Genomic DNA, 110,139 nt, shown 5'->3' with positions numbered 1-110,139 from the left:
TAAGTTTTTTTTAAAACTAAGGAAGAGAAATGGAAAAGAAAAAGGCAGAGTCTAAAACAAAAGCAGTAAGTTCAACATCTGAAGTGGCTCAGCCACAAACAATAAACTTAATTGATGAAACCTATGTTGACGGTACAGCGAGTATTAGTATTCGTCAAAATGTTGCAAAGATTGATTTTTATCAATCTTCACCAGTCATAGACGAAGATGGCATTGATGAGCAAAAAGAATTTCGCAAGATTTCCCACCGTTTAGTTTTACCAGTAGCTGGTTTGGCTGAAATGCACGAAATTTTAGATAAAATCATAAAACAAAATCAAAAGAACGTTAAATAAACAGCTGTAGAAAAAAGCTTAGATAAATTAAGTTTGAAAATTAACTGCACCTGATTTTAAAGAGTAATTAGCACCTATAACTTCTAGTTTATTATTTTCGATAGCCTCTTTAATAATTGGTGATTGATTTTGTAATTGCTTGACGGAGTTAACAATGTTAACTTCAACAGCCTGATGCATTAATTCATGGTCTGATAAACCTGAGTCAATTAAGGGTAGAATTGATGGCTTTATCCTATCAGTAATAGAATGAAGACTACCTGATAGGTGTGTTTTATTGATGCACTCATCAATGGTAGCACTAATAGCGCCACAGTTAGAATGTCCTAACACGACAATCAAAGAAGCCTTAAATTTCGAGATTGCAAACTCAACACTGCCCATTTGTGAGGGGGCCACTATATTTCCTGCAATACGAATAATAAACAAATCACCAAAACTCTGATCAAAGATAGTCTCAATTGGCACTCGCGAATCAGAACAACCTAATACAATCGCAAAAGGTTCTTGGTCTTGTATGTCTTTTGTATGTCTATGTGGATGAAATTTATGATGTAATATAGTACCATCAACAAAGCGTTGATTGCCATCAACCAGTCTTTTTTTTGCTTGTGCTGAATTTAAATTTTTTGTCTTGTTAGGAATATTATTCTCTTAAATTAAGGGTTAGGACAGTATTTTAAAAGATGAGGCTCATCATTGACATCATAACAATGATAAATAACACTGTCATAAAGCCACCCGCCCTGATGAAATCTGCCACCTTATAGCCACCAGGTCCCATAATTAAAGCATTCACTTGATGGGTGGGAATTAAAAATGAGTTTGAAGTGGCAATGGCGACTGCCAGTGCATAAACTGCAGGGTCTTCCCCTACTTGAATGGCAATATTAACAGCAATAGGTACTAAGAGAATGGTTGCACCTACATTAGACATGACTAGGGTAAAGAAAGTTGCCAATACCACAATTGAGGTTAGTATTACCCAAGGTGCCATATCACCAACTACTTTAACTGTCTCTTGTGCAATCCATAAGGCGGTGCCAGTTTTTGACACTGCCATGCCTAACGGAATAAGACTGGCTAATAGGAATACTGTTTTCCAAGAAACCGCACGATAGGCCTCTTCTATTTTAATAACACCAGATAAAATCATACCCAAGGCGCCAGTCATAAGCGCGATGGAGAGTTTAATATCGGTAAATAATACTAAGAAAAGCGCAATGGCAAAGAAAATACTTGCCCATTTGATTTTCTCAGGTCGGTACTCTTCTTGTCTTGGATACTCAGAAGTAATGACAATAAAATCAGTATTAGATTGCAGTCTATCAAGGTCAACCCAGCGTGTATGGACAATTAATGTATCGCCTGATTGAAATGGCATATTACGAATACCTTCACCTTCTTGCATGGTTTTACCACCACGATGTAGGGCTACCATGGCAATGCCATAGGTCTTGCGTAACCATACATCTCTAGCGCTTTGGTTAATAAGTGAAGAATTAGGTGGGATAACAATTTCTGCTGTGCCACATTCTTGTGTAGACAGTAAGTTAGAGAATTTTTCAATGGTGTCTGACAGCTCAAGATGAAAGCCTTGAACAAAAGCATCCAAATGTTCTTTTGTTGTCAATACGCCTAAGGTCATTTGTGGTTGAATAGTGGTGCTTCGTTCAACTGAGTGGTGTCCAATAAATGTTTCTCCTTCAATGGTCTGAATGGCGATAATTCTAATTTTAGCAGCCGTTTCAATATCATCAAGCGTCATGCCAATTAAGTTGGAATCTTTAGGGACGCTGACCTCAAATAAATCATAATCTATGTTGTAAACTTGGTGAAAGTGTTCGATGGCTGATATAGATTCTGACTGCTCTTTTTTGGTTGCAGGTAAGACAAACTTGCCAGCAATGGCGAAATATACAATACCTGTTATGACCAGTGCAATACCTATTGGTGTTACGGAGAATAACCCCCAAGTATCCATCTGCTGTCCAACTTCTAATCCTTGGTTGGTGGTTAAAATTAAATCATTTAGCAAAATTAAAGGGCTAGAACCTACCATGGTTATTGTGCCACCTAAAATTGCTGTAAATCCCATTGGCATCAATAGTCGTGACATTGGGATACCTGAGCGTGATGAAATACGACTCACAACAGGAATAAATAGTGCAGCTGCACCCACATTTTGCATGAAAGATGAAATAAATCCAACGGTAGAAGAGATAATTGGAATTACTCTTGGCTCAGAGGTGCCACCTACTTTAAGAATAAAAGTAGCAACTCTGCCCATCAGCCCAGTTTTATCCAAGCCTGCCCCAATAATCATTACCGCAATAATTGACATAACCGCATTAGAGGAGAATCCATCAAACAATCTTTGGTTGTCAACTAGTCCCTCTTCTAGCCCCATTAAATTATGAATCCATGGCAAAGAGCTTAGCCCTAAGATGATCATAATGGTAATGGCAGCCTCATCAACCTCTACCACCTCAAAAGCAAATAAGTAAATTGTTAATACAAGAATACCCAACATCCAAGAAATAGAGGTGGTTGGTGCAATTGTTGAAAGCCACACGGCAAAAATAGCAAAAATAATGGCTGAAATATTTTTTTTACTGAACATGGTTTTGATTTTATTAAGCGTAAAAAACAGTAGGCAAAATTATACCATAATCACAACATTACTAATCACCGCTAACAAGTTTTACTGGTTAAAAAATATCTATTTTTGAATTTTAATGACCTTAAGAGACCTTTGCATAAATATGAATAATCATCAAAACGCCATCTTTCATCAAATTACAAACTTTTTAAAAACACCCTTAGCCCTGCTAGGAGTGGATTTAAAAAATTTCCAATTTAATAAAATCTGTCATTTTGCTAATCATCCCTATTTATGCAAAGGTCTCCTTAAAGCACATTAACCACTTCCTTGCTAATTTTGACAAAGCGTTGAATATAATTAATTTCTTTATCTTGTTTGCGCAAAATTGCAAATAATTTTTGATTAAGCCCCTGCGCACCTATTTGAATTTTTTTAATAGGCATTTTTTTAATAAATTCATTTGCTAACCATTCTGGCAATATGCAAACGCCACGCTTGAGCGCTGTCATTTGTAGCATGAGTTCAATAGATTCAATTTTTTTAATATGTTGGGGCTTGATGTGCGCTGGATTTAAAAATTGCGTCAAAATATCAAGCCGTTCTAATGGCACAGGAAAAGTCAGTAAAGTTTCATGAGTTAAATCTTTTGGTGTAATTATTGTCTTATGCGCTAGTGGATGTTCATTAGCAACTAAGAGTACTAAATTATATTGGGCGAGTGTTTCAATATGAATATCTGCTTTTCTCTCACTATCAGGTGTAATTAAAATATCAATATGATAATTGAGTAAACCTTCGTACCCAGAAAATTGAAATTTGTTGATAATTTCTACTTCAACATTAGGCATTTTTTGCAAAAACACACCAATGACCTTTGTTAGCCACTCATAGCAAGGGTAGCATTCAACGCCTATGCGTAAAATACCTTGGCGACCTTGTGCATAGGCTTTTAGAGTTTTCTCAGTTTGTTCTAAGATGGGTAGCAATTGTTGTGCAGTTTGTAATAGTAATTCACCTGCTTTTGTGAGACGTAAATTTCTACCTTCTCGCTCCCAAAGCGCAATACCTAATTTCTCCTCCAAGTAGCGAATTTGGTGGGATAAGGCAGATTGACTTAAATACAACACATTTGCAGCGCGTGTTAAAGTGCTGTTTTCATGTAATGCTTGTATGATTTTCAAATGTTTCAGCGTTATCATATATGAATATAATTCATTATTAAGTTAAAAATAATCATTTTACTTCATATTATAGCCCTTATAAAATAATCAACTTTCAACATTAAGGAACTATTATGGTCATAACACACAATCTGGGTTTTCCACGCATTGGTAAACATCGAGAGTTAAAGTTTGCATTAGAAAAATATTGGTCAAACACTATTTCTCAAGATGCGTTATTACAAACTGCTGATATATTACGTAAGCAACACTGGCAGAATCAAAATAAATTAGATTGGGTGCCAGTGGGTGATTTTTCTTTTTATGACCAAGTTTTGGACATGAGTTTTTTATTAGACAATGTGCCGAAACGCGCCAAAATTTTATCAGACAATGAGTTAGATAATTATTTTCGAGTAGCACGTGGGCGGGCTTCTGTTAATGAATCTGACTGCACTTGCATTCAAGCGGGCGAGATGACAAAATGGTTTGATACTAATTATCACTACATTGTGCCAGAGTTTAGTCAAGAGACAAATTTTGCACTTCAAGCACAACACCTGATTGCACAAATTAGGCAAGCGCAAGAACAAGGTGTGAAGGTTAAGCCTGTTGTTATTGGTCCAATCACTTATTTATGGTTAGGCAAGTCTAAAGACAAAACCAACAAACTGGATTTATTAGATTCATTGGTTAAAGTGTATGTGCAACTATTTGATGAATTGGCAAAGTTAGATATAGAGTGGGTACAAGTTGATGAGCCTGTTTTAGTCACAGAATTGGAAGTAGATTGGCAAGTAGCTTTTAGGAAAACTTACGACATATTAGCCAATAGCTCAATTAAATTGTTGCTGGCTAGTTATTTTGGCTCGTTACAGGACAACTTGAATCTTGTTTGTGATTTACCCATTGATGGTCTACATATTGATGCGGTTAATACAAAAGATGAGGTTCAATTAGTGATTAATAGTCTGCCAGATAGTAAGATTCTATCCTTGGGCGTGGTGAATGGTCGTAATATTTGGAAAACAGATTTAAGTGCAACCTTGTTGTGGTTAGAACCTATTCACCAACAATTACAGGATAGATTGTGGTTAGCACCATCTTGTTCATTATTACATGTACCTGTGGATTTAGACAGCGAGCAAGAACTAGATGGCGACATTAAATCATGGCTTGGGTTTGCTGTGCAAAAATTAGAAGAGTTAAGACTATTAGCACAAGCACTTAATCAAGGACAAGCAAGTGTCACTAAAGAAATAGCGAGCAATATTGATGCCATTAATGCCAGAAAATATTCATCACTTGTACATAATAGTGCCGTTAAAGAGCGTGCTGCTAAAGTGAATGATAAACTGGGCAATCGCCAGTCTAATTATAAGAGCAGGGAAAAAGTACAAAGTGAAAAATTTAATCTGCCTTTATACCCAACCACGACTATTGGCTCATTTCCACAAACGCTAGAGATTAGACAAGTTAGGCGTGATTATAAATTGGGTAAATTATCAACAGAGAAATACACACAAGCAATGCAGACTGAGATTCGACATTGTGTGCGAGTACAAGAAGATTTAGGTTTGGATGTTTTGGTACATGGTGAACCTGAGCGTAACGATATGGTAGAATATTTTGGGCAACAACTCAGTGGCTACGTATTTAGCCAATTTGGTTGGGTGCAATCTTATGGCTCTCGTTGTGTTAAACCACCGATTATTTTTGGTGATATTTCTCGTCCAAAACCCATGACACTAGATTGGATAAGCTACGCTCAGTCACTCACCAATAAACCCATGAAAGGCATGCTTACAGGCCCTGTTACGATGTTGAATTGGTCATTTGTGCGGGATGACCAGCCAAGAGCAACAACCTGTTTACAGTTATCTTTGGCTATTAGAGAGGAAGTATTAGACCTTGAAAAGTCTAATATAAATATCATCCAAATTGATGAGGCAGCATTAAGAGAAGGCTTGCCACTGCGAAAATCTCAGTGGCAAACTTATCTTGATTGGGCGATTAAGGCTTATCGAATTAGCGCTAATGGTGTGAGTGATGAAACCCAAATTCATACTCATATGTGCTATTCAGAATTTAACGATATTATTGAGGCAATAGCGCAGATGGATGCTGATGTTATCACTATTGAAACCTCTCGCTCGGACATGGAATTATTGGATGTATTTGATAAGTTTGATTATCCCAATGAAATAGGCCCAGGGGTTTATGACATTCATTCTCCTAACATCCCTTCAGTTACTTCCATGGTTAAACTCATGCAAAAAGCAGCCCAACACATTCCTGCTAAAAGACTGTGGGTTAACCCTGATTGTGGGTTAAAAACCAGACATTGGGATGAGGTAATTCCTGCATTGACTAATATGGTATTGGCTAGTAAACAACTTCGAAAAAACTGATTTATAAGTGAGACCTTTGCATAAATAGGGATGATTAGCAAAATGACAGATTTTATTAAATTGGAAATTTTTTAAATCCACTCCTAGCAGGGCTAAGGGTGTTTTTAAAAAGTTTGTAATTTGATGAAAGATGGCGTTTTGATGATTATTCATATTTATGCAAAGGTCTCATAAGTTAGGGTAGAAGGCTTTAATAAAATATAAACCTTGAGGCGGGGCGGTTGCACCCGCCTTTTTTCTATCTTTAGAGATTAATACTTCTTTAACCCATTCAACAGGTTTTTCACCCCTGCCTACTTTGAGTAGTGTACCGACGATATTGCGCACCATATGGTGCAAGAAGGCATTGGCTTTAATATCCAATAGAATTTCATTGCCATGTTGAGTGAGCTTTATAAACTCAATGGTTTTGATGGGTGATTTTGCTTGGCATAGACTACCACGAAAAGCTGAAAAATCATGTTCACCGAGTAAACATTCAGCGGACTTACTCATTGCTTCTATCTCTAATACTCTTGGCTCCCATAAGGTGTGTTTAGCCATCAGAGCAGAACGCACTGGCGTATTATGAATCTTGTAATGGTAGCGCCTTGCGTGAGCATTAAAGCGTGCATGGAAATCCTCATCAACGCGTTTCACCCAAACAAAATTGACATCATGAGGTAGATTGACATTGCCACCAAAAAGCCATGCCTTATCTTCTCTGTCTGCACTTGTTTCAAAGTGAATAACTTGCTCAATAGCATGTACACCCGCATCCGTCCTACCCGAGCAAAATACCCGTACAGGGTGGTCAGCAACACTTGATAGTGCTTTTTCGACTACTTGTTGAACAGTGCGAATGCCAGATTTTTGCAACTGCCATCCGTGGAAGTCACTGCCCATATACTCAACACCCATTGCTACTTTGATGGCTATTTTCATTGTTGTTGTTTTTCGGTGTAAAATTATCTCATTTTATACGCTAAATACTTATATGAAAAACGAAGCAACAGGATTAAAGCGAATTTTTAGTGCTTACACATTTTCTATGCAAGGGCTTAAGGTCTGCTATCAATCGGAAGCTGCTTTTAGACAAGAGGTCTGGCTTAGTATTATCTTAATCCCTTTGGCATTCTATTTACGCGACGGGGCCGTTGAACGCGTGTTGCTTATTGCCCCTGTCTTTTTGGTGCTTATTGTTGAAATTTTAAATTCAGCCATCGAATCGGTTGTAGATAGAATTGGTGATGAGTATCATATACTTTCAGGTGCCGCAAAAGATATGGGTTCCGCAGCAGTTTGGTTATCCTTAATGTTAGTTGTAGCGGTATGGTTGATTATTCTGATTTAAAAATCCATTTATCTGGCGACATTGATTGCCATATTTTTGATACCATCCCCAGCACCAACGATTATCTTTCAGCGTTGGTCTTTTCGCCGAAAACTCAAGTATGCGTCAGCACGCGACAAACACAAGGTAAAGGGCAACACAATCGGCAATGGTATAGTGATAAAAATAGCAGTATTTTGCTCTCTATTCGTAGGATATTTCCAGCAGATGTGAATTTGAGTGGACTGAGCTTGGTGATTGGATTGGCGTTGATTGAAGTGTTGGATATGCCCGATTTGAAATTAAAATGGCCAAATGATGTTTATTACCAGGATAAAAAATTAGCAGGAATATTGATTGAAAACAGTCTGCAAAATCAAACACAGTCTGTTGTTATCGGTATTGGTTTGAATATTGATGTCAATATTGGTTGCCAAACGCTGTGGACAGATTTGCACACTATCAGTAAAACCCCCATCAATCAATTGGAGTTAACCAAATCATTGATTGATAAAATCCTACAATTTTGTCAGATTTTTGAAATCAAAGGCTTTGAGTATTTCACCCAAAAATGGGCTAATGTTGATTATTTACACGGTATTGAAGTTCAATATGACGATAAAAAACAGATCTTTTCAGGCCTGTGTTATGGTGTCAACAAGGAAGGGGTGTTATTGGTTAAAACCAAAGACGCTATTAAGCAGGTTTATTCATCTCAGTTTTTGCAGGTTCTTCATCTACCTTCCCGCTAGTCATAGAAACATTGCCCTTGAAATAAGAACCGTCTTTTAAGATAATTTTTGGTGCAGTCATATCACCAGTTACATTGCCGTCCTCGTGAATAATGATTTTCTCTCCAGCATCAATATTGCCAGTCACTTCGCCAATCACATTAACTAGTCTAGCAAAGATATTGGCTTTCACATTGCCCGACTCTTCAATAGTAAGAACGCTATCTTTAAGGGTGATAGTACCATCTACTTTACCCAAGACACTAATATCATCATTGCCTGCAATATCCCCTTTAGAGACCTTTGCATAAATAGGGATGATTAGCAAAATGACAGATTTTATTAAATTGGAAATTTTTTAAATCCACTCCTAGCAGGGCTAAGGGTGTTTTTAAAAAGTTTGTAATTTGATGAAAGATGGCGTTTTGATGATTATTCATATTTATGCAAAGGTCTCCTTTAATAAAACAATCTTTAGAAATAGTAGTTTTCCCTGTTTTGCTAGTAACAGGGGTAGCGGAAGTGTGTTGAGCACTATTTGCTGTTCTAGGGGTTGGCTTAGGTGGAACAGAAGTTGGTGCTTTTGATGGTGTAACAGTATCAGGTTTTTTAGTGGCAAACATAAGCTTAAGTATTAGTGATAAAATTGGCAATTATAAACATTTTTTGACTTATGTCCACAGCGCACTCGCTTAATATTTCTAATATTAGTAAATCCTACTCAGGTAGAAATGTGGTTTCTAATGCTTCATTTTTTGTACAAAGCGGTGAAATAGTGGGATTGCTTGGCCCTAATGGTGCAGGAAAAACCACTTGTTTTTATATTGCTTGTGGATTGGTTAAATCCGATTCAGGGCAAGTAGCCCTAAATAATCATAGGATTGAGCGTTTACCAATGCACAAACGCGCTAAATTGGGGTTGGGTTATTTACCTCAAGAGCCTTCTATTTTCAGGAAACTCTCGGTTGAAGATAATATTATGGCAGTTTTAGAACTGAATAATAATTTAGACAAAGAGGCTAAAGAAGATAATTTAGAAGGTTTATTGAATGAATTTAATATTCAACATATTCGCAAATTAGATGGTTTGAGTCTATCAGGTGGTGAAAGGCGACGCGTGGAAATTGCCAGAGCATTGGCAATGCATCCAAAATTTGTCTTATTAGATGAGCCATTTGCGGGAGTTGACCCGATTTCTGTCGGCGACATACAAGAGATTATTTTTCAGTTGAAAGATAAGGGCATTGGCGTGTTGATTACCGACCATAATTACCGTGAAATGTTAGATACATGTGACCATTCTTATGTGTTGCACGGAGGTACAATTATTGCTGAAGGCAGCAAAGATGATATTTTAGATAACGACAGAGTGCGTGAAGTTTATCTGGGCGAGCGTGGCTAAATTTATCACACTTGGCATAGAAAGTTCGTGCGATGAAACAGGTATCGGTTTGTATTCAGAGCAAGACGGACTAATTGCACATCAATTATTTTCCCAAGTTGAGATCCACGCAGAATATGGTGGTGTTGTGCCAGAATTGGCATCTCGTGACCATATCCAACGCGTATTACCCCTGATTAAAGCTGTGCTCAAAGAGGCAAATTTACAACTTACCGATATTGATGGCATTGCTTATACCGCAGGGCCAGGCTTGGCAGGGGCATTATTGGTAGGTAGTGCAGTGGCAAAATCTTTGGCGTGGAGCCTCAAGATTCCCGCTCTCGGTGTGCATCATATGGAAGGGCATTTACTTGCTCCTTTATTAGAAGCAAAACAACCAAAATTTCCTTTTGTAGCATTATTAGTGTCGGGCGGGCATACGATGTTAGTCGATGTCAAAGCCATAGGGCAGTATAAAATATTAGGCGAATCTTTGGACGACGCTGTGGGCGAAGCCTTTGATAAAACTGCCAAGATTTTAGGTTTGGGCTATCCGGGAGGACCAGCCTTAGCAACACTTGCCGAGCAAGGCGTTGAAGGGACATTTAAATTTCCAAGACCGATGATTGATAGACCTGGTCTAGATTTTAGTTTCAGCGGACTTAAAACTTTTGCCCGTAATACTTTTGCCAAATACCCGGAGCAAAAAGCTGATATTGCTAAAGCCTTTGAAGTGGCATCAACGCAAACACTGATGATTAAATGTCGCCGTGCCTTAGTGCAAACAGGGTATAAAACTTTGGTGGTTGCAGGTGGCGTGAGTGCCAATACTGCATTGCGTAAGGAATTAAATACAATGGGTAAAAAAGCAAAAGCAGAAGTATTTTATCCGCGTCAAGAATTTTGCACCGATAATGGTGCAATGATTGCACTTGCAGGACATCTCAGATTAGTCAGGGGACAAACCACGAGCGGCAATGAAATTGTTATTAATCCAAGATGGAGTTTAGAGGAATTACAAGCAGTATGAGTAAATTAGCTAAAATTTTCACCCGTGCATCCACAGGAATGGATGCGCCACTCGTTACTATTGAGGTGCATATTTCAGGGGGTTTGCCTGGGTTTTCCATCGTCGGTTTGCCCGAAGGGGCAGTGCGTGAAAGCAAAGACCGTGTCCGTAGTGCACTGATGAATTCGCAATTCAAATTCCCCAAAGGACGCATTACAGTTAGTTTAGCACCTGCCAATTTACCTAAAAGTGGTGGGCGTTATGATTTGCCTATTGCGATTGGCTTGCTATTGTCAAGTGAGCAACTTAAACCTAGCATCAACCTAGATAATTTTGAATTATATGGCGAATTAGGGCTGGATGGCACATTGCGCGCTACTGAAGGATTGCTGCCTGCTATTATTGCCAGTAGTCAGGCTGCACATAATATTATTTTGCCGATGCAAGAAGCCGAGCAATACACATTGGTGAGTCAGGCAAAAATCTATCCATGTCACCACCTACTAAAGGTTTGTGAGTTTTTGCAAGGGGTTAGTGATGTTGATAAATTAGTGCATAATTTGACTGATAATCAACCCGTTTATCAAAATGATTTTGCTCAAGTTAAAGGGCAACATCACGCTAAACACGCTTTAGAAATTGCCGTTAGTGGCGGACACAACCTACTTTTAATTGGCCCACCTGGCTCAGGTAAAACGATGTTAGCAGAGCGATTGCCATCGATTATGCCCTCACTCGGCATCATTAAGGCATTGGAGCGTGCGTCTATTTATTCAGTTGCCAACAAGCCTTTAGAGTTAAATCAACTCAAAATCCGTCCCTTCCGCAGTCCACATCATTCATCATCGGCAGTAGCATTAGTCGGAGGCGGTTCACCACCCAAACCAGGGGAAATTTCATTAGCCCATGAAGGTGTGCTATTTTTAGATGAATTGCCAGAATTTCCAAGAAGCGTTTTAGAAGTATTACGACAGCCACTAGAAAAAGGCGAAATCCACCTATCTCGTGCCGCGCAACAAGCCATTTTTCCTGCCAATTTCCAACTCATCGGCGCAATGAATCCCTGCCCCTGTGGGTATTATGGCGATGGCACATCAAAATGCCATTGCACCGAAGACCAAATTGACCGGTATAAAAACAAAATATCAGGTCCATTACTTGACAGAATTGACATGGTGCTTACTGTGCCACCACTGCCTAAAGAAGCACTACTTGAACAAACCAATAGTAGCGCAGAGTCAAGTGAAGTTATACGAGAAAGAGTGTTAAAAGCCTACAATAAACAAATTAAGAGACAAGGAAAAATCAATGACAAACTATCACCTGATGAACTTGATAAGCTTATTAAACTTAATCAAGACAACAAACATTTATTAGAAATTTCGATTGATAAATTTCACTTATCAGCAAGAGCCTATCACCGTATTTTAAAGGTCGCTCGCACTATTGCTGATTTGGCAGGCGATGAAGTCGTTGATAAGCTCCATTTAATTGAAGCAATTAGTTATCGGCGCGAAGTTTGAGTTTATACCATTTATAAAAACGCCCCCCATTAGCCAAAAAAAATGGTTATAATGAATCGCAACTGTTAAATTAATTAGGGAAGTTTTATGCAAAACACACAAACTACTTTTAGTATAACAAGTACAATGAATATAGCTATTGCTGGTGGTCGCACAGCTGAACCTAACCTAATGGATAGGTTTTTGCAAAAACAATCAACTTCTCAAACTCCACAGTTATCAAGATTTAGAACTGCACCAGCCCTATCAGCATTCTCAACAGACACTATCAACAACAACGCTTTGGTTTTTAGCCGAGGTGATAGCGGTGTAAATATCACTGCTTTTAACAATGCTTTTTCTCTTGACAAAACCCTAACAAATATTCGCAATACCAGTAACGAAACCACAACTGACAATTCCAATGCCCAACTACTGGGCAGTTTGTTTAATACCTTAAACACCACCTCAAAAGCCAATGGCTTTGTCAATATACCCTTGCAGGTAAGAGACCAAGAAGTAAACCTCAACCCAAGTGACTTAATCAATAACGACATGTTGCCAACAGCAATATTTAACCGTTTTGATTTATCTGCCAGCAGTGGCGAACACTGTGGTGAATATCGTATTGTTTATCATAAGAATAGTGGTGCAGGTCGTTTCTTTTTAATTTTTGAAGCTCAATATCCTAACCCTGAACCAGAGCAAGGTCCAGCAGGCTGTTTTGCTGTGGCCGACTTTTGGCAAAAAGTCGGACAAAAAACCAAAGTAGAGGCTCTAATAGAGTTGGAAAAATTCTTCTACCAAGGGCTCAAGCATAATGGTGTAAGCCTGCCAGCAGCCATTAACTTTACTCATTACACCCATGGAACAGGACAAGTTCGCTCTAATCAATTTGTTGATGGTCCTTGGCAACTTAGAGAGTTTAAAACCAATATTGATGCCAGTGGTAAAGCCGTATTTGTTGCTGACACTGTTAAATCTAATCCATTGACTGAACTTTTTGTAAGTGCACAAGATTCAGATGCACTCAAAGCATCAAGAATTTATTTTAACAATGATTTTAATAACCACTACATCGATAATCTCCTAACCCCTGAAAGACAATCAGATAGTCCTAGCGCTACCAGTATTATCAATGGTTTTAGTTTGGGTAGTGATAACCATTACAATGAATTCCAATCAGACTCAAGTAGTAGTGATAATACTGCACGTCCAAGCAATGCAATCCTAGATACCGCAATTAATAATAAACTCACTGATTTAGGTTTATCATCTTATACGCCACAAATGATTAGAAACCGTGCAGAAGCTATGAGTTGTGGCGGTTGTCATCAAAACAACAATGGTGCAGAAATTGCCCCAAATGTACACTGGCCACGCAGTGGTTTTTTTGTTCATGTCAACGAACAAGGTAATTTGTCCTCAGCACTGACTGAGCAGTTTTTGCCTGCTAGGGCTGCTTTGTTGGAAAATTATTTGCAAGAAACTGAAGCACAGAGATGTGGGCCTGCTTGTCAACTAGGGTCGGCGAGCTCTCATGGTGGTTTTAACTCATGTGCTATTAAGTTTGATAACACTATTGAATGTTGGGGTAACAATAATAACGGACAAAGCACAGTTCCAAATGGCTTGATTGCCAAGCAAATTGCATTAGGAGTAAACCATTCTTGTGCTATTAAGTTTGACAACACTGTTGAATGTTGGGGGGATGGTATTGCACCTGCAGATTTATTAGCAAAACAAATAGCCTTAGGAGCTTTACATTCTTGTGCTATTAAGCTTGATGATAGCGTAATCTGCTGGGGGCTGAGTGATTTACAAATTACAAATGTACCTGTAGGACTAATAGCAAAAAAAGTTTCTCTAGGGTCTTGGCATTCCTGTGCTATTAAACATGATAATAGTGTAGCCTGTTGGGGGGATAATACCGATGGACGGAGCACTCCTCCTGAGGATCTAATTGCCAAGCAATTGTAGAAATTGCTTAAGTTAGCATAACATATTTAGGGCAGATTAATGGCGTATCTACAATAGTAAATGTCTAAAAAAAAATACGCTTTCTCGAATGCAAAACATTCTAGTATTAATACTAGAAAAAGTTTAGTAAAACTTAATGCTAAAATTACCCAACTTTATCAGAAAGGTAAAATTCAAGAGAGTTTAATTCTTTCTCAACAGGCACTCAAACAGTTTCCAAATGACTTAACTTTATTAAAAAATGCAGGTGCATTCTCAGGGATATTAGGTCAAATAGAACTAGCAAAACAATATACATTAAAAAGTTTAGAGATTAACCCATATGACGCTAATTTGCATAGTAATTTAGCGTTAATTTTTCAGCAAAAAGAACAGCCTAATGAGGCAGAAAGGCACTATAAAGAGGCACTTAGTATTAATTCTAGTAACTCTCAAACTTACAACAATTTCGCCACATTTCTTACAGAGCAAAAACGCTTTAATGAGGCAAAAAAGTATTATCAAAAAGCACTCAATATTAGTCCTAACAATGCCACTATATATCACAATTTAGCCATATTTTTTCAAAAGCAAGGACAGTTTAATAAATCAAAAGAATATTATCAAAAAGCATTAAACATTGATCCTAATTATACTGAGGCACATAATGGTTTTGGAGTGTTACTTCAAAAAGAAAAAAAATTTGACAAAGCTAAAGAGCACTATCAAATGGCACTAAAAGTTAATCCAAATTATATTGAAACTAAATGGAACTTGTCTTTGTTAAATCTTACTTTGATAAAATTTGGTGAAGGATTTGAATTATATGAATCTCGTTATCATCCAAGTAAAAGAGGTAGAGGTTTAATGAAAACTATTTCGCCCAATGTCTCTACCCCCCAATACCAAGGTGAAAATATAAGAGACAAACACATCCTTGTCTGTCTAGAGCAAGGTATAGGCGATACAGTTATGTTTGCTTCGGTATTGCTAGAATTGGTTGATAGTGGTGCTAAAATTACCTTAGCCTGCAATACTCGACTTATTGATTTATTTAACCGTTCTTTTGATTTTTTAACCGCTATTCCAAAAGACAAAGACAATCGTTATCAAGACTTGGATAATAAGATTGATTACTGGATGTTTATTGGCTCATTGCCTAAATTCTATAGAAACGATATTAAAGACTTTGGTAAACATAAACATTATCTTAAAGTCGATAATGTGCTACTTCATAAATGGCAAGATAGATTTAATAACTTAGAGCATAATACCAACATTGGCATCTCTTGGGCAGGTGGCGCTACAGCAGAAAACAAAAGAGACCGTTCATTGACTTTAGAGAAAATATTACCTATACTCACCAAAGCCAGCCAAAGTGCTAATATCATCAACCTACAATATGGTGACCGCCAACAAGAAATTAACAACTTCAAACGGCAAACAGGTATTACCATCCATGACTGGGAAGATGCTGACCCACTCAAAGACCTAGACAACTTCACGTCCCAAATCAAAGCCTTAGATCTCGTCATCAGCATAGACAACTCTACTGTACACTTTGCAGGCGCACTAGGTGTCAAAACTTATGTGATGTTACCGTTTAACCAAGACTGGCGTTGGGCAGAAGATAGAGATGACAGTTACTGGTATCCAAATGTGATGCAACTATTTAGACAAAATGAAGATGGCAAGTGGGATGATGTTATTCAAAATGTTGCAAATACTTTAGAGTGAGCATATAACAACGACATTGTTAGTCATGTTTTTTTAGTTGATAGCCAATAGTTTTTTTAATTTCACAACTATTTTTTCCGAAGGTTTTCTTTCTCCGCTCTCCCAAAATTTAACAGTGGTTGAATCAACTTTTAGCAGTTCTGAAAATTGTTTCTGATTAAGTCCTTGGTGGAGTCTGTGAAGTTTGGTTTTTTACCCCAATGTTTTAGGCATATTTTTAAACTCTGTGTTTTGAATTAGAGGGCAATAGGTCAAAAATTCCATAATCTTGGGATAATATTTAGCAGGTATATTTTTGGTTTTATTTTTCTCCCAGTTATTAATGGTTTTAACATCAACACCAAGTTTTGAGGCAACGAATGGTTGCGATTTGTTGCCTTTTAATCTTTTAGCCTTTAGGTGGTTGCCTATGGTATCAAGGTTTATCGGCATTCCTGCAATGGGTTTTTCTACTCTAAAAGTTAAAAACGGTAACAAGGCAATGAAACTATGTCCCTGTGGCTATTATGGCGATGGTACGGCTAAATGCCATTGCACACAAGACCAAATCAGCAAATATAAAAACAAAATATCAGGACCATTGTTAGATAGAATTGATATGGTTCTAACCGTTCCACCCCTGCCAAAAGAAGCGCTATTTGAACAAACCAATAGTAGTGTGGAATCAAGTGAAGTTATACGAAAAAGAGTGTTAAGAGCCTATAATAGACAAATCAAGAGACAAGGTAAAACCAACGATAAACTTAACCCTGATGAGCTTGATGAGTTCATTTTACTTGATGAGAACAACAAACATCTTTTAGAGATTGCCATTGATAAATTTCACCTAAGTGCAAGGGCCTACCATCGCATCCTCAAAGTTGCCAGAACCATTGCCGACTTAGACAATGCAGATACTGTCAACATCCAACATTTAACCGAGGCGATTAGTTATCGGCGTGAGGCTTGATAACAAAATTTACAATACAATGAGACCTTTGCATAAATATGAATAATCATCAAAACGCCATCTTTCATCAAATTACAAACTTTTTAAAAACACCCTTAGCCCTGCTAGGAGTGGATTTAAAAAATTTCCAATTTAATAAAATCTGTCATTTTGCTAATCATCCCTATTTATGCAAAGGTCTCATCTTAGTTTTGTTTGTCTTAAATTATTGAGTCTTTATAGCAATTGGCTATCGACACTTTAATGATTAATAGTAAAATACACCCTAATTTAAGAAGAATAAGAAAATGATAATAATCCCCGCAATAGATTTAAAAGATGGACAATGTGTACGACTGCGACAAGGGGTGATGGAGGATACCACGGTATTTTCTGATAATCCTGTGGATATGGCAACGCAATGGGTGGTACAAGGAGCGAGACGCTTGCATTTGGTGGATTTGAACGGGGCATTTGAAGGTAAGCCGATTAATGCGCAGAGTGTGATGGAGATTACACAGGAATTTCCTGATTTACCTGTGCAGATTGGGGGCGGAATTCGGACGATGGAGATTGCGAATACTTATGTTGAGGCGGGGGTTAAGTATTTGATTATTGGCACGATGGCAGTGACACACCCTGAGTTTGTGTCAGAATTGTGCCGTGAATTCCCAGATAAAATTATTGTAGGTTTGGATGCTAATAATGGTTTAGTGGCGACTGAGGGTTGGGCGAAGCAGACGGATTTGAGCGTAGTGGATTTGTCGAAAAAGTTTGAGCAAGATGGCGTGAATTCAATTGTTTATACCGATATTGCACGAGATGGAATGATGCAGGGGGTAAATATTGAGGCGACGGTAAATCTTGCCAAGCAAACCTCCATTCCGATTATTGCATCTGGCGGCATTACTAATATGGATGATATTTCTGGGTTATTGAGCGAGGCACGACACGGCATTATGGGGGCAATTACGGGGCGTGCGATTTATGAAGGTACGCTTGATTTTCAAGAAGCACAGAACTTGTGTGATATTAAGTGAGACCTTTGCATAAATATGAATAATCATCAAAACGCCATCTTTCATCAAATTACAAACTTTTTAAAAACACCCTTAGCCCTGCTAGGAGTGGATTTAAAAAATTTCCAATTTAATAAAATCTGTCATTTTTCTAATCATCCCTATTTATGCAAAGGTCTCTAAGTGATGCTAATTGAAGTTGCTTATGCCTTAGAGAAAAAACAAACACTACTTGCTTTAGAAGTGAGTGAAGGCACGACGCTTAAACGGGCGATTGAGACTTCGGGTATCTTGAATACTTATCCACAAATTAATTTATCTAAAGATAAAACTGGTATTTTTGGTAAGATTGCCAAATTAGACACGGTTTTGCGTGAAAAAGACCGCGTGGAAATCTATCGACCACTGATTGCCGATCCAAAACAAGTGCGTAAAGAGCGTGCTGCACAGGGTAAAAATATGCGAAGTGGTAAAAAGTCTTGATTTTTGGTAAAATAACTAATTAATATTTATTATATTTTAAATGAACGAAGATTACCCCCCCTCGACATTGTCTTTTAGACAAAAGCTAAAAAAACGATTTTTCCATACCCCGTTACAATCTCGTGATGAACTTTTACAAGCTTTAAAAGAGTCTGAAGAGAACCATATTATTGATTCTCATAGTCGCAGTTTGATTGAAGGTACATTACAACTTGAAAATATGGAAGTGCGTGATGTGATGGTGCCTAAGTCAAAGATGGTGCTGATTCAAAATAACATTTCAACCAAAGATTTATTAGCAATAATGGTTCAATCTTCACATTCAAGATTTCCAGTATTGAATGCACAAGAAGATAAGGTGCAGGGTGTAATTTTAGCAAAGGATTTACTCAGTCATTTATCCAGCGGACAAGATAAAGAATTTAGTTTTCAAGAGTATTTACGCCAAGTGGTATTAGTACCAGAGAGTAAAACTTTAGGCTCATTGATGCGAGATTTTCAACAAAAAAAATCACATATGGCAATTGTGGTAGATGAGTATGGCGAGATTGCGGGTTTGGTAACACTTGAAGATGTGTTGGAACAAATCGTAGGTGAAATTGAAGATGAACACGACTTGGAGGAAGATAATATTATTGATTTTGGTGATGGTAGATTTTTGCTCAAAGCCAATACGCCAATTGAAGATTTTAATAAATTTTTTAAAGTAGAATTGCAAGCAGAAAGTGTAGATACCGTTGCAGGTCTAGTAATTTCTGGTTTTACTTGTTTGCCAAAGCAGATGAGTGAGATTGATTTACAGGGCTTTAAATTCAAGGTGTTGAAAGCAGATTCTCGCCGATTGCATTTATTAGAGGTAACCAAAATATAAAGATGTCACCCTTAGAACAAACTGCACATACGGCAATTGAATTACTCAAAAAATATCAGGTTAGTGATTATGAAATATCGCTAGGTTCAAGTTCGGGTGTTTCTACGGTGGTGCGTTTGGGTGAGGTGGAAACCTTACAATATCACCTAGATAAAAGTTTTGATGTCAATGTATTTTTTGGCAAAAAGAAAGGGCACGCATCAAGTGTTGATATTAGCAAAGCCAGTCTTGAGAAAACCATTGAATCAGCGTGTTTGATTGCAAAATATACGCAAGAAGATACTTTTAATGGCTTAGCACCAAAAGAATTAATGGCGTTTGATAGACCAAATTTGGATATGTATCATCCTTGGGATTTAGATGCACAGCGTAGTATTAAATTGGCAAAGATTTGCGAAGAAACAGCACTTGCACAAGATGAAATTGGTAACTCTGAAGGGGCGGAAGTCTCTAGTTTTCAAGGTCAAGGTTTGTATGCCAATTCTAACGATTTGATTGCGATGCAAAATAGCACCAGCCATTCGCTTAACTGTTCATTAATTGCCAAACGAGGCGATGATATGCAAACAGCGTATGAATATACTACGGCACTGGATGCGACTGATCTAGAAACGCCACAACAAGTAGGCGAAAAAGTGGCAAAACTCGCACAACAAAAACTCGGTGCACGCTCTATTGAATCGCAAAAATGCCCTGTGATTTTTACCCCGCGCCTATCGGGTGGATTATTTTCAAGCCTTTTGGGTGCGTTGAGTGGCTCCAGTCAGTATAAAAAATCGACCTTTTTATTAAATAGTATTGATAAAATTATTTTGCCTGAAGACATTAGTTTATTTGAAAATCCTTTCGCCAAAAAAACGCTGGGCGCTAAGTCAATGGACCGTGATGGCGTGCTCAAACGCGAGCAATATTTTGTTGAACATGGACGCGTGAAAAGCTTCATAATGGGGCAATATTCTGCCAATCAATTAGGCTTAAAAACCACGGCAAATGCGGGCGGTGTGAACAATGTTATCATTAAAGAAAACTTTGATGGCGGTTTGGATGAGATGATAAAAGCGATGGATAAAGGTTTGGTCGTAACTGAATTAATGGGGCAAGGTGTGAATGGTACAACGGGCGATTATTCCCGTGGTGCGTTGGGATTTTGGGTGGAAAATGGTGAAATTCAATATCCAGTATCGGGGTTAACCATTGCGGGCAATCTGAAAGCAATGTTGCTCGGTATTGTACATGTGGGCAATGATGTGGACTATCGCAGTAACATTAAAGTCGGTTCAGTACTGATTAACCAAATGACAATCGCTGGTGAGTAAATTTGATATTATCATTGTTGGTGGTGGCATGGTTGGACAGGCATTCGCTTTATCCATGGCAAATCGAAATTTTAGTATTGCGATTATTGAACCTAACAACCCAAATCCTGAAATACAAGATAATTTCCATACTCGTGTAAGTGCGATTACCCCGACTTCGGAAGCATTTTTGCGAAAAATTGGCGCGTGGGACAGCATTCAACGAAAACATGCTTTCACTGATACCAAAGTTTGGGATCAAAATTCTCACGGACATTTAGATTTTTCAACTACAGATAATAACACAACGCATTTAGGACATATTGTTGAAAATGATTGTATTCAATCGGCAATGTTCGCTGAATTGTCCGAGACAGATGTGCAATTTATTTCTGCTAAATTAGATACTATTGATAAAACAGAATCGGGCTATGCGTTGTATTTGGATAATACACAGCGACTAGACTGTGCCTTACTCATTGGTGCTGATGGGGCGCGTTCTCGCGTTCGTGATTTATCTAATATTGAATTTAGCGAAACTAATTATCAGCAAAAAGCCATCATTTGCAATATTCGTGCTGAAAAAAGCTTTGCAAATACTACTTGGCAACGATTTTTATCTGACAGCATCATCGCACTTTTACCACTTGGTGAGAATGAGGCATCTATTGTTTGGTCGGCAGAAAACTACCTTGCTAATGAGTTATTGGACTTATCACCCGAAGTTTTTGCCGATAAATTATCCACAGGAGTGGAATATCGCTTTGGCGAGTTTGAAGTTCTGAGTCCAATCCAAGCCTTCCCACTGATTGAACGCAGCGCCAAAGAATATGTTAAAGATAATTTGGCACTGATTGGTGACTCAGCACACAACATCCATCCCCTTGCAGGGCAGGGAGTTAATTTGGGTTTTTCAGATGTTAATGAATTATCGATACAATTAGACAAAGATAGACAAATTTTAGGTAATTTACCTGCTTTACGCCGATACGCACGAGCACGCCGACTGGATAATGAATTGATAGCAAAGACAATGACAGGTTTAAATTGGGTTTATAAAGAAAATAACGAGCCTTTACGCTGGTTGCGTGGCTTCGGAATGAATTTAATTAACGAGAACCCAACATTGAAATCTTTCTTCCAAAAATATGCTAGCGGTAAATAGTCGTCGGCGTAATCACTTTATCTAATGGTACATCCCATTCCTGAGTTATGATTTTATCCACTTTTTGACAATCAAATGCCAAACCGATGAGTTTTGGGTTGCTATGTTGTATTTGATGTTTTTTAAAAGATAATGTGCGGTCATAAAATCCACCACCCATACCAATGCGATTTTTATTATTATCAAACCCCACTAAAGGTATAAAAATAATATTCATTTGGCTGGCATTTAGCAGCGTTGGTGTATCAGGCTCATCAATTCCAAAGCGATTTTTCTTAAATTTATTGCCTATTCTTGCAAATTTAAGAGATTTTCCAACTAAAACAGGTAAATAAGGGTAAATTCCTTGAGATTCTAACCATTTTTGCACATATTTTGGGTTAATTTCGCCATCATTTTCTAAATATAAGGAAATTTTATGCTTATATTGGACTTTTGCACCTCTTTTTACTTGGAAAGCAAGGGTTTTGGCTAATTCCTCTCTATCGCGTGGTTGAATAGCACTTCGTTGTTGTCTGAGAGATTGGCGTAGTGTTTTCATTAGTCAAACCTTAAAATTTGGTGTCTATTATGTCGCGTGGCTCTAAACCTGAACCATAAGGTTCAAGGCGGAAATTCGAAGTATACCGCAGGCTTCCCACTTCAATACCTAAAAGGCAAGGTGGGCTTGCACAATAGTATCCTACCTCATATCCTTAGTTTTTATTTATCAGCTCAGGGGACAAAAGCCAATCACAAACATAACAGACAGTGATTATTATAACCGAGACCTTTGCATAAATATGAATAATCATCAAAACGCCATCTTTCATCAAATTACAAACTTTTTAAAAACACCCTTAGCCCTGCTAGGAGTGGATTTAAAAAATTTCCAATTTAATAAAATCTGTCATTTTGCTAATTATCCCTATTTATGCAAAGGTCTCTAACCATATCAAGCGTAAAATTCATCGCATTATTATCTGAGTATTTTTCTGTGAGTTCAACTGATTTTTCTGCGTTAAAACTGAATCCTGATTTTTTAAAAAACCTGAGTAGTTTAGGTTATGAATCTATGACGCCTATTCAAGCATTGAGTCTGCCAATGATTTTGTCGGGCAAAGATGTGATTGGGCAAGGGAAAACAGGTTCAGGGAAAACAGCTGCTTTTGGCTTAGGCTTATTGCAAAAATTAGACACGACTTCGTTCAAAGCACAAGCTATTGTGCTTTGTCCCACACGAGAACTTGCAGATCAAGTGGCAAGTGAAATTCGAAAATTAGCACGCACGGTACATAATATTAAAGTATTGACGCTCTGCGGCGGCACACCTTTTGGTCCACAGATTGGCTCTTTGGCGCACGGTGTGCATATTGTCGTAGGTACACCTGGGCGGATTGAAGAACATTTGCGTAAAGGCACGCTGAAATTGAGTAATATTAACACTTTGGTGTTAGACGAAGCGGATAGGATGCTGGATATGGGTTTTCAAGATACCATTGATCAAATTATCGAAAAAATTCCTGAAAATCGCCAAACTTTATTATTCAGTGCAACTTTCCCTGTGGAAATTTCATCAATTGCTGACAGAGTAATGCAACACCCTACAATTGTTGAAGCACCTTCGGTAGAAGAATCAACGATTAAGCAATATTTTCATCTGACGAATACGGATGATGAGCGAATGACGGCATTGCGATTATTATTGGCAAAACACAAGCCCGATTCTGCATTGGTTTTTTGTAATACTAAGCTTGACACGCAAGATGTGGCAGATGAGTTGGCTTACTATAAATTTTATGCGATTTCTATTCATGGAGATTTAGATCAACGCGAACGCGACCAAGCCTTAATTCGTTTTTCTAATGGTAGTGTATCGGTGTTGGTAGCAACCGATGTCGCCGCACGCGGGTTAGATATTGATGATTTAGATATGGTGATTAATTTTAATGTCGCGCACGATCCTGAAGTCCATACTCATCGTATTGGACGCACAGGCAGGGCAGGAAAACACGGTATTGCCTGCACTTTGTATAGCGATAAAGAAACACGAAAATTGGATTTATTGGACATTGATCTGGTGGATTGTACCAGTCCATTGCCGAGTGACAATTATTTAAACAAACCTATTAAACACCCGACAATGACAACACTAAAAATTGATGGCGGTAAAAAACAAAAATTGCGCCCCGGTGATATTGTTGGTGGACTCACAGGTAAAGGCGGTATCCCAGGTGATAAGATTGGAAAAATTAATGTGGTAAGTAATTGGTCGTATGTGGCAGTGAGTTCAGAGTTAGTGAAAACTGCATTGCAAAAAATTCAAAACGACAAACTCAAAGGTAAAACTTTCAGGGTAAGAATTTTGTCTTAACTTGGATTGTCTTTCAATGGCTTAATCGTAAAATCTTCCCAATTTTCAGTATCGTAAGTTACTTCAAAACCATGTAACATTTTCGACACTTCTACTTTTACTTCATCGGGCAATTGCCAAACGCGATTGCATTCAGTAGGTCCTTGAATATCCATAAAGTTATTCACTCGAATCACATTTTTTTTACTCAGTTCTAAGTTGGTAAAAGTAGTGATTACTTCATTTACAAATTCAGGTTTAGCAAGGTTGTAATATCCCATTTTGTCATATTGTCGCACCATTTTGATGTGTTCTTGTATGTGTGCCTTGACCTTGTCCACATCGTAATACTCCTGAGCGATAGAGTCCACTGTACCATCATTATTAAGAATAACGGTGGTTACTTCTGGAAATGCTTTGATTGTTTCAGTACTCATGCGTGCTATTTTAATCTATTACAGAGACCTTTGCATAAATATGAATAATCATCAAAACGCCATCTTTCATCAAATTACAAACTTTTTAAAAACACCCTTAGCCCTGCTAGGAGTGGATTTAAAAAATTTCCAATTTAATAAAATCTGTCATTTTGCTAATCATCCCTATTTATGCAAAGGTCTCTAATGTTTGAAGTGGCGCATACCCGTGAACACCATAGCAATGCCGTGTTCATTGGCGGCAGCGATAGTTTCATCATCACGCATTGAGCCACCAGGCTGGATGATGGCTTTGATACCTGCTTTGGCAGCAGCATCGATGCCATCTCGGAATGGAAAGAAAGCATCGGATGCCATTACTGAGCCTTCAACCGTTAAGTTTTCATCGGTAGCTTTGATGCCTGCGATTTTGGCAGAATAGACGCGAGACATTTGCCCTGCACCGACGCCGATGGTCATTTGATTTTTGACATAAACGATGGCGTTTGACTTGACAGTTTTTGCAACTTTCCAAGCAAACATTAAATCATTCATTTGTTCTTCAGTTGGTTGGATTTCGCTGACACATTTCACATCATTGGTAGTAATTGAGCCAAGGTCTTTGTCTTGCACTAGCAGACCACTGGTAACGCGTTTGTAGTCTAATGATGGCTGGGCTTTGTTTAAATCACCGCATTCTAAGGCGCGGACATTTTGCTTGGTAGATAAAATTTCTTTGGCATCGTCATCAACACTTGGTGCGATAATGACTTCAACAAATTGACGCTCAATGATGGTTTCGGCAGTCTTTTTATTAAGATTTCGATTGAAGGCGATGATGCCACCAAATGCTGAAGTTGGATCAGTTTTAAAGGCATCATCATATGCATCAAAAATATTAGAACGCACGGCAACACCACATGGGTTAGCGTGTTTGACAATGACACAAGCAGGTTCATCAAAACTACGCACACATTCCAAAGCAGCATCGGCATCTGCCATATTATTAAATGACATTTCTTTGCCTTGAAACTGTGTTGATGACGCTACGCAAGCCTCTGTGATATTATTTTCAACATAAAATGCTGCATTTTGATGTGGGTTTTCACCATAACGCATAGACTGTACTTTGTTAAATTGCAAGTTCATTGTGTTTGAAAAACCGTCTTCGCCTTTGCCAAGATAGTTAGCAATTGCACCATCATATTGTGCAGTATGCTCAAAAGTTTTGAGTGCTAATTTGGTTCTGGTTACTAATGAAGTATTACCATTTAAATTGACTTCGTCAATCACAGTTTGATAATCTGACGCATCTACTACCACCGTAACTGATGCGTGATTTTTGGCACTTGAACGCAGCATTGCTGGGCCGCCAATGTCGATATTTTCAATCGCATCTTCAAGGGTGCAATTAGGACTGGCAATTGTGGCTTGAAAAGGGTAGAGATTAACGACGACTAGATCAATTGGATTGATGTCATTTTCTGCCATCACTGCTTCGTCTAATCCGCGTCGTGCCAAAATACCACCATGGATTTTTGGGTTTAAAGTTTTTACACGACCTGCCATCATTTCAGGGAAACCCGTGTAATCTGATACTTCAATAACAGGGATATTGTTGTCAGATAAGAGTTTGGCGGTACCACCTGTGGATAATATTTCAATATTTTTACTAGCTAAAAATTGTGCCAATTTAAGGACGCCAGTTTTATCAGAAACACTGATTAGAGCACGATTTATCATAGTTGTAATCTCTTAAAGTTTATAAAGTTCAATTTTCTTTTTGAGCGTTCCACGGTTCATTCCCAGGATTCGAGACGCTTCGCTTTGGTTTTTTTCAACCATATCCAATACAAATTTAATGGTAATTGATTCACTCTCATTCATTACCATTTTGTGTATGCCAGTCGCTGGTTCACCCTTTAACTGGGTAAAGTAGCGTTCAAGTTTGGCATTAATACATTTGGGTAAATCAGTTGTGTTCATTGATACAGTTTTTGAATTGTTGATATTGTTTTTTAGAAGCGTCAATTTTACTAATTTTTGTCCAACAAGTTTGAGTATCTTTAAAATATTGTAGATACCAAAGAATGTGTTTTCTAGCAATGCGTACGCCTAATCCTTCGCCATAAAATGCGTGAATTTGTTGAATGTGTTTGACAGCAGTTTGTTTTTTCAGTGCCAATGGGATGGGTTCAGTGTGTTTTCCAGTTTCTAAATAATGGTTAATTTCCGCAATAATCCACGGATTACCTTGAGCAGCCCTACCAACCATTACCCCGCTTGCCCCTGTGGCATCTAAAACTTGTTTGGCTTTTTCGGCAGAAGTGATATCGCCATTGGCAATCACGGGGATAGCCACCTGGGAAACCACTTCGGCAACTGTATCGTATTCTGCCTCTCCATTGTATTTATCTGCCTTAGTTCTGCCATGCACACTGAGCATTTTAATACCTGCTTCTTGTGCAATATGTGCGATGGTAGGTGCGTTTTTATTGTCACGATTCCAACCTGTACGCATTTTTAAAGTAATAGGCACATCAACACTATTGACCACGGTATTGAGAATGCCCTTGACCAACTCTTCGTCTTGCATCAATGCTGAACCTGCCGCTTTGTTGCAAACTTTTTTGGCGGGGCAGCCCATATTAATATCAATAATATCCGCCCCAAATTCCACTGCTTTTTGAGCAGAAATGGCTAATTCATCTGCCCCAGAGCCTGCAATTTGAATACTAATCGGGGCAGATTCCCCTGTAAAGTCTAAGCGATATTTGGTTTTATTAGTGTCGAGTAAATGTTGTTGTATGACCACCATTTCAGAAGTAGTGAGTGCCGCCCCTTGTGCACGACATAATATTCTAAACGGCTTATCGCTGGTACCTGCCATAGGGGCAAGTAGGACTTTGGAATTGAGTTGGTAAGGTCCAACCTGAATCATTTGACCTTTTTGAGCTTATCTTTCAGTCTGCGTTGTTTAAGTTTGGATAGGTAATCCACAAATAAAATCCCTTTAAGGTGATCAAGTTCGTGTTGAATGCAAATGGCCAATAAATTTTTTGCTTCTAAGGTAAATTTTTTGCCATTTTCATCAAGGGCTTCAACCACGACATGATTAAATCGCTCAACATCTGCATAATAATTAGGCACGGATAAACAGCCTTCTGAGTGTACTTCTTTGCCATCTTTTCCAACAATAATGGGATTGATAAAACAAAGTGGGTGTTTTGATTTAAGCGGTGTTTTGGTTTTACTTTCTCGCTTTTTTAACAGCAATTGGTAGTCTTCCCCTGAATCTGGGACATCCATCACCACAATTTGTAAATGTTGGTCAATTTGTGTAGCAGCCAAGCCGATGCCATCTTTAGCGTACATCGTTTCAAACATATTATCAACTAAGGTTTTAATCGTATTATCTACCATTTCAACCTTGGCGGCTTTGGTGCGTAGGCGTTCGTCAGGGAATTTTAAAATGGGTAATATCATAATTTTACGATAGTGTTTTTAATAGTGTCAGCAGCTTGTGGATAGTCTTCATTGTAATGTAAACCAAGGCTTTCTGTTCTTGAAATTGCCGATTTGACAATAATTTGTGCGGTGGTGATGAGATTTCTAAGCTCAATTAAATCGTTTGAAATCAAATATAGGCGGTAATATTCATCTACTTCATTTTGTATTTGTGTCAAACGCATTTGTGCGGCGTGCAAACGCTTGTTACTACGCATAATACCGACAAAATTCCACATCAATCGTCGTACTTCATCCCATAAATGCGTTACCATCACCTTTTCTTTGGATAGGCTTACTTTTGATGCATCCCAATTATTAAAAGCTGGCTGGGTATGTTTAAAAGTCTGTTGATTGATGTGATGGGCACAAGTTTTGGCAAAAACGATACATTCTAATAGGGAATTGCTTGCCATACGATTAGCCCCGTGTACGCCTGTGTGTGCGACTTCGCCAATGGCATATAGATTGTCTAAATTGCTGTGAGCGTTGATGTCAGTTTGTATGCCACCACAGGTGTAATGGGCGGCAGGAACGACAGGAATAGGTTGCTTGGAAATATCAATACCAAATGACGCACATTTATCGCTAATGGTTGGAAAATGCTCTTGTATCCATCTTTTATCTTTAAAAGAGATGTCTAAATAAACACAATCAAAGCCATTTTTTTTCATTTCTGAGTCAATCGCTCGAGCGACAACATCTCGTGGTGCAAGTTCAAGGCGTTCGTCATATTTGTGCATAAACGCATCTCCATTAGGCAAAATAAGTTTAGCCCCTTCGCCACGCAAGGCTTCTGAAATCAAAAAAGATTTTGCGTGTGGATGATATAAACAAGTCGGATGGAATTGGGTAAATTCCATATTGACGATATCACAATGAGCACGATACGCCATCGCGATGCCATCACCTGTTGAAGTATCTGGATTAGAAGTGTAAAGGTAGGCTTTAGATGCACCACCTGTGGCAAGAACGGTTTGCTGGGCAATAAAATTTTCTACTTCGTTATTAGATTTATTCAGCACATAAGCACCATGACATTGGGTGTTTTTTGTGAGTAGGTCAATGGCAATAAAATTTTCAAATAAGTGGATATTCTTCTTTTTCTTGATACTATTTAATAAGTTAGTTTGGATAGACTTCCCTGTTTTATCAGCCACATGGGCAACCCGTCGATTGCTATGTCCACCTTCGGTTGTTAGGTGGTAATGGTCCTTGTCTTGGGTAAAAATAACGCCCGCTTTTTCTAAAGATCGAATAGCATCAGGTGCGTGTTCCACCATAAAACGAATAACTTTTTCATTGCCTAATTTATGCCCTGTTGATAAAGTGTCAATGATGTGCGATTGAAAATTATCGGTAATATCAAGTACTGCAGATATCCCCCCTTGTGCATAATAAGAACTACCTTTAAGAAATTTGTCTTTAGCAATCAATGCCACTGATAAATCATCAGATAGTTGCAAAGCATTCATTAATCCTGCACTGCCCGTGCCGATAATTAAAACATCAAAGTGGTGTTGTGCAGGCATGGTTTGGTAGTACTATGTGTAGGGATAAGTTTAGATTTTTGGTTTAATCATTAAAATCAATTTTGGCAATAAAGTGAGATTAGCCAGTAACGCACTAATCATAGCGATAGCAGTAAAAACACCAAAATAAATACTGGGGATAAAGTTAGACAATGCCAAAATTAAAAAGCCCAAAGTAACGGTAATGGAAGTGTAGAACATCGCCAAACCGATAGAATTATGTGAGCGATACATTGTGGCTAAATAGTCACCATCTTTTTGGAATTCGTCTTGGAAACGATGGATGTAGTGAATGGCATTATCAACACCAATGCCAATCGCAATCGCTGAAATGGTAATGGTCATTAAGTCTAGTGGGATATTCATTAGCCCCATAATGCCGAGAATAAAGAGGGATGGTAACATATTAGGAATAATAGCCAACAATGAAAAAGTAAAAGATTTAAAGATAAATAAGAACATTATAAAAATCATTGCAAACACCACGGCAATAGTTTTAATTTGTGAATTAAACAAACTTTGTAACATATTGTTATACAACACCAACATACCTGTTGTTCGGAAAGTGCCTTCTCTAAAGCCCGCTTCTTTGGTAATAAAGTGTTCAATTTTCTCAATCAATGCACCACGCTTTAGTTCTTTATTGGTTTCACGAATACGAATTACCATACGCAATTGCCCGCTGTCTTCTGAGAGGTACGGGTCTAGTACTTGTGTTTTGGCAGTGTCTGGAATTTGTCCTTTAATAATGTTTAAGAAAAATCCATTTGGCATCGTATTGTGATTGGCCTGTGCTAATATTTGCATCAGTGTATCAATAGAAAGCACCTTTCCAGTCTCATCAAGAGAATCTATATAATGGTGAATTTTATGAATATCAATACGCAAATCTTCGTCATACCAATAGTCTTCTGCCAAATCATCAAAGATGATTTCTAATGGAATAGTACCACCGAGTTTTTTGTCAATTAGCGTTAGCCCCTGGTTGATTTCAGTGCTTTTTTTAAAATAATCAATAAAGCGATTTTCAACACTCAATTTACTAATACCAACAGCCGAAGCACCAATAAATAAAACCAAAATAATTAATAAATGATTGCCAAACTTCTCAGTAAATTTTGCCAAATTATTAGTAATGCCTATCTCAGTTTTAAAGGTTTGCACCTTGGCCTTTGGCAAGAACACCATCACCATCGGGAAGATGATAAATGATAAAACCAAGGCGATAGTCACACCAATTGACATCATCCAGCCAAAATCAATCACTGGGCGAATACCGCTAATCAGCAATGAGCCAAAGGCAGCAATGGTTGTAAGTGTTGTGAATAAACATGGTTTAAGCATTTGCTCTAAGGTAGTTTTAATCAGCGTTAGGTAATCTAAATCAGGGTCATTTTGTGCCAACTCTCGATAACGCACCACTAAATGAATAGTCACCGAAAGCGTCATCACCAGTAGCAATGAAAAGAAATTACTAGAAATAACCGTCACTTTCCAGCCTAAAAACGCCAATACACCCGTCATCGTCAATGCACCAGTGATACTAATGCCAATTGGTATCAATACCCAGCGAATGCCTTTAAATATCAACGCCAAAATAAGTGTCATTAAACCAATAATGGCAATACTAAAGACGATTAAATCATTGTTAATATATCTAATAATATCAGTGGTAATCATCGGCAAACCACCTAAGAACAGACTGGCTTTATCGCGATATTTATCAATTGTAGTACGCACTTGTGCAATTGTTTCCGCCTGCGTATCACTTTGCGTAGTAGCATCTTGTAACACTTGTTTTTCAAGGCTAATGAGTTGGGTTAATTCCTCCTTAGAGAGTTCGCCATTCACCTTTTGAATTCGCATCGTATTACGCGTTTGGCGTCGCTGTGCAAACTCTTTATTGCTCTTGAGCATGACTAAAATCGCACTGGTTTTGCCATCTTTACTGACTAAATTATCCGCATACAAGGGTGATGATTTAAATTCTTTGTGTGCCATTGCAAGATTAGCATTGCCATTATCAATAGAAATACTTGTAGAAGACAAATCTGTTAATGACAAAGGCGGTGATTGAAACAGAGGCACATCTAAAATCGTAGTTACAGCCTTAATCTGATCAATGGCTTGCAAATCTTTTCTAAAACGGGCTAAATGTTCAAGTTGCTCAGGGGCAAGTAAGTCTTTTTCAACCTGATAACTGATAACTAAGTAATCGTCAGAGCCATAATTTTTTTTAATATTATTATAGTATTGTAAACTTTTATCACTCTCTAAAACTAGAGAATCTGATGACGCATCTAATTGAAAATTAGGGATTTGTGCTATAAAAAAACCAAGCACTAAAAGCAATAGCACAATACTATCGCCCGATTTTTTCAACACAAAGTTATAAAAATATTTCAAGATTTTTTAAAAGTTAAATTGTTCTACAGACTCTAAACCCTGCATCGCATCAAGGTGCGTCTCAAACAACGATTTAGTTTCCCATTTGTGCTCACTAATACGAGTGATGAGTTTCGCCTGCATCGCATTACCTGTGCCTTCCACGACGAAAATACGACCACCAACATTGAGTAAATGGAAATAACGCCCCGTGATTTTTGGCACAGAACTACTGACGATAACCACATCAAAAAAGTCATTCGACTGCCACCCTTTAGACGCATCACCCACTTCAAGTGATACATTGTTAATACCCAATTCTTTAATTTTTGCCCCAGCACCTTGGCTCAATTCCTCATCAATCTCAATGCTGGTAATAGATTTACACAATTTTGACACCACCGAAGTCAGATAGCCACTACCAGTCCCCACTTCCAAAACCATTTCATCTTGTCCAATATTTAGCGCATCTAACAAACGCCCCTCAATTTTAGGACTAAACATTTTTGCCTTATCTGTCAAAGGAATTGCAATATCCGCAAACACCAAATTCTGATACGCTCCAGGCACAAATAGCTCTCTCGGCGTATCCATTAACGCGTTATTGGCAATATAGTTGAGTCCACCCCAAGGGCGAATTTGTGAATTAATCGCATTTTGTTTTGCTTGTTGTATATTATTCATATTAATTTTTGCTAAAAATAATGCTTGTAATTTTAATATATTTATTAGAGACCTTTGCATAAATATGAATAATCATCAAAACGCCATCTTTCATCAAATTACAAACTTTTTAAAAACACCCTTAGCCCTGCTAGGAGTGGATTTAAAAAATTTCCAATTTAATAAAATCTGTCATTTTGCTAATCATCCCTATTTATGCAAAGGTCTCTATTAAGGTCTAATGCGTAAAAACACAGGATACTTTGATTATTATTTTTATAATTTAAGATTAACTAGCAAAATTCAATTTTAAACTAATCGATATTTTTGCGTTGGACTATTGGGTTTATCTGATTGCGTTATTTTAATTGAATGACTGGCAACAAATCCCCCGACCTTTTCACATTTTAGGTTAAAAAACTCAACACACAACCCCCTTTTTTCCTTGACAAGGTTCGACCTTGTCAAGGATTGATGTTGGTAGTTGATGTCGTCTTGGGACAAGACTTTGCCTTGAGAGAAGCGTTCTTCAATTTCTTTGACGACCATTTTGATGAATATATCATCTACATTGGTTTTGTCTATGAGAGACCTTTGCATAAATATGAATAATCATCAAAACGCCATCTTTCATCAAATTACAAACTTTTTAAAAACACCCTTAGCCCTGCTAGGAGTGGATTTAAAAAATTTCCAATTTAATAAAATCTGTCATTTTGCTAATCATCCCTATTTATGCAAAGGTCTCTATGAGTATTGTTTGGTTTTAAGTAAGGAGATATTGCACCATAAATTAGGGGGGGTGGGGTTGATTTTGGGCGAGTTATTGTCGAGTGTGGCCGTTGCCAAGGACGATGTATTTTTGTGAGGTGAGTCCTGTTAAGCCGACGGGGCCGCGGACATGGAATTTGTCGGTGCTGATGCCGATTTCTGCGCCTAGTCCGTATTCAAAACCATCGGCGAAGGCGGTAGAGGCGTTGACCATAATGGAAGATGAATCGACTTCAGACATAAAGCGACGAGTAGCAGTGTAGTTTTCGCTGACAATGGCTTCGGTGTGGCCTGAGCTGTGTTTTTCGATATGGTCGATGGCGTTACTTATTGAATTGACGATGCGAATGGATAAGATTGCATCTAGGTATTCGGTGTCCCAGTCTTGTTGGGTGGCGGGGGTGATTTGTTTTGAGAGTTTTTGGGTTTCTTGACAGCCTCTGAGTTGGACGCCTTTGGCGATGAATGCGGCGATGAGTTCGGGCATTATGCGACCAGCGGCTTTGGTGTGGACTAATAGGGTTTCGGTGGCGTTGCATACGCCGTAGCGACGGGTTTTGCCGTTAAAGGCGATGTCGATGGCTTTTTGGGTGTCGGCATCTTTGTCAATGTAGGTGTGGCAAACGCCGTGCAGGTGTTTGATGACTGGGACTTTGGCGTTTTCGCTAATGGCCTCAACCAAGCCTTTGCCACCGCGAGGGATGATAGCGTCAATAAAGGCTTTGGCTTTGACTAATTCGGTAACGGCTGAACGGTCGGTGGTTTCAATTAATTGGATGCAGTTTTGGTCTAGGTTTGCCTGAATAAGGGCCTGTTTAACGCAAGCATAAAGTGCCATATTAGAGTTAATAGCTTCAGAGCCACCTCGTAGAATTGCGGTGTTGCCTGATTTGAGACAAAGAGCTGCTGCGTCGATGGTTACATTGGGGCGGGATTCGTAGATGATGCCTATTGCGCCGAGGGGTACACGCATTTTACCTACTTGGATACCGCTTGGGCGGAATTTGAGGTCGGTGATTTCTCCGACTGGATCGGGTAAGGTGGCGATTTGGTTAAGACTTTCAATGATGCCATCGAGGCGGGTGTTGTCTAACATTAGTCGGTCTAATAATGCTGTTTCTAGTGCGTTATTTTTACCTTGTTGTAGGTCTTTTTGGTTGGCACTTAAGATGGTTTTGCGGTTTTTATCAATTTGTGTGGCGATATGATTTAGTGCGTTATTTTTTTGTTGGGTTGTTGCGCTACGCAATGTTTTTGATGCGGTGCGTGCGTTTTGCCCGAGTGTAGTGATGAGTTTTGTTATTGAGTCCATGGTGTTTTTCCTGACAAAGTTAATAGAAGTGTGCGTAATTCATTGATGACATTCAGGTTGTCCATGCCTTTGATAGAGCGGTCAATACGCCCTAGTAGTAGCAACATTTTTTGCAGGTGTTGGTAAGGTAGGCGTTTGAGTGTATTGCCAATGATGGATTTTCTGCTTTTCCAAACTCGGTGACTTTCCATTACGCTTTCCACTTGTTTCACTTGTTGCAATTCGATGGACATAGTGATGATGGCGCTGATTTCCCGATACAGTGTGCTACTTAAAATAATCGGCATTGCTGTGTCATCAGTCATAGTGGCATAAATTTTGAGCATTTGTTCGCTATTACCTGACAATGCAGAATCAACCAAATTATAAATGGTGTAGTGGGATTGTTGATTGAGTTGCTTGAGATATTCATCAGCGTTAATATTGCCGTCGGGGTAGGCTATTTTGAGTTTTTGGATTTCTTGCATGGAGGCGAGTAAATTGCCCTCGGTAAAGTAGGCGATGGCTTCTACAATTTTCGAATTGGCGTTTAATCCTTCTGCTTGCATATGGTTAGCAACCCAGCCAATAAGATGGTCGCGTTGCACTTCCCACACTTGCACGATAGTACCGTTTGCATCGAGAGTTTTAAACCATTTTGCTTTTTGTTGGGCAAAATCAAGTTTGCCGGTAGAGACGATAAATAAAATATCGGTGGGCAAATTTGAGGCAATTTCTGTCAATGCTTTTGAGCCTTTAAGGCCAATTTTCCCTGTTTTTAGACGACATTCAATAATGCGTTTTGGTGAGAATAATGAAGCCGCTGAGAGTTCGGCAGTGATGATACCCCAATCAAAATTACCATCAACTTCAAAACTAACTCTGTCGTCAAATCCTTGTGTCTTTGCGGTGTTTCTGATATGGGATAAACTTTGTTCAACTAATAATAGTTCTGGGCCAAAAATAAAGTAAAGAGAATTAAGTTTACTGGCCAAATTGTTGGCGAGTTGTTCGGGTTTAATTCGCATTTAACGCTTTTAATCTTCTTAGTAATTTCGTTACAATATCTTTTCGTAATTGTGTGTAGCTTGTAGTAATTTGTAGTCTATTGGCTTGTAATGAGAGTTTGCTCATGGTGGTATTTGCTGTTAAAGTTTTTACAAGTAATAATTTTTTGTGTTGAAATATTTTAATGGGAACGCCTAGTGTTAGTGAATAGCTACTTACTATACCAGCTGAATAAGTAACGGTTTGTTGTTTTTGCACTTCATTGCCAATTTGTACTGTTAAAAGTTGCACTGCATTTGTATTAAAATGTTTTTTAAGTTCAACTGCAAATGCACCGCTTGTATTGCCTGTGATTGATGCATTCAGTGAGGCAATATTGTTCGGCGTGTGGAAGCCACAAGCACTTAATAGGGTAGAAATAAGAATAATAGCAAGTAGGTTAATTTTTGACATGGTTTTATTTTTAGTTTAAAAAAATAGTTGTGAATTTGCAATAATTTTACAATGGTTACAAGCAGAATAGGGTATATTTGTTTTCTTATTTTTTATTGATTTTTATTATGTTGAAAAGTTTATTATTTTGGTTGGTTTTGGGTAGTGTGGCGAGCTCACTTTATAGTCAGTTTCAGTCAAAAGAAGAAAAAACCGATATCACTTATTCTCAGTTTATTCAAAGTGTTAAGCAGGGGGATGTTTCTAATGTAACCATTGCAGGTAGTCGTATTACTGGCACGGGTGTCGGTGGTGAACAGTTTTCAACTTATAGTCCTGGTGACTTGGGCTTGATGGGCGATTTGCTCAATAATGGCGTGGATGTGATCGCCAAACCCCCTGAAAAAGAGGGATTTTTTAAGCAATTAATTATTTCTTTAGCGCCGATTTTATTGTTAATCGGTGTGATTCTTTACACAATGAAGGGTGCTGGCGGTGCAATGGGTGGGAAAAACCCAATGAGTTTTGGCAAATCTAAGGCGAGATTAATTCCCAAAGATGAAACCAATGTTACTTTCAAAGATGTAGCAGGTGTGGAAGAGGCCAAAGAAGATGTTAAAGAATTGGTGGACTTTTTATCCGAACCCGGTAAATTCACCAAAGTCGGCGGAAAAATCCCTAAAGGCGTGTTATTAGTTGGACCCCCAGGCACGGGTAAAACTCTATTAGCCAAAGCCATCGCAGGTGAAGCACAAGTGCCATTTTTCTTCATTTCAGGCTCTGATTTTGTAGAAATGTTTGTGGGTGTTGGTGCATCTCGTGTGCGTGATATGTTTGAGCAGGCAAAAAAGAATGCACCTTGCATTATCTTTATTGATGAAATCGATGCAGTTGGTCGCCAACGGGGTGCCGGCATGGGCGGTGGTCACGACGAACGCGAACAAACGCTAAATCAAATGTTGGTTGAAATGGATGGCTTTGAAGGCTCTGAAGGCATTATCGTCATTGCCGCAACTAACCGCCCTGATGTGCTAGACCCTGCATTGTTAAGACCAGGTCGTTTTGACCGCCAAGTAATGGTAGGGCTGCCAGATATTAATGGTCGTGATGCGATTTTAAAAGTGCATATGCAAAAATTACCGATTGCTAAAAATGTTAAATCTGTTGATATCGCCAAAGGCACACCTGGATTTTCAGGTGCAGATTTGGCGAATTTGTGCAATGAGGCGGCGTTGATTACAGCAGGTAAGGACAAAGAACTAGTCGGTATGCAAGAGTTTGAAAAAGCTAAGGATAAGATTATGATGGGTGCCGAACGAAAGTCAATGGCAATGGACGAAACTGAGAAGAAAATGACCGCTTATCACGAAGCAGGACACGCAATTGTCGGTCGTTTAGTTCCCGAACACGACCCTGTTTACAAAGTCAGCATTATCCCCAGAGGCCGTGCATTAGGGGTAACAATGTTCCTGCCAGAAAAAGACAGTTATAGCATTTCAAAACGCAAGTTAAACTCACAAATCTCCTCATTATTTGGCGGTCGCATTGCTGAAGGTTTGATTTATGGCGACGATGCTGTAACAACAGGTGCAAGTAACGACATCGAACGCGCCACCGAAATCGCACACAAAATGGTCAAACAATGGGGGATGTCCAAAGCACTAGGCCCTCTATCATACGGAGAAGAAGAAGGCGAAGTTTTCTTAGGTAAGCAAGTAACCAAACACAAGCATATCTCAGAAGATACTTTCAAAGTAGTTGATATTGAAATTCGTAAAATTATCGATGTAAACTACGCAATCGCACTAAAAATATTAGAAGACAATGTCGATATTCTGCATACAATGACCGAAGCACTAATGGAATTTGAAACCATTGACAAAGACCAAATCGACGACTTAATGGCAAGAAAACCAATGCGTGAAGCTGCAGTAATTGTTGATTCCGAAGTTGCCTCCACCGAATTAGGCAAAGGGCTTGATGTTGATACAGAGGTGTCAGGCGATGGTGATAGTAAAGGTGGTGAAAGCCCTTTAAACGAACAAGTCGCCTAAAACACGATGGCTACTCAGCCTAAAATTATGGGTATTTTGAATGTAACGCCCGATTCTTTTTTTGATGGTGGTCAGCATTTTGATGTCGCAGATGCTATTCAAAACGCACAGCAGATGATTGAGCAAGGGGCTGATATTATTGATATTGGTGGGGAATCTACCCGTCCAAATGCTGATGCCGTTCCCCTTGAAGAAGAATTGTCGCGTGTCATTCCCGTGATTGAAGCACTTACCAAAACTACAAATATTGTGATTTCTATTGACACTTCAAAACCAGAAGTGATGACACAGGCTGTTCAAGCAGGGGCACATATTATTAACGATGTATGTGCGTTGAGTGCAGAAGGGGCGTTAAAAATTGTGGCTGATTTAAAGGCTGATGTGTGTCTGATGCATATGCAAGGCACCCCACGCAGTATGCAAAATAATCCTGTATATGGTGATGTGGTAGAAGATATTAAATACTTTTTTGAACGCAGGATAAATGCCTGTGTTGATGCAGGCATCAGTAAAAATAGATTGATTTTAGACCCAGGATTTGGCTTCGGAAAAACCTATGAACATAATTTAGAAATATTGCGTCGCTTTGATGAGTTTAAATTTTTTGGCTTACCTTTGTTGGCAGGATTGTCACGCAAAACGATGATTGGGCAGATGCTTGGCGGTAGAGATATTGGGGAAAGGATGATAGGTAGTGTTACAGGGGCTATAATGGCGGTGCAAAATGGTGCAAATATTGTGCGTGTACACGATGTTTTAGAAATGAAAGATGCATTAATGGTATTAAACAAGGTTGGATAATGGTTAATTATTTTGGAACAGATGGAATACGGGGCGAAGTCGGTATTGAGCCAATCACGGCAGATTTTTTCCTAAAATTAGGTTGGGCGGTAGGTTCATTTTTGGCACAAAATCATGCAAATCCCAGTGTTGTTATTGGCAAAGATACCCGTGTTTCAGGTTATTTATTTGAATCTGCATTGGAGGCGGGATTTTTATCTGCGGGTGTTGATGTTGGGCTTTTGGGGCCGATGCCTACCCCTGCAATTGCTTATTTAACCCAAACTTATGGGGCTACTGTGGGCGTTGTTATCAGTGCATCACACAATAATTTTCAAGATAATGGGGTTAAATTTTTCTCTGATAAGGGCTTTAAACTCAGTGACCAAGATCAAAAAGACATAGAAAAGCGTTTAAGCGAACCGATGGTCAGTGTTAGTAGTGAAAATATTGGCAAAGCCGTGCGTCACGAGCAATCTTTGGGTCGTTATATTGATTTTTGTAAGCATTCTTTTGACAAAGACATTGATTTATCTAATTTGAATATCGTGGTAGATTGTGCGAATGGTGCAACCTACCATATCGCTGAAAATGTATTTTCAGAGTTGGGCGCTAACATTACTATTATCAATAATCAGCCTGATGGTTTTAATATTAATTTGAATTGTGGTGCGACGAATACTAAAAAATTACAGGAAGTTGTACTTGAAAAAAAAGCCGATTTAGGCATCGCTTTTGATGGCGATGGAGACCGCTTAATGATGGTAGATTCACAAGGTGAATTAATTGATGGGGATGAGTCAGTTTTCATTATTGCTAAAGCATGGAAAAATCAAAAGCGGTTAACAAGCAATACAGTGGTTGGCACTAAAATGACCAATCTTGGTGTGCAACATGGTTATCAAAATTTGGGTATTAACTTTATTGAAGCCGATGTCGGAGATAGATTTGTAATGGAACAAATGCAAAAACACAATTCTATTCTTGGTGGTGAAGGCTCAGGACATATTATTTGCCTTAATCAAGCTACATCAGGTGATGCAATTATTGCTGCTTTGCAAGTATTAGAAGTAGTAATTAAAAGCGGAAAAACACTAAGCGAATTAAAATCCGAAGTACAAAAATACCCACAGGTATTAATCGATGTCAAAATTAAAGAAAAAGTGGATTTATCACAGCATCAGGCACTAAAAGAAACACAAAGCAAAGTGGAGAGTGCTTTAGGTGAATTTGGCAGAGTATTAATTCGTGCTTCTGGCACTGAACCACTCATTCGAGTGATGGTTGAAGGCAAGAATTTAGATTTGGTGCAAAAAAGTGCTGAGGCGTTAGCCGCAACACTTAATTAGAATTACTTAGTCTTAAATGCACCAGGGTTCTCAATTAAATCGTGTGCAACAGGGGTTGCTTTAACTTCTGGCTCACCACATGCAGTAAGTAATACGATAATTGGAAGCAATAGTAATAATTTTTTCATTTTTTATCCTTCATAAATAAATGAAATAAATGGGGACAAAATAAATGGGGACAGGCTACTTTAAATAAATGGGGACATAAATAAATGGGGACAGGCTACTTTTATCATAGTTTTTTCTTATTTTTTGGTCTTCCTCTAGCCTTTAGAGTTGACAGCAAACCATGCTTCTTTGCCATTTTTATAACCCAGTTTTCATTGCCAAGTGGTGCTTGTCTATTAATACTGTTTCTGATTTTATCTATTTCTTTTTGAGTTTGTGGCGTATTGACATATTCCACCCAGTTATCTAGTTCTCCATAAGGCTTGTTCAATATCTTTCTATTTCTAAAGACTCTTTCTGATAATGACCCGTATTGCCAATCTTGTGCTGTTTTGCTTAAATCAGCCCTTAACGCATTAGCCTCTATATAGCGCATCAAAGTTAGATAATAACTGTCTTTTTCAACAATAAAACTTTTAAATCTACCTTGCCAAATATGTCCTGAGGTTTTGTTTTTCTTATAATAATAACGCACATGAGAAGTCATCACCCATTGCATAAATTTACTCAGACTATTTTCACCTTGTGGTACAAGTAATAAATGAAAGTGATTAGGCATTAGACAATAGGCGTGTAACTCAATATTCTCTCTTTCTAGCCCTGTTTTTAATAATTTTAGGAAAAACTCGTAATCATCCTCATCATCAAAAACTTGCATACGCATATTTCCTCTATTGATAATATGATAGATTCCGCCTTGGGTTTGACCTCTTGGTATGCGTGGCATTTTAGTGTTGGGGTAAAAGTGGGGAATTATATCATAAAAAGTAGCCTGTCCCCATTATTTTAAGTCTATATCTTCAAACTGTTGCCAGTGAATTACTTTTAATCTACTAAAAAACATCTCAACTCCTTTTTAAACATAACGCTTGAAATCACCTAACGCGTAAGCGGTCAGGTGGAATGATTTGTTAGGTGTTTTTATAGTCATAAGTTATTGTTTTTAAATATAATTTAATAAATAAAAGGGTAGCGTCCCCTTATTTTATATGATAAAAAGTAGCCTGTCCCCATTATTTCCTGTCCCCATTATTTCATAGTGCATTTTTCTCCAAAAACATACCTTTATCTAAAGATACAAAGAAGTCTTGATATATTTTAGGGTCTTTAATTGCTTTGATGCCGTATTGAGCATTTGCCCTTACCTTTACTGATTTTTGCGCTTGTCTTATTGTTATACTCATGACCAGCTTATAACCATCTAATTTTGTACCTGATACAGTTCCAGTTAATAAATCTGCTTTATCAATGACAAAACCTAAATCTTGCAATACTGCTATTGTGCTTCTGGTTGCTTTTATTTTTGAAATATTATCATAAACTTTAGTCTGATATGATCTTACTTTTAATTGAGATTGAGATTCTGAATTAATAATTTGAGCAGTAGAACTTACACAGCCAGCCAGTAAAAAAGATGAAGTTACAACGCTTAAAAGTAATAGTTTTTTGATGTTCATGTTAAATTCCTTGTTTTGCTAAAAATATAGCTTTATCTAACTTAGTATAAAAGTCTTGATAAATTTTCTTATCTTTTATGTACTCCATTGTAGTAGGTACACCACTTTGGTATTGTGTATCACTAAACACTATCCTCTGAAAACTTGCACGAACTAAAATAGAATTATTATTTTTAATTCTAGTAATTAAAGACACTTTAATTTTTTGATGTGTATCCATTGGAGTGCCTAACAATATAGCCATTATCACTTGACCAGTATTAGTTGCATCTCTGGTTTTTTCTGCTATCAATAATCCTAAATCCTGCTCACTTTCTTTGATGATGAAGCCAATATCTTGTAAAACATTAGCAGAAGCAATTAACATATGTTTTTCTGTAACATTGTTATATTCTTTTTGCTGTATTTGTCGCAGTTCTAAACTTTTTTGTGTAAGCCTTAAAGCGTCCTTTGGTATTGTGCCACACGATGTGATAAATAGAGAAAATAGAATAACTACATATAATTTAAAACGCATAATTATCTCCAATAAAAATTAAAATCTAGAAGTATGATATTTGAAAGTAGATACTTTTTTATTGGCATCAAATTTAATAATGATGGTTAGTGTTCTTTGAGAGCTGGAAGCGCTAGAACTGGACTCGCTACCGCCAATTAGCAGTATCGTTGCATAGGCGTCACTACTTGAATAACTCACATTTGAGGATATTTTGTCATAAATCCAAACTTCTCCACCGTTGTCATCTGACGTTAAAATATTCGGACTACCAAGTGCAGAAGCAACAGAGGCAGCACTCATGCCAACTTTAATTTCTTTTTGTACTGTGCCTACTGTAATTCTATCACCTTGTTGTGAATTATTATTTACTGGCTGAGATACACAGCCAACAATCAACATATTCACCAATACAATAATACTGATAATTATATTTTTTAACATTTTTTTATCCTCTTTATTTTTAAAATCTAAATTTTACCCATAATTTTAATTAGGCGTATAACTATTATTATAAGGACATATTTCCTTATATTGCTATATTAAAAATAAAACCTGTAAAAACAACAAAATTCCATCTATTTTTAAGATAAAATTCAATTTTTACCTAATATTTGATATTAGGGTAAAAAATTTATACAAAATTCAAATTTAACGGACATATGATAACAGATAAGAAATCAACCATTCAGCAAATGCGAGAAATAATGCGGCGGATGAATTATGCTTATAAAACTGAGAGTAGTTATTGTGATTGGGTGAAGCGCTTTATTAAATTTTCTCAGATGCAGAGTGGGGATGAATTGTTTGAGAATGCTGAGGATAAAGTGGAGGTATTTTTGACAGATTTAGTGGTTGGGCAAAATGTGGCGGCTTCAACGCAAAATCAGGCATTTAATGCGTTGGTTTTTTTGTATAAAGAAGTACTTAAAAGGCCTCTGGAAAATGTGCGGGCAACGCGCAGTCGTAAGCAGCCACGGATTCCTGTGGTGTTGAGTGCGAGAGAGGTTAAAAAGATTTTTGCACAATTAACGGGGGTTAATGCGTTGATGGTTTCGTTGTTGTATGGTGGTGGATTACGGATTTCTGAGTTGGTGCGATTGCGAGTTCAGGATGTGGATTTTGATTATTGCCAAATTACAGTGCGTGATGGTAAGGGTAAAAAAGACCGGGTAACGCCATTGGCAAAAAAAGCGATACCTGTGTTGCAGGCACATATCGCTCAAAGAAAAATAATCCACGAGCAGGATTTAGCGGTGGGTTTTGGTGGGGTGTATTTGCCGAATGCTTTGGCTAAAAAATATCCGAATGCAGATAAAGAGTTTGGGTGGCAGTATGTGTTTGCGAGTAGAAATATTGCCACCGACCCACGCACGAATGTTGAGCGCCGTCATCATATTGACCAGTCAGCGGTGAATAAGGCGATTAAAGTGGCTGTGGGGAAATGTAGAAGTGTCCATAAAAAAGTGTCGGCACATACTTTTCGCCATTCGTTTGCCACGCATCTGTTGCAAACAGGGACGGATATTCGCACTATTCAGGGTTTGCTTGGGCATAGTGATTTGCAAACGACGATGATTTATACGCATGTTTTAAAGCAAGGTGGGCAAGGGGTTGTGTCGCCGTTAGACAGATTGTGATTTTTTCCAATACAGAATTATTTTTAGTCAGTTTGATTTTTATGTGGGCGGGGTTTGTGCGTACGGGGCTTGGCTTTGGTGGGGCGGCATTGGGGTTGCCGTTAATGTTGTTATTGGGTGGGTCGCCGGTTTATTGGCTGCCAGTAATTGGGCTGCATTTGTTATTTTTCTCGTCGCTAACTTTGGCAAAATCTATCAAACAAGTGGATTGGAAATATCTTAAACAGTCACTTTGGTGGATTATTCCGCCGACTTTAATTGGGGTGTTTGGATTATTGGCGTTACCTGATAAAGTGATGATTATTTTTGTCTATTCCATTACGATTTTTTACGCTATTACTTGGATTTTTAATCAAAAAATCACTTCACATCGTCCTTGGGTGGATAAATTGTTATTGATTTTAGGGGGTTATGTGGCAGGCACTTCACTGACAGGCGCACCACTGATTGTCGCAGTATATATGCGTTATGTGGCAAAACAATATTTGCGTAATACACTATTTGTATTATGGTTTATTTTGGTGTGCATTAAAATGGTCGCTTTTGTTGCAGTCGGTGTACCAATTGATTGGCAATTATCTTTGATGTTAATTCCAGTCGCCACGATTGGACATATAATCGGACTCAAATTGCATGATAAAATTATTCAAAATGATGTTTTGTTTAAACGCTGGGTTGGGTTGACTTTATTGATGATTAGTTCATTTGGACTTTTGAAAGTATTTTTGTAACTCTGATATTACATTATAATGTTACATAATGATTTAACAGAATAAGAGGGTGTAATGATTCAAGCGACTATGGCAGATATGCGGAAATCAGTTGATTTTTTCCAAACTGATCAGGTGATTAGCATTATTAACGGTAGAAAAAAACAAGAAATTGGTTATTTTGTGCCAAACACATTAAAGACAGATTTTTTAAAATTTTTAAATGAACTAGAAAAGTCAAAGCGACTAAAAAATGCTAAGCGTGCAGCAGAAGCACAGATGCTTGACCCTATTGGAGATGGCTCGGCAGGAGACGGCATTGAGTAAAGTGTTAAATAAAGGCGATATTTGTTTGGTTGATTTTGAACCGACGAAAAAAGGCGAAATTGGCAAGCTAAGGCCAGCTATTATTTTGAGTGACAATCAAGACACAACGATATTTGCAACGGCTGTTGTTATACCATTGTCAAGTTTAGTGATTAAAGATAACCAGCCTTATCGTTACCCTATTAGCAAAAGGCAGAAACTTGAAAAAGAGTCGGATGCGTGTATTTATGAAATTCGCTCTTTGTCTAAAAATAGAGTGGGCGATAAGATTGCAACTATAACAAAGAGGGAATTAGAGGGTATTCGCCAAGCCCTATATGATTTATTATGAATGAGTATATTTTAATTTTAGTAAGTACTATTTTGGTCAATAACTTTGTTTTAGTGAAGTTCTTGGGCTTGTGTCCATTTATGGGTGTGTCAAAGAAGGTCGAAACTGCTATTGGTATGGGCTTTGCTACGACTTTTGTGCTAACTTTGGCGAGCGTGAGTAGTTATTTGATTAATACTTATATTCTGGTGCCGTTTGAAATGGAATACCTGCGTACCATTGCCTTTATTGTGACGATTGCAGGCGTGGTGGGTTTTACGGAGTTGGTGGTGAATAAAACTTCCCCTGTTTTACACCAGTCTTTAGGCGTATTTTTGCCATTGATTACCACCAATTGCGCAGTGCTAGGTGTTGCTTTGTTGAATGTTAATCAAGATAATGGATTTTTGGCATCGGCGGTTTATGGTTTTGGTGCGGCGATTGGTTTTTCTTTTGTTTTGGTATTATTTTCAACCATTCGCGAACGCATTGATGGGGCAAATGTTCCCACTGTTTTTCAAGGCGTGCCGATTGCATTGATTACCGCAGGATTAATGTCAATGGCATTTATGGGGTTCGTTGGATTGGCATGATTGAATCTATTTTCATTTTCTCTTTGTTGGCGTTAGTATTAGGGTTAATTCTAGGTTATGCGGCGATTAAATTTAAGGTTAAAGGCAATCCCTTAGTGGATCAGATTGATGCAATTTTGCCTCAGACGCAATGCGGGCAATGTGATTTTCCAGGCTGTAAACCTTATGCTGAAGCATTGGCAAAAGGCGAAGCAGAAATTAACCAGTGCCCGCCAGGTGGGCAAGAAGGTGTAGATGCGTTGGCAGAATTATTGGGAGTGGAAACTTTATTACTGAATGAAGAACATGGCGAAAATACCACCGACCATGTTGTATATGTTGATGAAAAATTATGCATTGGCTGCACTTTGTGTATTCAAGCCTGTCCTGTGGATGCGTTTGTTGGTGCATCTAAGGTAATGACGACGGTGATTGAGGATGAATGCACGGGGTGTGATTTGTGCATCCCAGTTTGTCCTGTGGATTGTATTTATATTAAGAGACCTTTGCATAAATATGAATAATCATCAAAACGCCATCTTTCATCAAATTACAAACTTTTTAAAAACACCCTTAGCCCTGCTAGGAGGGGATTTAAAAAATTTCCAATTTAATAAAATCTGTCATTTTGCTAATCATCCCTATTTATGCAAAGGTCTCATTAAGAAAATTCAGCCAACGCTAAGGACTTTTATAGCCGAGGTGGCAGATGTTTGATGCATTTAATAATGGTATTGTGATTAATAATCCGTATCCCGTGACGCGGGTTGAAATTATTCAAGCACCCTTACCTGATAAAGTAGTTTTGCCTTTGCAACAACGCATAGGTGCGGAGGCTGAGCCCTGTGTTAAGGTTGGTGATAAAGTCCTAACAGGGCAGTTAATTGCACAGACGCCAGACCAGTTTTGTGCTTCTATTCACGCCTCAATTTCAGGCACGGTGGTGGCAATTGATGCACAAATTATTCCACATAAATCAGGGCTTAAATCAAACTGTATTACCATTGAATCTGACGGCAAAGACGAGTGGATTAAGAATAAAGGTGTGGGTGATTTTTTGCATTGCTCGCGTGAGACTTTGATTGAATATCTGCAACAATCAGGCATTGTTGGCTTGGGTGGTGCAGGGTTTCCAACGCATTCAAAATTGAAAAAAGCGACCAATTGCCATACCTTAATTATCAATGCCACCGAGTGCGAACCGGGGATTATGTGCGATGATGCGTTGATGCAACACGATGCCCGTGAAGTGATTCGTGGGGTGGAAGTGTTGTTGCGAATTACAGGGGCGACGCAGGTTTTCATTGCAATTGAAGACGATAAACAGGAAGCTTATCATTCGCTGTTGATGTTTAATCATAATGAGAGAATTAGCATCATCCAAATCCCAACTAAATACACCTCAGGTGCAGAAAAATTACTCATCAAAGCGTTATTAAATATTGAAATTCCAGCAGATGAACTTGCCATAAACCATGGGATTCTTTGTCAGAATGTATCCACTGTCAAAGCCATTTTTGACGCTGTAGTTGAAGACAAACCTTTGATTTCACGCATTGTAACAGTAACGGGTGATGCAGTAACGCCGAATAATTTTGAAGTGCGTTTGGGCACATCATTTAGGCATATTATTGCATTAGCAGAACCGAATGATAAACAGCACGATGTGCGTATGGGCGGCATGATGATGGGCATTGATGTACAGTCGTTGGATATACCGATTTGTAAGATTACTAATTGTATTTTCGTCAATAATGCTAAGCCAAAGCAACCTGTACAAGAATGCATTCGTTGTGGGCAATGTAATCAAGTTTGCCCAGTGGATTTGTTGCCACAGCAATTATATTGGTATGCCAAAAGTGAGAATACTGAGAAAGCAATGGAGTATAATTTAAGCAGTTGTATTGAATGTCGTTGTTGTGATGTAGTGTGTCCAAGTCATATTCCTTTGGCATCGTATTTTTCGTTTGCGAAGGCGTTACACCGCCAAACTCTGAAAGCACAGAAAAAAGTGTATAATGCCCGAAAGCGATTTGAATATAGAGAATATCGACTGGTGCGTAATAAAACCGAACGCACCGAGATGATGGCAAGAAAAAAAGCAGAATTGAAGCAAAAAATGGCAGGCGACAAGACTCAAAAAGATAAAATAGCAGACGCAATAACAAGGGTAAAAAATAAAAAATGATAGCAATATTTAGTTCTTCTTCACAAATGATGCGACAAGTGATTTATGCGCTTGTCTTAGGCGTTAGTGCGTCTTATTACTTTTTTGGTTGGGGGATAATGCTGCAAATTGTGTTAGCAGTAACAACCGCAATTGCCGTAGAATCCATATTTTTAAAAATCAGAAAACAACCGATTTCCCCTGCCATTAGCGATGGTTCGGCAGCGCTCACAGGATTTTTATTAGCCATTTCAATTCCCACCATTGCCCCGTGGTGGATTATCGTGGTAGGCGTGAGTTTTGCCATTATTTTCGGCAAGCAATTGTATGGCGGACTGGGTAATAATCCTTTTAATCCAGCAATGTTAGGCTATGCCTTTTTGCTGATTTCATACCCCTTGCAAATGACCACTTGGGCGGGCGATTTTGTAACTTTCACTCAAGCCTTTGAGGTAATTTTTAATCTCAATCCTGTGGATGCGTTGAGTGGTGCAACCCGATTAGACGATGTCAAAACCCAGTTGGCTTTAGGCAAAATCATCAGTGAATTGAGCGTGCATTCAACAGCACAAGCGTGGATTAACGCAGGATTTTTATTGGGTGGATTGTATCTATTGGTTCGCCGTGTTATTTTTTGGCATATTCCACTCGCCTTTTTATCAGGTATTGTCATCACTGCCTTTTTACTCTCATTTGGCGACACCGAGCATTACCTACCCATTCAGAATCACCTAATGCTGGGTGGCACAATGTTGGGTGCGTTTTTCATTGCTACCGACCCAGTGTCTGCCTGCACCACACCCAAAGGGCGGCTTATTTATGGCTTTTTTATTGGTATGCTGATTGTAATTATTCGCACTTTTGGCAACTATCCAGATGGCGTTGCATTTGCTGTTTTGTTGATGAATATTACTGTGCCGTTGATTGATTATTACACACAACCTAAGGTATTTGGTCAATGAAATCACAACCGATAATCAAAGCAGGCATGTTGCTACTTATCTTTGCTGCCATCAGTATATTTTTCGTTTCGTTGGCACAAGATTTAATGAAAGAACGCATTAAATATAACGAAGAGCAATTACTCATTGAACGACTTAATGAGTTGGTTTCAGATTATGATAATAACATTTTGCAAGATAAATTCTCAAAAGAAATTACCTTGCACGGCATTAAGCAAACCGTGAATATTTACCCTGCTAAACACAATAATCAGACTTTCGCTTATCTAATTGAACACGCTTATCCAAATGGCTATAGTGGCACTATTCGCCTATTAACAGGCATCGATACCCACAACCAGCTCTTAGGCGTTCGCGTGATTGCACACAAAGAAACCCCGGGTTTGGGTGATAAAGTAGAAACCAAAAAATCCAATTGGATCAAACAATTCAAAGGTATGTCTTTGACCAACCCTAGTAAAAGTCAATGGAAAGTCAAGAGAGATGGCGGTTCGTTTGATGCCTTTACAGGGGCAACAATAACACCCCGTGCCGTTGTTACTGCCACTTATCAACTTTTAGAGTTGTTCAAGAAAGGTTCATTACAGGTTAAATAATAATGCAACTCAGTGATTTTGATTTTAACTTACCTGAAGCACTGATTGCACAAAGCCCACCGAAAAATAGAACAGATTCACGACTTTTAGTGCCAATTTTTCCGATTATAGATACATTTTTTCGAAATATTGGGGATTTTATCAAAGAAGGGGATTTGTTAGTAATGAATAATACCAAAGTAATTCCTGCTCGTTTATTCGGATACAAGGAATCGGGCGGTAAAGTTGAAATTATGATTGAACGCTTGTTAAGTAATAACCAGGCATTAGCAATGATTCGCGCTAGCAGAGCACCTAAAATTGGCAGTCATCTTATTTTAGAAAATAAAGTTAAAGCAGTTGTTTTAAACAAAGACAAAGGTTTTTACACACTTGAATTTGCCACAGATTCACTACTTGATTTGTTGGATAAAGTGGGACATACTCCACTCCCCCCATATATTGAAAGAGCGGATAACGAACAAGATTTAAGCCGCTACCAAACTGTTTTTGCACAAAAAGACGGCGCTGTCGCTGCCCCTACAGCAGGATTGCATTTTGATGAAGACTTGTTGGATTCTTTAAAAACTAAAGGGGTTGACTCAGCTTTCGTCACATTGCATGTTGGCGCAGGCACTTTCCAACCTGTCAAAACCGACAACATTAAAGACCATCATATGCACAGCGAATATTACGAAGTGCCACAAGAAACAGTGGATAAAATCACCCAAACCAAAGCCAACGGTGGGCGAGTTATTGCCGTGGGAACAACAGCAGTACGCTCTTTGGAGTCTGCAGCAAGAGGCGGAGCGCTTAAAGCCATACAAGAAGAAACCGATATCTTCATTTACCCCGGTTATAAATTCCAAGTCATAGACATCCTAATTACCAATTTTCACCTGCCAAGATCATCATTATTAATGCTAGTCAGTGCCTTTATCGGGCGTGATAGAATGATGGAAATTTATCAACATGCGATTGATGAAAAATACCGATTTTTCTCCTATGGCGATGCGATGTTGTTGGAGCGAATATAATGAGACCTTTGTATAAATATGAGACCTTTGCATAAATATGAATAATCATCAAAACGCCATCTTTCATCAAATTACAAACTTTTTAAAAACACCCTTAGCCCTGCTAGGAGTGGATTTAAAAAATTTCCAATTTAATAAAATCTGTCATTTTGCTAATCATCCCTATTTATGCAAAGGTCTCAATATGAATAATCATCAAAAATCCACTTTTCATCCACTGGGCAATTTTTTAAACCCTGCCTTAGCCCTACTAAGGCTGATTTTAAAAAATCACCCATTGAACAAAAATTGGATTTTGCTAATCACCCCTATTTATACAAAGGTCTCATGATTTATGAAAATAATTTAATTACCGTAGAAATTGAACCCAGTGAAATCCCGTGGGTAAAAGTTTTTGCTAAGCGCAAGGTGAAAGAATTTAGTGAATGCACGCTTGAGGAAAAAACGGAATTTTTTCGGGTGATTGATATTGCTGAAAAATTAATGTTGAATTATTTTAATGCAGACAAAATCAATATTGCATCTTTTGGCAATATGTTGCCGCAGGTGCATTGGCATGTGATGGCACGATTTGAGTTGGACAGTTATTTTCCTGAGCCAATGTGGGGTGAGAAGCAAAGAGACGCAAAATTAGAGTTACTCGATTTTGAAACTTTCTTCAATCAACTTAAAGAACAGTTATGATTCAGATTGAAAATCAAGCACAATTAGACAGACTCAAGCAAGAACAAAATGCGTTATTGGTATTATTTGGCGGTGAAAATTGTGGTGTGTGCCAAACCATTAAACCGCAGATTGTTGCAAAATACTCAGAGAAATTCCCCAATCTAAAAATGGTTTATATTGATTGCGAAGTATTGCAAGAAGTCTGCGCCCAATACGGCGTGTTTTCACTACCCGTGGTGCAAGTATTTTTTATGGGTCAGAAATTTATTGAAGAAGTGCGGGGTTTTAGTTTGTTGGCTTTAGAGCAAAAAATAGAGCAAGTTTTTACCAAAATGAACCGCTAAGAAAAATCATCAAAATAGAGCGTCAAGCGGATAAGTCTTTATTTTGGTTCTTTTGAACCCTGCATTAATTTCCATATTTTTTTGCCGATAGGCGTTGTTTCTGTTATCATAATTGCCAATATTAATAAGTAAAAACCTAGTTTCAGACCAATGAAGTTGTAAAAATACAACATTTTTACAGGATTTTATTTTTAATATCGGAATATAGGGAAATATGTCCTTAATAATAATAGTTAGCTTTACAAAATAAGAGAGCGATAAAATGGAATGGGTTAATACTGCTAACTTTTGGGTTTCTTTTTTAATGGCTTTAATTGCCGTAAGTTCGGTATTAATTTCTTATACAATCTACCGTTCATCAACAGACCCAGAAGTAATACTTTATTCACAACCCGATATTAAGCGCCCAAGTATAATAAATCTTATTATTCATAATATAGGTAAAAGTCCTGCTCTAAACGTAACCTTCTCACCTGAAAAAGCATTGCCTAGCAAAGCATTTGGCTTTGATGATGCTCAAATGCCTGAAAAAATAGTTGATGGCCCTTTAATAAATGGAATTCCTTACATTGCTCCAAACCAGCAATTTGTGATTACTTGGGGACAGTATGGAGGTTTAAACAAGTATTTTGGTTCAAGCCATATTGACGTAGATATTTCATTTGAAAGACCCAATTCTTTATTGCGACTAAATAAATTTAAAAAGGCAACTAGCCGCTTAGGCATTAGGGCTTGGGAGCTAACTGATTCATCTGATCGTAACTGGGATAAGAAAACAGCAGAAGAATTAAAGAAAATAAATACCAATATCAGTAAATTAGTAAAAGTCATGGAGCAACGTTTTGAATATGAAAAAGCTAACAATGCCATTAACTCGGACAGTTAAAAGCGCCGTTTCGCTACGCTCCTCTCTGCTTTTAACTGCCGGTTATGGCGGGCGTTAGAGCCGACCGCAGAGCGGTCGGCTCTAACGGCGTGGCAATAATGGATTAACTCGTTATCCGCCTGCGGCGTCTAACAAGCCAATCAACCCGACCTAGAGAATTTAAAATAGAGTAAACTCTAAATAAATTACTAGGCGGGTTATTGCCACGCCGTTATGTTTAAAAAAATTGTAGCTGGTATATAAAATAGAGAATAAGAGATGGTTGACTTCAATAAAAGACTGAAAAAGAAAAGGGTAGTAAAAAAAGTTAACCCAGAAGACATCTATGATTCTCTGGATAGGCGAAGTGAGACTGGGCCATTAAGGCCATCGCAAAAAATAGTTTTATCTGATTGGTATTCGTCTCGAAAAGATGAAAAAAACAACATAATAAAACTTCACACTGGTGAAGGTAAAACGCTCATTGGATTATTGTTACTTCAATCCAAAATCAACTCAAATGATGGGGCTTGCCTATATGTATGTCCAAACATATATCTTGCGGAGCAAGTAAGGTTAGAGGCGCAGAAATTTGGTATACCTATTTGTGAAATAAGTGCTGACAATGATATCCCTGAGGATTTCATTATAGGTAAAAAAATACTAATCACTCATGTTCAAAAAGTATTTAATGGTCGTACGATATTTGGTTTAGGAAATAAGTCAGTAAGTGTTGGGACGATTATACTTGATGACTCCCATGCTTGTATTGATTCACTAAAGAACGCATTAACTATAAAGGTGGATAACAAGCATTCTCTCTATAAAAAAGTAATATCAATATTTGAGGATGATGTAAGAGAACAAGGAGAAGGTAGCTTTCTAGAAATAGAAAGTGGTGATTACAATACGATGCTTCCTATCCCTTATTGGAGTTGGTATGAAAAAAGAAATGAAATATCACAAGCACTTATCGGCAGCAAGAATGATATAGAAATTAAATTTGTTTGGCCGGTTATTAAGGATGGTATAGCAAACTGTCAGGCTTTTATTTCTGGTCAATCATTAGAAATATCACCAACATTGATGCCAATAGAAAAATTTGGGACGTTTTCCAAGGCTAAAAACAGAGTTTTAATGTCAGCAACGACCCAAGATGATTCATTTTTTATTAAAGGCTTAGGGTTTGATGTTCAATCTGTATCTAACCCTTTGGCGAATACGGAACTTACTTGGTCTGGCGAAAAAATGATTTTAATTCCTTCGCTCATTAGTGAAGATCTTGAAAGAGACTCAGTAATAAATTGGTTGGCAAAGACTAATTCAGAAAGGCAGTTTGGAATAGTTGCTCTTGTACCAGGATTTAGTAAAAAGAAACAATACGAAAAAATCGGTTCTAAAGTTGTCAGTAGTAATGATATTTTTCAAGTTGTTAAAGCGTTAAAAGATGGATCCTATTCACAAACAGCCGTATTTGCAAATAGATATGATGGCATTGACCTTCCAGATAATGCTTGTCGTATTTTGATCATAGATTCAAAACCTTATTTTGACTCACTTTTGGACAGGTATGAAGAAGATTGTAGATCTAACAGTGACATTATGAACGTACGTATTGCGCAAAAAGTAGAGCAAGGATTAGGTCGAAGCGTTAGGGGCGAAAAAGACTATAGCATTATAATATTGGTCGGTGGAGATTTGGTTAAATTTGTTAAGAGCCCAATTAGCAATAAATATTTCTCCGCACAAACAAGAAAACAAATTGAAATTGGTATGCAAGTAGCTTCTTTTGCAAATGAAGATGCTAACGATGAAGAGCCATATAAGGTACTTGTTAATCTAATGAGTCAAGCTTTAAATCGTGATGAAGGATGGAAGGAATATTACTCTGAAGAAATGGACGATATTTCTTCGGAGGAAGTACGTCAGAGTATCCATGATACTTTACATGTTGAATATGATGCAGAACGACAATTTATGCTTGGGGAATATGATAAAGCATGTGCGCTTATGCAAGGTCTGTGTGATCAATTCAATAACGATGACACAGAAAAAGGATGGTATCTACAGCAACTGGCTAGATACAAATATCGCACAAGTAAAATTGATGCTAATCAAATTCAAAAATCAGCGTTCCATAATAATCTTCAATTGCTGAAGCCCAGAGAAGGCATAAGTTACAAAAAAATTGAATTCATTAACCAAAACAGAGTGAAACGGATAAAAGAATGGCTTCAACAATTTAGTCAATATGAAGATATGATGATTTCACTAGATGGGATTTTTCAAAACCTAACATTTGGTATGCCCTCTGAAAAATTCGAGGCTGCATTGAAGGAATTAGGTGATGCTATTGGTTTTCTTAGTCAGCGACCAGACAAAGAAATAAAAAAAGGACCTGATAATCTTTGGTGTGGTATTGAAAATCAATACATACTATTGGAATGTAAAAATGAGGTGGATGAATCTCGGACTGAAATATCAAAACATGAAGCGGGCCAGATGAATTCACACTCAGGTTGGTTTGAAAGTGTATATGCTGATGCTAAATGTAAGCGCATTTTAATAATTCCAACTATCAAATTATCATATCATGCGGATTTTACACATACAGTGGAAGTAATGCGAAAAGGAAAATTGAAATTACTAAAAGATAATGTCAAAAGTTTTTATAAAGAATTTGCAAAGTATGTGCTGCATGAAGTTAGCGATCAGAAAATACAACATCTTTTAGATACTCATAAGTTAGACTTAGACAGCATTACTACTATGTACTCTGAGACATACAAGAAAAGCGAAAAATAAACATAACAATTAGCTCCAGCGGACAATTTATAGCGTCACTTGTTTTGCTTTCGCAAAAACGTGCCCCTCTAAATTGCCGCTGAGCAAGGCGTTAGAGCCGACCGCAGAGCGGTCGGATCTAACGGCGTGGCAATAATGGATTAACTCGTTATCCGCCTGCGGCGTCTAACAAGCCAATCAACCCGACCTAGAGAATTTAAAATAGAGTAAACTCTAAATAAATTACTAGGCGGGTTATTGCCACGCCGTTAGATGGAATGCTATTAATTACACCAGCCTAATTTTTTACCACCATCATAAACATAGGCAAGTTTTTTATTTAATACTTGTTTTTCTAAACTATCGCCATCAATCAGCACATTGGCAACAATCCTAAAGTATTTGCCTCTTGCAATATTTGTCAATTTAATCACTTTGGCTTTTAACAACAAATTTCTAACAAAATCTCTGGCATTAATCGCTAATTCTTTCTCTTTTTTACATTTACCCCTAATCTCTGGGGTATCTATACCATTCACTCTAATAGCAATATTTTGCAAAATAATGGGGACAGAAAATAATGGGGACAGGCTACTTTTTATGATATAATTCCCCACTTTTACCCCAACACTAAAATGCCACGCATACCAAGAGGCCAAACCCAAGGCGGAATCTATCATATTATCAATAGAGGAAATATGCGTATGCAAGTTTTTGATGATGAGGATGATTACGAGTTTTTCCTAAAATTATTAAAAACAGGGCTAGAAAGAGAGAATATTGAGTTACACGCCTATTGCCTGATGCCTAATCACTTTCATTTATTACTTGTACCGCAAGGTGAAAATAGTCTGAGTAAATTTATGCAATGGGTGATGACTTCTCATGTGCGTTATTATCATAAGAAAAACAAAACCTCAGGACATATTTGGCAAGGTAGATTTAAAAGTTTTATTGTTGAAAAAGACAGTTATTATCTAACTTTGATGCGCTATATAGAGGCTAATGCGTTAAGGGCTGATTTAAGCAAAACAGCACAAGATTGGCAATACGGGTCATTATCAGAAAGAGTTTTTAGAAATAGAAAGATATTGAACAAGCCTTATGGAGAACTAGATAACTGGGTGGAATATGTCAATACGCCACAAACTCAAAAAGAAATAGATAAAATCAGAAACAGTATTAATAGACAAGCACCACTTGGCAATGAAAACTGGGTTATAAAAATGGCAAAGAAGCATGGTTTTCTGTCAACTCTAAAGGCTAGAGGAAGACCAAAAAATAAGAAAAAACTATGATAAAAGTAGCCTGTCCCCATTTATTATGATAAAAGTAGCCTGTCCCCATTTATTATGATAAAAGTAGCCTGTCCCCATTTATTATACTATATAGAGGCTAATGCGTTAAGGGCTGATTTAAGCAAAACAGCACAAGATTGGCAATACGGGTCATTATCAGAAAGAGTTTTTAGAAATAGAAAGATATTGAACAAGCCTTATGGAGAACTAGATAACTGGGTGGAATATGTCAATACGCCACAAACTCAAAAAGAAATAGATAAAATCAGAAACAGTATTAATAGACAAGCACCACTTGGCAATGAAAACTGGGTTATAAAAATGGCAAAGAAGCATGGTTTGCTGTCAACTCTAAAGGTTAGAGGAAGACCAAAAAATAAGAAAAAACTATGATAAAAGTAGCCTGTCCCCATTTATGTCCCAATGATTATGAACAAGCGTTTTATAAGGAGAATTACCCAACTTAACAAAAGCCTTTTAGGCTTAAGTTGGGTTGGCTTCGCCAATTTGGGGGGCAAGCCCCCAAACCCCATTGTTCAATCAAAAAGAACAAGGGTATAATTTATTGAAGTGGTGTCCAGTCAAGTGGGGGAATCGCAGCCTGTCCCCATTTATTCATGTCCCCATTTATTCATTTATTTCCATTTATTTTAAAAAATTAAGACTTCAAGGGAGCTGTATTATGAAAAAATTTTACATTTATTTTATTACCACTATGCTATTATCTAGCTGTGCAAGTACTGTACCTATCAAAATTGGGGCTAATACTTATTATTCATCTAAAACAAACTATGCAGGTATATTTGGTGATGTTGGTGCAACCACTGGCGACCTAATAGTTGAAGGCAACCATTTTTGCGAATCACTTGGAAAAGAATTGCAATTAGTCACTCAAAGTAACAAGGATAATGTGCCCGGTGTTCGCTTTGGCGGATCTACAATTACCTTTAAATGTGTAAATAATGCAAGCGATCCTGTAATGCGATCGGATAGAGGTATATCTACTGTTGAGATAATACATAAATAATTGAGGTTTAGTGTGGAATTTTTTACCTAGAGATATGGAGACACAAACATTAATTATTTAAAAAAGCATCTAACAAGTCATTCCACCTGACCGCTTACGCGTCAGGTGAATTCAAGCGTTATGCGTAATAATAGGAATATGTAATGGTTCAAAATGAGTATGAGTATATTGAATTTTTAGTCCAAAATGGACTTCAAATAAATAGCGCTTATAGTTATGGAATATATTTAGAAACCATCTCAAAAACTCTAGATATCATAATAAATGACTCTACAATTTCATCAAAAAAAGATGTTGATATTGTAATTGAAAAATTATCAAAAACTGATTTAGCAGAAAATTATAAAAATAATTGTGGCACGGCACTAAGGAAATATCTTAAGTTTATTACAGAAACAAACTTTATCTATAAATCGCTAGACGAGATAGAAAACCCTAATCAATATACAGAAGGAGCTAAAAAAGTTATTACTGTAAATGCATATGAAAGAGATAGAAAAGCCAGGAATAAATGTATTGAAATACATGGTTTGAACTGTGCTGTTTGTAATATTAATTTTGAAACTACATATGGTTCTATTGGTATTGGGTTTATTCATGTTCATCACATTAAACCATTGTCAGAAATAAACGAAAGTTATGTAGTAAGCCCAGAAAAAGATTTGATTTCTGTGTGTCCCAATTGTCATGCAATGCTTCATCGTAAAAAAGATACAATAAGCATTAATTCTTTAAAGGAAATGTACAATGAAAATAACGCATAACAATTCATTCCAGCCGACCGTTTACGCGACCCGCGATCGCTGAATTCAAGCGTTAGGAGTATTAAACAAGACACTGCCTTAAAATTATCTGTTAAGGTGTAGGCGAGACCTCGCTCATTTCAGTATAATTCAATCTTTTATTCTTTTTACTAAAGCATTGCAATGAAAACCGCACAAATACGACAAAAATTCTTAGATTTTTACGCTTCAAAAGGGCATACTATTGAGCCGAGTGCTTCGCTTATTCCGCATAATGATAAAACTTTATTGTTCGTGAATGCGGGTATGGTGCCGTTTAAAGATGTGTTTAGTGGCGTGGAAAAGCGCTCTTATAGCCGTGCAGTGAGTTGTCAACGATGTGTGCGTGCAGGGGGCAAACATAACGATTTGGAAAATGTCGGCTACACCGCACGCCATCATACTTTCTTTGAAATGTTGGGTAATTTCTCATTCGGTGATTATTTCAAACGCGAGGCGATTCAATACGCTTGGGAGTTTTTAACGGTTGAATTGGGATTGCCAAAAGAAAAACTTTGGGTCAGTGTGTTTGAAGAAGACGATGAGGCGGAAGATATTTGGGTAAATGAAATTGGCTTCCCCAGAAATCGCATCTCTCGTTGTGGCGCTAAAGACAACTTTTGGCAAATGGGCGATACTGGCCCATGCGGTCCATCCAGCGAGATTTTTTATGATCACGGTGAGGACATCGCTGGCGGACCACCAGGACACGCTGATGAAGATGGCGATAGGTATATTGAAATTTGGAATTTGGTGTTCACTCAATATGACAAGCAAGAAGATGGCTACCTCAAACCACTTGATGCGCCTTGCGTGGACACTGGTATGGGGCTGGAACGATTGGCAGCGGTATTGCAACACAAAAATAACAATTATGACACCGATGGCTTTAAATCGTTGACCAAAGCCATTGTTGAATTAACCCAAGAGGACAGCAGCATTAAGCAAGATAACGCCTCAGTGCGGGTGATTGCCGACCATATTCGTTCCACTGCATTTATGATTGTTGATGGCGTGATTCCCTCCAACGAAGGGCGTGGCTATGTGTTGCGTCGTATCATTCGTCGCGCTATTCGTCATGGGCATAAAATTGGCATCAACAAAGTCTTTTTCTATCGCTTAGCGCCAGTTTTGACACTAGAGCTCAAAGACGCTTACCCAGAATTAAAGAAAAACCTAGCCAATGTTGAAAAGGTGTTAAAGCGAGAGGAGCAGCGATTTGTACAGACATTAAACCAAGGTATGGGAGTTTTAGCCGAGGCGATTGCCAAACTTAAAGGCCATGAAATTGACGGTAAAACAGTGTTTAAACTTTACGATACTTATGGTTTTCCAGCAGATTTGACCGCTGACGCTGCACGGGAGCAGGATTTAACCATTGATATGACAGGCTTTGAAATTGAAATGACCAAACAACGCGAACGAGCCCGCCAAGCAGGGGATTTCAAAACCTTGCAAAAAGGCGTTGATATTGGCGAACAAACGCAGTTTTTAGGCTATGAGCAGTTGGAAAATTCCTCTGAAGTCATCGCCCTGATTAAAGCAGGCGAATTAGTGCAACAAATTGAAGCAGGCGAGCAGGCTATTGTCGTGCTTGCCAGTTCAAGCTTTTACGCTGAGTCGGGCGGTCAGGTGGGCGATTGCGGCACACTTTCCAACCCCGCAACGCTTTTTACAGTAACACGGACGCAAAAACAAAAAACAGGCGCATTCGAGCATCACGGCGTTTTAAACAACGGTATTTTAAAAGTGGGTGTTGTGCTAGTCGCCGCTGTTGATAAAAAATCTCGCAAACGCATTGCCAGAAACCACTCAGCCACGCATTTATTGCATGCTGCACTGCGCACGGTTTTGGGCGAAACAGTAACACAAAAAGGCTCATTGGTTGACAGTGAGAAACTGCGTTTTGACTTCACACGCGATGAAGTGATTACCAAATCAGATCTAGAGAAAATTGAGGGCATGGTCAATCGAAAAATCTTAGGCAATACCAAAGTACATACCGCTGTTAGCGATATTGACACCGCCAAAAAGAATGGTGCAATGGCACTTTTCGGAGAAAAATACGGCGATAAGGTGCGGGTTTTAACTATGGGTAAAGACGACTTTTCAGTCGAACTGTGTGGCGGCACTCATGTCAAGCAACTCGGCGATATTGGGCTGTTTAGAATCACCTCAGAAGGCGGTGTTTCTGCTGGCATCCGTCGTATTGAAGCGGTAACAGGCTATAGCGCTTATCAATTTGATAATCAAACACAAGACCATTTGCACCAAATCGCACAGATGACCAAGTCAAGCAGCACACAAGTTGTCCAAAAAGTTGCGCAATTGCTTGACCATCAAAAAACCCTAGAAAAACAACTGGCTTCTTTCCAAAAACAATTCGCCAGCAATCAAGGCGACGATTTGGTCAGCCAAGTGCAAAATGTGAACGGCGTGCCCGTCCTCACCAGCGTTGTGAGTGGCGTGAACGGCAAAGATTTACGCGATATTGCCGACAAACTCAAAGACAAACTCGGCACCGCCGTTATCGTATTAGCAGCCGTTAGCGGTGAAAAAGTATCCTTAGTTGCTGGCGTTACCAAAGACCTAACCGATACATACCAAGCAGGAAAAATCCTTAACCATGTCGCCCAACAAGTCGGCGGCAAAGGTGGCGGTCGCCCCGATATGGCACAAGGCGGTGGCACCGATTCTAGCAAAATAGACCAAGCATTAGCTTCAGTGAGGAGTCTGATTTAGCAAGCTTTTAATCTGGTAACAGAAAATATACTTTATTTGAGACCTTTGCATAAATATGAATAATCATCAAAACGCCATCTTTCATCAAATTACAAACTTTTTAAAAACACCCTTAGCCCTGCTAGGAGTGGATTTAAAAAATTTCCAATTTAATAAAATCTGTCATTTTGCTAATCATCCCTATTTATGCAAAGGTCTCTATTTGAATGAATTTGGATTGATTTACCAAGCACTAGGCAAAACCAAGAAAGCTATTGGGTATTTTGAATTGGCATGGGCTACACTTTAGCGGAAGCGAAAAAAGCAAATGGCGAATAAGGTCGGCAGGGGTGTTTGCTGATTTTCATTGGGGTAAGCCGTTGTGTTTGGGATAATATTAATGATAAAAAAACCCGCTTTCGGCGGGTTTTGTTATTGGGTTATTGATATGCTAAACACAACCTGTTGGTTGTGGCATACCACCGTATTTGGTGATAGGCTTCATCGGGCCGGTGAGCCACTCTTTAAATAAGATTTTCTTGTCAATGCCGACGACTTTGGCGAAAGTTCTGATAGGGGGGACTGATGAGTTCTCAGCAAAATAGTCTCTGGCTGCCATAATTTGCGTAACCATGCTTTCGGTGAGTTCTATGTCGTCTTCTTTTGCCATTTCAAACATAATTTCTTCGCTCCAGATGCTTGGGTCAACCAAATATCCATTTCCTGTTCTTTCTAATGCCATTTTTCCTTCCTAATAATTAATAACTTGGTTATTATAATGTATTACTTTGGTTATTACCTTAGTTATTTACTTGGTTTTTATAAGGGAATGAAATTCTGTATAATTTCGCTGTTATGGATTGGATACAATTAAGTTTAAAAACGAATAAAGAGAATGCGGATTTTGTCAGTGAAGTGTTGATGGGGTTGGGGTGTGTTTCGGTTACTTTTAGTGATACTAATGATGATGAGATTTTTGAGCCGCCTGTGGGTGAAACGCCTTTGTGGCAGTTCGTAACCATTGCTGCGTTGTTTGATGTCAGCACCGACCAAACATTTGTTAAAAATTCTTTAAAGCAAATTTGTCAGATTGATGAAGTGGAATTTGAATTGCTTAAAGACCGGGTTTGGGAAGATGAGTGTAAGAAGGATTTTCATGCGATGCAATTTGGTAGGCGTGTTTGGATTTGTCCGTCGTGGGAAGACAGTGCGCAATTACCTGATGATGCGGTGGTGATTAATATGGATCCAGGGTTGGCATTTGGTACGGGGACGCATCAAACGACAGATTTGTGTTTGCAATATTTGGATGAGAATCCGCCTATGGGGCAAAGTGTGATTGATTATGGTTCGGGGTCAGGTATTTTGGCGATTGCCGCTGTTAAATTGGGGGCTAATCGGGCGGTTTGTGTGGATAATGACCCGCAGGCGGTGATTGCGACACGCAGTAATATTGAAAATAATCAGGTGGGAGCTAAAATTATCGCACTACATATTGATAATGAAGGGCAGTTGGAAAAAGTGGATTTGCTGATTGCCAATATTTTGGCAAAGCCTTTGGTGGGTTTGTGTGAGCACTTTTCTAAGTTGGTTAAATCGGGTGGGAAACTTGTTTTATCGGGTATTTTGCACGAACAATTGGGGATGATATTGGATGCTTATGGTGAGTATTTTTCAGGGTTAAAAGTAGTGCAAAAAGAGGACTGGTGTCGAGTAAATGGAGTGAGAAAATGAGCAAGCAAATAAAAGCAGTATCGTTAATTTCAGGGGGGTTGGACTCTCTTTTAAGCACTAAGTTGTTGCTTGACCAAGGCATTCATGTGGAGGGGATTAATTTCTTTACAGGGTTTTGTGTGGAAGGGCATACCCACGCTATTCGGAAGCAGAAAAAAGACAAACCAAAACGCAATAATGCCTTATGGGTGGCAGAGCAACTCGGTATTAAATTGCATATTATTGATGTGATTGAAGAGTATCGTGATGTGTTGCTTAACCCAAAGCACGGTTATGGTAAGAATATGAATCCTTGCCTTGATTGCAAGGGATTTATGGTGAAAAAAGCCAAGCAGTGGATGGAGGAAAATGAGTTTGACTTTATTATTACTGGCGAGGTGATGGGGCAACGCCCGATGTCGCAACGCAAAGAAACTATGCCGATTGTGCAAAGGGAGTCAGGTGCTGATGACTTATTATTGCGACCTTTGTGTGCCAAGCATCTGCCAGAAACCAAAGCGGAGATTGAAGGTTGGGTAGATAGAGAGAAATTATTAGATTTCTCAGGCAGAACACGCAAGCCGCAAATGGCACTTGCCAAGCAATACGGCTTTGAAGATTATGCCACGCCAGCAGGGGGTTGTTGTTTTTTAACCGATAAACAATATTCGGATAAACTGGTGGATATGTGGCAATCTCGTGGCAATCGCGAATATGAATTGGACGATTTAATGATGCTTAAAGTCGGCAGGCATATTCGTCCAAATCCGCGTTTTAAAATGATTATTGCTAGAGAAGAAGGTGAAGTGAAATTCTTAGAAGGTTATCGTAATCAATATGCAAATCTATATCCCACCAGTTGTAATGGGCCGTTGGCGTTGATTGATGGTGAGCCAAATCAAGCAGACTTGCAAATTGCTGCTAAAATTTTGGCGCGTTATTCTCAAGGCAGAGAAGAAAAGTTAGTTGTCGTGGAAGTTAAACTCAATGTTGGTGTGGTGCAGCAATTAAGTGTTAAGCCGTTTTCTGCTGCTGAAATTAAAAAAGAGTGGATGGTTTAAAAAAGTAAGTTATAATGGTATTACTTTTTATTACTAAATAGGTATTATGAAAACAATTACTTTAAAAACACAAGATGATTTTTTTAATCAAATCAATGAAATGGCGTTAGAAGAGCGTATCTCTAAAAGTGCATTGATTCGTAAAGCGATTATGGATTACCAAAAGAAAATCAAAAATAGGAAAATGGCAAAAAAAATGAGAGAAGATTCTTTGCGTGCTAGAGGTATGGATGATGAACTGATTAGAGATTTTGAGGCTATAGACGATGAATATCTGCTGCCACCCTGGGAAGAAAAATGAATTTTGTTAGGGGTAATGTTTATTTAGCTAATATGAATCCTAGCAGAGGCGCTGAAATTGGAAAAATCTGCCCAGTTTTAGTTATTCAATCCAATAACTTAAATTTAAGCAACCACAAAACGGTTAATATCCTGCCTTTAAGCACTGTTCTAATTGATGATTCCACACTACGATTTCGAATTAAACAGCGAGACCAATTAAAATACGATTCAGATGTTATCTGTGACTATATTCGTGCAATTGATACCAGCAAACTTACCTCAGATATGCTGACTAAACTCAGTCAAAACGAAATGCAAGAAATCGAGAAAAAACTTGAGTGGATCCTCGGTTTTCACGACTAACCACCACCCACCGCCTTAATAATCTCAACTTTATCCCCTGCATTCAGGGTAAATTCAGCGTGTTTGGATTTGGCAATAATCACTTCATTGACTTCTAATGCAATGCGTTGATTTTCATAGCCTAATTGCACGATTAAATCGTAAGCACTGAGATTGTCAGCGACTTCTAACGACTCGCCATTTAAAATCAGTCTCACTTATCCATTTTTCCAATGGCACAAGAAACGAATGATTTCGCTTTGGCCTTTACCGAGCCTAAGCCTTGAACTGTATCGGTTTCAGGGTAGCCTATACTTAATAAAGTTTTAGCCACTTCATCGCGTTTACTGTCATCAACGGCAATAGTAACAATGCCTTGCTCAACATTGATATCGGTGCTGTCTGTGTTGAATGTTGCGTTTAATTTCTTAGTAATCGTGCCAGCACAACCACCACATTTGATATTTTCTACGATAATTTCCATTATGAATTTCCAGTTGAGTTTAAAGTGAATATTATATCATTTGAGTGCCAAAATAAATATCAGTTATGGTAAAATTTCCGAAGTTTTGAACCAGGGAGTATTCAGTGTCACAAGTTGCATTATTAGCGTTAGAGGATGGTCAGGTTTTCCGTGGAAAATCTATTGGCGTTAATGGCAATACAGTCGGTGAAGTGGTGTTTAACACTTCAATGACGGGCTATCAAGAAATTTTAACTGACCCATCGTATGCACAACAAATCGTTGCACTTACCTACCCACACATCGGTAATACCGGCACAAATCCAGTTGATGAAGAATCTGCACAAATTTATGCATCAGGTTTAATCATTCGTGATTTGCCTTTAATGGTGAGTAATTGGCGTAGCACAATGCCATTGGATGAATATTTGGTTAAGCATAATATTGTCGCTATCAGTGATATTGATACTCGTGCGTTAACCCGTCATTTGCGTAAAAAAGGAACACTCAAAGGGTGCATTGTTACTGGTGATAATATTGACAAAGCAGTTGCGATTGAAAAAGCACAGGCTTTCGCAGGGTTAAAAAATATGGATTTGGCAAAGGTGGTATCAACGCCGAAGCAATACGATTTCAACGAAGGCTCTTATTCATTGGAAAGCGGTGAATTTAATGCGTTGGATACTAAATTTAAGGTTACCGTTTACGATTACGGTGTAAAGAAAAATATACTCAGAATGTTGGTGGACAGAGGCTGTGATTTAACCGTTGTCAATGCACAAATGCCTGTTGATGAAGTATTAGCCACAAATCCTGATGGTGTGTTTTTGTCCAACGGACCAGGAGACCCTAAACCGTGTAATTATGCAATTAAAAACATTCAAACTTTATTAGAAAAAAATATACCAATATTCGGCATTTGCTTAGGGCATCAGTTATTGTCATTGGCAAGTGGTGCGAAAACGGTAAAAATGAAATTCGGTCATCATGGCGCTAATCACCCCGTGCAAGATTTGAACACTGGGCAGGTGATGATTACTTCACAAAATCACGGTTTTTCCGTATCAAAAGACAGTATGCCAATGAGTTTGGAAGTAACTCATAAATCATTATTTGATGATTCTATTCAAGGGGTTAGAGTGGCAGGTAAAAAAGCTTTTGGCTTCCAAGGACACCCTGAAGCATCACCTGGTCCAAGAGATATGGGTGGATTATTTGATACATTTATAGAGGATATGAAGAAATGAAATTTGTTATATTAATATTTTTGTCTTTTTCGCTGATGGCGAACGAAGACCCGTGGGAGGAAATGAACCGTGCAACTTTCGAATTTAACCAAACTTTAGATGAAAGTTTTTTCGAGCCAATTGCAAAGTCATATAAAGAGAATATACCTAATCCAGTGCAAAATCGTGTGAGTGATTTTTCTTCTAATGTTGGCGATGTTGCAACACTCGGTAATGAATTGGCACAGTTTGAAATAGTGAGCGGTGCCAATACATTAAGTAGAGTTTTGATTAATTCTACAATCGGTTTATTTGGATTGTTTGATGTGGCTAGTGAAATCGGTTTGGAAAAAACTGAGGAAGATTTTGGGCAAACGCTCGCTGTTTGGGGTGCGCCAAAAGGTAATTATATTGTATTGCCAGTGTTTGGGCCTTCAGTGGTGCGTGACACAGCAGGTAGAATTGGCGATGGTGTGCAGAAAGTAGAGCAAACTCGCCCTTTAACAACGGCACAAAAACTTGGTATTACTGGAATGCAGGCACTTGATACTCGCGTTAAATTATTGCCTGTTACCGATTTACTTAAAAAAACAGATGACCCATATATTGCAATGCGTTCGGGTTATTTTCAAAAGCGTAAATTTGATATTTATAACGGCGATTTACCAGACGAAGACGAATTTTAAACCTAACCTAATTTTTAAAATATAAAATGCCTAAAAGACATGACTTAGAAAGTATCCTTATTATTGGCGCAGGCCCGATTGTTATCGGACAAGCGTGTGAATTTGATTATTCAGGTGCGCAAGCCTGCACTGCATTACGCGAGGAAGGCTACCGTGTTATTTTGGTCAATTCCAATCCAGCAACGATTATGACCGACCCGCAAATGGCGGATGCGACTTACATTGAGCCGATTGAATGGCGTACGGTTGAAAAAATTATTGAAGTTGAAAAGCCAGACGCATTGTTACCGACAATGGGTGGGCAAACTGCACTCAATTGTGCATTAGATTTAGAACGACACGGTGTGTTAGAAAAGCATGGCGTGGAAATGATTGGTGCGAAAAAAGAAGCCATTGATAAAGCTGAAGATCGTGATTTATTCCGTGAAGCAATGCTTAAAATTGGTCTCGATATGCCAGAAGCAGCGGTTGCCCATAATTTAGAAGAAGCATTTGCAGTACAAGAAAAAGTTGGCTATCCAACTGTGATTCGTCCATCATTCACGATGGGCGGTTCTGGTGGCGGTATCGCTTACAATCGAGATGAATTTGTTGAAATTTGTGAACGAGGTTTAGACTTATCTCCGACCAACGAATTGTTAGTTGAGGAATCCATTCTCGGTTGGAAAGAATTCGAAATGGAAGTGGTGCGTGATACCAAAGACAACTGTATTATTATTTGTTCAATTGAGAATTTTGACCCAATGGGCATTCATACGGGTGACTCAATTACCGTTGCCCCCGCACAAACTTTGACCGACAAAGAGTACCAAGTAATGCGTGATGCATCACTTGCCGTTTTGCGTGAAATTGGTGTGGACACGGGTGGCTCAAATGTGCAATTTGCGCTCAATCCTAAAAATGGCCGCTTAACCATTATTGAAATGAATCCACGCGTATCGCGTTCATCGGCTTTAGCCTCAAAAGCAACGGGTTTTCCAATTGCAAAAGTGGCTGCAAAACTTGCAGTTGGCTATACTTTGGATGAATTGGATAATGATATTACAAGTGGTAAAACCCCTGCGTCATTTGAGCCGAGTATTGATTATGTCGTGACTAAAATCCCAAGATTTGCCTTTGAAAAGTTCCCAAAAGCAGATGACCGCTTAACCACACAAATGAAATCTGTAGGCGAAGTGATGGCAATGGGCTCAACTTTCCAAGAGTCATTGCAAAAAGCTCTGCGTGGTTTAGAAATAGATAAAGTTGGCTTAGAACCAATAGTTGATTTAAATGCTGACGATGCGAAAAATAAAATTAGGTCAGAATGTATCACCGCCCGTGGTGAACGAATCTTCTATTTAGCTGACGCATTTAGATTAGGTATGTCATTAAATGAAATATTTGATTTGTCTAAAGTCGATCCGTGGTTTTTAGCACAAATCCAAGATATCGTTTCTAACGAAATGCAAATTAATGGTAGTGATATTACTGAGATTGATGCTGATACATTATTTGGCTTAAAACGCAAAGGTTTTTCCGATGCGCGTTTGGCGCAATTGTGTAATTGTAGCGAATCTTCAGTACGAGAGCGACGCAAAGCCTTAAATGTTAAGCCTGTATTCAAACGGGTGGACAGTTGTGCAGCCGAGTTTGATACGCAAACTGCTTATTTATATTCCACCTATCAACAACAATGCGAAGCCAACCCAACCGATAAGAAAAAAATTATGATTTTGGGCGGTGGACCGAACCGTATCGGACAAGGTATTGAGTTTGATTATTGCTGTGTCCATGCGTCTTTGGCATTGCGTGCTGATGGTTATGAAACTATTATGGTGAATTGTAATCCTGAAACCGTTTCCACCGATTATGACATTTCTGACCGCCTTTATTTTGAGCCATTAACGCTCGAAGATGTGTTGTCTATTATTGAAATTGAAAATCCAGAAGGCATTATCGTTCATTATGGTGGGCAAACCCCATTAAAACTTGCTGAAGCTTTAGAAAAGAATGGTGCAAATATCATTGGCACCAGTCCCGATGCAATTGATTTAGCCGAAGATCGTGAGCAATTTTCTAAAATGCTACAAGAATTAGAGCTCAAACAACCGCTTAATGGCACAGCGCGTTCATTAGAGCAAGCACAAGATATTGCTGATGGTATCGGTTTTCCATTAGTTGTGCGACCTTCTTATGTGTTAGGTGGTCGTGCAATGGAAATCGTTTATAACAAGGAAAGCCTTGACCACTATATGCACACAGCCGTGCAAGTATCCAATGATTCGCCAGTATTATTAGACTCTTTCCTTGACCACGCAATTGAAGTTGATATTGATGTGATTTGCGATGGTGAAGATGTGGTTATCGGTGGTATTATGCAACATATTGAGCAAGCAGGTATTCACTCAGGCGATTCTGCCTGTTCGTTGCCACCATATTCACTGGCTGACGATGTATTAAATGAAATGCGTACACAAGTAGTTGCAATGGCAAAAAAACTCAATGTAATTGGTTTAATGAATACGCAAATGGCTTACCAAGATGGTGAAATTTACATTATTGAGGTCAATCCACGCGCATCGCGCACTGTGCCATTTGTGTCCAAAGCCATTGGCAAGCCATTGGCAAATATCGCAGCACGAGTGATGTCAGGAAAAACACTCAAAGAATTAAATTTTACTGAAGAAGTCATTCCAAAACATTTCAGTGTCAAAGAAGCGGTGTTTCCATTCAACAAATTCTTGGGTGTTGATCCGATTTTAGGCCCAGAAATGCGTTCAACTGGCGAAGTAATGGGTATAGGTGATGATTTTGCTTCTGCCTTTGACAAAGCTCAACTCGCTGCTGGCAGTCGTGCACCAAAAAAAGGTAGAGTTTTTGTTAGTTTGCGTAAATTAGATCGTGATGATTTAGTGGATTTAGGCAAGCAACTAACCAGGCAAGGTTTTAGTTTAGTGGCAACGCGTAGTAACAAAGAGGAACTTATTGATGCAGGCTTAGAGTGCGAAACCGTCAATAAAGTATCCGAAGGCTCGCCACATATTGTGGATATGATTAAAAATAATGAAATTGATTTAATCATTAATTCCACCGAAGATACACAAGGTGCAGAAGATGCTGCCGCCATTCGCTGTCAAGCATTAGTACATAAAGTACCATTTACCACCACAGTTGCAGCTGCATTTGCGATGTTAGATGGTTTAAATACACACGATGAAATCACTGTAAGAACGGTGCAATCACTTAACCGTTAAGAGGCAAAATATGGAAACTATCCCAATGACCGTTGCAGGTGCAAAAGCTCTAGAAGTAGAATTATTAAATCTAAAAGACAGAGAACGCCCCCGTATTGTTGAAGAAATTGCCACCGCTCGTGCACACGGTGATTTAAAAGAAAATGCCGAATACCACGCAGCTAAAGAAGAGCAAGGTTTTATTGAGGGTCGAATTAAAGAAATCGAGTCAAAACTTTCCCGTATGCAAGTCATTGATGTCAACAAACTCAACCAAGACGGCAGATGTGTCTTCGGCACTACCATCACCCTAATGAATCTCGCCGATGACAGCGAAATCACCTACCAAATCGTCGGTGAAGATGAATCCGATATCAGTCTCAAAAAAATATCCTGCCATTCCCCAATCGCCGCCGCTTTACTCGGTAACGAAGAAGGCGATGAAGTAACCGTCAACGCCCCAGCTGGAAAAATTCAATACGAAATTTTAGAAGTTGAGTATATCTAATTTACAAGTTAATCTCTTTTATTATTTATTTGTAATGATTAATAGAGACTTTTGCATAAATAGGGATGATTAGCAAAATGACAGATTTTATTAAATTGGAAATTTTTTAAATCCACTCCTAGCAGGGCTAAGGGTGTTTAAAAAGTTTGTAATTTGATGAAAGATGGCGTTTTGATGATTATTCATATTTATGCAAAGGTCTCAATAAGTTACTCAACCACGGGGATGGTGTTTTTGATGTTGAGATTTAAGTTGAGTGTTTTGTATGTGGGTGTAGATTTGGGTGGTAGAAATATCACTGTGTCCTAGCATTAACTGTACACTGCGTAAATCAGCCCCTTGTTGAACTAGATGCGTGGCAAAGGCGTGGCGGAGTGTGTGTGGGGATAGAGGTTTGTTGATTCCAGCTTTTAGGGCATAGGCTTTAATGATATAGAAAAAATTTTGTCGGCTCATTCTTGCACTGCGATTGCTTAAAAAATAGGCGTCGTTTTGTCCATTTTTTAGTAGAAAGGGGCGAGATTTTTCTGCGTAAATGGAGAGGTAATCCATTGCTATTTCACCCATTGGAAGTATGCGTTCTTTGTTGCCTTTGCCGTGAATTCGGATATATTCTTCATTTAGGTTGAGGTTGTGGTATTCTAAATTAATCAGTTCTGAAACGCGTAATCCACATGAATATAATAACTCTAGCATTGCACGGTCACGCATACCAAAAATGGTTTTTTCATCGGGTGTATTTAATAAAGATTCCACTTCATTAATGTTTAAAAATATGGGGAGTTTTTGTACTTGCTTGGGTTGATGGAGTTTTTCAGTTGGATTGGTGCCAATCGTTTTTGTTGTTACTAGATAGTTGTAAAAAGTGCCTAAACAAGTGAGAATACGAGCTTGTGTGGCAGGGTTGAGCGAACGGTGTTTGAAATAATCGTTGATTGTGGTATCTGTTACGGTTTCAAGCGGGTGTTTTAACCATTTGGAAAATAGTTTTAAATCAGAGCGATAGGCTAACAAAGTATTTTGACTTGCACCTGATGATAGCCAGTAATGATCAAGGAATTTGTCGATGAGTTGCGGGTTGTTTTTCATAGGTAGATTTTAGACAAAAAAATACCGACTATATGCCGGTATTTTTAAAAGAATGGTTTGCTATTATTTTTTAGCAGCCAATTTCTCTTTAATTCTCGCTTTCTTGCCTGTAAGACCACGAAGATAGTATAACTTCGCTTGGCGAACTTTACCACGACGCTTAACTTCGACAGAATCAATCATTTTAGAATGTGTTTGAAAAACACGCTCAACCCCTTCACCATGAGAAATTTTTCTTACTGTGAAGGCTGAACCAATGCCACGATTTTTCTTCGCAATAACAACACCTTCAAATGCCTGTAGTCTTTCGCGTTCACCTTCACGCACCTTCACTTGGACGATAACTGTATCGCCTGATGCGAATGCAGGGATGTCTGTTCTCAACTGTTCGCTTTCAATTTGGTCAATTATATTCATGACTGCCTTCCTTTGTTTCAACTTTTCAAAAAGGGAGAATTATACAGTCATTGTAATTGTTAAACAAGATATAATTATGCACTTTGTATATATGTATCAATTTGTAATGGGAAAAGTAACTGGTTTTAAGGAATTTGATAGGAAAACTGAGCCGTATCGCTCAGTGAAATCGCGTATTCAAGATTATAGTGAAATTTTTACCGATACTCATAATGTTGTCCATTTACAGGAGCAAGGGGCAAGATGTATGGATTGTGGTGTGCCATTTTGCCAATCGAACGAAGGTTGTCCTGTTGATAATCTAATTCCTGAATGGAATGATTTGGTGTATCACGACAAATGGCAAGCGGCGTTGGTTCGTTTACATAAAACCAATAATTTTCCTGAATTTACAGGGCGTGTTTGTCCTGCACCTTGCGAGGGGTCGTGTGTATTAGGGATGAATAATCCAGCGGTAACCATTAAGAACATTGAGCAAGCGATTGTTGACCGTGGTTTTACAGAAGGTTGGATTGCACCACATAAAGTATCACATCGTACTGGCAAGAAAGTGGCAGTTGTTGGCTCAGGTCCTGCGGGTTTGGCAACAGCGGAAGAACTCAATAAATTAGGGCATAGTGTGACTGTTTTTGAACGGGCTGATAGAATTGGTGGTTTATTAATGTATGGCATTCCGAATATGAAACTCGGCAAAGAAGTGGTCAATCGTCGGGTGAATTTGCTCAAAGCGTCGGGAGTTGAATTTATCACTAATGTTGATGTTGGTAAAGATATAACAACTGAACAACTACAAAAGGATTTTGATGCATTAGTCTTTACCACAGGTGCGACAAAAGCTCGTGATTTGCCAGTGGATAATCGTGAGGCGAAAGGCGTGCATTTGGCAATGGAATATCTGACAAAAAATACCCAAATTTTATTAGACACTGGGCATGCAGATGATTCAGAATTATCTGCCAAAGGCAAAGCCGTGATTGTAATTGGTGGCGGCGATACCGGCACGGATTGCATCGGCACAGCATTGCGGCAAGGTGCAAAATCCATTGTGAATTTTGAATTGATGGGCAAACCCCCTGAGGAACGCGCGGAAAACAATCCTTGGCCATTATGGCCGTTAATTTATCGGGTGGATTATGGACATGAAGAAGTAGCAGAAGTATTTGGCGCCGACCCGAGGCAATATCATTTAATGACTAAGTCATTTAGTAAAGACGCAGAGGGTAAAGTGATAGGCTTAAATACGGTGAATGTTGATTTTAAAGATGGTAAATTAATTGAAATTGACGGCAGTGAAAAAATATGGGACACACAATTGGTCTTATTATCAATGGGCTTTATTGCACCAGAACATTATTTAAGCGATGATGCCGATATTGCCCTTGACGAACGAGGTAATTATCAAGCGACTTATGGCGAATACGCCACTTCTCAAACAGGCATCTTTACCGCAGGCGATTGCCGTCGTGGTCAGTCATTAGTTGTTTGGGCAATCAATGAAGGTCGTGGTGTTGCTGAGAAAGTGGATGAATATCTTGCTTAAATAACCCTAACTATCCATTTATATATCCCTTAGGAGATAGTCATAAATACCACTAATAAAACGCCAACATTTGTTGGCGTTTTTTGTTGAGTTTGAGTATAATTATCTCGTTCACATTTCCTTTTCTTGAAATTAGGAAATTTATTAAAATTATTGGAGAAATAAAATGGCAAAAGAGTTATATAACACACCCAACCTTGATGAGTTGGAAAATGGTCCATGGCCTTCGTTTGTAACAGGTCTAAAAAAATTAGCACAGGATGATCACGAAGGTGCCAGTATGGTGCGTGATGTTTTGGCAACACTTGAAACCTCATATGTGACTAAGAAAGGTTACTGGAAAGGCGGCACAGTAGGTGTTGTTGGTTATGGTGGTGGTGTTATCCCACGCTTTAACGAGTTGAAAGACGAAAACGGTGACTTTAAATTTAAAGATGCGGGCGAGTTCCACACTTTAAGAATTCAGCCACCAGCAGGTATGCATTACACCTCTAAGTTATTGAGAGATATGTGCGATATGTTTGTTGATAATGGTGGTTCTGGTTTGATTGCATTTCATGGTCAGTCGGGTGACATTATGTTGCAAGGTGCAACTGAAGAAACAACGCAAACTATTTTCAATAAATTTAATGACTATGGTTTTGATATGGGTGGCGCAGGTCCTGCGGTTCGCACAGGTATGTCTTGTGTGGGTGCTTCGCGTTGTGAAATGTCAAATACGAATGAGCAAGCAGCACTAAGAACTTTGGTTAATGCATTTTTAGATGATATGCATCGCCCAGCTTTACCATACAAAATGAAATTTAAAGTCTCAGGTTGTGCGAATGACTGTATGAACTCTATTGAGCGTTCAGACTTCTCAACCATCGGCACTTGGAGAGATGATATTAAAATCAACCAAGACGCATGGAAGGCAATGGTTGCGGACAAAGGTATGGATTATGTGGTTGACAACATTACTTCTCGTTGTCCTACACAGGCAATGAAAGTTGAGTCTGATACTTCATTGACGATTGATAATAAAAACTGCGTTAAGTGTATGCATTGTTTAAATGTAACTTCACCTTTAACACATAAATACATTAGCGATGCTGCTGAAGGTGCAATCTTAGCAACAGGTGATGACAAAGGCGTTACTATCTGTATGGGTGGTAAGCGCACTTTGAAGATTGGTGATTTATTTGGTACCGTTGTTGTTCCATTTATGAAACTTGAAACTGAAGATGATTATGAAGCCATTGAAGAATTGGCTGGTGAAGTGATTGACTTTTTTGCTGAAAATGCACTAGAACACGAGCGCACAGGTGAAATGATTGAACGAATCGGTATTGTAAATTTCATGGAAGGTATTGGCTTAGATGTTAATCCTAATATGGTTGATTCTCCTCGTTATATGTCATATGTTCGTATGGACAAGTGGGATGAAGAAGCGACCAAGTGGTTTGAAAATAAAGCAGAAGTAAACGCGTAATTTAATTAAAAGAATTTAGGAGAAAATATTATGGCTGAACCAGTAAGAATGCCTATCGAATCAGGTTGCCCTGATCCAGTACAATACATGCACCCGACAATGCGTCGTAACTATGGCACATGGGCTTATCATGATCGTCCTCGTCCAGGTGTATTGCACCACACTTCAAAGCATAACGAAGAAATTTGGACTGTTCGTTGTGGTACACAAAGACAAATGGATGTTTATACAATCAAAAAGTTAGCCGATATTGCTGATGAATTTGGTGATGGCTATATCCGTTTCACTATCCGTTCAAATGTTGAATTCATGGTTGATGTTGAAGCAAAGGTAAATCCTTTAATTGAAGCATTAGAGTCTGCTGGTTTCCCAGTAGGTGGCACAGGTCCAACGGTATCAATGATTTCACACACCCAGGGTTGGCTACACTGTGATATTCCAGGTACTGATGCATCGGGTGTGGTAAAAGCATTGATGGATGAATTGTATGATGAATACAAAAAAGAAGAAATGCCTAACCGTGTGCATATGACAACTTCTTGTTGTCAGATTAACTGCGGTGGTCATGGTGATATTGCGATTAACATCCAACACACTAAGCCACCTAAGATTAATCACGATTTAGTGGCTAATGTTTGTGAGCGTCCAACGGTTGTTGCGCGTTGTCCAGTGGCTGCGATTCGTCCAGCGATGGTTAACGGCAAACCAACTTTGGAAGTGGATGAGAAGAAATGTATTTGTTGTGGTGCTTGTTTCCCACCTTGTCCGCCAATGCAAATCAACGATCCTGAGCATTCTAAGATTGCTATCTGGATTGGCGGTAAGCATTCAAATGCACGAAGCAAGCCTTCATTCCAAAAGTTAGTAGCAGCAGGACTACCAAACAATCCGCCAAGATGGCCAGAAGTAGGTGCAGTTGTTAAACAAATCCTTGCTGTTTATAAAGGCGATGCTCGTGATTGGGAAAGAGTAGGAGAATGGGTTGAGCGTATCGGCTGGCCAGCATTCTTTGAAAAGACTGGATTGCCATTTACTAAATTCCATGTTTCTGACTGGAAAGGGACGCGTCACCAGTTGAACTCTTCTGCTTATATCCGTTTCTAAGGTAGTTAAAGATGAAAATTTCTATTCAAATTAACGAAGGTCCTTATCAGCATCAAGCCTCTGACACAGCATATCAGTTTGCTAAAGCGGCGATTGCAAAAGGACACGAAATTTTTCGTGTGTTCTTTTATCACGATGGCGTTGATAACGCGACACGCTTTACCGTACCGCCACAAGATGACCGCCATATTGTGAACAATTGGGCATCATTAGACATTAAAAACGCAGAGGGTGAGCCGGAGTTAGTGGTTTGTATTGCCGCTGCACTTCGTCGTGGTTTAGTTGATGATTCTGAGGCTCAGAAAAATGGTATTGAAGGTAATAACATTCACCCAGCATTTCGTATCTCTGGCTTAGGTCAGTTGATTGAAGCAGGCATTCAGTCTGATCGTTTAGTAGTATTTGGAGACTAAGATGAGTACAAAGAAATTTATGTATTTAAACCGTAAGGCACCTTACGGTACTGTGTACGCATTAGAGTCGTTAGAGGTGGTTTTGATTGCTGCCGCTTTCGAGCAAGATGTGTCTTTGGCATTTATTGACGACGGCGTTTATCAAATCGTTGAAGGTCAAAATACCGACGGTATTGGTATGAAAAACTTTTCTAAGACTTTTCATGCGCTTGGCGATTATGACATTAATCAGCTTTATGTATCAGCTGAATCTTTGGAAGAAAGAGGGTTAAGTGCAGACGACCTTATGCCTTTGATTTACGAAGATGAAGATGATGATTGGGCAGAAAAGCCAAGTGTTAAGATTGTTTCTAACGCGGAACTTTCTAAACTTATGTCTGATCAAGATGTTTGTTTAAGTTTTTAAGGAGTAATCATTATGTTACATACAGTAAATAAATCAGTTTTTGAGCGTAATTCACTGCAGTCTTGTTTAAATACAATTGATGATAGTAGTGTTATTTTACTCATCGAAGACGGTGTCATTTCCGCTGCAAAAAATACAAAATCTTCACTGCTTGCCGATTTGGCAGCAGAAGGTCGAGTATTTGCATTGCAAGGCGATGTCGAGGCGAGAGGGATTTCATCAAAGGTTGCAGACAACATTAAATTGGTTGACTACGAAGGCTTTGTTGATTTAGTTGTGGAGCACGGAACAGCAGTTTCGTGGGTGTAGCGAGTTAAATCGTTATTACCAGATAAATATTTTTTAAAATAAATAAAAGGAGTTAAAAATGGCTGAAATATGTGGAGCAGAAGTAGATGAAGAAGGTTTCTTGGTAGACCTAAGTGATTGGAACAAGGAAATTGCTGTAGAAATGGCAAAAGGTGACGATATTGAGTTATCTGAAGAGCATTGGGATGTTATTAATTTCCTACGCGATTATTTTGAAGAGTACCAAATTGCACCAGCAGTTCGTGTACTTACTAAAGCAATTGGTAAGCAGTTCGGTAAAGAAAAAGGCAACTCTAAGTATCTTTATTCTTTATTCCCGTATGGTCCTGGTAAGCAAGGTTGTCGTTTCGCTGGTCTTCCAAAGCCAACTGGTTGTATCTAGTAAATCTCCAAGAAACTTCGGTTTCTTGTTGAGATTTTATTGAAAACATCTGTTTTTTAGCGGATGTTTTCCCAAATTTTTTGAATTTTTTTTGAGAGTAATATGTCTGTAGTAAGTATTTTTTTTACGACTTTATTTTATATATCCTTGGGAATTTTCCTTGTCGGCATGGCAAGGAAAATCTACCAATATTGGATAACCCCTGCTCCTCTTAAAATTCCAACCGCTCCCACGCCGTTAACGCAAACAGGGGTAGTGATGAGAATGGCACGCGAAGTCGTGTTGTTTGAAAGTTTGTTTAAATCTAATAAGTGGACTTGGCTATTTGGCTGGTTGTTCCATGTGGGTTTATTGTTGGTTTTAATCCGCCATGCACGCTATTTTTGGCCAGGCGACTTGCCTGAAATATTTTTATTGGTTCAACCTTTTAAATACGCAGCGTTTGCAATGGTAATTGGACTGATAGGTTTAATGGGTCGTCGTATTGCCGTTGAGCGTATTCGTTATATCTCAGCACCTTCTGATTATTTAATGCTTATTTTAATGCTGGTAATTGGTATTAGTGGCGCAGTGATGACATTCACCAGCAACCACACTGATGTGATTATGGTGAAACAATTTGCCTCTGGCTTGTTGACTTTTGATTGGGCAAACTTACCGACAGAAGTACATTTTTTGGTGCATATCTTTATGGTATTTGTATTAATGGCAATTTTCCCAATTTCAAAATTGTTACATGTTCCAGGTGTGTTTTTTAGCCCGACTCGCAACCAAGTTGATGATGCACGCAAAAAACGCCACATCTCACCATGGGCATTGAGGCAAGAAAAAGAACAGGAAGTTAGATTAAATGAAACTTTAGGTAAGGACGAATAATATGGCTGATGATTTCGAAGTACCAAAATTACCTACTTATTTAGAAATTCCTAAGATGAATGAAGGGGTAATGGCTGGCGATGGTCCATTTAAATCCGTTGAAGAATTTCAAACCCCCTTAGGGTTTCCAGGTGCAAAAGTAGATAATTGGCAAGAAGTTGCTATTAATAAAATGGGCGAACTTAAATCCAAGTATCGTTCCGTTCAGGTATTTTTAGATGCCTGCGTCAAATGCGGTGCTTGTACTGATAAGTGTCATTACTTCCTTGGTTCATCTGATCCAAAAAATATGCCAGTTGCACGCCAAGATTTATTTAGAAGCGTGTATCGTCGCCATTTTACTTTTGCAGGTAAATATTTTCCTAAATTAGTTGGCGCTAAAGAATTAGACGATGCAATGCTAGATGATTGGTATAACTATTTTCACCAGTGTTCACAATGTCGTCGTTGTTCGGTGTTTTGTCCATACGGGATCGACACTGCCGAAATTTCAATGGCAGCTCGTGAAGTATTGGATGCGGTTGGTATTGGTCAAAAATATTGCAACCAAATTCTCGGCAAGGCAATTACAATAGGCAATAACTTAGGTTTACCCGAACCAGCATTGCGAGACACCTTGCTTGACCTTGAAGAAGAAATTGAAGAAGAAACAGGTGTTGCAGTCAAATACCCATTAGACCAAAAAGGTGCTGAAATTTTACTCATTACCCCATCGGCTGATTTCTTCGCCGAACCACATATTGATGGTTTGATTGGCTATGGTAAAGTTTTTCACCAAGATGGTGTTAGTTGGACGATGAGTTCTTATGCCTCCGAAGGCGCAAACTTCGGTATGTTTATTGGTTCTTACGATATTATGCGAAAGGCTGCCCTGAGAATTCGTAAAGCCGCACTTGATTTAGAAGTATCCCGCGTAATGGTTGGTGAATGTGGACATGCTTGGCGTGTTGCGTATAGTTTTTGGAATACCTTATCGGGTGTTGGTGCAGGTGCAGATATCAGTGATGAGCACGCAATGAAATTACAAAACCAACTGGATTCTCGTTACCCACAGCCACAACATATTATTGAATACACACACGATTTAATTCAACGCAATAAATTGAAATTTGACAAGTCAGCTAATGACGACAGAACGGTGACTTTCCACGATTCCTGTAATGTCGCTAGGGCGACTAATATGGGTGGCATTCCAAACGGTCAATTCATCTTACCACGAGAAGTGATTAAGGCCGTTTGTAATAATTATGTGGATATGGAACGCTCAACTATTATGGAATCTACCTTTTGTTGTGGCGGCGGCGGCGGTCTATTAACAGACGACTTAATGGAGATCCGTATTAAGGGTGCAATGCCAAGAATGCAAGCACTCAAAGAAGTGGAAAAAACTGATGCGGTGGATACACTGGTTGCCATTTGTGCAATTTGTAAATCACAATTCAGCAAAGTGTTGCCAAAATTTGATTTTGACCCTTATATGATTGTCAGTGCCCATCAATTGGTGAGTGAGGCAATTATTATGGACAAACCACAAACCGATGATTCTGAAGCTGAAATGCCGATAGAAGAAACAATAACAGAAACAGTAGAATAAATAAGGAGATTTGAAATGCAAAAGAACCCGTACGGACAAATTCACAAGGGCGAAAACCACACATTCAGAATGTTTAAGGATGAAGACGATGATTTAGGTACAGTGCCATGGAGTCAAAAGATTTTTCAAAATGACACCTCACACAAGTGTCCAACCTATGTCAGTCAAACGCCACCATGTCAAGGTTCTTGTCCTTCTGGTCACGATATTCGTGGTTGGTTAGATATTGTTCGTGGTATGGAAAAGCCAGCGGGTGATATGTCATGGCAAGAATACGCATTCCGTCGTTCAACAGACGCTAATCCTTTCCCCTCTATTATGGGTCGCGTTTGTCCAGCACCTTGTGAAGACGGCTGTAATCGTAATGAAGTGGAAGATACGGTTGGTATTAATGCAGTAGAGCAATTTATTGGTGATAACGCCAAAAAAGAAGGCTACAAATTTGAAATTAACGCCAAAGACACGGGTAAAAAAGTGGCTATTATTGGCGGTGGTTGTGGCGGTTTATCAGCAGCATTACAATTACGCAAACAAGGTCATAGCGTGACCGTATTTGAAAAATACGAGCAATTAGGCGGGATGATGATGTATGGTATTCCTGACTATCGAGTACCACGCGATGTATTACAATATGAGATTGATCGTATTATAGAAACTGGCGTTGAAACCAAAATGAACACCAAAGTTGGCGTTGACATCTCTATGGAAGAATTAGAAAAAGATTACGATGCTGTTTTATTTGCCATCGGTGCAATGAGCGGTCGTTCGTTGCCAATTCCTGGTGGCGATGCCACTAACTGCGTCTCTGGTGTTGCCTTCCTTGAAGCTTACAATCAAGGTCGTCTCAAACACATCACTGGCAAAGTGATTTGTATTGGTGGTGGTGATACTTCAATTGATGTGGTCTCTGTGGCTCGTCGTTTAGGTAATATTGAAAATGCAGCGGACAAAGATCGCCCTGAACGCGTTATTTTTGACGACACGGCACATGATGTAGTTGATACCTCTAAACGATTAGGTGCAGATGTATTATTAACCACTCGTTCTACCATTGAAAATATGCCAGCGGCACAAGAAGAAATTGACGATGCAAATCGTGAAGGCGTTGAAATTCAAGGTCAGTTAAGCCCAATTGAAGTAATTAAAAACGCAGAAGGTCGTGCGACTGCATTGCGTTTTGTGCGTCTAGAAGAAGATGGCTCCACCCCAATTGAAGGCTCTGAATTTGAAGTTGAATGTGAGTTAATCGTGCCCGCCATTGGACAAGGTGTTGATGGCGAAGGTATGGACGATTCATTCTTCAACAAACATGGTTTTATTGATGCCGATAAAAATTTTCAAATCCCTAACAAACCCGGTTTTTTCGTTTGTGGCGATGTGGTTCGTCCACACTTATTGACCACAGCAATTGGTCAAGCGGGTATTGTGGCTGAAAGTATTGGCGACTACCTTGATGGCAACAACCAAAAGGTTCGTAGTAAAGTCGATGTACACTACTTTGATCTTATGTCAAAACTGAATGAGTGGGATTTAGCACCTTCAAAATATGAAAAAGACGGTGAGTTAGGCGAAGGCACGGATACAGCAGGTTATGCAGTGCATAACTACGAAGACCGTTCATTTGCCTCTATCATTCCACACACAGAATTGTTCTTAGGGCATTTTGACAATGAAGAACGCAATGCACGCAATCATAAATTGGTTGATGTTGACAATGTATTGGGCAACTTTGATGAACGATTAATTGGTTATAGCGAAGAAGAGGCACAAGCAGAAGCAGGGCGTTGTATGTCTTGTGGCTTATGTTTTGAGTGCGATAACTGTGTAATGTATTGCCCACAAGATGCGGTATTTAAAGTTAAGAAAGATAAAGCAACCTTAGGTCGTTATGTTGATACTGACTATGACAAGTGCGTCGGTTGTCATATCTGTGCCGATGTATGTCCTACGGGCTATATTCAAATGGGATTGGGTGAGTAATTTAAAGAGAATGAATATGAAGCATTTATTGATTATTTTTCTAACACTGTCTCTTAATAGTGTGTTTGCATATGATGGCGATAAACATGTTAATCTAGGTGATAAAGCCACTGAGTTAAAAGAAGAGGGTAGGAGTCGAGATATTCACCCCAGTTTGTCTGAAATTAGGAAAATGCACCCTGCATTTTTAATGCACAAGCGCGATAAAACTTTACGCCAAGGGGTTCGCAGCAAACGCAACTCATTAAAGCAATGTGTTGATTGCCACAGTGCAACTAAAAATGATGAATATGTTCCTGTTAATGCACCTGATCAATTCTGCTCAACCTGCCATCAGAAAGTCGGCACCAGTTTGGATTGTTTTTCCTGTCATCGTACCACACCAGAAGAGGATTTATAATGAGTAAAAAACTAAATCGTCGTGACTTTATTAAGAGCACCGGCGTTGCTACGGCAAGCGTGGCAACCATTGCCAGTGGCATTAGTTTAACCACTTTTGCCGCCGATGAAAACCCAGTAACCAATGAAAAACGCTGGGGCATGCTGATTGACACCAATAAATTGACCGAGACTAATATTGATGATATGGTTTTTGCCTGTCAAGAAGAAAATGGTTGGGGTTTTGAAGAGCACTCTACTGGTGACCAAAAGGCAAACTGGATTAGAAAAGTCAAAGTTAAAGACAAGGCAACAGGTAAAATTGATGCATTACCAATGATGTGTCAGCATTGCGACGAACCGCCTTGTGTAGATGTTTGCCCAACAAATGCTTCAATGAAGCGTGAAGATGGTATCGTCTTGGTGGATAGACATTTATGTATTGGTTGTCGTTATTGCATGATGGCTTGTCCTTACGATTCTCGTTCATTTGTACATGAAGATTTAAGTAATCAAAAAGAACATATGCCACGCGGAAAAGGAACAGTAGAATCTTGCACAATGTGTGTTCACCGTGTTGATAAAGGTGAAATGCCCGCCTGTGCAGAAGCAGTGAACAGTGATGCAGTAATTTTTGGTGATTTGTATGATGCCAACAGTAAAATCAATCGAGTGCTTAAAAAAGTTCAAAGCACGCAAATCAGAGCAGATTTAAATCTGAATACTGGTGTGCGTTATAGCGGTATTTAAGGAATATAATAAATTATGAACATTCGTTATCAACAAATTCAAGGAAGAAGTTTAGGTTTTTATGCGCTAATTGCAGGTCTTGGCGTTCTGATTTTAGCATCACTTGGCAGTGTATTGTTTATGGAACACCACGGTCATTATGTGACAGGTATGAGTAATCGCATTGTTTGGGGTATGCCTCATGTGTTCGCTTTATTCTTAATTGTTGCGGCTTCAGGTGCGTTGAATGTTGCTTCAATTGCCTCAGTATTTGGTAAGAAAATATATAAGCCATTAGCGCGTTTATCGGGTTTGGTTTCATTGGCATTATTGGCTGGTGGCCTGATGGTATTAGTATTAGACTTGGGACGCCCTGATCGTCTAATCGTGGCAATGACTGAATACAACTTCAACTCAATTTTTGCCTGGAATATTATTTTATATAATGGTTTCTTCGTTATTGTCGCAGTTTATTTGTGGATGATGTTTGAACGCCGTATGAATAAATTTACCGCTAAAGCAGGTTTGGCAGCATTCTCTTGGCGTTTAATCTTAACGACGGGCACAGGTTCTATCTTTGGTTTTTTGGTGGCGCGTCAAGCTTATGACGCGGTAATTATGGCACCGATGTTTATTATTATGTCGTTTGCTTTTGGTTTAGCGTTCTTTATTTTGATTTTAATGGCAAGTTACAAATGGACTGAGCGCCCATTAGGCGATGTGATTGTTAATCGTCTTGGTAATTTATTGGGCGTATTTGTAGCGGCGGTAATGTATTTTGTTGTAGTTAAGCATTTAGGTAGTTTGTATTTGGCTGAAAATTCAGGTGTTGAAAGTTTCATCTTATTTGGTGAGCATGTTTACACGCCATTATTCTGGATAGGGCAAATTGTAATTGGCGGTTTAGTGCCAATGGCATTGATTTATCACCCTGCATTAAAAGGCAACCGCTCTACTTTGGGTTTAGCCTCTATATTGGTATTAATTGGCGGTATTGCACAATTATATGTCATTATCGTTGGCGGACAAGCTTATCCAATGGAAATATTTCCAGGCAAAGAAATTTTAGAAGGCTATGGCGGTATTGCTACTTACACGCCTTCATTACCTGAAATAATATTAGGCTTAGGCGGTGTTGCAGTATCATTGATTGCAGTTACTTTTTTGATTAAATTTCTACCCTTCCTACCCGAAAGTCTTGCAGATGATGTGGCAGACCCTCACCATAAAAAATAAACCGATTCTATAATCGGGACAGACGATGTCCATTTATATTTCTGCTGCCCATAAATCCTCTGGCAAAACTGTTGTCAGTTTAGGTTTATGTGCCGCTTTTAAAGCACAATCACATAAAGTCCAAGCTTTCAAAAAAGGCCCTGATTACATTGACCCAATTTGGCTCTCTCAAGCCAGTGGCAACCCTTGTTATAATTTAGACTTCTATACAATGTCTAAACAAGAAATCACCCAATTGTTCAATCAACAACAAGGTAATATTACCCTTATTGAAGGTAACAAAGGGCTGTATGACGGGATGAATACAACGGGCGGTGATGCTAATGCTGATATGGCAAAATTACTCAATTCAAGCGTGATTTTAGTCATTGACACCAATGGCATTACGCGTGGCATTGCCCCCTTGCTAATGGGTTATCAGGCTTTCGATAGAAAAGTTAATATTGCTGGTGTCATTCTTAACAAAGTAGCAGGTGAACGCCATCAATCAAAACTTATTCAAGCCATCGAGCATTACACTGATATGCCTATTTTGGGTGCTATTCGTCGCTCTAAAGAACTTATTATTGATGAGCGCCACTTGGGGCTGATGCCTGCTAATGAATTAGCACAATCGCAAAATTTTATCGATTGTGCAGGCAAACTCATTGCTGATCAAGTAGATTTGGATAAAATCTTAGCACTCAATAACAAAACTATCTCCAATACGGCAGCGCCAATCGTAGAGCCTAAGCATTTAACTGTTGCTGTGGCAAAAGATAAGGCTTTTGGTTTTTACTATCAAGATGACTTGGATGCATTCACATCACTCGGCGTTAAGATTGAATATTTTGATACTCTAAAAGCCACAACCTTGCCAAAATGTGATGGCTTATTCATCGGTGGTGGTTTCCCAGAAATGCAACTTGATGCATTGAGCGCCAATCAATCTTTAATGACTGACATAAAATTAAAGATAGAGCAAGGGCTACCTACTTATGCAGAATGTGGTGGTTTGATGTATCTCAGTCAAGCCATCATTCACCAAGGTAAATCACACGAAATGGTCGGTGTCATTCAAGCAAACACACTAATGACATCCAAACCGATTGGCAGGGGTTATGTGCAACTCACTCCCACCGATAAGCATCCATGGGATGGTGTTGCTGAGCAAATTTATGCACATGAATTCCATTATTCTAAACTGCAAAATATTAACCCAAAAACCCACTATGCCTATAAGGTTTTACGCGGTGTAGGTGTGGATAATATGCAAGACGGCATTTTGCTACATAACCTACTCGCTACTTACACGCATTTACGCAGTGTCGGTGGTAACCATTGGGTTGAACAATTTATTAACTTTATAAAGACTAAAAAATGATTACAATTACTAAACGCGCCGCTGAAGAAATCGGACTATCCACCCAAAACCCAGATACACAAGGACTACAAATGCGTTTTGCTATTGACAAAACAGATGAAGGCTTTCAATATTTAATGGGCTTTGATGAGCGTGTAGATGGCGATATCCACTTAGAATCAAATGGTATTGAATATATCCTTACCTACGCGCAAAAAGAATTATTAGAAGGTACGGTAGTTGATTTTGATGAAATTGATACTGAAGGCGGATATGGTTTCCTTTTTATGAACCCCAACGATCCAAACTACCAACCTCCTGAAGGAGATAATGCCCCTAAAAAAACCTAAATTCCAAAATTATTTGTAGTAGTTTAGGATGGCGTGGTAGATGGCAGTGGCAATTTTGTCTTGTTCTTTCTTATTGTTAAGACGCTTTTCTTCTTGTGGATTAGAAATGAAAGCGGTTTCTAACAAAACTGACGGAATAGCGGGAGTTTTTAGAACGACAAAACCTGCTTTTTGTGGTCTTTTCTTGTGCAGTGGTCCGATTTTTTGCATTTGCTGTAGAATTAATCGCCCGAGTTTTTTACTTTGAATATCACGGTCTTTTCTAGAAAAACCCCATAGGATTTTATTGAGGTATTTATCACCTTTTGTCATTTCCTCCTTACCACCAAATTGGTCAGCAGTGTTTTGTGAGCGTTCTAATCGTTTGGCAAACTTGGTCAAGCCACCGAGTTTTGATAGGGTGTAAACTGACGCACCTTTTGCACTTGTGTGTTTGACAGAGTCAGCGTGGATGGATATAAATAAAGACGCATGATTGGCTTGGGCGATACGAATGCGTTTGGTTAATCCTACATAATAGTCTCCCTTACGGCTGAGACGCGCTTTAAAGCCACGGGTTTTATTGAGCTTATTCGCCAGTTTTTTAGCAATAGCTAAGGTGATGTGCTTTTCCTTTGTTTGAAAATAACCTGTTGCACCAGGGTCTTCACCACCGTGACCTGCGTCAATTAAAATAATTTTTTGAGCAATCTTTTTAATGGGCTTCTTAATGGGTTTTTTATCCTCATCATAAATATCAATTACCAATCGATGATAGGTGTATTTTGAGTTGGGTTTGAGCATATAACTTTTAACACGATAGCCTTTTCTAATGGTAAATAGCAGATGCATTGCTTGTAATTTACGCTTGAGTTTTGTGTGTTTGATACGTATATCTTGGTAAAAAACTTTGTCATAAGTGGTACGCAAAAGTTTGGCATTTTGAATGGTTAAATCAATTTTATTGGCGTGATTGGTAACGCGATATTGTATGTCTTTTTCAGTATCAATCACAATGCGAGTGCGTTCTGGCGAAGTCCAAAAGCGGAAATCGTATAGCATCATTTTTTCTTTGGCAGATGCAGTACCAAATAATAGCAAGGTGATTAAAAACAGTTTTAGACGCATTGTAACAAGGTATTTCCAATGTCATTTTGTGCGGTCAGCATTAATTCCCTTGTTTCACTATCACCGCTGAGTGCAATCGTTAAATCCGCAGGGGCAATCATTCCTGTGCCAAGTTCTGCCCATTCAATCAGTTGGATAGCAGGGGTGTTTGTGTAATCACGGATGCCAATGTATTCCAATTCTTCGGGGTCGCTGAGGCGATAGCAGTCAAAATGATGGATATTAATTGCGTCATTTTGATAACTTTCCACTAAGGAATAGGTCGGACTTTTGACTTTGTCAAAGCCGAAAAACTGAATAAAACTTCTTGCAAAGGTGGTTTTGCCCACGCCCAAGTCCCCTTGCAAATAAATCACCATAGGTGGCTTAATATTCTGTGCCAATTTTTGTGCAAATTGCTGTGTGGCAGTTTCACTGTTAAGTGTTATTTTCAAAACAGTTGCCACATATAAATGCCAAAGACAGACACTAAAATAACGCCTTCAAAACGATTGATAATGTGTTTTTTATGGAATTTGTAAGAAACGACGAACAATAAAATCGTGAGTAATAACATCACAGGATAATCTCTCGTAATAACTTCATTTTCCACATCTGATGGATGAATCAAACCAGGGATAGCCAATACTGCGATGGTATTAAATAGGTTGGAGCCAATGACATTGCCGACGACCATTTCATACTGCTTTTTCAAAACACTGGCGACTGAAACAGCCAATTCTGGCAAACTGGTGCCGAGTGCAATCACACTTAATCCAATCACTAAATCGGACACCCCGAAACTTTGGGCAATTTGCACGCCACCCCAAACGATTAATTTTGCACTGCCAATTAATACCAACAAGCCAACAATCAGCATCACCCAAGTTTTGCTAATTTGATTTTTTTCAACTGTTTCTACTGCTTCGTCAAATTCGTGGATGTTGTTATTTTTGGCAGTTTTAAAAGTATAAGTGAGAAATATCACCAATAAAGATGCCAAAACTAAGCCATCAATCATATCAAGATGTTTATCCCAAAGTAAAAATCCAGCAACAAGGGTAACTAACATCAAAAATACCCATTCTTTTTGCAGAATGCTGCTTTTCACTTCAATCGGGGCAATCATCGCGCTAACGCCCAAAACCAAAGCAATATTAAAAATATTAGAGCCAATGGCATTGCCGATACTAATACCTGTATTGCCGTTTATGGCTGCCAATCCAGACACCAGCATCTCTGGGACAGAAGTGCCGAAACCAAAAATCAACAAGCCAATTATCAAAGGCGATACTTTAAAAATAGTGGCAATTTTCGCCCCATTTTCAGTGAATGCGTCGGCACTCCAAATTAAAAATGCAAAACCTGTTAACAAGGCGATAATTGGTAGTAGAATGTCGGGCATAATTTATGAGTAAAATTTTTTCACCTATTAGAGACCTTTGCATAAATAGGGATGATTAGCAAAATGACAGATTTTATTAAATTGGAAATTTTTAAATCCACTCCCAGCAGGGCTAAGGGTGTTTTTAAAAAGTTTGTAATTTGATGAAAGATGGTGTTTTGATGATTATTCATATTTATGCAAAGGTCTCTATTATAAAGAGATATCAAACAAAATGAGTAAAACAGAATTTTTAATTGGTCGTAGTGGCTTGGATCTACAAGACGATTTCTATCCTGATGATTTGCCAGAGGATTGGCGTTTTGATTATTACACCGCCATTTTTAAGGCACTGTCTTTGGCAATTGACACCGACGAAGACCTCGAACAAATCTTTGATGACATAAGAGAAGACGAGGAAGATGATTTTTTGTTGGTATTAACAATTGAAGAATCGCAATTCACTGATGAGGCAACGCTGAAAGGATTATTAAACGATGTGCAAGAGTATGCAGATGATTTTATTTTATTCTGCGAAGTGGATGACACACCGAGCAAAGCCATTATGGCGCTATTATCAGCTTATAAAGTGTGTTTTCAATCCAAAAAACCCCTTAAATTGAAATTGCAGGAAGTGCAAGTATCGGGTTCAACACTGAGTTTTAATCAATATCCTGTGTTATATTCTGAACAGGTATGGGACGAAAAACAAATGCGTAGTTATTTAGAAGACATTCAAAGCGTGAATACCAAAGCCATTTTGATTTGTAAATTTGCAGAACGCGAAGCCTTGGACAAAATCCGCATTATCGCTGAATTATTAGGATATTAAAAGCGTGCATATTTTGTTAACACGCGCACTGTCGCAAGTGCAGCCTTTGCAAAATCTGATGAGTGAGCAAGGCTATCAACCTGTGTTATTCCCCAGTTTGGTAATCAACCCACTATACAATACCCCGCTTAAAACCCATTATGATGCACTAATTTTTATCAGCGCCAATGCCGTTGAGTATGGTTTGACAGTACTAAAAACACTCAATCATCAAACCACACAAATTTTTGCCGTAGGTGCTGCCACCGCAAAAAAATTAGAACAATACGGCATTAAGGTCACGGACTTTCCCCCGCAAAAAGCATCCAGTGAAGCTCTATTAGCGTTGGATAAAATACAAGCATTACACAATTGCTCTATTTTGATTTTTCGGGGCAAAGGTGGCAGAGAAACGCTAAAAGAGGGATTAGAGCAAAATAATAGCGTTGAATATATCGAAGTTTATCAGCGTGTACTGTGTTCCATCACCACCAAACATCGTGATTCTTTATCAGCCTTTTTACAAAATGGCAAAGGTATCATCACTGCTACAAGCGTTGAAAACTTAACGGCATTGCTCTCAATGGTTGAACAAATAGACGCAAAAAAACTCAATACTATCACCCATTACCCACTCGCAGTATTGAGTGAACGCATTAAAACAGTCGCACAGTCTGTGGGTTTTAGTCAAATTGAAGTCGCAACCGAAGCCAGCGATAAAGGCTTGTTAAAAGCCGTCCAAACTATTTCATAAAACTCTAATACACTTGACGCAGTAGATAAAGAAGGCTATTCTATCAATCTATCGTTATTTCTTGGGGGGTAGAATGGTTAAATTAAGCGTTTCGAAAGCGGCCAGAATGCTTGGCATCAGTCGCTTTGATATCCAGCATCAAATCAACAGTGGTAAACTACAATCACACGAAGGCTATGTTACCACTGACAGTCTGCGATTGGCATACCCAAATGCAAGTTTGGAATCTGAAGAAGACAAACACATTCAAAAAATGCAACAAATCAAAAATGATGCTACCTACAAAATCGAAGCTGACAATGCAATCCACAGCACAAATGACAAAGTTTATACAGGCATCATTACCAAGCTAAAAACCAAACTCTACCAAGAAGAACTCAAAAACCAACACCACCAAATGGTATTCTCCGAACTCACTGAACGACTAGCAACCCTTGAAGAACACTGTCATTCCAAAGACAAAGATGCATTGAATAAATTACAAAATTGGGTACAGTCTAAACACTAAATTTAATAAGTAGTATCAATAGAGACCTTTGCATAAATTATGAATAATCATCAAAACGCCATCTTTCATCAAATTACAAACTTTTTAAAAACACCCTTAGCCCTGCTAGGAGTGGATTTAAAAAATTTCCAATTTAATAAAATCTGTCATTTTGCTAATCATCCCTATTTATGCAAAGGTCTCTAAGTAATGCAAAGGTCAATTTAATATCACCATTTAATAATTTATTATCGAGCATAGATAGGAATATTATCTATGTTTTTTCATCATCTACAAAAGCGTCTTAGCAATTTCCAAAGAAGGTTGAGCGCGATTCATTGAGTAAAAATGGAAACTGTCTACGCCTTGATTTTTTAGAGTTTGGCATAGTTCAATGACGACTTCGGTGCCGAATATGTTAAGTGTGTTCAGGTCATTTTCGTATAGTTTTAATCGTTCCAAAATCCATTTTGGGATTTCTGCACCGCACATATTGGAAAATCTGACTAATTGCGTGTGGCTGGTGATGGGCATAATACCGGGGGTAATTGGGATGTCGATGCCTAATTTCTGCACTTCATCGACAAATCTAAAATAGGCATCGGCGTTGTAAAAATATTGCGTAATTGCACCGTCAGCACCTGCCTTTACTTTATTGACAAAATGAGCTGTGTCGGTTTGAATATTTTTGGCTTGCGGGTGCATTTCGGGGTAGGCGGCGACTTCGATGTGGAAGTAGTCATTGTATTGGGTTTTGATAAATTCTACCAATTCATTGGCATAATGAAAATCACCAATATCGCGCACACCTGATGGAATATCACCCCTAAGTGCGACGATACGATTAATGCCTGCGGATTTATATTGGTCTAATAAGGCGGTAATATTATCTTTTTTTGAGTCGATGCAGGATAAATGCGGTGCGGCAGAAATACCATCATTTTTTTGAATATCCAGTGCGGTTTCTAAAGTTGCGTCTTGCGTTGTACCACCTGCGCCAAAAGTCACGGAAAAATACTCAGGATTAATAAGGCTTAATTTTTGCCGAACTTGTGCTAAAGTTTGTTGCCCTTTATCGGTTCTTGATGGAAAAAACTCAAAACTTGTTTTCATTTGTGTCAAATCTATCTAAAAATACTAATTATAGCGTATTTACCTAATGAGACCTTTGCATAAATATGAATAATCATCAAAACGCCATCTTTCATCAAATTACAAACTTTTTAAAAACACCCTTAGCCCTGCTAGGAGTGGATTTAAAAAATTTCCAATTTAATAAAATCTGTCATTTTGCTAATCATCCCTATTTATGCAAAGGTCTCCTAATGTTAAACCCTTTTGTATAAGATGTAACAATGGGGTAAAATAGCGTCTTTTATTTATAAAGTTGTCAAGTAAATATGTCAAAAAGTGATTATATTGAGTTAGAAGGTGTTGTTAAAGAGAAGTTACCTAACACCACTTTTACCGTTGAGCTAGAGAATGGACACAGTGTATTGGCACACATTTCTGGTAAGATTCGTAAGCACTATATTCGTATTTTGCCAGGGGATAAAGTCACGGTAGAAATGACGCCGTATGACCTGACTAAGGGTAGAATTACTTTCCGACATAAATAAGAAATATTGCCGATGTGGTGGAATTGGTAGACACGCTGGATTCAAAATCCAGTTCCGCAAGGAGTGACGGTTCGACCCCGTCCATCGGTACCAAATTAAAAGAGAATGAGTAATATGGAACAGATAAACTTAATGGAAAATGCGCTTAATCTAACCCTTTTTGGGATGGGTTTTGTCTTTTTATTTTTGACTTTATTAGTGTTTGTGACTAAATTGATGTCCGTTGTTATTCAAAAAATGAACAAATTAACCCCTATTGCAGCAAGCGTGGGTGGAATGGATGAAGAAATAGACGAAGAAACGAAATTTGTCATTGAAGAAGCAATCAAGATACACACAGGAGCGTAGAAGAATGCTAGATTTTCTAAAAAATATTGTTCGAAAGCCTAATAATCAGGGCGATACCAAAAAGGTGGAAATCACTGAATTAGTACTTCGTGACGCCCATCAATCTTTGTTTGCAACCAGAATGCGTATTGACGATATGTTGCCGATTGCCGATAAACTCGATAAGATTGGCTATTGGTCTATAGAATCTTGGGGCGGTGCAACTTTTGATTCTTGCATTCGCTATTTGGGTGAAGATCCCTGGGATAGAATCCGTGAAATAAAGGCAGTGATGCCGAATACCCCACAACAAATGTTGCTTAGAGGGCAAAATTTATTGGGCTATCGTCATTACAGTGATGATGTAGTGCGTAAATTTGTGGAACGCTGTGCTGAAAATGGCGTGAGCGTTTTCCGTATTTTTGATGCGATGAATGATATGCGCAATCTGAAAACAGCGGTTGATCAAACGGTGAAACTCGGTCAGCACGCACAAGGCACGATTTCTTATACCGTGAGTCCTGTGCATACTATGCAAACTTGGGTAGATATGGCGAAAGCTATTGAGGATATGGGTGCACATTCTTTATGTATTAAGGATATGGCAGGTTTGTTACATCCTTATGATGCCTACGATTTGGTGAAAAAACTCAAAGCGACGGTAGATATTCCGATTCAACTACACGCACATGCAACCACAGGTTTATCAACGGCTTCCATTGTCAAAGCCGTAGAAGCAGGGATTGACCGTGTGGATACTGCGATTGGCTCTATGAGCATGACCTATGGACATTCAGCGACTAATTCTATTGTGGCGATTTTAGAAAATGGGCCAAGAAAAACAGGTTTAGATTTAGAAAAATTGGAAGAAATTGATGCTTATTTCCGGACTATTCGTCGCAAATACGCACAGTTTGAAGGCTCGCTCAGGGGTGTTGATTCCAGAATTTTATTGTCGCAAGTGCCAGGCGGTATGCTAACTAATATGGAAAGTCAGTTGCACGAGCAAAACGCTATTGATAGAATGGATGCGGTAATGGCTGAAATCCCTCAAGTGCGTAAGGACTTGGGCTATATTCCATTAGTCACACCGACTTCACAAATTGTCGGCACACAGTCGGTTTTAAATGTCTTAACGGGCGAGCGTTACAAAACTATTACTAAGGAATCCGCAGGTGTTTTAAAAGGCGAATATGGTGCAACACCAGCCCCAGTTGATAAACATTTACAGAACAAAGTGCTGGATGGTGAAAAGCCAATTACTTGCAGGCCAGCTGATAATATTGCACCAGAAATGCACATTCTTGAGCAAGAATTTGATAAGATTGTGGCAGAAAAAAGTTTAACGGTTGCTGCTAATAAGGTTGATGATTTATTGACTTATGCGTTATTCCCACAAGTGGGGATTAATTTTATAGAAAATCGCAATAACCCTGACTTTTTTGAACCAGTGCCACAAGAGGACGGTAATACCAGTAATAATTCAAATGGAAAAGGCACTTATACAGTTTCCGTTAAGGGTACTTCTTATACGGTAGATGTGTCTGCGGGAGGTAGTATCACTTCTATGAAGGCAGCTTCTGATAGAAATGTTTCTGTTGCCCCAGTAGAAAAAGAAATTATTGATGATGTGCTTATTGATGATGCTGAAGAAATCGGTGCTCCGTTGTCAGGTAACATTTGGAAAGTGATGGTGGCACAACATCAAAAAATTAGCGAAGGCGATGTGTTGGTTATCTTAGAGGCGATGAAAATGGAAACTGAAATTAAAGCAGCTCGTAGCGGTATTGTGGGAGATATTAGCGTCAAAGAAGGCGATGCAGTTACTGTTGGGCAAACCTTGTTAACATTAGCATAATATGGAACAGTTGAATCTACTTTGGTCAAATACAGGCTTGCAACAAATGGTGTGGGGGCAAGGGCTGATGCTAATTGTCGGTATGTTACTTGTGTATCTTGCTATTGTTAAAAAATTTGAACCTTTGTTATTGTTGCCGATTGGCTTTGGTGCGATTTTGGCGAATATCCCCGGTGCAGGTATTGCAGAAGGTAATGGTATTTTGCATATATTTTATATGGTGGGTATTGAGTCGGGTGCATTTCCACTCATTATCTTTATGGGTGTTGGCGCATTAACGGATTTTGGGCCTTTACTTGCCAATCCAAAAACTTTATTGCTTGGTGCTGCTGCACAATTCGGTATCTTTGCAACCCTATTGGGTGCTATTGGTTTAACTGCATTAGGTGTTTTTGATTTTAGTCTAACCGATGCAGCTGCGATTGGCATTATCGGTGGTGCAGATGGACCAACTAGTATCTATGTAGCGTCAAAATTAGCCCCAGATTTACTCGGCGCAATTGCGGTCGCATCATATTCTTATATGGCACTAGTACCTTTGATTCAACCACCGATTATGCGTGTATTGACGACTGCAAAAGAGCGTCAAATTAAGATGGTGCAGTTGAGGGAAGTATCGCAAAAAGAAAAAATTATATTCCCGATTATGTTGCTAATATTAGTAGCATTATTATTGCCAGATGCAGCACCATTATTAGGTATGTTTGCTTTCGGTAATTTAATGAAAGAATCAGGTGTGGTTGACCGTTTGAGCGACACCACACAAAACGCACTGATTAATATTGTGACTATTTTTTTGGGTTTGGCTGTAGGCTCCAAATTGATGGCAGATAAATTTTTACAACCTGAAACTTTGGGTATTTTATTACTGGGTATGGTGGCATTTGGTATTGGTACTGCTTGCGGTGTATTAATGGCAAAAATAATGAATATCTTTAGTAAAAAAAATAAAATCAATCCTTTAATCGGTTCAGCAGGGGTTTCTGCTGTGCCGATGGCAGCCCGTGTTTCTAACAAAGTCGGTTTAGAGGCTAACCCGCATAACTTCTTATTAATGCACGCAATGGGTCCAAATGTTGCGGGAGTGATAGGTTCAGCGATAGCCGCAGGCATTATGATTCAATTTTTGAGTTAGTCCTTTGCAACGAACTTTTCTAAAATCTAAACTCCATCGTGTAACAACCACTGCTAGTGAAGTTGACTATGAAGGGTCGTGTGAGATTGATGGTGTTTTATTAGATGCAGCAGGAATTGACGCTTTTGAACAAATTCAAATTTATAATATTAATAATGGTAAGCGTTTTACCACTTATACAATTCGTGGCAAGGATAATTCAGGGGTAATTTCAGTAAATGGTGCAGCAGCACATAAGGCAGATATTGGCGATTTATTAATTATTGCTGCTTATGCCAGCTACAACGAAGTTGAAGTGAAAAACTATGCACCAACTCTGTGTTATGTTGATGGAAAAAATATCTTAACTAAAATAAAATGATGAAAGAGGTTATTCAAAATATTATTCAAGGGTTGGTTTTAAAACAGTTAGGTGAGGACGATGCATTAATTTCATCGGGTTTGATTGATTCTGTGATTATTATTGAACTGATACTTGAAATAGAGCAAAAGTTAGAGCTGATAGTTGACTTAAGTGAAGTAACCGAGCAAAATTTTGATAGTATTAATAAGTTACATCAATTCTTATTGAGAAAATCACAGCTTTAGATGTTTTTTTGCTTTAAAAAAAGGTCTTTTCTATCACTTGAAAAAGAGGGCGATAAGTTAGCTGTTTCTGGATCAGATATAGATGTTAGTTGGTCTGAATTAAAGCAAAAAGTTGACCATCAGGTTATTCAATTACATAAAAAAACTAACGGATTAACTGTACCAGTTATTTTATACGGACATAAAGAAGCTGATTTTATAGTGTTAATACTTGCCTGTTTAATACTTGAAATTCCTTTTGTTCCGATTGATATTAGTTACCCTGAAAAGCGTATTGATAAAGTAAAACAACAATTAAAAAAAGGTTTGTTGGTTGATGTAGCATCTGGTTTAATAACGCTATTTGGCAAGGGGGAAGTGTGCTCTCAAAAAAATCAAAACGATCCTCTGACCTATGTTATTTTTACTTCTGGTAGCACAGGGGATCCAAAGGGTGTGCAAATTAGTGCTTCAAATGTAAATAACTTTATTGTTTGGTCGCAAGAAAGTTTTGATTTATCTTCCAAACAGGTGTTTATGAATCAAGCGTTATTAAGTTTTGATTTATCAATATTTGAATTAGTTAATGCATTAAGTTTGGGTGCTAGTCTGGTTTTAATGGATAGAAAAGTCAGCCTAGATATAGAGTTATTTAAAGGTAGATTTTTAGCATATCACTGTAATGTGTGGGTTTCAACACCTTCTTTTGCATTTGCATTTGGTTTTGATAAAACATTTAATGATAAAAACTTTCCGCACTTAGATTTAATGATTTTTTGTGGCGAAGTATTGTCTAGGCAACTGGCTAATTTATTACTCTCACATTTTTCTAATCTGAAATTGTTTAATACTTATGGACCGACAGAAACAACTGTTATGGTAAGCAGTATTCAAATTAATCGAGATATATTGAATACTTATAAGCAACTTCCTATTGGTAACACTAATATTGATTGCCATATTGATATTCAAAATAGTGGTATTTTTGAAGGCAATGTTACGGGTGAACTATTAATTAGTGGAAAGGGTGTTTCTATTGGTTATCTAAATGCTAATAATGATAATTTTACTACCAATAAAGAAGGTGTGTATTATTATGCTACTGGGGATATGGCATACCAACAAGATAATAGGTTATTTTTTGCTGGGCGTCAAGATAATATGATTAAATACAATGGGCACCGCATTGATTTAGGTGAAATAAATCACATTATCGAGCAATTGGAAGATGTTTCTAATGTTAGAACTTTGCCGTTAGAGCGTAATGGGCGAGTCATTCGCCTGGTTGCTTTTATACAAACAAGTGATAGTAGTATGGATATAATTAATACTTATCTTGAGCATAGATTACCTAAATATATGATTCCTAGTGAGTATGTTTTTCATTCTGTTTTTCCATTAACTCATAATCTAAAGATAGATAGCCAACAATTATTAAAACAATATATGGATTTTTGAGATGGCACAACGAATTTTATTGGCATTTTTATGGAGGCTATTGAAAGCGCCTAGTTTTGTTCGCTTAATATTTATCAAACTTTTGATATGGCTTTCATTGCGTGCTAAATTAACGCGAATTTGTAAAGATATGAAAATCTCCCTTAAGGATTTTTCAGAACAAGAAATTGATACTTTGGCACGGCTTTCTATTTCTAATGTTGTCGTTAATATGATTAATATTCTTGATATTAAAAAACACAGTTATGTAATTAATTCCCCTATTCCAATAGAACAACTAACTGATGGTGGTGCTATATTTGCATCAATACACATGGGTAAGGCTGATAGTGCAGCATATGCACTTAAGCAACAGGGTGTTAAGGTCCGCACTATGATAGGTGCGGGAAAAAGAAGCCCAGCACTACACCAACTTGGGTTACGCGTTTTGCACTACCTGGGTGTGCCTTATATTAAAAAATCTAATACAACTTTTTTCCAATTAGCACAGGCGTTAAATCAAGGGGAAAGTGTTTTTGTTCATAATGATTTAAAAAATAAAGGATTAGAGGTTTCGTTCCTAGGCTTTCAAACGACCACTCCTAAAACTGCTACCTCATTATCAATATTAGCTAAAAAACCATTATATTTTATTTACATATTGCCAAATAAAAAAGACAATGAATATATGGTGAATATAGAATTAGTGGATAAAGAATTCGCGCTTAAATCGACAAATACTCAAAAAATAGAGCAATTGACTCACTCACTAACTCACAAAATGGAAAAGACTATTTTGAAAAATCCAGAACAATGGTTTTGGGCCAATAATCGTTTTAAAAATTGTCAGCCAAAATAGCGATTTTTATGCAAAAATCTTTATTATTTAATCTAAAGGAGACCTTTGCATAAATATGAATAATCATCAAAATGCCATCTTTCATCAAATTACAAACTTTTTAAAAACACCCTTAGCCCTGCTAGGAGTGGATTTAAAAAATTTCCAATTTAATAAAATCTGTCATTTTGCTAATCATCCCTATTTATGCAAAGGTCTCTAAAGACAAGAGCGTCAAAAGGTTATTAGTGTAAAGCTAAGCCTTTTTGTGGTTCGGTAATAAGTAAACTACTTCCATCCATTGATCCAATATCCCATTCGGTACTGGGCATGACTCTGATAAGTAAGTCTAAGATATTGTGCAATAATTGTGAATTAAGATTGAGGTTGATATCTTGCCCATCGGCGCTGGCAAAAATTAGGGCAATATTAGTATTTTCATAAACATTAATGGTAATTTTATCAATTAGAATAGGTGCTTTACCTATTGGGAATGTGTTACCAGTATTGAAAGGTGTGGTGTAGTCGCTTTTATTGATGATATTTTGGTGTTCTGCTTGGTGTTCCATTTGCTGTTGCATTTGTTGCGGGGTAGATTCTTTGCCAGACGCTAATGTTATCGGTACAACCGGTGTTTTTTCCATATCATTCAAATCGGGTTTGTTGATTAAAGAATGATTAATCGTTTGATTAAGGATATCCCAAAATGAAACGACAATACGACGCGTGAGAAATAAGCGTATTTCCTCGCCTTCTGCACTGTTGATATTCATTACTAATCTATCTTCTTGGTTTGAATATGAGATTTGCATTTGATGTATATTCATAATAAAGATTTTATACTAATATTCCATTTTCCATAGTTAGAAATCTATCCATTTTTTTTGCAATACTCATATCGTGAGTCACAAGCACTAATGCTGATTTTTGTTGTTGATTTAGCTCCATCATTAAGTCCAGCGTTTCTTTTGCACTTTTTGTATCCAAATTGCCTGTCGGTTCATCTGCTAATAAGCAACTTGGATTATTAATCAAAGCACGGGCAATAGCGACGCGTTGGCGTTGCCCACCTGATAATTCAGCAGGGCGATGATTAAGTCTATCTTGTAAGCCAATTTCCGCAAGTAATTTACTGGCTTTTTCGGTGGCTGTTTGTGTGTTTTCGCCACGAATGAGTAAAGGCATTGCCACATTGTCCAATGCACTAAAATCTTTTAGCAAGTGATGAAATTGGTAAACAAAGCCCAAATATTGAGAGCGAAGCTGGGTGATTTTTGTTTCGTTGATTTGTGATAAATCGGTATTGTTAATCAGTATTTTGCCTATAGTAGGCTGGCTTATGCCACCGAGTAAATTTAATAATGTGGATTTTCCACAACCAGATTGTCCGATTATGGCAATGGATTCTGCTTGTTCAACTGCCAAATTCAGCATGCTTAATACCGGTGTTTCAATTTCACCGCTATTGTAACTATAGCTCAAATTTTGACATTCAATAATCTTACTCATGGTTTAATACCTCTGAGATTTGCAGTTTTCCAGCGCGTTTGGCAGGGTAAATGGACGCTAACACTACTAAAACAAATGCACCGATTGCCACAGTAATAATATCACTCAAGTGAATTTCAGAAGGGAATCGGCTGATATAAAATACATCAGCAGGGAAAAACTGAAAACCCAATAGTGATTCAATGCCACTAATTACAGATTCGATATTGAATGCCAACGCCACACCGAATATTGTCCCGACAATAATGCCAATAATGCCAATAGTAACACCTTGATAAAAGAAGAGTTTAACAATACGATTTGGCGTCATACCGATGGTTCGGAGAATGGCAATATCGGCTTTTTTATCTGTTACTACCATTACCATCATTGACACTACATTGAAGGCAGCCACAGCAATAATGAGCGATAAAATAATGCCAATCATTTGTTTTTCAAGATTGAGTGCTTGTAGGAAATTTGCCTTTTGTTGCATCCAGTCAATGCCGTAATATTGTCCAGAACCTAAGTTATTAACCACTTCATTAGTGATTTTTTTAGCATTGAATAAGTTATCCACCTTCAGTCGGATGCCCGACACTCTGTCTTTCATTGAATACAATAATTGTGCTTGATGCAGTTGAATGAATGTTAAATTATTGTCGTATTCGGCAACGCCTGCGTCAAAAATACCACTGATAGTAAAGCGTTTAAATCTCGGCTGTATTCCGAGAATATTGGAAGACACTTGTGGTGTGATTAAGGTAACTTTATCGCCGACTATAACGCCTAATTTATTGGCCAAACCAACACCGATCAAAATATTGGATTTATTCAGTGTTGCATTGCCAGATTTCATTTTTTTTAATAAAACAGAAATTTTTTTCTCTAACTCAATCTCAATACCTCTGACGCTAATTCCTTGTGAGCCAAATCCAGTATTGAGTAAGGCGTATTTTTGAATATAAGGGGAAGTGCTGACGACGCTTGGATGTTGGTCAATTTTTGCCTGTAGTGTCTGCCAATTTTTGACCGTGCCACCATATTCGGTAATATAAGAATGTGAAATAGCACCTAATACCCTATCGCGTAGTTCTTTGTGAAAGCCATTCATCACTGATAGTACCGTAATTAGCGTCATTACACCCAACACCAAACCGACAATAGACACCCCAGAAATAAAGGAAACAAAGCCTTTTTTCCGATTAGAACGCAAATATTGATTAGAAATTTTAAATTCGATACCCATAGGGCTGATATTTTGTCATAATTAGTACTTTAAAAGTAAAGGAATGTTTTGATATGTCAAATATAATAATTAAAGAAAAAATTGACCAATTAGGCGACATGCTAATTGGGTTGTTTCACATTGTTGGCTTGTTCGTAATTGGCGGCACGATTGTTTGGTCATCTGTTCATGAATATTTAATCATTATGCAACACGAGATGGGGTTTGCTTCGTTGAAAGATATTTTGCTGTTGTTTATTTATTTAGAACTTGGGGCAATGACGGGTATTTATTTTAAAACCCATAAAATGCCTGTTGTATTTTTGATATTTATTGCCATTACTGCGATTACGCGTTTCTTGGTGATTGATATGAAGTCCTTGGTAGCGCACGATAAACTCAATGTTATCGTGATGGTGTTAGCAATTTTGGTGTTAGCAATTTCTGCAGGGGTGCTGAAATACACGGAAAATAAATATCAATCTGACAATGACTATTAGAGACCTTTGCATAAATATGAATAATCATCAAAACGCCATCTTTCATCAAATTACAAACTTTTTAAAAACACCCTTAGCCCTGCTAGGAGTGGATTTAAAAAATTTCCAATTTAATAAAATCTGTCATTTTGCTAATCATCCCTATTTATGCAAAGGTCTCTATTAGATTCAATGGATTTAAACACGCGTGGGTTTGTTAATGTTTTATTATTGCCATTATCGGCGATTTTTTATCTGTCGTCGCTTGTCAGAAAAGCATTTTATCGTATTAATTTATTAAAAATACATCAGTTTGATGTGCCAGTTATTATTGTCGGTAATATCACTGTGGGCGGTAGTGGGAAAACACCGATTGTGATGGCATTAGTTAAGCATTTTAAAGCACAAGGGAAAAAAGTCGGCGTGGTTTCTCGTGGCTATGGAGGTACACATTCACAAGGTAGTTTATTGGTTGATGCAAGTACTCCTGCAGATATATCGGGCGATGAACCTGCACTGATTGCCGCCCAATCTAATGTGTTGGTGATGGTGAATAAAAACCGTGCGCAGGCAGTGCAAGATTTAATTGATAATCATAATGTGGATATTGTGATTAGTGATGATGGCTTGCAACATTATGGCATGGGTAGGGCAGTGGAAATTTGCGTGGAAAATGGGTTTGGTAATGGATTTTTCTTACCAGCAGGACCATTACGAGAGTCTAAAAATCGTTTGAAAAGCGTCGATTTTGTTATTCAAAGTGTATTAAAACCTGTGACTTTTATCAATCTAAAAACACAAAAATCACAACCTTTAGATTATTTTAAAGGTAAAAAATGTCGTGCTGTTGCAGGGATTGGACAACCGAATAAGTTTTTTACGATGTTGAATGATTTGGGGGTGGATACAATTCAACACTCTTTTGCGGACCATTATTTATTTATTAAACAAGATTTGGATTTTAAAGACACACATCCTATTATTATGACTGCTAAGGATTGTGTAAAATGTAATCAATTCGCAACAGAGCAGATGTGGTATTTGCAGGTTGAAGCCGAGTTAAGCGATGAATTTTTGAACGAACTTGATGAAAAATTATGATTGATAAAGACTTGTTAAAATTATTAGTTTGCCCACAAAGCAAAGCACCACTCAAACAAGTGGACGATGAGTTGATTTGTGCAGAGAGTGGATTGGCTTACCCAATTATTGACGGTATCCCAGTATTATTGATCGAAGAAGCAAGAAAAATAAACTAATGGATTTTTCCGTTATCATTCCTGCACGCTACGCATCAACTCGTTTGCAGACTAAATTATTGCAAGATATTCACGGCAAACCGCTCATCCAACACACCTATGAAAACGCCAAAAAAAGCGGTGCAGCTAGTGTGATTGTTGCCACAGACGATAAGCGTATTGAGAAAGTTGCCAATGATTTTGGTGCAACAACTTGCATGACCAGTGAGAGTCACACATCAGGGACCGCCCGTATTGCAGAAGTATTGGAAACGCTTAGTATTGATGACGAACAAATCATTGTCAATGTGCAAGGCGATGAACCAATGTTAGGTGCAGAAGTGATTAAACAAGTGGCACAAAATTTAGCCAATTCAAAAATGAAAATGTCAACTTTGTGTGAAAATGTAATTGATAAAGCGCAGTATTTAGACTCAAATTGTGTGAAAGTGGTGTTTGATAAATTTGGTAAAGCCCTGTATTTTTCGCGTTCGCCAATCCCCGCTTTTCGAGATGAAGCAGATTTTAATATAGCACTATGCTTTAAGCATATTGGTATTTACGCTTATCGTTCAGGTTTTGTCAAACAGTATTTAACCATGCACAGCTCAAACTATGAGCAAGTAGAGAAATTAGAGCAACTTACTGTGCTCAGCGAAGGGTTTGATATTCATATCAGCAAAGCCTGTGTGCCGACGGGGTTTGGTGTAGATACAGCAGAAGATTTAGCAAAAGTTAGGGAAGCGTTACAATGATTATAAACGGTCAGAAAATTGCTCAGAATTTAAGAAAAAACATTGGCGAGCAAGTCGCACACCTTGAGCGGAAACCAGGTTTGGCAGTGATTTTAGTGGGTGATGATCCTGCGTCTGCGGTATATGTGCGTAATAAGGATAATGCTTGCAAGGAAGTCGGTTTTTATTCTGAAAAAATTAACAAGTCGGCAGACATTAGTCAAGCGGAATTATTGGCTGAAGTAGAGCGATTGAATAATGACGATAAAATTGATGGTATTTTGGTGCAGTTGCCATTGCCTAGACATTTAGACACCAATCAAGTGATTGAAGCCATCAATCCCGCAAAAGATGTCGATGGTTTTCACAGTGAAAATATCGGAAAATTAATGCAAAATAAACCACATTTACGCCCTTGTACGCCAAAAGGGGTAATGACGATGTTAGCAACGACAGGAGTTGACTTGATAGGTAAAAATTGTGTGGTAGTCGGTGCGTCAAATATTGTTGGGCGACCAATGGCAATGGAATTATTGAATGCCCACGCCACCGTGACAATTTGTAATAGCAAGACAACTGATTTATCGAATAAAATTAAAAATGCTGATGTCGTAGTGGTTGCTGTCGGCAATCCACAATTTATCAAGGGTAGTTGGATTAAAACAGGGGCAATTGTGATTGATGTTGGCATCAACAGATTAGAAAGTGGGCAATTGGTTGGCGATGTTGATTTTGACAGTGCCGAAAAAGTCGCAGGTTGGATTACTCCAGTACCTGGTGGCGTTGGACCGATGACGATTGCCACTTTATTGGAAAATACTTTAACCGCCTATATGGCAAGGACTAAAAAATGAAATTATTATTAAAAGCATTCCGAAATGGATTGGGTGCAATTATTGCATTTGTGAGTTGGGTAATCCCTGTTAGTAAAGTAAAACGCACTGTTAAACAACAAAAAGAAATTGATGCACAAACAGAAAATATCGAATTGTATCAATTCTTTGGTTGTCCATTTTGTATCAAAACCAGAAGGGTTATCAGGCGCTTAAATCTAAATATCATTGCTAGAGATGCGCAAAATAGACAAGGTGTTTTCAGGGCAGAATTGCTGAAAGAAACAGGGAAAACTCAAGTACCTTGCCTAAAAATTACCGAAAATGGTAAAGTGGAATGGATGTCTGAAACGGTTAAAATTATTGAATATTTAGAAAAGCGTTTTGGCTAAAAAAATCAATGTGTGGTGATATTTAAAGTACTTTCAGAATTATCGATAGGCACAAAAATTACATTGCCAAATAGGGCATAGCCATTTTTACCTGCCATCTCATTTTGGGGCAATCCCAGTGCTTCGCCATCGTCATTAACGACTAATATGCCATTACCTTGCTTGATAAAACCTAAATAACCCTCAACAAAAGTCTCTAATTCGGACTTGTTAAATTCTGAGTTATTATCAAGTGGTTTAATAGCAATTGGGTCGCCTGTTACTTTGTATAACATCGCTTCGTGCCATTTGTATTTAATTTCTTTTGCCATTTTATCCCTCGGGTAAAAACTCCTGTAATTGTTGAATACTGTCATTTAATTCTTGCTCAGAATTCGCAGTAATATTGATATGTCCTAATTTTCTATTGATGCGTTCTGCCTTATCATATAAGTGTAAATGCGCATTTGCCATGCTCAACACCGTATCAATCTTGCCAATCTTGCCAATAATATTCACCATTGCAGAAAACTGATGGGTGGGCGTGGTATCGCCAAGTGGTTGCCCTGTAATGGCACGAATATGGTTTTCAAACTGCGAAGTATTTGCTCCTTCAATACTCCAATGCCCTGAGTTATGTACACGAGGTGCCATTTCATTGACAACCAGTCCGTTTTCGGTTTCAAATAACTCAATTGTTAGCACACCAATATGATTCATTTCATCAAGCAAAGTTTGCATGTAGCGTTCAGCGGTTTTTTGCACTTCTGCGTCAATAGCCTGAGCAGGGGCAATAGTGAGTCGTAAAATGCTGTTGTGGTGCGTGTTCTCCACTAGTGAATAATACTTATAATTGTTGTCTTTGTCACGCACGGCAATCAGCGAAAGTTCGCGTTTGAAATTGACAAAGCCTTCTAAAATCGACTCAACACCGTTCATGCTTGCCCAGGCTTCGCTGATTTGACTTTCATCACGCATCAAAAATTGCCCTTTACCATCATAGCCTTCAGTTGCCGTTTTTAAAATCGCAGGCAGCCCGATGACACCCACGGCATCAATTAAATCTTGTTCAGAATTTACCATTTGATAAGGCGCGCAAGGGATATCTAATTGTTCAAATAGTGCCTTTTCACGACCACGATGTTGTGTGGTGAATAGTGATTTTTCACTTGGATATACAGGGATTATTTTGCTGATTTCCTTGACGATTTCAATATCGGTATTTTCGCTTTCATAAGTAATAACATCGGCAAAATCTACCAAAGATTTAACACTATCATTGTCAATAAACATATGCCCTAATAAGGCGGAAGGCTCGTCATCGCTATTACCCGAAAAACCGAATTGGTGATTCAAAGGGTAGCCTGCGATAGCAAGCATTCTACCTAATTGACCTGCTCCTAAAACACCGACTTTCATCTAATTTTCTGGATTTGGATTATCAAGCACATCTTGCGTTTGCTTGGCTCTAAATGCAGTTACTTTTTTCCTTACAGTGTCATCTGCATTAGCAATAATTTGTGCTGCTAAAATTCCTGCATTTTTAGCCCCTGCATCGCCAATTGCAAGCGTGCCAACAGGGATACCACCGGGCATTTGTGCAATAGAAAGTAAAGAATCTTGTCCACTTAATGCACGCGATTGTACAGGTACACCCAAGACAGGTACGATAGTTTTGCTGGCAACCATACCTGGTAAATGTGCCGCACCGCCTGCTCCTGCAATGATAACCTTCAAACCGCGTTCGCTTGCAGTGCTTGCATATTCAAACATCAGATCAGGGGTGCGATGCGCAGAAACAACCTTGATTTCATGAGGTACATCAAATTCTTCCAACATCTCCACTGCATTTTTCATCGTTGACCAATCAGATTTTGACCCCATAATAACTCCAACAACTGCACTCATTTCTTTCTCCAAGGTTTGTGTTAAGATTGAATTATACGCAATTCAAAATCTTGATGTAAAAAAGGCAAGTGCCCAGTTTCCAATATTGTTACCGAGGTATTTTGCTGTTTATACCATTTGGCAATATTAATTGGTATCAAAGTATCTTGCTTGCCCAAAATAATCTGTGTTGGTATTTTTAATTGCTTAAATTGTTGACGCAAATCACTATTTAATAAAATATTCAATCCTTGTTTAAGTCCTGTAGCCGTTGCAGGAAAAGTATCAATTGACTGATTGAGTGATTTTAATTGTGCCTTATTCTCACTCTGTAAACTCACAAAGCGTTTGAGCCCTTTGGATAGATTGAGTGATAAAGTGGCAGAAAATTGATGGAAATTATCTGCATCAATGCCATAGTTCCAATTGTCAGTAGTCACGAACTTAGGGCTAGAGGCCAATAAAACAAGATGAGATAATTTTATTTTATTGGCAATATTGATGGCCAATAATCCACCCAAAGACCAGCCTAATAAAATAGGATTGCTAGGCAATATTTTTATGATTTCATCACACCATTTATCAATTCCACCCTCTACGATATCACTACGCCCATGCCCAGGTAAATCAATCACAGTAATGCGATAGTGATTTTTATAGCACTCAACAAAGGCATTAAATAAATCGCTATTAAACCCCCATCCGTGCAACAATACCAAGTCTTTACCCGTGCCGATTGACGAACTATAAAGCATATTTAATTTGTGTTAAAAGTTGCTCTATTTGACTTTGCGTATGGTTCGCATTTAGCGTAATACGCAATCGTTCTGTGCCTTTTGCTACAGTCGGTGTGCGAATGGCACTTACTTGAAAACCTTTTTTAAGCAGAGTGTGACTGATTTTTAAGGCGTGTTCGCTATCGCCAATCATCAAAGGTTGAATGGCACTGTTTGATTTTGCGATGGGCAAAGCAAGCGCTTGAGAAAAAGTTTGGAAAAATTGAATATTGGCTAATAATTTGGCATTTTGCTCCCCACTTTTAATGAGTTCCAAGCTTTTAAGCGTTGCCACGCATAATGCAGGTGCGATTGCCGTGGTATAAATATAAGGACGCGATTTCTGCACCAAAAAATCAATAAAATCTTCATCCCCCGCGACAAATGCTCCCATTACTCCAGCTGCTTTACCTAGTGTCGCCATGTAAATTGATTTTTTAGGAATATTGGGGGCAAAAACCCCAAATCCGTGTGCATCATCTTGCATTAATAAAGCATCTGATTTCTTGGATATTTGTTGAATAGATGAAATATCTGCCTGGTCGCCATCCATGCTAAATACTGTATCAGTAACAATCAGCCCTTGACCTTTTTGCCTACTTGCCTTCTTTTCAAGTGATTTAATATTCTTATGCAAATATCGTTGTAATGGCAGCCCAATCAAATGATTAGCATCAATTAATGAAGCGTGATTAAGTTTATCCTGCAACACCCAATCCAATTCATTTTTCAATGCCGAGAATACACCAATATTCGCCATATATCCTGTGGAAAACAACAATGTCTTTTGTGTTCCGACATAATCCGCCAACGATTCTTCCAATTGTTGATGTGCCGTAGTATGTCCATTAATTAAATGCGATGCTCCAGCACCTACCCCAAATTTATCCACCCCTTGCTTAAATGATTTAATTACCTGTGGATGATTTTTTAACCCTAAATAATCATTTGAACAAAAATCTACGCAACATGCGTCAGTAATCTTCGTCTGTCGATAAAGATGCTGTGTTTTAAGAGTGGCAAGATGCTGTGAAAAATTCATATAAGCAATATTTTAACCTTCTTGAGACCTTTGAAGAAGGCTTGAGCCTTTTTTTAGGATTTCTACCTCCATTTGAGCCAGTTTAAGGTCTTTTGCAAGTTGTTTGTTTTGCTTTAATAACGCCGAATGTGTTGCTTTGTGATGTGCTGTGTTGGCGGTATCGGCGGTTCTTTTAAAGGCTTTATCTTGTTTTTGATTCAATTCAATCCTCCATTTGTAGATCATGTTTCTGCGTAAACCTAAATCTCTTGCAAGCTGTGCAATGCAAGTATTTGGTTGATTTGCTAGTGCTAGGGTTTCTAGTTTAAAGGTTTTGGTGAAGGCTGTGTATTTTCTTGTCATTTTGGACTCCTAAATGTTAAAATTTAGTGTCCAGTTTATTGGGGGAGTTTCAGTAGCGCCCCCTTTTTTTGTTTAAAATGACATTGCTACCGACTATAATATCGGCATTAAGGTAAAAGAATATGAATATTATTTGATAATAAGTGAGCATCAAAAAGCCCTAGACATTCTAAGGTGTAATATTGATAAGGGGCTAGCGTCAAACATAACACAAGGAAATAAATGAACCATTGGACAAAACTAAGCATAGAATTTGCAAATCAAAGAAATTATTTGGATGAATTATTTCGTGTTTACCCTACAATTCCAGAAGGTATTAGAGATATTGATGAAAATTTGTGGCAACAAGTAGAGCAATCATTTCAAGCCAAAAATAATGTTGAATTGCTAAATGTTTTATTAAAAATGGATTTATTTCCAATCAAAGACTCTTATACTGCTTATCTTAAAAGAGATAGTAGCTCAATATCAAGAAATCCAAATACGGTAGATAGATTGTGCGGAAGATTGTATGAAATGGGATTGGATAAAATTTTTGAGCGATGTTCAGAGCCAAAAGAAACCAATAGGCAGATTGGTCCATTATTCAAATGCTGGTTAGATACAAAAGCATTGGGGATAATGCCAGTAAAACTTGAGGAATTTATTTCTTCAACAGACGATGCAATACTAGATGCGAGCGATGCAAAAATGATGGAATTTGCTAGGAAAAACTTAGAATATAAGCACAATAAGGGCTTAGATTTTGTTGCAAGGTTTAATGGCAAATATGTAATAGGCGAAGCAAAGTTTTTAACAGATTTTGGCGGTCATCAAAATGCACAGTTTAACGATGCCATGACGACTGTCAAATCCAAAGTTGATGCAGTAACTGTTGCAATTTTGGATGGTGTGCCTTACATTGAAAGTAGCAACAAAATGTGTAAATCAATCAGAGGTCAAAATAAACACAACATTATGAGTGCTTTAGTGCTA

The 110,139-nt window shown here is 38.3% G+C and carries 140 protein-coding genes, 1 tRNA gene and 1 other RNA gene (1 of these 142 cut by a window edge); 94 read left to right on the top strand and 48 right to left on the bottom strand.

The annotated features are described in order from the left end of the window. Positions 1-29 precede the first annotated feature (29 nt). The gene (locus tag AB8525_RS04580; protein WP_369178874.1) at positions 30-335 is read left to right on the top strand and encodes a hypothetical protein; all 306 of its coding nucleotides are present in this window, start codon (positions 30-32) and stop codon (positions 333-335) included. Positions 336-362: 27 nt separating this feature from the next. Here AB8525_RS04580 and AB8525_RS04575 read toward each other — a convergent pair whose 3' ends face one another. Next, positions 363-803 carry a carbonic anhydrase gene (locus AB8525_RS04575; protein WP_369178873.1) on the bottom strand — a complete coding sequence of 147 codons (441 nt, stop codon included), beginning with the start codon at positions 801-803 and terminating at the stop codon, positions 363-365. Between the two features lie 211 nt (positions 804-1,014). Then, positions 1,015-2,958 (bottom strand): SLC13 family permease, encoded by a 1,944-nt coding sequence (locus AB8525_RS04570; protein WP_369178871.1) that lies wholly within the window; start codon positions 2,956-2,958, stop codon positions 1,015-1,017. 142 nt (positions 2,959-3,100) lie between these two features. Here AB8525_RS04570 and AB8525_RS04565 point away from each other — a divergent pair, with 142 nt between their 5' ends. Beyond that, positions 3,101-3,259 (top strand): hypothetical protein, encoded by a 159-nt coding sequence (locus AB8525_RS04565; protein WP_369152915.1) that lies wholly within the window; start codon positions 3,101-3,103, stop codon positions 3,257-3,259. Here AB8525_RS04565 and AB8525_RS04560 read toward each other — a convergent pair. Further along, entirely contained in the window at positions 3,246-4,121 is an 876-nt protein-coding gene (locus AB8525_RS04560) for a LysR family transcriptional regulator (protein ID WP_369152914.1), read from the bottom strand. The two genes, AB8525_RS04565 and AB8525_RS04560, sit on opposite strands and share 14 nt — an antisense overlap. Positions 4,122-4,234: 113 nt before the next feature. On the opposite strand from AB8525_RS04560, the gene metE reads away from it, so the two are divergent. Then, a complete protein-coding gene (gene metE / locus AB8525_RS04555; protein ID WP_369178869.1) occupies positions 4,235-6,511 on the top strand; it encodes a 5-methyltetrahydropteroyltriglutamate--homocysteine S-methyltransferase in 2,277 nt (758 codons plus the stop codon). Here metE and AB8525_RS04550 read toward each other — a convergent pair. Further along, positions 6,431-6,664, bottom strand: coding sequence for a hypothetical protein (locus AB8525_RS04550; RefSeq protein WP_369152912.1), 234 nt, complete (start codon positions 6,662-6,664; stop codon positions 6,431-6,433). The genes metE and AB8525_RS04550 overlap by 81 nt on opposite strands. 15 nt (positions 6,665-6,679) lie before the next feature. Then, positions 6,680-7,435 (bottom strand): tRNA pseudouridine(38-40) synthase TruA, encoded by a 756-nt coding sequence (gene truA, locus AB8525_RS04545; protein ID WP_369178867.1) that lies wholly within the window; start codon positions 7,433-7,435, stop codon positions 6,680-6,682. A gap of 52 nt (positions 7,436-7,487) precedes the next feature. On the opposite strand from truA, the gene AB8525_RS04540 reads away from it, so the two are divergent. Next, complete coding sequence (locus AB8525_RS04540; protein WP_369152910.1) at positions 7,488-7,844, top strand: diacylglycerol kinase; 357 nt, start codon at positions 7,488-7,490, stop codon at positions 7,842-7,844. Then, positions 7,823-8,575, top strand: a complete 753-nt coding sequence (locus AB8525_RS04535; RefSeq protein WP_369178865.1) for a biotin--[acetyl-CoA-carboxylase] ligase — start codon at positions 7,823-7,825, stop codon at positions 8,573-8,575. Before AB8525_RS04540 ends, AB8525_RS04535 begins: the two co-directional genes overlap by 22 nt. Here the strand turns inward: AB8525_RS04535 and AB8525_RS04530 are convergent. Both AB8525_RS04530 and AB8525_RS04525 read right to left on the bottom strand, forming a co-directional pair. Beyond that, positions 8,520-8,882, bottom strand: coding sequence for a polymer-forming cytoskeletal protein (locus AB8525_RS04530; RefSeq protein WP_369178864.1), 363 nt, complete (start codon positions 8,880-8,882; stop codon positions 8,520-8,522). The genes AB8525_RS04535 and AB8525_RS04530 overlap by 56 nt on opposite strands. Continuing rightward, a complete protein-coding gene (locus tag AB8525_RS04525; RefSeq protein WP_369149988.1) occupies positions 8,848-8,994 on the bottom strand; it encodes a hypothetical protein in 147 nt (48 codons plus the stop codon). Before AB8525_RS04525 ends, AB8525_RS04530 begins: the two co-directional genes overlap by 35 nt. Positions 8,995-9,227: 233 nt before the next feature. Between AB8525_RS04525 and lptB the strand changes: the two genes are divergently transcribed. The 5 genes from lptB to AB8525_RS04500 all read left to right on the top strand — a co-directional run bounded on the left by lptB (position 9,228) and on the right by AB8525_RS04500 (position 16,142). Next, the gene (lptB, locus tag AB8525_RS04520) at positions 9,228-9,956 is read left to right on the top strand and encodes an LPS export ABC transporter ATP-binding protein (protein ID WP_369152906.1); all 729 of its coding nucleotides are present in this window, start codon (positions 9,228-9,230) and stop codon (positions 9,954-9,956) included. Then, positions 9,949-10,965 carry a tRNA (adenosine(37)-N6)-threonylcarbamoyltransferase complex transferase subunit TsaD gene (tsaD, locus tag AB8525_RS04515; protein WP_369178862.1) on the top strand — a complete coding sequence of 339 codons (1,017 nt, stop codon included), beginning with the start codon at positions 9,949-9,951 and terminating at the stop codon, positions 10,963-10,965. Before lptB ends, tsaD begins: the two co-directional genes overlap by 8 nt. Beyond that, positions 10,962-12,467, top strand: coding sequence for a YifB family Mg chelatase-like AAA ATPase (locus tag AB8525_RS04510; RefSeq protein WP_369152904.1), 1,506 nt, complete (start codon positions 10,962-10,964; stop codon positions 12,465-12,467). The genes tsaD and AB8525_RS04510 overlap by 4 nt, the downstream gene beginning before the upstream one ends. Before the next feature lie 87 nt (positions 12,468-12,554). Beyond that, positions 12,555-14,426: an RCC1 domain-containing protein gene (locus tag AB8525_RS04505; protein ID WP_369178861.1), complete on the top strand. Its 1,872-nt coding sequence runs from the start codon at positions 12,555-12,557 to the stop codon at positions 14,424-14,426. A gap of 60 nt (positions 14,427-14,486) precedes the next feature. After that, entirely contained in the window at positions 14,487-16,142 is a 1,656-nt protein-coding gene (locus AB8525_RS04500) for a tetratricopeptide repeat protein (protein WP_369152900.1), read from the top strand. A gap of 33 nt (positions 16,143-16,175) precedes the next feature. Here AB8525_RS04500 and AB8525_RS04495 read toward each other — a convergent pair whose 3' ends face one another. Both AB8525_RS04495 and AB8525_RS04490 read right to left on the bottom strand, forming a co-directional pair. Next, entirely contained in the window at positions 16,176-16,280 is a 105-nt protein-coding gene (locus AB8525_RS04495) for a hypothetical protein (protein WP_369179015.1), read from the bottom strand. A 54-nt stretch (positions 16,281-16,334) separates the two neighbouring features. Next, a complete protein-coding gene (locus AB8525_RS04490) occupies positions 16,335-16,574 on the bottom strand; it encodes a helix-turn-helix transcriptional regulator (RefSeq protein ID WP_369152898.1) in 240 nt (79 codons plus the stop codon). Here AB8525_RS04490 and AB8525_RS04485 point away from each other — a divergent pair. From AB8525_RS04485 to AB8525_RS04450, 8 genes are all read left to right on the top strand, one after another. Next, positions 16,465-17,091, top strand: a complete 627-nt coding sequence (locus AB8525_RS04485) for an ATP-binding protein (RefSeq protein ID WP_369152897.1) — start codon at positions 16,465-16,467, stop codon at positions 17,089-17,091. The two genes, AB8525_RS04490 and AB8525_RS04485, sit on opposite strands and share 110 nt — an antisense overlap. 38 nt (positions 17,092-17,129) lie before the next feature. Continuing rightward, a complete protein-coding gene (locus tag AB8525_RS04480) occupies positions 17,130-17,303 on the top strand; it encodes a hypothetical protein (RefSeq protein ID WP_369152893.1) in 174 nt (57 codons plus the stop codon). 75 nt (positions 17,304-17,378) lie between these two features. Next, complete coding sequence (hisA, locus tag AB8525_RS04475; RefSeq protein ID WP_369152891.1) at positions 17,379-18,110, top strand: 1-(5-phosphoribosyl)-5-[(5-phosphoribosylamino)methylideneamino]imidazole-4-carboxamide isomerase; 732 nt, start codon at positions 17,379-17,381, stop codon at positions 18,108-18,110. A 15-nt stretch (positions 18,111-18,125) separates the two neighbouring features. Next, a complete protein-coding gene (locus tag AB8525_RS04470; protein WP_369178860.1) occupies positions 18,126-18,272 on the top strand; it encodes a hypothetical protein in 147 nt (48 codons plus the stop codon). A 3-nt stretch (positions 18,273-18,275) separates the two neighbouring features. Continuing rightward, complete coding sequence (locus AB8525_RS04465; protein ID WP_369152890.1) at positions 18,276-18,572, top strand: RnfH family protein; 297 nt, start codon at positions 18,276-18,278, stop codon at positions 18,570-18,572. A gap of 40 nt (positions 18,573-18,612) precedes the next feature. Then, positions 18,613-19,443, top strand: a complete 831-nt coding sequence (locus AB8525_RS04460) for an HlyC/CorC family transporter (protein ID WP_369178859.1) — start codon at positions 18,613-18,615, stop codon at positions 19,441-19,443. 2 nt (positions 19,444-19,445) lie between these two features. Then, positions 19,446-20,759 carry a metallopeptidase TldD-related protein gene (locus tag AB8525_RS04455; protein ID WP_369152887.1) on the top strand — a complete coding sequence of 438 codons (1,314 nt, stop codon included), beginning with the start codon at positions 19,446-19,448 and terminating at the stop codon, positions 20,757-20,759. Beyond that, the gene (locus AB8525_RS04450; protein WP_369178857.1) at positions 20,752-21,903 is read left to right on the top strand and encodes an FAD-dependent monooxygenase; all 1,152 of its coding nucleotides are present in this window, start codon (positions 20,752-20,754) and stop codon (positions 21,901-21,903) included. Before AB8525_RS04455 ends, AB8525_RS04450 begins: the two co-directional genes overlap by 8 nt. Here AB8525_RS04450 and AB8525_RS04445 read toward each other — a convergent pair. Together AB8525_RS04445 and ssrS are read right to left on the bottom strand one after the other, a co-directional pair. Beyond that, positions 21,890-22,444, bottom strand: a complete 555-nt coding sequence (locus AB8525_RS04445; protein WP_369178855.1) for a 5-formyltetrahydrofolate cyclo-ligase — start codon at positions 22,442-22,444, stop codon at positions 21,890-21,892. The genes AB8525_RS04450 and AB8525_RS04445 overlap by 14 nt on opposite strands. A gap of 17 nt (positions 22,445-22,461) precedes the next feature. Continuing rightward, a non-coding RNA gene (gene ssrS / locus AB8525_RS04440) (6S RNA) lies at positions 22,462-22,656 on the bottom strand. Positions 22,657-22,685: 29 nt separating this feature from the next. On the opposite strand from ssrS, the gene AB8525_RS04435 reads away from it, so the two are divergent. Further along, positions 22,686-22,832, top strand: a complete 147-nt coding sequence (locus AB8525_RS04435; protein WP_369152881.1) for a hypothetical protein — start codon at positions 22,686-22,688, stop codon at positions 22,830-22,832. 47 nt (positions 22,833-22,879) lie between these two features. Next, a complete protein-coding gene (gene dbpA, locus AB8525_RS04430) occupies positions 22,880-24,256 on the top strand; it encodes an ATP-dependent RNA helicase DbpA (protein ID WP_369153064.1) in 1,377 nt (458 codons plus the stop codon). Here the strand turns inward: dbpA and AB8525_RS04425 are convergent. Further along, entirely contained in the window at positions 24,253-24,672 is a 420-nt protein-coding gene (locus AB8525_RS04425; protein ID WP_369178854.1) for a hypothetical protein, read from the bottom strand. The genes dbpA and AB8525_RS04425 overlap by 4 nt on opposite strands. Before the next feature lie 40 nt (positions 24,673-24,712). Between AB8525_RS04425 and AB8525_RS04420 the strand changes: the two genes are divergently transcribed. Further along, the gene (locus AB8525_RS04420) at positions 24,713-24,859 is read left to right on the top strand and encodes a hypothetical protein (protein WP_369149988.1); all 147 of its coding nucleotides are present in this window, start codon (positions 24,713-24,715) and stop codon (positions 24,857-24,859) included. On the opposite strand, the gene purH is transcribed toward AB8525_RS04420, so the two are convergent. Genes purH through AB8525_RS04385 form a run of 7 tightly spaced genes read right to left on the bottom strand, consistent with a single transcriptional unit; the run spans position 24,856 to position 32,819 of the window. After that, positions 24,856-26,394, bottom strand: a complete 1,539-nt coding sequence (purH, locus tag AB8525_RS04415) for a bifunctional phosphoribosylaminoimidazolecarboxamide formyltransferase/IMP cyclohydrolase (RefSeq protein WP_369152877.1) — start codon at positions 26,392-26,394, stop codon at positions 24,856-24,858. The genes AB8525_RS04420 and purH overlap by 4 nt on opposite strands. A gap of 12 nt (positions 26,395-26,406) precedes the next feature. Next, a complete protein-coding gene (locus AB8525_RS04410) occupies positions 26,407-26,637 on the bottom strand; it encodes a helix-turn-helix domain-containing protein (protein ID WP_369152876.1) in 231 nt (76 codons plus the stop codon). Further along, complete coding sequence (gene dusB / locus AB8525_RS04405; protein ID WP_369178852.1) at positions 26,624-27,592, bottom strand: tRNA dihydrouridine synthase DusB; 969 nt, start codon at positions 27,590-27,592, stop codon at positions 26,624-26,626. The genes AB8525_RS04410 and dusB overlap by 14 nt, the downstream gene beginning before the upstream one ends. Next, positions 27,589-28,140 (bottom strand): peptide deformylase, encoded by a 552-nt coding sequence (gene def, locus AB8525_RS04400; RefSeq protein WP_369179013.1) that lies wholly within the window; start codon positions 28,138-28,140, stop codon positions 27,589-27,591. Before def ends, dusB begins: the two co-directional genes overlap by 4 nt. Continuing rightward, on the bottom strand, positions 28,134-29,690 hold the full coding sequence (gene nadB / locus AB8525_RS04395) for an L-aspartate oxidase (RefSeq protein ID WP_369178850.1): 1,557 nt from the start codon (positions 29,688-29,690) through the stop codon (positions 28,134-28,136). The genes def and nadB overlap by 7 nt, the downstream gene beginning before the upstream one ends. Positions 29,691-29,720: 30 nt before the next feature. After that, positions 29,721-32,075: an RND family transporter gene (locus AB8525_RS04390; RefSeq protein WP_369178848.1), complete on the bottom strand. Its 2,355-nt coding sequence runs from the start codon at positions 32,073-32,075 to the stop codon at positions 29,721-29,723. A 27-nt stretch (positions 32,076-32,102) separates the two neighbouring features. Continuing rightward, entirely contained in the window at positions 32,103-32,819 is a 717-nt protein-coding gene (locus tag AB8525_RS04385; protein WP_369178847.1) for a protein-L-isoaspartate O-methyltransferase, read from the bottom strand. 4 nt (positions 32,820-32,823) lie between these two features. Here AB8525_RS04385 and AB8525_RS04380 point away from each other — a divergent pair, with 4 nt between their 5' ends. Beyond that, complete coding sequence (locus AB8525_RS04380) at positions 32,824-32,973, top strand: hypothetical protein (protein WP_369150050.1); 150 nt, start codon at positions 32,824-32,826, stop codon at positions 32,971-32,973. Between the two features lie 74 nt (positions 32,974-33,047). Here AB8525_RS04380 and AB8525_RS04375 read toward each other — a convergent pair whose 3' ends face one another. Beyond that, entirely contained in the window at positions 33,048-33,338 is a 291-nt protein-coding gene (locus AB8525_RS04375) for a hypothetical protein (protein ID WP_369152868.1), read from the bottom strand. Between the two features lie 4 nt (positions 33,339-33,342). On the opposite strand from AB8525_RS04375, the gene AB8525_RS04370 reads away from it, so the two are divergent. Then, the gene (locus AB8525_RS04370) at positions 33,343-33,606 is read left to right on the top strand and encodes a hypothetical protein (protein WP_369178845.1); all 264 of its coding nucleotides are present in this window, start codon (positions 33,343-33,345) and stop codon (positions 33,604-33,606) included. Here AB8525_RS04370 and AB8525_RS04365 read toward each other — a convergent pair. Genes AB8525_RS04365 through AB8525_RS04355 form a run of 3 tightly spaced genes read right to left on the bottom strand, consistent with a single transcriptional unit; the run spans position 33,562 to position 36,261 of the window. Further along, positions 33,562-34,821, bottom strand: a complete 1,260-nt coding sequence (locus AB8525_RS04365; protein ID WP_369152866.1) for a glutamate-5-semialdehyde dehydrogenase — start codon at positions 34,819-34,821, stop codon at positions 33,562-33,564. The two genes, AB8525_RS04370 and AB8525_RS04365, sit on opposite strands and share 45 nt — an antisense overlap. Next, positions 34,809-35,828 carry a DNA polymerase III subunit delta gene (holA, locus tag AB8525_RS04360; RefSeq protein ID WP_369178843.1) on the bottom strand — a complete coding sequence of 340 codons (1,020 nt, stop codon included), beginning with the start codon at positions 35,826-35,828 and terminating at the stop codon, positions 34,809-34,811. Before holA ends, AB8525_RS04365 begins: the two co-directional genes overlap by 13 nt. After that, complete coding sequence (locus tag AB8525_RS04355; RefSeq protein ID WP_369178841.1) at positions 35,818-36,261, bottom strand: hypothetical protein; 444 nt, start codon at positions 36,259-36,261, stop codon at positions 35,818-35,820. Before AB8525_RS04355 ends, holA begins: the two co-directional genes overlap by 11 nt. 107 nt (positions 36,262-36,368) lie before the next feature. Here AB8525_RS04355 and ftsH point away from each other — a divergent pair, with 107 nt between their 5' ends. Genes ftsH through glmM form a run of 3 tightly spaced genes read left to right on the top strand, consistent with a single transcriptional unit; the run spans position 36,369 to position 40,423 of the window. Next, positions 36,369-38,294: an ATP-dependent zinc metalloprotease FtsH gene (gene ftsH / locus AB8525_RS04350; RefSeq protein WP_369178839.1), complete on the top strand. Its 1,926-nt coding sequence runs from the start codon at positions 36,369-36,371 to the stop codon at positions 38,292-38,294. A 6-nt stretch (positions 38,295-38,300) separates the two neighbouring features. Next, positions 38,301-39,095: a dihydropteroate synthase gene (gene folP / locus AB8525_RS04345; RefSeq protein WP_369178837.1), complete on the top strand. Its 795-nt coding sequence runs from the start codon at positions 38,301-38,303 to the stop codon at positions 39,093-39,095. Then, a complete protein-coding gene (gene glmM, locus AB8525_RS04340; RefSeq protein ID WP_369178835.1) occupies positions 39,095-40,423 on the top strand; it encodes a phosphoglucosamine mutase in 1,329 nt (442 codons plus the stop codon). Before folP ends, glmM begins: the two co-directional genes overlap by 1 nt. A 2-nt stretch (positions 40,424-40,425) precedes the next feature. Here glmM and AB8525_RS04335 read toward each other — a convergent pair whose 3' ends face one another. The 5 genes from AB8525_RS04335 to AB8525_RS04315 form a co-directional block, all read right to left on the bottom strand. Continuing rightward, positions 40,426-40,551: a hypothetical protein gene (locus AB8525_RS04335; RefSeq protein WP_369178833.1), complete on the bottom strand. Its 126-nt coding sequence runs from the start codon at positions 40,549-40,551 to the stop codon at positions 40,426-40,428. Between the two features lie 104 nt (positions 40,552-40,655). Beyond that, positions 40,656-41,318, bottom strand: coding sequence for a transposase (locus tag AB8525_RS04330; RefSeq protein WP_369178831.1), 663 nt, complete (start codon positions 41,316-41,318; stop codon positions 40,656-40,658). A 307-nt stretch (positions 41,319-41,625) separates the two neighbouring features. After that, positions 41,626-42,048 carry a hypothetical protein gene (locus tag AB8525_RS04325; protein WP_369178829.1) on the bottom strand — a complete coding sequence of 141 codons (423 nt, stop codon included), beginning with the start codon at positions 42,046-42,048 and terminating at the stop codon, positions 41,626-41,628. A gap of 1 nt (position 42,049) precedes the next feature. Beyond that, complete coding sequence (locus tag AB8525_RS04320; RefSeq protein ID WP_369178827.1) at positions 42,050-42,565, bottom strand: hypothetical protein; 516 nt, start codon at positions 42,563-42,565, stop codon at positions 42,050-42,052. 18 nt (positions 42,566-42,583) lie between these two features. Then, complete coding sequence (locus tag AB8525_RS04315; RefSeq protein WP_369178825.1) at positions 42,584-42,988, bottom strand: hypothetical protein; 405 nt, start codon at positions 42,986-42,988, stop codon at positions 42,584-42,586. A 218-nt stretch (positions 42,989-43,206) separates the two neighbouring features. Here AB8525_RS04315 and AB8525_RS04310 point away from each other — a divergent pair, with 218 nt between their 5' ends. The 16 genes from AB8525_RS04310 (at position 43,207) to AB8525_RS04235 (ending at position 55,524) form a co-directional block, all read left to right on the top strand. Next, positions 43,207-44,184: an integron integrase gene (locus AB8525_RS04310; protein ID WP_369178823.1), complete on the top strand. Its 978-nt coding sequence runs from the start codon at positions 43,207-43,209 to the stop codon at positions 44,182-44,184. After that, positions 44,181-44,915, top strand: coding sequence for a TSUP family transporter (locus AB8525_RS04305; RefSeq protein ID WP_369178821.1), 735 nt, complete (start codon positions 44,181-44,183; stop codon positions 44,913-44,915). Before AB8525_RS04310 ends, AB8525_RS04305 begins: the two co-directional genes overlap by 4 nt. 54 nt (positions 44,916-44,969) lie before the next feature. After that, on the top strand, positions 44,970-45,221 hold the full coding sequence (locus AB8525_RS04300; protein WP_369152844.1) for a hypothetical protein: 252 nt from the start codon (positions 44,970-44,972) through the stop codon (positions 45,219-45,221). A 1-nt stretch (position 45,222) separates the two neighbouring features. Next, positions 45,223-45,552 carry a type II toxin-antitoxin system PemK/MazF family toxin gene (locus AB8525_RS04295; protein WP_369179011.1) on the top strand — a complete coding sequence of 110 codons (330 nt, stop codon included), beginning with the start codon at positions 45,223-45,225 and terminating at the stop codon, positions 45,550-45,552. Next, on the top strand, positions 45,549-46,124 hold the full coding sequence (rsxA, locus tag AB8525_RS04290) for an electron transport complex subunit RsxA (RefSeq protein ID WP_369152842.1): 576 nt from the start codon (positions 45,549-45,551) through the stop codon (positions 46,122-46,124). Before AB8525_RS04295 ends, rsxA begins: the two co-directional genes overlap by 4 nt. Beyond that, the gene (gene rsxB, locus AB8525_RS04285; RefSeq protein ID WP_369152841.1) at positions 46,121-46,627 is read left to right on the top strand and encodes an electron transport complex subunit RsxB; all 507 of its coding nucleotides are present in this window, start codon (positions 46,121-46,123) and stop codon (positions 46,625-46,627) included. Before rsxA ends, rsxB begins: the two co-directional genes overlap by 4 nt. Continuing rightward, complete coding sequence (locus tag AB8525_RS04280) at positions 46,620-46,820, top strand: hypothetical protein (protein ID WP_369178819.1); 201 nt, start codon at positions 46,620-46,622, stop codon at positions 46,818-46,820. The genes rsxB and AB8525_RS04280 overlap by 8 nt, the downstream gene beginning before the upstream one ends. Next, the gene (gene rsxC, locus AB8525_RS04275) at positions 46,813-48,291 is read left to right on the top strand and encodes an electron transport complex subunit RsxC (protein ID WP_369178817.1); all 1,479 of its coding nucleotides are present in this window, start codon (positions 46,813-46,815) and stop codon (positions 48,289-48,291) included. The genes AB8525_RS04280 and rsxC overlap by 8 nt, the downstream gene beginning before the upstream one ends. Continuing rightward, entirely contained in the window at positions 48,288-49,232 is a 945-nt protein-coding gene (locus tag AB8525_RS04270; protein ID WP_369152838.1) for an RnfABCDGE type electron transport complex subunit D, read from the top strand. The genes rsxC and AB8525_RS04270 overlap by 4 nt, the downstream gene beginning before the upstream one ends. Further along, positions 49,229-49,828, top strand: a complete 600-nt coding sequence (gene rsxG / locus AB8525_RS04265) for an electron transport complex subunit RsxG (protein ID WP_369178815.1) — start codon at positions 49,229-49,231, stop codon at positions 49,826-49,828. Before AB8525_RS04270 ends, rsxG begins: the two co-directional genes overlap by 4 nt. A gap of 2 nt (positions 49,829-49,830) precedes the next feature. Then, a complete protein-coding gene (gene queA, locus AB8525_RS04260) occupies positions 49,831-50,844 on the top strand; it encodes a tRNA preQ1(34) S-adenosylmethionine ribosyltransferase-isomerase QueA (RefSeq protein ID WP_369178813.1) in 1,014 nt (337 codons plus the stop codon). Positions 50,845-50,881: 37 nt separating this feature from the next. Beyond that, positions 50,882-51,175, top strand: a complete 294-nt coding sequence (locus AB8525_RS04255) for a hypothetical protein (protein WP_369178811.1) — start codon at positions 50,882-50,884, stop codon at positions 51,173-51,175. After that, positions 51,172-51,528: an HIT family protein gene (locus tag AB8525_RS04250; RefSeq protein WP_369151403.1), complete on the top strand. Its 357-nt coding sequence runs from the start codon at positions 51,172-51,174 to the stop codon at positions 51,526-51,528. Before AB8525_RS04255 ends, AB8525_RS04250 begins: the two co-directional genes overlap by 4 nt. Next, positions 51,525-51,854, top strand: a complete 330-nt coding sequence (locus tag AB8525_RS04245) for a thioredoxin family protein (protein WP_369178809.1) — start codon at positions 51,525-51,527, stop codon at positions 51,852-51,854. The genes AB8525_RS04250 and AB8525_RS04245 overlap by 4 nt, the downstream gene beginning before the upstream one ends. A 262-nt stretch (positions 51,855-52,116) precedes the next feature. Next, complete coding sequence (locus AB8525_RS04240) at positions 52,117-52,740, top strand: hypothetical protein (RefSeq protein ID WP_369178807.1); 624 nt, start codon at positions 52,117-52,119, stop codon at positions 52,738-52,740. A 258-nt stretch (positions 52,741-52,998) separates the two neighbouring features. Next, a complete protein-coding gene (locus AB8525_RS04235) occupies positions 52,999-55,524 on the top strand; it encodes a DEAD/DEAH box helicase family protein (protein WP_369178805.1) in 2,526 nt (841 codons plus the stop codon). Between the two features lie 263 nt (positions 55,525-55,787). On the opposite strand, the gene AB8525_RS04230 is transcribed toward AB8525_RS04235, so the two are convergent. Continuing rightward, positions 55,788-56,042, bottom strand: coding sequence for a thermonuclease family protein (locus AB8525_RS04230; RefSeq protein WP_369178803.1), 255 nt, complete (start codon positions 56,040-56,042; stop codon positions 55,788-55,790). A 96-nt stretch (positions 56,043-56,138) separates the two neighbouring features. On the opposite strand from AB8525_RS04230, the gene AB8525_RS04225 reads away from it, so the two are divergent. The 6 genes from AB8525_RS04225 to AB8525_RS04200 all read left to right on the top strand — a co-directional run bounded on the left by AB8525_RS04225 (position 56,139) and on the right by AB8525_RS04200 (position 61,641). After that, on the top strand, positions 56,139-56,801 hold the full coding sequence (locus tag AB8525_RS04225; protein WP_369178801.1) for a transposase: 663 nt from the start codon (positions 56,139-56,141) through the stop codon (positions 56,799-56,801). Positions 56,802-56,855: 54 nt separating this feature from the next. Then, on the top strand, positions 56,856-57,194 hold the full coding sequence (locus AB8525_RS04220) for a hypothetical protein (RefSeq protein WP_369178799.1): 339 nt from the start codon (positions 56,856-56,858) through the stop codon (positions 57,192-57,194). 289 nt (positions 57,195-57,483) lie between these two features. Then, positions 57,484-57,828, top strand: coding sequence for a hypothetical protein (locus AB8525_RS04215; protein ID WP_369178798.1), 345 nt, complete (start codon positions 57,484-57,486; stop codon positions 57,826-57,828). Positions 57,829-57,971: 143 nt separating this feature from the next. Beyond that, positions 57,972-58,592 (top strand): HNH endonuclease, encoded by a 621-nt coding sequence (locus AB8525_RS04210; protein ID WP_369178796.1) that lies wholly within the window; start codon positions 57,972-57,974, stop codon positions 58,590-58,592. A 162-nt stretch (positions 58,593-58,754) separates the two neighbouring features. After that, complete coding sequence (alaS, locus tag AB8525_RS04205) at positions 58,755-61,352, top strand: alanine--tRNA ligase (protein ID WP_369152825.1); 2,598 nt, start codon at positions 58,755-58,757, stop codon at positions 61,350-61,352. 55 nt (positions 61,353-61,407) lie between these two features. Next, positions 61,408-61,641, top strand: a complete 234-nt coding sequence (locus tag AB8525_RS04200; protein WP_369178794.1) for a hypothetical protein — start codon at positions 61,408-61,410, stop codon at positions 61,639-61,641. Between the two features lie 141 nt (positions 61,642-61,782). On the opposite strand, the gene AB8525_RS04195 is transcribed toward AB8525_RS04200, so the two are convergent. Then, positions 61,783-62,073 (bottom strand): TusE/DsrC/DsvC family sulfur relay protein, encoded by a 291-nt coding sequence (locus AB8525_RS04195; RefSeq protein ID WP_369152822.1) that lies wholly within the window; start codon positions 62,071-62,073, stop codon positions 61,783-61,785. Positions 62,074-62,186: 113 nt separating this feature from the next. On the opposite strand from AB8525_RS04195, the gene prmA reads away from it, so the two are divergent. The 4 genes from prmA to AB8525_RS04175 are packed head-to-tail and all read left to right on the top strand — an operon-like array spanning position 62,187 to position 64,750. Then, entirely contained in the window at positions 62,187-63,065 is an 879-nt protein-coding gene (gene prmA, locus AB8525_RS04190) for a 50S ribosomal protein L11 methyltransferase (protein WP_369178792.1), read from the top strand. Further along, complete coding sequence (locus AB8525_RS04185; RefSeq protein ID WP_369178790.1) at positions 63,062-64,105, top strand: tRNA (5-methylaminomethyl-2-thiouridylate)-methyltransferase; 1,044 nt, start codon at positions 63,062-63,064, stop codon at positions 64,103-64,105. The genes prmA and AB8525_RS04185 overlap by 4 nt, the downstream gene beginning before the upstream one ends. 46 nt (positions 64,106-64,151) lie before the next feature. Further along, positions 64,152-64,406 carry a CopG family transcriptional regulator gene (locus tag AB8525_RS04180; RefSeq protein ID WP_369152819.1) on the top strand — a complete coding sequence of 85 codons (255 nt, stop codon included), beginning with the start codon at positions 64,152-64,154 and terminating at the stop codon, positions 64,404-64,406. A 32-nt stretch (positions 64,407-64,438) separates the two neighbouring features. Next, positions 64,439-64,750 (top strand): type II toxin-antitoxin system PemK/MazF family toxin, encoded by a 312-nt coding sequence (locus AB8525_RS04175; RefSeq protein WP_369178788.1) that lies wholly within the window; start codon positions 64,439-64,441, stop codon positions 64,748-64,750. On the opposite strand, the gene thiS is transcribed toward AB8525_RS04175, so the two are convergent. Both thiS and AB8525_RS04165 read right to left on the bottom strand, forming a co-directional pair. Further along, positions 64,747-64,947 (bottom strand): sulfur carrier protein ThiS, encoded by a 201-nt coding sequence (gene thiS, locus AB8525_RS04170; RefSeq protein WP_369152817.1) that lies wholly within the window; start codon positions 64,945-64,947, stop codon positions 64,747-64,749. The two genes, AB8525_RS04175 and thiS, sit on opposite strands and share 4 nt — an antisense overlap. Then, positions 64,944-65,213 (bottom strand): heavy-metal-associated domain-containing protein, encoded by a 270-nt coding sequence (locus AB8525_RS04165; RefSeq protein ID WP_369152815.1) that lies wholly within the window; start codon positions 65,211-65,213, stop codon positions 64,944-64,946. Before AB8525_RS04165 ends, thiS begins: the two co-directional genes overlap by 4 nt. A gap of 104 nt (positions 65,214-65,317) precedes the next feature. On the opposite strand from AB8525_RS04165, the gene carA reads away from it, so the two are divergent. Genes carA through greA form a run of 4 tightly spaced genes read left to right on the top strand, consistent with a single transcriptional unit; the run spans position 65,318 to position 70,827 of the window. Further along, positions 65,318-66,439 carry a glutamine-hydrolyzing carbamoyl-phosphate synthase small subunit gene (gene carA, locus AB8525_RS04160; protein ID WP_369178786.1) on the top strand — a complete coding sequence of 374 codons (1,122 nt, stop codon included), beginning with the start codon at positions 65,318-65,320 and terminating at the stop codon, positions 66,437-66,439. Next, entirely contained in the window at positions 66,436-67,104 is a 669-nt protein-coding gene (locus AB8525_RS04155; protein WP_369178784.1) for a VacJ family lipoprotein, read from the top strand. Before carA ends, AB8525_RS04155 begins: the two co-directional genes overlap by 4 nt. A gap of 26 nt (positions 67,105-67,130) precedes the next feature. Further along, positions 67,131-70,340, top strand: coding sequence for a carbamoyl-phosphate synthase large subunit (gene carB, locus AB8525_RS04150; RefSeq protein WP_369178782.1), 3,210 nt, complete (start codon positions 67,131-67,133; stop codon positions 70,338-70,340). Between the two features lie 10 nt (positions 70,341-70,350). After that, entirely contained in the window at positions 70,351-70,827 is a 477-nt protein-coding gene (greA, locus tag AB8525_RS04145; protein ID WP_369178780.1) for a transcription elongation factor GreA, read from the top strand. A 213-nt stretch (positions 70,828-71,040) separates the two neighbouring features. Here greA and xerD read toward each other — a convergent pair whose 3' ends face one another. Both xerD and rplS read right to left on the bottom strand, forming a co-directional pair. Further along, on the bottom strand, positions 71,041-71,916 hold the full coding sequence (gene xerD / locus AB8525_RS04140) for a site-specific tyrosine recombinase XerD (RefSeq protein ID WP_369178779.1): 876 nt from the start codon (positions 71,914-71,916) through the stop codon (positions 71,041-71,043). Positions 71,917-71,979: 63 nt separating this feature from the next. Next, positions 71,980-72,333 (bottom strand): 50S ribosomal protein L19, encoded by a 354-nt coding sequence (gene rplS, locus AB8525_RS04135; RefSeq protein WP_369152805.1) that lies wholly within the window; start codon positions 72,331-72,333, stop codon positions 71,980-71,982. 106 nt (positions 72,334-72,439) lie between these two features. Between rplS and AB8525_RS04130 the strand changes: the two genes are divergently transcribed. From AB8525_RS04130 to AB8525_RS04060, 15 genes are all read left to right on the top strand, one after another. Further along, entirely contained in the window at positions 72,440-73,873 is a 1,434-nt protein-coding gene (locus tag AB8525_RS04130) for a glutamate synthase subunit beta (RefSeq protein WP_369179009.1), read from the top strand. A 166-nt stretch (positions 73,874-74,039) separates the two neighbouring features. Beyond that, positions 74,040-75,344 (top strand): dissimilatory-type sulfite reductase subunit alpha, encoded by a 1,305-nt coding sequence (dsrA, locus tag AB8525_RS04125; protein ID WP_369178777.1) that lies wholly within the window; start codon positions 74,040-74,042, stop codon positions 75,342-75,344. Positions 75,345-75,374: 30 nt separating this feature from the next. After that, entirely contained in the window at positions 75,375-76,448 is a 1,074-nt protein-coding gene (gene dsrB, locus AB8525_RS04120) for a dissimilatory-type sulfite reductase subunit beta (RefSeq protein WP_369152799.1), read from the top strand. Positions 76,449-76,459: 11 nt separating this feature from the next. Then, entirely contained in the window at positions 76,460-76,861 is a 402-nt protein-coding gene (gene tusD / locus AB8525_RS04115; RefSeq protein ID WP_369152797.1) for a sulfurtransferase complex subunit TusD, read from the top strand. 1 nt (position 76,862) lies between these two features. Continuing rightward, positions 76,863-77,267 carry a sulfurtransferase complex subunit TusC gene (gene tusC, locus AB8525_RS04110; RefSeq protein WP_369152794.1) on the top strand — a complete coding sequence of 135 codons (405 nt, stop codon included), beginning with the start codon at positions 76,863-76,865 and terminating at the stop codon, positions 77,265-77,267. Positions 77,268-77,279: 12 nt separating this feature from the next. Beyond that, a complete protein-coding gene (gene tusB, locus AB8525_RS04105) occupies positions 77,280-77,576 on the top strand; it encodes a sulfurtransferase complex subunit TusB (protein ID WP_369152792.1) in 297 nt (98 codons plus the stop codon). A gap of 58 nt (positions 77,577-77,634) precedes the next feature. After that, positions 77,635-77,958 carry a TusE/DsrC/DsvC family sulfur relay protein gene (locus AB8525_RS04100; RefSeq protein WP_369152790.1) on the top strand — a complete coding sequence of 108 codons (324 nt, stop codon included), beginning with the start codon at positions 77,635-77,637 and terminating at the stop codon, positions 77,956-77,958. Positions 77,959-78,060: 102 nt separating this feature from the next. Further along, positions 78,061-78,834, top strand: coding sequence for a respiratory nitrate reductase subunit gamma (locus AB8525_RS04095; protein WP_369178775.1), 774 nt, complete (start codon positions 78,061-78,063; stop codon positions 78,832-78,834). Between the two features lies 1 nt (position 78,835). Then, the gene (gene dsrK, locus AB8525_RS04090; protein ID WP_369152784.1) at positions 78,836-80,428 is read left to right on the top strand and encodes a sulfate reduction electron transfer complex DsrMKJOP subunit DsrK; all 1,593 of its coding nucleotides are present in this window, start codon (positions 78,836-78,838) and stop codon (positions 80,426-80,428) included. A gap of 15 nt (positions 80,429-80,443) precedes the next feature. Then, the gene (locus AB8525_RS04085) at positions 80,444-82,408 is read left to right on the top strand and encodes an NAD(P)-binding protein (RefSeq protein WP_369178773.1); all 1,965 of its coding nucleotides are present in this window, start codon (positions 80,444-80,446) and stop codon (positions 82,406-82,408) included. Between the two features lie 16 nt (positions 82,409-82,424). Continuing rightward, a complete protein-coding gene (locus AB8525_RS04080) occupies positions 82,425-82,808 on the top strand; it encodes a sulfur reduction protein DsrJ (RefSeq protein WP_369152780.1) in 384 nt (127 codons plus the stop codon). Next, on the top strand, positions 82,808-83,536 hold the full coding sequence (gene dsrO, locus AB8525_RS04075; protein ID WP_369152778.1) for a sulfate reduction electron transfer complex DsrMKJOP subunit DsrO: 729 nt from the start codon (positions 82,808-82,810) through the stop codon (positions 83,534-83,536). The genes AB8525_RS04080 and dsrO overlap by 1 nt, the downstream gene beginning before the upstream one ends. A 15-nt stretch (positions 83,537-83,551) precedes the next feature. Further along, entirely contained in the window at positions 83,552-84,751 is a 1,200-nt protein-coding gene (gene nrfD, locus AB8525_RS04070; RefSeq protein WP_369152775.1) for an NrfD/PsrC family molybdoenzyme membrane anchor subunit, read from the top strand. Positions 84,752-84,776: 25 nt separating this feature from the next. Further along, positions 84,777-86,114, top strand: a complete 1,338-nt coding sequence (locus AB8525_RS04065; RefSeq protein WP_369152772.1) for a cobyrinate a,c-diamide synthase — start codon at positions 84,777-84,779, stop codon at positions 86,112-86,114. After that, positions 86,111-86,443: a HesB/IscA family protein gene (locus AB8525_RS04060; protein WP_369178771.1), complete on the top strand. Its 333-nt coding sequence runs from the start codon at positions 86,111-86,113 to the stop codon at positions 86,441-86,443. The genes AB8525_RS04065 and AB8525_RS04060 overlap by 4 nt, the downstream gene beginning before the upstream one ends. A 9-nt stretch (positions 86,444-86,452) precedes the next feature. Here the strand turns inward: AB8525_RS04060 and AB8525_RS04055 are convergent, their stop codons facing one another. Genes AB8525_RS04055 through AB8525_RS04040 form a run of 4 tightly spaced genes read right to left on the bottom strand, consistent with a single transcriptional unit; the run spans position 86,453 to position 89,107 of the window. Continuing rightward, positions 86,453-87,550, bottom strand: coding sequence for an N-acetylmuramoyl-L-alanine amidase (locus AB8525_RS04055; protein WP_369178769.1), 1,098 nt, complete (start codon positions 87,548-87,550; stop codon positions 86,453-86,455). Next, the gene (gene tsaE, locus AB8525_RS04050; protein WP_369152765.1) at positions 87,541-87,984 is read right to left on the bottom strand and encodes a tRNA (adenosine(37)-N6)-threonylcarbamoyltransferase complex ATPase subunit type 1 TsaE; all 444 of its coding nucleotides are present in this window, start codon (positions 87,982-87,984) and stop codon (positions 87,541-87,543) included. Before tsaE ends, AB8525_RS04055 begins: the two co-directional genes overlap by 10 nt. Continuing rightward, the gene (locus tag AB8525_RS04045) at positions 87,981-88,934 is read right to left on the bottom strand and encodes a calcium/sodium antiporter (protein ID WP_369178767.1); all 954 of its coding nucleotides are present in this window, start codon (positions 88,932-88,934) and stop codon (positions 87,981-87,983) included. Before AB8525_RS04045 ends, tsaE begins: the two co-directional genes overlap by 4 nt. 20 nt (positions 88,935-88,954) lie before the next feature. Then, complete coding sequence (locus AB8525_RS04040) at positions 88,955-89,107, bottom strand: hypothetical protein (protein WP_369152760.1); 153 nt, start codon at positions 89,105-89,107, stop codon at positions 88,955-88,957. Between the two features lie 41 nt (positions 89,108-89,148). On the opposite strand from AB8525_RS04040, the gene AB8525_RS04035 reads away from it, so the two are divergent. From AB8525_RS04035 to AB8525_RS04020, 4 genes are all read left to right on the top strand, one after another. Continuing rightward, the gene (locus AB8525_RS04035; RefSeq protein ID WP_369152757.1) at positions 89,149-89,745 is read left to right on the top strand and encodes a hypothetical protein; all 597 of its coding nucleotides are present in this window, start codon (positions 89,149-89,151) and stop codon (positions 89,743-89,745) included. A gap of 13 nt (positions 89,746-89,758) precedes the next feature. Next, positions 89,759-90,478 (top strand): uroporphyrinogen-III synthase, encoded by a 720-nt coding sequence (locus tag AB8525_RS04030; RefSeq protein ID WP_369152755.1) that lies wholly within the window; start codon positions 89,759-89,761, stop codon positions 90,476-90,478. Positions 90,479-90,551: 73 nt separating this feature from the next. Continuing rightward, the gene (locus AB8525_RS04025; protein ID WP_369152753.1) at positions 90,552-90,986 is read left to right on the top strand and encodes a hypothetical protein; all 435 of its coding nucleotides are present in this window, start codon (positions 90,552-90,554) and stop codon (positions 90,984-90,986) included. Positions 90,987-91,025: 39 nt separating this feature from the next. After that, positions 91,026-91,172 carry a hypothetical protein gene (locus AB8525_RS04020; RefSeq protein ID WP_369149988.1) on the top strand — a complete coding sequence of 49 codons (147 nt, stop codon included), beginning with the start codon at positions 91,026-91,028 and terminating at the stop codon, positions 91,170-91,172. Between the two features lie 84 nt (positions 91,173-91,256). Here the strand turns inward: AB8525_RS04020 and metF are convergent, their stop codons facing one another. Further along, positions 91,257-92,078: a methylenetetrahydrofolate reductase [NAD(P)H] gene (gene metF, locus AB8525_RS04015; protein WP_369178765.1), complete on the bottom strand. Its 822-nt coding sequence runs from the start codon at positions 92,076-92,078 to the stop codon at positions 91,257-91,259. Positions 92,079-92,143: 65 nt separating this feature from the next. On the opposite strand from metF, the gene AB8525_RS04010 reads away from it, so the two are divergent. The 11 genes from AB8525_RS04010 to AB8525_RS03960 all read left to right on the top strand — a co-directional run bounded on the left by AB8525_RS04010 (position 92,144) and on the right by AB8525_RS03960 (position 98,969). Then, positions 92,144-92,311, top strand: a complete 168-nt coding sequence (locus AB8525_RS04010; protein WP_369178763.1) for a hypothetical protein — start codon at positions 92,144-92,146, stop codon at positions 92,309-92,311. A gap of 54 nt (positions 92,312-92,365) precedes the next feature. Beyond that, complete coding sequence (gene infA / locus AB8525_RS04005) at positions 92,366-92,584, top strand: translation initiation factor IF-1 (RefSeq protein WP_010645628.1); 219 nt, start codon at positions 92,366-92,368, stop codon at positions 92,582-92,584. 8 nt (positions 92,585-92,592) lie between these two features. Next, positions 92,593-92,677 (top strand) — tRNA-Leu (locus tag AB8525_RS04000). 12 nt (positions 92,678-92,689) lie between these two features. Then, a complete protein-coding gene (locus tag AB8525_RS03995; RefSeq protein ID WP_369178761.1) occupies positions 92,690-92,932 on the top strand; it encodes an OadG family protein in 243 nt (80 codons plus the stop codon). Between the two features lie 4 nt (positions 92,933-92,936). After that, complete coding sequence (gene oadA / locus AB8525_RS03990; RefSeq protein WP_369178759.1) at positions 92,937-94,769, top strand: sodium-extruding oxaloacetate decarboxylase subunit alpha; 1,833 nt, start codon at positions 92,937-92,939, stop codon at positions 94,767-94,769. Position 94,770: 1 nt separating this feature from the next. Beyond that, positions 94,771-95,904 (top strand): sodium ion-translocating decarboxylase subunit beta, encoded by a 1,134-nt coding sequence (locus AB8525_RS03985; RefSeq protein WP_369152742.1) that lies wholly within the window; start codon positions 94,771-94,773, stop codon positions 95,902-95,904. Between the two features lie 4 nt (positions 95,905-95,908). Beyond that, positions 95,909-96,265 (top strand): aspartate 1-decarboxylase, encoded by a 357-nt coding sequence (gene panD / locus AB8525_RS03980; RefSeq protein WP_369152740.1) that lies wholly within the window; start codon positions 95,909-95,911, stop codon positions 96,263-96,265. Then, positions 96,265-96,492, top strand: a complete 228-nt coding sequence (locus AB8525_RS03975) for a phosphopantetheine-binding protein (protein ID WP_369178758.1) — start codon at positions 96,265-96,267, stop codon at positions 96,490-96,492. Before panD ends, AB8525_RS03975 begins: the two co-directional genes overlap by 1 nt. Further along, the gene (locus AB8525_RS03970; protein ID WP_369152737.1) at positions 96,493-97,929 is read left to right on the top strand and encodes an AMP-binding protein; all 1,437 of its coding nucleotides are present in this window, start codon (positions 96,493-96,495) and stop codon (positions 97,927-97,929) included. 1 nt (position 97,930) lies between these two features. Next, on the top strand, positions 97,931-98,767 hold the full coding sequence (locus AB8525_RS03965; RefSeq protein WP_369152735.1) for a lysophospholipid acyltransferase family protein: 837 nt from the start codon (positions 97,931-97,933) through the stop codon (positions 98,765-98,767). Between the two features lie 55 nt (positions 98,768-98,822). Then, on the top strand, positions 98,823-98,969 hold the full coding sequence (locus tag AB8525_RS03960) for a hypothetical protein (protein ID WP_369149988.1): 147 nt from the start codon (positions 98,823-98,825) through the stop codon (positions 98,967-98,969). Positions 98,970-98,991: 22 nt separating this feature from the next. Here the strand turns inward: AB8525_RS03960 and AB8525_RS03955 are convergent, their stop codons facing one another. Genes AB8525_RS03955 through AB8525_RS03945 form a run of 3 tightly spaced genes read right to left on the bottom strand, consistent with a single transcriptional unit; the run spans position 98,992 to position 101,483 of the window. Beyond that, on the bottom strand, positions 98,992-99,573 hold the full coding sequence (locus AB8525_RS03955) for a hypothetical protein (RefSeq protein ID WP_369152733.1): 582 nt from the start codon (positions 99,571-99,573) through the stop codon (positions 98,992-98,994). A 10-nt stretch (positions 99,574-99,583) separates the two neighbouring features. Next, positions 99,584-100,255 (bottom strand): ABC transporter ATP-binding protein, encoded by a 672-nt coding sequence (locus AB8525_RS03950; protein WP_369152730.1) that lies wholly within the window; start codon positions 100,253-100,255, stop codon positions 99,584-99,586. Further along, positions 100,248-101,483 carry a lipoprotein-releasing ABC transporter permease subunit gene (locus tag AB8525_RS03945; protein ID WP_369178756.1) on the bottom strand — a complete coding sequence of 412 codons (1,236 nt, stop codon included), beginning with the start codon at positions 101,481-101,483 and terminating at the stop codon, positions 100,248-100,250. Before AB8525_RS03945 ends, AB8525_RS03950 begins: the two co-directional genes overlap by 8 nt. A 53-nt stretch (positions 101,484-101,536) precedes the next feature. Between AB8525_RS03945 and AB8525_RS03940 the strand changes: the two genes are divergently transcribed. The 7 genes from AB8525_RS03940 to AB8525_RS03910 are packed head-to-tail and all read left to right on the top strand — an operon-like array spanning position 101,537 to position 105,138. Beyond that, positions 101,537-101,962 (top strand): phosphate-starvation-inducible protein PsiE, encoded by a 426-nt coding sequence (locus tag AB8525_RS03940; protein WP_369178754.1) that lies wholly within the window; start codon positions 101,537-101,539, stop codon positions 101,960-101,962. 16 nt (positions 101,963-101,978) lie between these two features. Then, positions 101,979-102,128, top strand: coding sequence for a hypothetical protein (locus AB8525_RS03935; protein ID WP_369150050.1), 150 nt, complete (start codon positions 101,979-101,981; stop codon positions 102,126-102,128). After that, positions 102,110-103,042 carry a tetraacyldisaccharide 4'-kinase gene (gene lpxK, locus AB8525_RS03930; protein WP_369178752.1) on the top strand — a complete coding sequence of 311 codons (933 nt, stop codon included), beginning with the start codon at positions 102,110-102,112 and terminating at the stop codon, positions 103,040-103,042. The genes AB8525_RS03935 and lpxK overlap by 19 nt, the downstream gene beginning before the upstream one ends. Beyond that, positions 103,039-103,200, top strand: coding sequence for a Trm112 family protein (locus tag AB8525_RS03925; protein ID WP_369152718.1), 162 nt, complete (start codon positions 103,039-103,041; stop codon positions 103,198-103,200). Before lpxK ends, AB8525_RS03925 begins: the two co-directional genes overlap by 4 nt. After that, positions 103,200-103,934, top strand: a complete 735-nt coding sequence (kdsB, locus tag AB8525_RS03920; RefSeq protein WP_369152716.1) for a 3-deoxy-manno-octulosonate cytidylyltransferase — start codon at positions 103,200-103,202, stop codon at positions 103,932-103,934. The genes AB8525_RS03925 and kdsB overlap by 1 nt, the downstream gene beginning before the upstream one ends. Next, complete coding sequence (gene folD, locus AB8525_RS03915; RefSeq protein ID WP_369178750.1) at positions 103,931-104,767, top strand: bifunctional methylenetetrahydrofolate dehydrogenase/methenyltetrahydrofolate cyclohydrolase FolD; 837 nt, start codon at positions 103,931-103,933, stop codon at positions 104,765-104,767. The genes kdsB and folD overlap by 4 nt, the downstream gene beginning before the upstream one ends. After that, complete coding sequence (locus AB8525_RS03910) at positions 104,764-105,138, top strand: glutaredoxin domain-containing protein (protein WP_369178748.1); 375 nt, start codon at positions 104,764-104,766, stop codon at positions 105,136-105,138. The genes folD and AB8525_RS03910 overlap by 4 nt, the downstream gene beginning before the upstream one ends. 5 nt (positions 105,139-105,143) lie before the next feature. On the opposite strand, the gene AB8525_RS03905 is transcribed toward AB8525_RS03910, so the two are convergent. The 6 genes from AB8525_RS03905 to AB8525_RS03880 are packed head-to-tail and all read right to left on the bottom strand — an operon-like array spanning position 105,144 to position 109,164. Next, the gene (locus AB8525_RS03905; protein WP_369178746.1) at positions 105,144-105,449 is read right to left on the bottom strand and encodes a hypothetical protein; all 306 of its coding nucleotides are present in this window, start codon (positions 105,447-105,449) and stop codon (positions 105,144-105,146) included. A 1-nt stretch (position 105,450) separates the two neighbouring features. Further along, positions 105,451-106,536 (bottom strand): 5-(carboxyamino)imidazole ribonucleotide synthase, encoded by a 1,086-nt coding sequence (locus AB8525_RS03900; protein ID WP_369178744.1) that lies wholly within the window; start codon positions 106,534-106,536, stop codon positions 105,451-105,453. Further along, complete coding sequence (purE, locus tag AB8525_RS03895; protein WP_369178742.1) at positions 106,537-107,025, bottom strand: 5-(carboxyamino)imidazole ribonucleotide mutase; 489 nt, start codon at positions 107,023-107,025, stop codon at positions 106,537-106,539. It abuts the gene before it with no gap. 20 nt (positions 107,026-107,045) lie between these two features. Then, positions 107,046-107,759, bottom strand: a complete 714-nt coding sequence (locus AB8525_RS03890; protein ID WP_369178740.1) for an alpha/beta fold hydrolase — start codon at positions 107,757-107,759, stop codon at positions 107,046-107,048. After that, positions 107,749-108,822 (bottom strand): aminotransferase class I/II-fold pyridoxal phosphate-dependent enzyme, encoded by a 1,074-nt coding sequence (locus AB8525_RS03885; RefSeq protein WP_369178738.1) that lies wholly within the window; start codon positions 108,820-108,822, stop codon positions 107,749-107,751. Before AB8525_RS03885 ends, AB8525_RS03890 begins: the two co-directional genes overlap by 11 nt. A 12-nt stretch (positions 108,823-108,834) precedes the next feature. Further along, positions 108,835-109,164, bottom strand: coding sequence for a transposase (locus tag AB8525_RS03880; protein ID WP_369178736.1), 330 nt, complete (start codon positions 109,162-109,164; stop codon positions 108,835-108,837). A gap of 222 nt (positions 109,165-109,386) precedes the next feature. Between AB8525_RS03880 and AB8525_RS03875 the strand changes: the two genes are divergently transcribed. Continuing rightward, on the top strand, positions 109,387-110,139 hold the 5' portion of the coding sequence (locus AB8525_RS03875; protein WP_369178735.1) for a restriction endonuclease. It continues 24 nt past the right edge of the window; only the first 753 of its 777 coding nucleotides appear in the window; the start codon lies at positions 109,387-109,389; its stop codon lies off the right edge, out of view.

This window comes from Candidatus Thiodubiliella endoseptemdiera (assembly GCF_964212635.1).
GTDB lineage: Bacteria > Pseudomonadota > Gammaproteobacteria > PS1 > Pseudothioglobaceae > Thiodubiliella > Thiodubiliella endoseptemdiera.
This window is presented reverse-complemented; position numbering and strand designations above follow the sequence as displayed.

Excerpts from the sequence above, each read along its gene's own strand:
- AB8525_RS04580 (WP_369178874.1), top strand. The coding sequence starts at position 30 with ATGGAAAAGAAAAAGGCAGAGTCTAAAACAAAAGCAGTAAGTTCAACA.
- AB8525_RS04570 (WP_369178871.1), bottom strand. The coding sequence starts at position 2,958 with ATGTTCAGTAAAAAAAATATTTCAGCCATTATTTTTGCTATTTTTGCC.
- AB8525_RS04565 (WP_369152915.1), top strand. The coding sequence starts at position 3,101 with ATGAATAATCATCAAAACGCCATCTTTCATCAAATTACAAACTTTTTA.
- metE (WP_369178869.1), top strand. The coding sequence starts at position 4,235 with ATGGTCATAACACACAATCTGGGTTTTCCACGCATTGGTAAACATCGA.
- AB8525_RS04550 (WP_369152912.1), bottom strand. The coding sequence starts at position 6,664 with ATGAATAATCATCAAAACGCCATCTTTCATCAAATTACAAACTTTTTA.
- truA (WP_369178867.1), bottom strand. The coding sequence starts at position 7,435 with ATGAAAATAGCCATCAAAGTAGCAATGGGTGTTGAGTATATGGGCAGT.
- AB8525_RS04540 (WP_369152910.1), top strand. The coding sequence starts at position 7,488 with ATGAAAAACGAAGCAACAGGATTAAAGCGAATTTTTAGTGCTTACACA.
- AB8525_RS04535 (WP_369178865.1), top strand. The coding sequence starts at position 7,823 with ATGGTTGATTATTCTGATTTAAAAATCCATTTATCTGGCGACATTGAT.
- AB8525_RS04525 (WP_369149988.1), bottom strand. The coding sequence starts at position 8,994 with ATGAATAATCATCAAAACGCCATCTTTCATCAAATTACAAACTTTTTA.
- lptB (WP_369152906.1), top strand. The coding sequence starts at position 9,228 with ATGTCCACAGCGCACTCGCTTAATATTTCTAATATTAGTAAATCCTAC.
- AB8525_RS04510 (WP_369152904.1), top strand. The coding sequence starts at position 10,962 with ATGAGTAAATTAGCTAAAATTTTCACCCGTGCATCCACAGGAATGGAT.
- AB8525_RS04505 (WP_369178861.1), top strand. The coding sequence starts at position 12,555 with ATGCAAAACACACAAACTACTTTTAGTATAACAAGTACAATGAATATA.
- AB8525_RS04500 (WP_369152900.1), top strand. The coding sequence starts at position 14,487 with ATGTCTAAAAAAAAATACGCTTTCTCGAATGCAAAACATTCTAGTATT.
- AB8525_RS04485 (WP_369152897.1), top strand. The coding sequence starts at position 16,465 with ATGGTTTTAACATCAACACCAAGTTTTGAGGCAACGAATGGTTGCGAT.
- AB8525_RS04490 (WP_369152898.1), bottom strand. The coding sequence starts at position 16,574 with ATGCCGATAAACCTTGATACCATAGGCAACCACCTAAAGGCTAAAAGA.
- AB8525_RS04480 (WP_369152893.1), top strand. The coding sequence starts at position 17,130 with ATGAATAATCATCAAAACGCCATCTTTCATCAAATTACAAACTTTTTA.
- hisA (WP_369152891.1), top strand. The coding sequence starts at position 17,379 with ATGATAATAATCCCCGCAATAGATTTAAAAGATGGACAATGTGTACGA.
- AB8525_RS04470 (WP_369178860.1), top strand. The coding sequence starts at position 18,126 with ATGAATAATCATCAAAACGCCATCTTTCATCAAATTACAAACTTTTTA.
- AB8525_RS04465 (WP_369152890.1), top strand. The coding sequence starts at position 18,276 with ATGCTAATTGAAGTTGCTTATGCCTTAGAGAAAAAACAAACACTACTT.
- AB8525_RS04460 (WP_369178859.1), top strand. The coding sequence starts at position 18,613 with ATGAACGAAGATTACCCCCCCTCGACATTGTCTTTTAGACAAAAGCTA.
- AB8525_RS04455 (WP_369152887.1), top strand. The coding sequence starts at position 19,446 with ATGTCACCCTTAGAACAAACTGCACATACGGCAATTGAATTACTCAAA.
- AB8525_RS04445 (WP_369178855.1), bottom strand. The coding sequence starts at position 22,444 with ATGAAAACACTACGCCAATCTCTCAGACAACAACGAAGTGCTATTCAA.
- AB8525_RS04435 (WP_369152881.1), top strand. The coding sequence starts at position 22,686 with ATGAATAATCATCAAAACGCCATCTTTCATCAAATTACAAACTTTTTA.
- AB8525_RS04425 (WP_369178854.1), bottom strand. The coding sequence starts at position 24,672 with ATGAGTACTGAAACAATCAAAGCATTTCCAGAAGTAACCACCGTTATT.
- AB8525_RS04420 (WP_369149988.1), top strand. The coding sequence starts at position 24,713 with ATGAATAATCATCAAAACGCCATCTTTCATCAAATTACAAACTTTTTA.
- purH (WP_369152877.1), bottom strand. The coding sequence starts at position 26,394 with ATGATAAATCGTGCTCTAATCAGTGTTTCTGATAAAACTGGCGTCCTT.
- AB8525_RS04410 (WP_369152876.1), bottom strand. The coding sequence starts at position 26,637 with ATGAACACAACTGATTTACCCAAATGTATTAATGCCAAACTTGAACGC.
- dusB (WP_369178852.1), bottom strand. The coding sequence starts at position 27,592 with ATGATTCAGGTTGGACCTTACCAACTCAATTCCAAAGTCCTACTTGCC.
- nadB (WP_369178850.1), bottom strand. The coding sequence starts at position 29,690 with ATGCCTGCACAACACCACTTTGATGTTTTAATTATCGGCACGGGCAGT.
- AB8525_RS04385 (WP_369178847.1), bottom strand. The coding sequence starts at position 32,819 with ATGCAAAGGTCTCTAATAAATATATTAAAATTACAAGCATTATTTTTA.
- AB8525_RS04380 (WP_369150050.1), top strand. The coding sequence starts at position 32,824 with ATGAATAATCATCAAAACGCCATCTTTCATCAAATTACAAACTTTTTA.
- AB8525_RS04375 (WP_369152868.1), bottom strand. The coding sequence starts at position 33,338 with ATGCAAAGGTCTCTCATAGACAAAACCAATGTAGATGATATATTCATC.
- AB8525_RS04370 (WP_369178845.1), top strand. The coding sequence starts at position 33,343 with ATGAATAATCATCAAAACGCCATCTTTCATCAAATTACAAACTTTTTA.
- AB8525_RS04365 (WP_369152866.1), bottom strand. The coding sequence starts at position 34,821 with ATGGACTCAATAACAAAACTCATCACTACACTCGGGCAAAACGCACGC.
- holA (WP_369178843.1), bottom strand. The coding sequence starts at position 35,828 with ATGCGAATTAAACCCGAACAACTCGCCAACAATTTGGCCAGTAAACTT.
- AB8525_RS04355 (WP_369178841.1), bottom strand. The coding sequence starts at position 36,261 with ATGTCAAAAATTAACCTACTTGCTATTATTCTTATTTCTACCCTATTA.
- ftsH (WP_369178839.1), top strand. The coding sequence starts at position 36,369 with ATGTTGAAAAGTTTATTATTTTGGTTGGTTTTGGGTAGTGTGGCGAGC.
- folP (WP_369178837.1), top strand. The coding sequence starts at position 38,301 with ATGGCTACTCAGCCTAAAATTATGGGTATTTTGAATGTAACGCCCGAT.
- glmM (WP_369178835.1), top strand. The coding sequence starts at position 39,095 with ATGGTTAATTATTTTGGAACAGATGGAATACGGGGCGAAGTCGGTATT.
- AB8525_RS04335 (WP_369178833.1), bottom strand. The coding sequence starts at position 40,551 with ATGAAAAAATTATTACTATTGCTTCCAATTATCGTATTACTTACTGCA.
- AB8525_RS04330 (WP_369178831.1), bottom strand. The coding sequence starts at position 41,318 with ATGCCACGCATACCAAGAGGTCAAACCCAAGGCGGAATCTATCATATT.
- AB8525_RS04325 (WP_369178829.1), bottom strand. The coding sequence starts at position 42,048 with ATGAACATCAAAAAACTATTACTTTTAAGCGTTGTAACTTCATCTTTT.
- AB8525_RS04320 (WP_369178827.1), bottom strand. The coding sequence starts at position 42,565 with ATGCGTTTTAAATTATATGTAGTTATTCTATTTTCTCTATTTATCACA.
- AB8525_RS04315 (WP_369178825.1), bottom strand. The coding sequence starts at position 42,988 with ATGTTAAAAAATATAATTATCAGTATTATTGTATTGGTGAATATGTTG.
- AB8525_RS04310 (WP_369178823.1), top strand. The coding sequence starts at position 43,207 with ATGATAACAGATAAGAAATCAACCATTCAGCAAATGCGAGAAATAATG.
- AB8525_RS04300 (WP_369152844.1), top strand. The coding sequence starts at position 44,970 with ATGATTCAAGCGACTATGGCAGATATGCGGAAATCAGTTGATTTTTTC.
- rsxA (WP_369152842.1), top strand. The coding sequence starts at position 45,549 with ATGAATGAGTATATTTTAATTTTAGTAAGTACTATTTTGGTCAATAAC.
- rsxB (WP_369152841.1), top strand. The coding sequence starts at position 46,121 with ATGATTGAATCTATTTTCATTTTCTCTTTGTTGGCGTTAGTATTAGGG.
- AB8525_RS04280 (WP_369178819.1), top strand. The coding sequence starts at position 46,620 with ATGAATAATCATCAAAACGCCATCTTTCATCAAATTACAAACTTTTTA.
- rsxC (WP_369178817.1), top strand. The coding sequence starts at position 46,813 with ATGTTTGATGCATTTAATAATGGTATTGTGATTAATAATCCGTATCCC.
- AB8525_RS04270 (WP_369152838.1), top strand. The coding sequence starts at position 48,288 with ATGATAGCAATATTTAGTTCTTCTTCACAAATGATGCGACAAGTGATT.
- rsxG (WP_369178815.1), top strand. The coding sequence starts at position 49,229 with ATGAAATCACAACCGATAATCAAAGCAGGCATGTTGCTACTTATCTTT.
- queA (WP_369178813.1), top strand. The coding sequence starts at position 49,831 with ATGCAACTCAGTGATTTTGATTTTAACTTACCTGAAGCACTGATTGCA.
- AB8525_RS04255 (WP_369178811.1), top strand. The coding sequence starts at position 50,882 with ATGAATAATCATCAAAACGCCATCTTTCATCAAATTACAAACTTTTTA.
- AB8525_RS04250 (WP_369151403.1), top strand. The coding sequence starts at position 51,172 with ATGATTTATGAAAATAATTTAATTACCGTAGAAATTGAACCCAGTGAA.
- AB8525_RS04245 (WP_369178809.1), top strand. The coding sequence starts at position 51,525 with ATGATTCAGATTGAAAATCAAGCACAATTAGACAGACTCAAGCAAGAA.
- AB8525_RS04240 (WP_369178807.1), top strand. The coding sequence starts at position 52,117 with ATGGAATGGGTTAATACTGCTAACTTTTGGGTTTCTTTTTTAATGGCT.
- AB8525_RS04235 (WP_369178805.1), top strand. The coding sequence starts at position 52,999 with ATGGTTGACTTCAATAAAAGACTGAAAAAGAAAAGGGTAGTAAAAAAA.
- AB8525_RS04225 (WP_369178801.1), top strand. The coding sequence starts at position 56,139 with ATGCCACGCATACCAAGAGGCCAAACCCAAGGCGGAATCTATCATATT.
- AB8525_RS04220 (WP_369178799.1), top strand. The coding sequence starts at position 56,856 with ATGATAAAAGTAGCCTGTCCCCATTTATTATACTATATAGAGGCTAAT.
- AB8525_RS04215 (WP_369178798.1), top strand. The coding sequence starts at position 57,484 with ATGAAAAAATTTTACATTTATTTTATTACCACTATGCTATTATCTAGC.
- AB8525_RS04210 (WP_369178796.1), top strand. The coding sequence starts at position 57,972 with ATGGTTCAAAATGAGTATGAGTATATTGAATTTTTAGTCCAAAATGGA.
- alaS (WP_369152825.1), top strand. The coding sequence starts at position 58,755 with ATGAAAACCGCACAAATACGACAAAAATTCTTAGATTTTTACGCTTCA.
- AB8525_RS04200 (WP_369178794.1), top strand. The coding sequence starts at position 61,408 with ATGAATAATCATCAAAACGCCATCTTTCATCAAATTACAAACTTTTTA.
- AB8525_RS04195 (WP_369152822.1), bottom strand. The coding sequence starts at position 62,073 with ATGGCATTAGAAAGAACAGGAAATGGATATTTGGTTGACCCAAGCATC.
- prmA (WP_369178792.1), top strand. The coding sequence starts at position 62,187 with ATGGATTGGATACAATTAAGTTTAAAAACGAATAAAGAGAATGCGGAT.
- AB8525_RS04185 (WP_369178790.1), top strand. The coding sequence starts at position 63,062 with ATGAGCAAGCAAATAAAAGCAGTATCGTTAATTTCAGGGGGGTTGGAC.
- AB8525_RS04180 (WP_369152819.1), top strand. The coding sequence starts at position 64,152 with ATGAAAACAATTACTTTAAAAACACAAGATGATTTTTTTAATCAAATC.
- AB8525_RS04175 (WP_369178788.1), top strand. The coding sequence starts at position 64,439 with ATGAATCCTAGCAGAGGCGCTGAAATTGGAAAAATCTGCCCAGTTTTA.
- AB8525_RS04165 (WP_369152815.1), bottom strand. The coding sequence starts at position 65,213 with ATGGAAATTATCGTAGAAAATATCAAATGTGGTGGTTGTGCTGGCACG.
- AB8525_RS04155 (WP_369178784.1), top strand. The coding sequence starts at position 66,436 with ATGAAATTTGTTATATTAATATTTTTGTCTTTTTCGCTGATGGCGAAC.
- carB (WP_369178782.1), top strand. The coding sequence starts at position 67,131 with ATGCCTAAAAGACATGACTTAGAAAGTATCCTTATTATTGGCGCAGGC.
- greA (WP_369178780.1), top strand. The coding sequence starts at position 70,351 with ATGGAAACTATCCCAATGACCGTTGCAGGTGCAAAAGCTCTAGAAGTA.
- xerD (WP_369178779.1), bottom strand. The coding sequence starts at position 71,916 with ATGAAAAACAACCCGCAACTCATCGACAAATTCCTTGATCATTACTGG.
- rplS (WP_369152805.1), bottom strand. The coding sequence starts at position 72,333 with ATGAATATAATTGACCAAATTGAAAGCGAACAGTTGAGAACAGACATC.
- AB8525_RS04130 (WP_369179009.1), top strand. The coding sequence starts at position 72,440 with ATGGGAAAAGTAACTGGTTTTAAGGAATTTGATAGGAAAACTGAGCCG.
- dsrA (WP_369178777.1), top strand. The coding sequence starts at position 74,040 with ATGGCAAAAGAGTTATATAACACACCCAACCTTGATGAGTTGGAAAAT.
- dsrB (WP_369152799.1), top strand. The coding sequence starts at position 75,375 with ATGGCTGAACCAGTAAGAATGCCTATCGAATCAGGTTGCCCTGATCCA.
- tusD (WP_369152797.1), top strand. The coding sequence starts at position 76,460 with ATGAAAATTTCTATTCAAATTAACGAAGGTCCTTATCAGCATCAAGCC.
- tusC (WP_369152794.1), top strand. The coding sequence starts at position 76,863 with ATGAGTACAAAGAAATTTATGTATTTAAACCGTAAGGCACCTTACGGT.
- tusB (WP_369152792.1), top strand. The coding sequence starts at position 77,280 with ATGTTACATACAGTAAATAAATCAGTTTTTGAGCGTAATTCACTGCAG.
- AB8525_RS04100 (WP_369152790.1), top strand. The coding sequence starts at position 77,635 with ATGGCTGAAATATGTGGAGCAGAAGTAGATGAAGAAGGTTTCTTGGTA.
- AB8525_RS04095 (WP_369178775.1), top strand. The coding sequence starts at position 78,061 with ATGTCTGTAGTAAGTATTTTTTTTACGACTTTATTTTATATATCCTTG.
- dsrK (WP_369152784.1), top strand. The coding sequence starts at position 78,836 with ATGGCTGATGATTTCGAAGTACCAAAATTACCTACTTATTTAGAAATT.
- AB8525_RS04085 (WP_369178773.1), top strand. The coding sequence starts at position 80,444 with ATGCAAAAGAACCCGTACGGACAAATTCACAAGGGCGAAAACCACACA.
- AB8525_RS04080 (WP_369152780.1), top strand. The coding sequence starts at position 82,425 with ATGAAGCATTTATTGATTATTTTTCTAACACTGTCTCTTAATAGTGTG.
- dsrO (WP_369152778.1), top strand. The coding sequence starts at position 82,808 with ATGAGTAAAAAACTAAATCGTCGTGACTTTATTAAGAGCACCGGCGTT.
- nrfD (WP_369152775.1), top strand. The coding sequence starts at position 83,552 with ATGAACATTCGTTATCAACAAATTCAAGGAAGAAGTTTAGGTTTTTAT.
- AB8525_RS04065 (WP_369152772.1), top strand. The coding sequence starts at position 84,777 with ATGTCCATTTATATTTCTGCTGCCCATAAATCCTCTGGCAAAACTGTT.
- AB8525_RS04060 (WP_369178771.1), top strand. The coding sequence starts at position 86,111 with ATGATTACAATTACTAAACGCGCCGCTGAAGAAATCGGACTATCCACC.
- AB8525_RS04055 (WP_369178769.1), bottom strand. The coding sequence starts at position 87,550 with ATGCGTCTAAAACTGTTTTTAATCACCTTGCTATTATTTGGTACTGCA.
- AB8525_RS04045 (WP_369178767.1), bottom strand. The coding sequence starts at position 88,934 with ATGCCCGACATTCTACTACCAATTATCGCCTTGTTAACAGGTTTTGCA.
- AB8525_RS04040 (WP_369152760.1), bottom strand. The coding sequence starts at position 89,107 with ATGAATAATCATCAAAACACCATCTTTCATCAAATTACAAACTTTTTA.
- AB8525_RS04035 (WP_369152757.1), top strand. The coding sequence starts at position 89,149 with ATGAGTAAAACAGAATTTTTAATTGGTCGTAGTGGCTTGGATCTACAA.
- AB8525_RS04025 (WP_369152753.1), top strand. The coding sequence starts at position 90,552 with ATGGTTAAATTAAGCGTTTCGAAAGCGGCCAGAATGCTTGGCATCAGT.
- AB8525_RS04020 (WP_369149988.1), top strand. The coding sequence starts at position 91,026 with ATGAATAATCATCAAAACGCCATCTTTCATCAAATTACAAACTTTTTA.
- metF (WP_369178765.1), bottom strand. The coding sequence starts at position 92,078 with ATGAAAACAAGTTTTGAGTTTTTTCCATCAAGAACCGATAAAGGGCAA.
- AB8525_RS04010 (WP_369178763.1), top strand. The coding sequence starts at position 92,144 with ATGAATAATCATCAAAACGCCATCTTTCATCAAATTACAAACTTTTTA.
- infA (WP_010645628.1), top strand. The coding sequence starts at position 92,366 with ATGTCAAAAAGTGATTATATTGAGTTAGAAGGTGTTGTTAAAGAGAAG.
- AB8525_RS03995 (WP_369178761.1), top strand. The coding sequence starts at position 92,690 with ATGAGTAATATGGAACAGATAAACTTAATGGAAAATGCGCTTAATCTA.
- oadA (WP_369178759.1), top strand. The coding sequence starts at position 92,937 with ATGCTAGATTTTCTAAAAAATATTGTTCGAAAGCCTAATAATCAGGGC.
- AB8525_RS03985 (WP_369152742.1), top strand. The coding sequence starts at position 94,771 with ATGGAACAGTTGAATCTACTTTGGTCAAATACAGGCTTGCAACAAATG.
- AB8525_RS03975 (WP_369178758.1), top strand. The coding sequence starts at position 96,265 with ATGAAAGAGGTTATTCAAAATATTATTCAAGGGTTGGTTTTAAAACAG.
- AB8525_RS03970 (WP_369152737.1), top strand. The coding sequence starts at position 96,493 with ATGTTTTTTTGCTTTAAAAAAAGGTCTTTTCTATCACTTGAAAAAGAG.
- AB8525_RS03965 (WP_369152735.1), top strand. The coding sequence starts at position 97,931 with ATGGCACAACGAATTTTATTGGCATTTTTATGGAGGCTATTGAAAGCG.
- AB8525_RS03960 (WP_369149988.1), top strand. The coding sequence starts at position 98,823 with ATGAATAATCATCAAAATGCCATCTTTCATCAAATTACAAACTTTTTA.
- AB8525_RS03955 (WP_369152733.1), bottom strand. The coding sequence starts at position 99,573 with ATGAATATACATCAAATGCAAATCTCATATTCAAACCAAGAAGATAGA.
- AB8525_RS03950 (WP_369152730.1), bottom strand. The coding sequence starts at position 100,255 with ATGAGTAAGATTATTGAATGTCAAAATTTGAGCTATAGTTACAATAGC.
- AB8525_RS03945 (WP_369178756.1), bottom strand. The coding sequence starts at position 101,483 with ATGGGTATCGAATTTAAAATTTCTAATCAATATTTGCGTTCTAATCGG.
- AB8525_RS03940 (WP_369178754.1), top strand. The coding sequence starts at position 101,537 with ATGTCAAATATAATAATTAAAGAAAAAATTGACCAATTAGGCGACATG.
- AB8525_RS03935 (WP_369150050.1), top strand. The coding sequence starts at position 101,979 with ATGAATAATCATCAAAACGCCATCTTTCATCAAATTACAAACTTTTTA.
- lpxK (WP_369178752.1), top strand. The coding sequence starts at position 102,110 with ATGCAAAGGTCTCTATTAGATTCAATGGATTTAAACACGCGTGGGTTT.
- AB8525_RS03925 (WP_369152718.1), top strand. The coding sequence starts at position 103,039 with ATGATTGATAAAGACTTGTTAAAATTATTAGTTTGCCCACAAAGCAAA.
- kdsB (WP_369152716.1), top strand. The coding sequence starts at position 103,200 with ATGGATTTTTCCGTTATCATTCCTGCACGCTACGCATCAACTCGTTTG.
- folD (WP_369178750.1), top strand. The coding sequence starts at position 103,931 with ATGATTATAAACGGTCAGAAAATTGCTCAGAATTTAAGAAAAAACATT.
- AB8525_RS03910 (WP_369178748.1), top strand. The coding sequence starts at position 104,764 with ATGAAATTATTATTAAAAGCATTCCGAAATGGATTGGGTGCAATTATT.
- AB8525_RS03905 (WP_369178746.1), bottom strand. The coding sequence starts at position 105,449 with ATGGCAAAAGAAATTAAATACAAATGGCACGAAGCGATGTTATACAAA.
- AB8525_RS03900 (WP_369178744.1), bottom strand. The coding sequence starts at position 106,536 with ATGAAAGTCGGTGTTTTAGGAGCAGGTCAATTAGGTAGAATGCTTGCT.
- purE (WP_369178742.1), bottom strand. The coding sequence starts at position 107,025 with ATGAGTGCAGTTGTTGGAGTTATTATGGGGTCAAAATCTGATTGGTCA.
- AB8525_RS03890 (WP_369178740.1), bottom strand. The coding sequence starts at position 107,759 with ATGCTTTATAGTTCGTCAATCGGCACGGGTAAAGACTTGGTATTGTTG.
- AB8525_RS03885 (WP_369178738.1), bottom strand. The coding sequence starts at position 108,822 with ATGAATTTTTCACAGCATCTTGCCACTCTTAAAACACAGCATCTTTAT.
- AB8525_RS03880 (WP_369178736.1), bottom strand. The coding sequence starts at position 109,164 with ATGACAAGAAAATACACAGCCTTCACCAAAACCTTTAAACTAGAAACC.